Raw genomic sequence first — 112370 nt, 5'->3', positions numbered from 1 at the left:
GGCTAGCACCGTCCCGATCAGGGTAGAGAGGACGATAGCAATCAGAGAAATGTAGAGGGTCAAGCCAAATCCTTTAAAGATAAAGATTAGGTTATCTGGGGTCAAAACTTCTAAAATAGATTCCATAGTAACCTCCTAAAGTGAATAGGCTTTTTTGTTGGCTCGCTCCATCTTGCGACCAAACTGGGCGACAGGGAAGCATAGAGCAAAGTAGAGAAGTGCGGCACCTAGAAAGGCAGGGATGTAGTTTCCGTTTAGAGCCGACCAAGACTTGGTCACAAACATCAAGTCCACCCCAGAGATGATAGCAACGGTAGAGGTATTCTTGATGAGGTTAACGATTTGGTTGGTCAAAGGTGGGAGAATGATACGGAAGGCCTGAGGCAAGATAATCAAGCGCATGGCGCTGATATAGGTAAATCCTTGTGAGAGAGCAGCTTCCATCTGACCACTAGGAATAGATTGAATCCCTGAACGAATCACCTCAGCGATATAAGCGCCGTGATAGAGCCCCACGCAGAGAACAGCTGTCCAATAAATCGGAATCATGATGGTGTGTTCACTGATAAGAGGTAGACCATAAAAGACGATGACAAACTGCACCAAGAGGGGAGTGTTTTGATAAAATTCGACAAAGATACGAGCCAAAATTCTTAAAATTTGATGTTTGCTAGTTGATAGGACTCCAAAGAAGATGCCCAAAACTATGGCGAGGATAAAGGATCCAATAGCTAGGGCAAGGGTGAAGAGGAAACCATTGAAAAATTGTCCAAAATCCTGAAAATAGGCTGTCCAAGATGATAAATCTGTCATGGGGTGTCCTCCTTAATCTGCAGTATGGCTAGATGGTTTGAGCTTGTAACGGTCATAAAGCTTCTGCAAACTACCGTCCTTGTTCCATTTAGTGACCAAGGTATCAAGATAGTCGTTTAGCTCGGTATTTGATTTCTTGGTGACGATGCCGTAGTCAGATGGCTTGAAACTATCTTCTAGTAGTTCTGTCCGTTTACTAATGTAGCCAGATAGGATAGAGCGGTCAACAGAAAAGGCATCAATACGGTGAGCGTGAAGGGAAGTAATCAATTCTGGGTAGGAACCAAGTTCGACGAATTTAAAGGTTAGACCTTTCTTTTTACCCAGTTCAGTAATTAAGCGCTGGGTAATAGATCCTTGGGCAACTCCGATGGTTTTACCGTTTAGGTCCTCAATGCTTTTGATGTTGGCAGATTTGTTGACCAAAAATCCAGAAGCATCCGTATAGTAGGGACTGGTGAAGTTATACAGTTTTTTACGCTCGTCTGTGATGGTAAAGGTCGCGATATCCAAATCGACCTGTTCATTGTCAAGAAGTGGGCCACGGGTTTGAGCGGTAACAGGAACGTAGCGAACCTTGACCTTGAGCTCATTTGCAATCATCTTGGCTAAGTCGGTTTCGATACCAGAATAAGTCCCTGTCTTGGGATTCTTGTAGCCAAAATTGGGAACGTCTTGTTTCACACCGACAACTAGCTCGCCTCTTTTTTGAATGTCTGCGACGCTAGTATCGGCCTGGACTGGTTTTGCAGCAGCAAGACTGAAAAGGCTAATCAATAATGCGGATAAAAAGAATTTCTTTTTCATAGGCGCCTCCTTATTTGACTTTGTCACTTTCGTGGTTGATAATTTTGCTGAGGAATTGCTGGGCACGAGGTTCGCTTGGATTGTCGAAAAAGTCATCGACATCTGTCGTATCCACCAAAACTTCTCCGTCAGCCATAAAGATAATGCGGTCCGCAACCTCTCGAGCAAATCCCATTTCGTGGGTAACGATAATCATGTTCATCCCGTCATGTGCTAGTTTTTGCATAACTGCTAGTACATCACCGATAGTCTCAGGGTCAAGAGCAGATGTTGGCTCATCAAAGAGGAGGAGCTCCGGATGCATGGCAAGACCACGTGCGATGGCAATTCTCTGTTTTTGTCCACCAGACAGCATAGCTGGGTAGGAATCTTTCTTGTCCCACATATTTACAAATTCCAGATATTTTTGGGCTGTTTTTTCAGCTTCTTTTTTATCAATTCCTAGAACTTTAACGGGCGCAAGTGTCACGTTTTCTAACACTGTTTTGTGTGGATAAAGGTTAAAATGTTGAAAAACCATGCCGACTTCCTTACGAAGAGGAACTAAATCTTTCTGGCTAGCACCTGCTACTTGGTGTCCATTGACCAAGAGACTACCTTTGTCAACAGCCTCCAAACCATTAATCGTACGGATAAGAGTGGACTTCCCAGAACCAGAAGGTCCAAGCAAGACAACGACTTGTCCTTTTTCAAAACGGAGATTGATATCGCGGAGTGCGTGGTAGTCTCCATAATATTTTTCGACGTGTTTAAATTCTACTAAAGCCATGAGAGATCTCCTTTGTGTTAGATTTTATAACATGATTCTACACCAAAAGATTTGTCTTGTCAAATAATATCAGAAAAAAGTTAGTAAAATTTTTGTACAAAGCAATCTGAATAGAGAAAAAGCCTAAATCATGTTATAATGAAACGATAGAATTCTTAGAAAGAGTGGATGTTTTTTTGATAACTCCTACTTATGAATGGCAGTTTGCCCCGCAGGTAGAAGATGCGGATTTTACAAAGATAGCCAAGAAGGCTGGACTGGGTCCTGAAGTGGCTCGGTTATTATTTGAAAGAGGGATTCAGGATGAAGAAAGTCTAAAGAAGTTTTTAGAACCTTCCTTGGAGGACTTGCATGACCCCTATCTGCTCCATGATATGGAGAAGGCAGTAGAACGGATTCGTCAGGCGATTGAAGAAGGGGAGAATATTCTCATCTATGGAGACTATGATGCGGACGGTATGACTTCGGCTTCGATTATGAAGGAAAGTTTGGAACAACTTGGTGCCGAGTGCCGTGTATACCTACCCAATCGTTTTACAGATGGCTATGGGCCCAATGCCAGTGTTTATAAATACTTTATCAAGCAAGAAGGAATTTCCTTGATTGTGACGGTGGATAATGGGGTTGCTGGTCACGAGGCTATTGAACTAGCTCAGGCTATGGGAGTGGATGTCATTGTGACCGACCATCATTCCATGCCTGAAACCTTGCCAGATGCCTATGCCATCGTTCACCCCGAGCATCCAGATGCGGACTATCCCTTCAAACAGTTGGCTGGTTGCGGAGTGGCTTTCAAGCTGGCTTGTGCCCTTTTAGAGGAAGTCCAAGTGGAGCTACTTGATTTGGTCGCTATCGGTACCATTGCGGATATGGTGAGTTTGACGGATGAGAATCGCATTTTGGTTCAATATGGTCTGGAAATGTTGGGGCATACTCAGCGCATCGGTCTGCAAGAAATGCTGGACATGGCTGGGATTGCTGCTAATGAAGTGACAGAAGAAACGGTTGGTTTCCAGATTGCCCCTCGTTTAAATGCCTTGGGACGTTTGGATGATCCTAATCCGGCCATTGGTTTGTTGACTGGCTTTGACGACGAGGAAGCTCATGAGATTGCCCTCATGATTCATCAGAAAAACGAAGAGCGCAAGGAAATCGTTCAGTCCATCTATGAAGAAGCTAAGACCATGGTGGATCCTGAGAAGAAGGTCCAGGTTTTGGCCAAGGAAGGCTGGAATCCTGGCGTTCTGGGTATCGTAGCTGGGCGCTTGCTAGAGGAATTGGGGCAGACAGTCATCGTTCTTAATATAGAAGAAGGTCGTGCCAAGGGTAGCGCTCGTAGTGTGGAAGCGGTCGATATTTTTGAAGCTCTGGATCCCCATCGAGACCTCTTCATAGCCTTTGGAGGTCATGCTGGTGCAGCAGGAATGACGCTGGAAGTGGAGAAACTTTCAGATTTATCTCAGATTTTGGAAGACTATGTCCGTGAAAAAGGCTCAGATGCTGGTGGTAAGAACAAGTTAAATCTAGATGAAGAGTTGGATTTGGAGACACTTAGTTTAGAAACGGTTAAAAGTTTTGAACGTTTGGCACCTTTTGGAATGGACAATCAGAAACCTGTCTTTTATATCAAGGATTTTCATGTCGAAAGTGCTCGTACCATGGGAGCAGGCAATACCCACCTCAAACTAAAAATTTCCAAGGGCGAGGCGAGTTTTGAAGTGGTGGCCTTCGGACAAGGTAGATGGGCGACAGAGTTTGCTCAAACAAAAAATCTTGAATTGGCAGTCACCTTGTCTGTCAATCAATGGAATGGCCAAACTGCCCTCCAGTTGATGATGGTGGATGCGCGTGTGGAAGGTGTTCAACTCTTTAACATTCGTGGGAAGAACGCATCCTTGCCGGAGGGAGTTCCAGTCTTAGATTTTGCTGGAGAAGTGCCGGATTTGGCGAATAGTGAGGCGGTTGTTGTAAAAACCATTCCTGAGGATATTACCCTGCTGAAGACCATTTTTCAAGAACAGGATTTCTCAGCTGTCTATTTCAAAAATGATATTGAGAAAGCCTATTATCTGACAGGTTATGGGACTAGAGAACAGTTTGCTAAATTGTACAAGACCATCTACCAGTTCCCAGAGTTTGATATTCGCTACAAGCTCAAAGATTTGGCGACTTATCTCAATATCCAACAAATCTTGCTGATCAAGATGATTCAAGTATTTGAGGAGCTGGACTTTGTGACGATCAAAGACGGTGTCATGACAGTCAATAAAGAAGCGCCGAAAAGGGAAATTAGTGAAAGTCAGATTTACCAAAATCTCAAACAAACTGTAAAAAATCAAGAAATGATGGCGCTGGGTACGGTGCAAGAAATTTATGATTTTTTGATGGAAGAAAACTAGAAGATAGGAAAGAGTTGGGCAACCAGCTCTTTTTTGAAAACAAATCTTCATTTTGAAAATCATCAAAAAAATGGTATAATGGTAGGAAAAGATTCGGCTGAAAGTTTTAGAACTTTTAGAATAAGAGGGTAAACTTACCCTATAATCAAGATGAATTAAGTTTCGGAGGGAAAATGAGTAATATTAGTTTAACAACACTAGGTGGTGTACGAGAAAATGGGAAAAATATGTACATCGCTGAAATCGATGGTTCTATTTTTGTTTTGGATGCTGGGCTTAAATACCCTGAAAATGAACAACTAGGTGTTGATGTCGTCATTCCAAATATGGACTACCTTTTTGAAAATAGCGATCGTATCGCTGGGGTCTTCTTGACCCACGGACATGCGGATGCTATTGGTGCCTTGCCTTATCTTTTGGCAGAGGCTAAGGTGCCTGTATTTGGCTCTGAGTTGACCATCGAGTTGGCAAAACTCTTTGTCAAAGGAAATGATGCTGTTAAGAAATTCAATGACTTCCATGTGATTGATGAGGATACGGAGATTGACTTTGGAGGAACTGTAGTTTCCTTCTTCCGTACAACTCACTCCATCCCAGAAAGTTTGGGAGTCGTCTTGAAAACTCCAAAGGGCAGCATTGTTTATACAGGTGACTTCAAGTTTGACCAGACGGCTAGTAAATCCTATGCGACTGATTTTGCTCGTTTGGCGGAGATTGGTCGTGAGGGAGTCCTAGCTCTTCTCAGTGACTCGGCGAATGCGGACAGCAATATCCAAGTGGCGAGTGAGAGCGAAGTTGGAGAGGAAATTACCCAGACCATTGCGGACTGGGAAGGTCGTATCATCGTTGCAGCTGTTGCCAGCAACCTCTCTCGTATCCAGCAAGTTTTTGATGCTGCTGCAGATACAGGTCGCCGAGTTGTTCTGACTGGTTTTGATGTTGAAAATATTGTCCGAACAGCGATTCGTCTCAAAAAATTGTCTTTGGCCAATGAAAGTCTGTTAATCAAACCCAAAGAAATGTCTCGTTTTGAAGACCATGAGTTGATTATTCTTGAGACTGGTCGTATGGGTGAGCCTATCAATGGACTTCGTAAGATGTCCATCGGCCGCCACCGTTATGTGGAAATCAAAGATGGGGACTTGGTTTATATCGTAACCACTCCATCTATCGCCAAAGAAGCCGTCATGGCGCGTGTGGAAAATATGATCTACCAAGCTGGTGGTGTGGTGAAACTCATTACCCAAAGCTTGCGGGTATCCGGACACGGGAATGCGCGTGATTTGCAGTTGATGATCAATCTCTTGCAACCAAAATACCTCTTCCCTATCCAAGGGGAATATCGTGAGTTGGATGCGCATGCCAAGGCTGCCATGGCAGTTGGGATGTTGCCAGAGTGCATTTTCATCCCTAAAAAGGGAACGACCATGTCCTATGAACACGGGGACTTTGTCCCTGCTGGAGGAGTTTCTGCAGGTGATGTCTTGATTGACGGAAATGCTATCGGAGATGTTGGAAATGTGGTCCTTCGTGACCGTAAGGTCTTGTCAGAGGATGGAATCTTTATCGTGGCGATCACTGTCAACCGTCGTGAGAAGAAAATTGTGGCCAAGGCCCGTGTTCATACGCGTGGATTTGTTTACCTCAAGAAGAGTCGTGATATTCTCCGTGAAAGTTCAGAATTGATTAACCAAACAGTAGAAGAGTATCTTCAAGGTGATGACTTTGATTGGGCAGATCTCAAAGGCAAGGTTCGTGACAATCTGACCAAGTATCTCTTTGATCAAACCAAGCGTCGTCCAGCAATCTTGCCAGTCGTGATGGAAGCAAAATAATAAGCAGAATACCTACAGAAAAAGTCGAAATTCGGCTTTTTCTTATAGAATAGTAAAAGGAGAAAAACATGGCAGTTATGAATATTGAGTATTACTCAGAAGTTTTGGATATGGAGTGGGGCGTTACCGTACTCTATCCGGATGCCAGTCGGGTGACTGAACCAGATTGCACAGATATTCCTGTCCTTTATCTTTTGCACGGAATGTCAGGAAATCAAAATAGCTGGCTCAAACGTACCAATGTCGAACGCTTGTTGCGCGGGACTAATCTCATTGTTATCATGCCCAATACTAGCAATGGCTGGTACACAGATACCCAGTATGGTTTTAACTACTTTACTGCTCTAGCAGAAGAGTTACCTCAGGTTATGAAACGTTTCTTCCCCAATATGACCAGCAAGCGAGAAAAGACCTTCATAGCAGGCCTCTCCATGGGTGGCTACGGCTCCTTCAAACTCGCTCTCGCAACCGATCGTTTTTCTCATGCGGCTAGTTTTTCTGGTGCGCTCAGTTTTCAAGAATTTTCTCCTGAAAGTCAGGATCTGGGATCGCTTGCCTACTGGCGAGGAGTTTTTGGAGAGATTAAAGACTGGACAGCTAGTCCTCATTCGCTTGAAAACATGGCCGCAAAATCCGATAAAAAGACCAAACTATGGGCTTGGTGTGGGGAGCAAGACTATCTCTATTCTGCTAATAATCTAGCGGTGAAGAATCTCAAAAAACTTGGTTTTGAGGTGACCTATAGTCATAGTCCAGGTAAGCACGAGTGGTACTACTGGGAAAAACAATTGGAGCGTTTTTTGGCTACTCTACCAATTGACTTTGTTTTGGAAGAGCGCTTATCTTAGTTTTAGGTTTCTTTCAGTTTTTTTGAGTAAAATAGAGAATCTATCTTGATTATGGGAGACCATCGATTTTAAGATAGGTTCTTATTTTTATGAAAGGTGGAGCGTCATGTTCTGGATTATTCGATTATTGTTCCAATTTCTGTTGGGAATTTGGCGTTTCTTCTGGCGTCTGGTTTGGACTGTGGTCATTCTACTGCTCATTGCTTTTGGAGTGGTTTGGTATCTGTCTGGTGATTTTCATTCTGCGGTCAATCAGGTTGAAAAAATGAGTCAGATTGGTCAAGGTGGCTGGAATCAATGGAAAGAGACGGGAACGCTGGAAGTCTTGTCTCAGACAGACAGTCACCAACACGCGGAAGGCAAGTGGGCTCAAGCATCAGCTCGCATCTATATTGAGCCTCAAATGGATGAGACCTTCCAAGGCGCCTATGCAGAAGCTATAAAGAATTGGAATCAAACGGGTGCCTTTACCTTTGAGGTTGTCGCAGATTCTAGCCAAGCAGATATTGTGGCAAGTGAGATGAATGATGGATCGACCGCTGTAGCAGGTCAAGCCGAGAGTCAAACCAATTTGTTAACCAATCAATTTATATCTGTAACGGTTCGCCTGAATCATTATTATCTATCCAATCCAAACTATGGTTATTCCTATGAACGGATCGTGCACACGGCGGAACATGAGCTGGGACATGCCATCGGATTGGATCACACCAACGAGATTTCTGTCATGCAGCCGGCAGGTTCCTACTATGGAATTCAGCCCCAGGATGTGAAGGCTGTTCAAGAACTCTATACCAGTAGCGACTAGATAAAGTCGGTGCAATCCGAAAAGAAATCAAAGCTCCTCCATCAAGTGATCGGTGGGGCTTTTTGTTCGTCCTGTTACAGGCTTTTTGCTATAATGGAACTATGAATAATTTGATCAAATCAAAACTAGAGCTCTTGCCGACCAGCCCTGGTTGTTACATTCACAAGGATAAAAACGGTACCATTATCTATGTAGGAAAGGCTAAAAATCTGCGCAATCGCGTACGGTCCTATTTCCGTGGAAGTCATGATACCAAGACGGAGGCTCTGGTATCTGAGATTGTGGATTTTGAATTTATCGTCACCGAGTCCAATATTGAGGCCCTTCTGCTGGAAATCAACCTTATCAAGGAAAATCAGCCCAAGTACAATATCATGCTCAAGGATGATAAGTCCTATCCCTTTATCAAAATCACCAATGAACGCTATCCACGGCTCATCATTACTCGTCAGGTCAAAAAGGATGGAGGTCTTTATTTTGGACCTTATCCTGATGTGGGAGCGGCCAATGAAATCAAGCGATTACTGGATCGGATTTTTCCTTTTCGGAAATGTACCAACCCGCCGTCTAAAGTCTGTTTTTACTACCATATCGGCCAATGTATGGCCCACACCATCTGTAAGAAGGATGAGGCTTATTTCAAGTCCATGGCTCAGGAGGTTTCTGACTTCTTAAAAGGACAGGATGACAAAATCATCGATGATCTCAAGAGTAAAATGGCAGTAGCAGCACAAAGTATGGAGTTTGAACGGGCAGCGGAATACCGTAACCTGATTCAGGCCATTGGAACGCTTCGGACCAAGCAACGGGTTATGGCCAAGGATCTTCAAAATCGGGATGTCTTTGGTTACTATGTGGATAAGGGCTGGATGTGTGTCCAGGTTTTCTTTGTTCGTCAGGGCAAGCTCATCGAGCGCGATGTCAACCTCTTCCCTTACTACAATGATCCGGATGAGGATTTTTTGACCTACGTGGGACAATTCTATCAAGAAAAATCCCACCTGGTTCCCAATGAGGTGCTGATTCCGCAGGATATCGATGAAGAAGCTGTCAAAGCCTTGGTGGATACCAAGATTCTCAAACCCCAACGTGGAGAGAAAAAACAACTGGTCAATCTAGCCATAAAAAATGCTCGTGTTAGTCTGGAGCAGAAGTTCAATCTGCTAGAAAAATCTGTCGAAAAGACCCAAGGGGCTATTGAAAATCTGGGACGCTTGCTCCAAATCCCGACCCCAGTACGTATCGAGTCCTTTGATAACTCCAATATCATGGGAACCAGTCCGGTGTCTGCCATGGTGGTCTTTGTCAATGGTAAACCCAGTAAGAAGGATTACCGTAAGTACAAGATAAAAACGGTTGTAGGTCCAGATGACTATGCCAGTATGCGTGAAGTCATTCGCAGACGTTATGGTCGAGTACAACGAGAAGGTTTAACCCCGCCAGATTTGATTGTCATTGATGGGGGACAAGGTCAAGTCAATATCGCTAAGCAGGTCATCCAAGAAGAGCTAGGTTTGGATATTCCTATTGCAGGTCTGCAAAAGAATGACAAGCACCAAACCCACGAGCTGCTCTTTGGAGATCCGCTGGAAGTAGTGGAGTTATCTCGCAATTCTCAGGAATTTTTCCTCCTCCAACGCATCCAAGATGAGGTGCATCGCTTTGCCATCACCTTCCACCGTCAACTGCGCTCAAAAAATTCTTTTTCATCACAACTGGATGGGATTGACGGTCTAGGACCTAAACGCAAGCAGAATCTCATGAAGCATTTTAAATCTCTCACTAAAATCAAGGAAGCCAGTGTGGATGAGATTGTCGAAGTTGGGGTACCAAGAACAGTCGCAGAAGCAGTTCAGAGGAAGTTGAACCCTCAGGGAGAAGTGGAATTGGCTCAAGTGGCAGAAGAGAGAGTAGATTACCAAACAAAAGGAGATTATGATGAACCATAAAATCGCAATTTTATCAGATATTCATGGCAATGTGACTGCACTAGAAGCAGTGATTGCAGATGCTAAAGCTCAAGGAGTCAGTGAATATTGGCTTCTAGGAGATATTTTTCTACCTGGTCCAGGTGCTCATGACTTGATTGCCTTGCTAAAGGAACTTCCTATCACAGCAAGTGTTCGAGGCAATTGGGATGATCATGTCCTTGAGGCCTTGGATGGCGAATATGGTTTGGAACATCCGAAAGAAATCCAGTCAATGCGCATGACCCAGTTTTTGATGGAGCGAATGGATCCTGAAACGATTGTCTGGCTACGAAGCTTACCTATGCTAGAAAAGAAAGAAGTTGATGGACTGCGCTTTTCTCTTTCTCATAATTTGCCTGATAAGAACTATGGAGGAGACTTGCTGGTTGACAATGATACGGAGAAGTTTGACCAACTCCTAGATGAGGAAACGGACGTGGCAGTCTATGGTCATGTCCACAAACAGTTGCTTCGCTATGGCAGCCAAGGGCAACAAATCATCAATCCAGGTACAATTGGTATGCCCTATTTTAACTGGGAGGCGTTAAAAAATCACCGTGCCCAGTATGCCGTGATAGAGGTTGAAGATGGGGAATTGGTAAATATCCTGTTTCGTAAAGTCGCTTATGACTATGAAGCGGAGTTAGAATTGTCCAAGTCCAAGGGTCTTCCCTTTATCGAAATGTATGAAGAGCTACGCAGAGAAGATAACTATCAGGGGCACAATCTAGAACTCTTAGCTAGTTTAATTGAAAAGCACGGGTATGTAGAGGATGTAAAGACCTATTTTGATTTTTTGCAAAGTGAGAAATAAAATGGACGCCCTTAATTTGAAGTGAGGTTTGTAGTCGAATCGCTTAGAAAAGAGTCAGACAATAAGGAAGAAAAGATGGCTTAGCTAAAGTTTGACATTGAAATTATTTTGTTATACAATGAACTTAATTCTTAATAAAAAGGAGAACATTATGAAGAAAATTATTACAGCCAGTATGGCTCTTTTATCTGTTGTTGTTTTAGCAGCATGTTCAGGGAAAACAACGTCTGACTCTTCGACTAAGACTTCAAGCTCTGTAGAGAAAACTTCTTCAGAGGCTTCATCAACAACGTCTAGTTCAAAGACAGAAAATAATGAGGTTGTTTTGATCACCGATGAAGAAATTGACAATGCTAAAACTGTTGGAGATGTGAAGAAAGTCTTTGGTAAACTAGTCGACAATTATAAAAAGCATGCAGTTGAAATTGGGGAGAAAATTCCAGAGAGTGGAAAAGAAGCATATAACGCCCAAGTTGAACCAGCGCTTAAGTCTATGGAGACTGTAAGAGAGTCATTTAACGAAAGCCTTTCAAGTATTGGTTCTGATGATACAGTAGTGCCAGAACAAACTCGTACTCTATTTGTTCAACAGTTGAAAACTGGACGTGACACAATGAAGAAAGCGCTGGAAGCGGCTTATAAAGCAATTGCTCCATACACATCTGGTCAATAATATAAGAAAGTAGGTGTTCGATCACCTGCTTTTTGATTGCTTCAAATCTAAAGCGATACCTACTTAAAGAGCTTCAAATAAATAGCAGAGAGTTTGAAAGAAGTACTAACTCTATGAAAAATCTCTGCAAGCTCTTTCAAAATATGGTAGAATGGAAGCAGTAGAATTAGAAAAGGAAATCGATTATGAAATTTCTTGAATTAAACAAAAAACGTCATGCGACCAAGCATTTCACTGATCAGCCGGTGGATCCCAAAGATGTTCGCACAGCTATTGAAATCGCAACCTTGGCCCCAAGCGCTCACAACAGCCAACCTTGGAAATTTGTGGTCGTTCGTGAGAAAAATGCTGAATTGGCAAAATTGGCTTATGGTTCGAACTTTGAGCAGGTATCATCAGCGCCTGTAACCATTGCCCTATTTACAGATACAGACCTAGCCAAACGCGCTCGCAAGATTGCCCGCGTTGGTGGTGCAAAGAACTTCTCTGAAGAGCAACTTCAATATTTTATGAAAAATTTGCCTGCCGAGTTTGCACGTTACAGTGAGCAACAGGTTAGTGACTACCTAGCCCTCAATGCAGGTTTGGTTGCCATGAACTTGGTTCTGGCTCTGACAGACCAGGGAATTGGTTCTAATATTATCCTTGGATTTGACAAATCAAAAGCCAACGAAGTTTTGGATATCGAAGACCGTTTCCGCCCAGAACTCTTGATTACGGTAGGTTACACAGACGAAAAATTGGAACCAAGCTACCGCTTGCCAGTAGATGAAATCATCGAGAAAAGATAGAAAGAAGAAAAAATGACAGCAATTGATTTTACAGCAGAAGTAGAAAAACGCAAAGAAGACCTCTTGGCTGACTTGTTTAGCCTTTTGGAAATCAACTCAGAACGTGATGATAGCAAGGCTGATGCGCAGCATCCTTTTGGACCTGGTCCAGTAAAAGCCTTGGAGAAATTCCTTGAAATCGCAGATCGCGATGGCTACCCAACTAAAAATGTTGATAACTACGCAGGACATTTTGAGTTTGGTGATGGAGAGGAAGTTCTCGGAATCTTTGCCCACATGGACGTGGTGCCAGCTGGTAGCGGTTGGGACACAGATCCTTACACCCCAACTATCAAAGACGGTCGTCTTTATGCGCGTGGTGCTTCAGATGACAAGGGGCCTACAACAGCTTGTTACTATGGTTTGAAAATCATCAAAGAATTGGGCCTTCCAATTTCTAAGAAAGTTCGTTTCATCGTCGGAACAGATGAAGAATCAGGCTGGGCAGACATGGACTACTATTTTGAACATGTAGGACTTGCGAAACCAGACTTCGGTTTCTCTCCAGACGCTGAATTCCCTATCATCAATGGTGAAAAAGGGAACATCACTGAATACCTCCATTTTGCAGGTGAAAATACAGGTGTTGCTCGTCTTCACAGCTTCACAGGTGGATTGCGTGAAAATATGGTACCTGAATCAGCAACTGCTGTCGTTTCAGGCGACCTGGCTGACTTGCAAGGGAAACTAGATGCCTTTGTTGCAGAACACAAACTCAGAGGAGAAATTCAAGAAGAAAACGGTCAGTATAAGGTGACTGTGATTGGTAAATCTGCCCATGGTGCTATGCCTGCCTCAGGTGTCAATGGAGCAACCTACCTTGCTCTCTTCCTCAGTCAGTTTGACTTTGCAGGACCTGCAAAAGACTACCTCGACATCGCTGGTAAGATTCTCTTGAATGACCATGAGGGTAAAAATCTCAAGGTGGCTCATGTGGATGAAAAGATGGGTGCCCTTTCTATGAATGCGGGTGTCTTCCGCTTCGATGAAACAAGTGCTGACAATACGATTGCCCTCAACTTCCGTTATCCAAAAGGAACAAGCCCAGAGCACATCAAGTCAGTTCTTGAAAACTTGTCAGTTGCTTCTGTTAGCCTTTCTGAACACGGTCACACCCCTCACTATGTGCCAATGGAAGATCCGCTCGTTCAAACCTTGTTGAATGTCTATGAAAAACAAACTGGACTTCAAGGTCATGAACAAGTCATCGGTGGTGGAACCTTCGGCCGTTTGCTAGAACGTGGGGTTGCCTACGGAGCTATGTTCCCAGATTCTATTGATACCATGCACCAAGCCAATGAATTTATCGCCTTGGATGATCTCTTCCGAGCAGCAGCAATCTATGCTGAAGCTATTTATGAATTGATCAAATAAAATGATAGAAGTCTGAGATTGTATGCTTGGACTTCTTTTTGGAGGGAAAACAGATGTCTCAAATCGAAAGAATCAAGCAAGCCATTATGGCTGATCCACAGAATACCAGCTATACAGAACGCGGAATTGAGCCTCTCTTTGCAGCGCCAAAGACAGCTCGTATCAATATTGTCGGTCAAGCTCCTGGACTTAAAACACAAGAAGCTGGGATTTATTGGAAGGATAAGAGTGGTGATCGTCTCCGTGAGTGGCTAGGTGTAGATGAAGATACCTTTTACAATTCGGGCTTGTTTGCAGTTATTCCCATGGACTTTTATTTCCCAGGACATGGAAAATCAGGCGACCTTCCACCTCGTAAAGGTTTTGCCGAAAAATGGCATCCACAACTCCTCAAAGGATGTCCCAATATTGAATTGACCCTTTTGATTGGCCAGTATGCCCAAACCTACTATTTACATGAGAAAGTTAGTGGCAAGGTAACAGAACGGGTAAAACACTACAAAAACTATCTACCAGAATTTTTCCCTCTGGTGCACCCGTCACCACGAAATCAAATCTGGATGGCTAAAAATCCTTGGTTTGAGGCAGAAGTGGTGCCAGATTTGAAAGCATTGGTACAAAAGATTATTCATCAATAAAGGAGAAAAACTATGGATGCTTATCAACAAGTAGCTAATAAGTTGCAAGAGTTGGGAATCACCTTTGATGTGGTGGAGCACCCACCTGTATTTACGACAGAGCAGGCAGATAGCTATATTGAAGGAATGGAAGGAGTCCGGACTAAGTCCATGTTTTTGACCAATAGGAAGAAAACCCAGTACTATCTGCTCATCATGGGTGACAAGAAACGATTGGATATGGCTGACTTTAAAGTTCAAGTGGGAGCCAATCGGATTCACATGGCTTCAGCAGATTCTTTGGCTGAGAAAATGCAATTATCGCCAGGAACGGTTTCACCTTTTGGTTTGTTGAACAATGAAGAAAAAGATATTCTAGTTTATTTTGATAAGGACATTGTATCAGAGGATATCATGACTTTCCATCCCAATACCAATGAAAAAACAATCTTTATCAAGATTCAAGACTTATTCCGATTTTTAGATTCAATTGGATTTACCTATGAGTTTTTAACTTTGCCTTAAAGGCATCAAAAAGGAGAAATCATGAAAGAAATTGCCTTTGACACATTTTACCAACTTTACCAGAAAGAGCCACTTTCTGTATTGGATGTGAGGGAAGTAGATGAATTTGAAGCTCTTCATTTAGAAGGTGCTCAGAACCTACCACTTAGTCAATTGGCTGATATCTATGATCAATTGGACAAGGACCTCTTGCATTATGTCATTTGTAAGTCGGGCATTCGTTCGGCTCGTGCTTGTCAATTCTTAGAGGAGCATGGATACAAGGTCATCAATGTCCAAGGTGGAATGACGGCCTTTGAAAATCTTTAAAACTGTATGGCGATAGATCCTAATCTTCCCTTGCTAGGTTCTAACTGAGTGAGGGCTTGTGTTTTTAGACAATTCTTATTTTTAAAAATATTGAAAACATTCAATGATTAATTTTGGATACTTTTTTCAGAGTCTTAATCATGGTATACTAGGTCAGTATTTTAGAAATATGAAGGAGATTTTTATGGCTAAAAAAGGTGCTCTAACAGGCTTGCTCCTGTTTGGAATATTTTTTGGTGCGGGAAACTTGATTTTTCCACCTTCTCTAGGTGCTTTATCTGGAGAACAGTTTCTTCCTGCCATCGCAGGTTTTGTCTTTTCAGGTGTTGGTATTGCCGTCTTGACACTTATTATTGGAACTCTAAACCCTAAAGGATACATTCACGAGATTTCTAAGAAAATCTCACCTTGGTTTGCGACGCTTTATCTTGCAGTCCTCTATCTATCGATTGGCCCATTCTTTGCCATTCCACGTACATCTACAACAGCTTATGAAGTTGGCATTAGCCCCCTCTTGTCTGAAGCAAATAAAGGTCTAGGATTGATTATTTTTACAGTGCTGTATTTTGCAGCAGCCTATCTGATTTCACTCAATCCATCAAAGATTTTGGATCGAATCGGACGTATCTTGACACCAGTCTTTGCTTTGCTTATCGTTATCTTAGTTGTACTAGGTGCCTTTAAATATGGTGGAACAAGTCCTCAAGCGGCTTCAGATGCTTATCAAGCTTCTGCCTTTGGTACAGGTTTCCTAGAAGGGTATAACACCTTAGATGCCCTTGCCTCAGTGGCCTTCAGCGTAATCGCTGTTCAAACCTTGAAACAACTTGGATTCTCCAGTAAGAAAGAATACATTTCAACTATTTGGGTGGTTGGTATCGTTGTAGCTCTTGCCTTTAGCGCTCTTTACATTGGTTTAGGTTTCCTTGGAAATCATTTCCCAGTACCAGCAGAAGCCATCAAGGGTGGAACACCAGGTGTTTATATTTTGTCACAAGCAACTCAGGAAATCTTTGGTTCAACGGCTCAACTCTTCCTTGCTGTTATGGTAACTGTAACCTGCTTCACAACGACAGTTGGCTTGATTGTGTCTACAGCTGAGTTCTTTAACGGACGTTTCCCGCAAATCAGCTATAAGATTTATGCAACTGCCTTTACCTTGATTGGATTTGCTATTGCCAACCTTGGTTTGGATGCCATTATCAAGTACTCAGTGCCAGTACTGGTAATCTTGTACCCAATCACCATCGCCATTGTGATGATCGTGATTGTTAATAAGTTTGTCGCCCTATCAAAACCGGGCATGCAGTTAACTATTGGGCTTGTTACAGCTATTGCTCTTGCAAGTGTTCTTGGAAGTTCCTTTAAAATTGAGTTTCTAGCAAATCTCGTCAATGCTCTTCCGTTTGCAGCTGCCTCTCTACCATGGTTGGTGCCAGCTATTATTGGAATTTTGCTTTCCTTGGTTTTACCAAACAAGCAAGAAAGCGATGTTTTTGAAATGGAATAAAAAATAGAAATCACTTTTGTAAGTCAACTCTACAGGAGTGATTTTTCTTTTTTCCTCTCTACTGAAATGTGCTATAATAGGTAGCAAAAGAGGTGAAGAAATGAATCAGACTATAAACTATATCAAAGAACTAACCGCTATTGCATCTCCAACAGGCTTTACTCGTGAGATTTCAGACTACCTAGTCCATACTTTAGAAGAGCTTGGTTACCAGCCTGTTCGTACAGCCAAGGGCGGTGTCAATGTGACCATTAAAGGTCAAAATGATGAACAACAACGCTATGTGACTGCCCATGTGGATACGCTGGGTGCTATTGTCCGTGCTGTCAAACCAGATGGCCGTCTCAAATTGGATCGTATCGGTGGTTTTCCTTGGAACATGATTGAAGGGGAGAACTGTACGGTTCATGTGGCTAGCACTGGTCAAAAGGTATCAGGAACCATCCTTATCCACCAAACTTCTTGCCATGTCTACAAGGATTCAGGAACTGCAGAACGCACACAGGACAATATGGAAGTGCGTTTGGATGCAAAAGTGACCAATGAAAAAGAAACCCGCGCCTTGGGCATCGAGGTCGGTGATTTTATCAGCTTTGACCCGCGAACTGTTGTGACAGAGACTGGTTTTATCAAGTCCCGTCATTTGGATGACAAGGTCAGCGCAGCAATTTTGCTCAATCTTCTTCGAGTTTATAAAGAAGAAGGAATTAACTTGCCGATGACGACTCATTTTGCTTTTTCAGTCTTTGAAGAGGTTGGTCACGGTGCCAACTCCAATATTCCAGCTCAGGTAGTAGAATATCTGGCTGTCGATATGGGGGCAATGGGAGATGACCAGCAGACGGATGAGTACACAGTGTCTATCTGTGTCAAGGACGCTTCAGGTCCCTATCACTATGACTTCCGTCAACACTTGGTAGCTTTGGCGAAGGAGCAAGATATTCCATTTAAGCTCGACATTTATCCATTTTACGGTTCGGATGCTTCAGCAGCTATGTCTGCAGGAGCAGAAGTCAAGCATGCCCTCCTTGGAGCTGGTATTGAGTCCAGTCACTCTTACGAACGAACACACATTGATTCGGTCGTGGCGACAGAGCGTATGGTTGATGCCTATCTCAAGAGTGCATTGGTGGACTAATATGTGCTTGATTTGTCAAAGAATTGAATGGATCAAGGCAGGGGAAAATCCCTATTTTGTAAAAGAACTAGAAACAGGCTATGTTGTTATTGGAGACCACCAATACTTTAAGGGCTATACCTTATTTCTGGCAAAAGAGCACGTCACAGAACTCCACAAAATGGAGACTTCTGTAAAACTTCGTTTTTTAGAGGAAATGAGTTTAGTCCAAGAAGCTGTTGCCAAAACGTTTAAAGCTGAAAAGATGAACATCGAACTTCTAGGAAATGGAGATGCCCACGCTCACTGGCACCTCTTTCCAAGACGGTCAGGTGATATGAAGGGTCACGGACTCAACGGCCGTGGTCCTGTCTGGTGGGTGCCCTGGGAAGAAATGGCGGCAGAAGATTGCCAAGTGAGATCCCCTGAGTTGGAACAAATGATTAAAGCCTTATCCGATGAATTAGAGAAGCACTTGGTCTAAGAGAGGAAGAAAAAATGAAAAAAAGATACATCGTTTTATCTGGTTTGCTGGCAGTAACCCTAGCAGCATGTTCTCAAGAACAACCTAAAAATGAAGAAAACACTCAAAAAACGGAACAAACTAGTCAACCTGAAGGAACTGTAGGGAGCAAATCCCAAGCTTCTAGTCAGAAAAAGGCAGAAGTTGTGAATAAGGGAGACCACTATAGTATCCAAGGGAAATATGATGAAATCGTCGTAGCCAATAAGCACTATCCTTTGTCAAAAGACTATAATCCAGGAGAAAATCCAACAGCTAAAGCAGAGTTGGTCAAACTCATTGCAGCCATGCAAGCGGCTGGCTACCCGATCAGTGACCACTACAGTGGTTTTAGAAGTTATGAAACTCAAACCAAACTTTATCAAGACTATGTGAATCAAGACGGGAAGGAAGCGGCAGATCGCTACTCAGCTCGTCCTGGATACAGTGAACACCAGACAGGTCTTGCTTTTGACCTTATCGGGACAGATGGTGATTTAGTTACTGAAGAAAAGGCAGCCCAGTGGCTCTTGGATCATGCGGCTGACTATGGCTTTGTTGTGCGCTATCTCAAAGGTAAGGAAAAAGAGACCGGCTACATGGCGGAAGAATGGCATCTTCGCTATGTTGGAAAAGAAGCCAAAGAAATTGCTGCAAGTGGCCTTAGTTTGGAAGAGTACTATGGCTTTGAAGGCGGAGATTACGTCGATTAAAAAAAGAAATTTTTCTCTTGCATTTTTAGATAAATAGTGTATAATAGATGGGTATGTGTAAAGCATACTTGTGGGAGGTAAAAATCTTACATTACCGCCAAAACCACAAAGGAGGATTTAAAAATGGCTAAAAAAGTCGAAAAACTTGTAAAATTGCAAATCCCTGCTGGTAAAGCTACACCAGCTCCACCAGTTGGACCTGCTCTTGGTCAAGCTGGTATCAACATCATGGGATTCACAAAAGAGTTCAACGCTCGTACAGCTGACCAAGCTGGTATGATCATTCCAGTTGTTATCTCAGTATACGAAGACAAATCATTTACTTTCGTTACAAAAACACCACCAGCTGCTGTTCTTTTGAAAAAAGCTGCAGGTGTTGAAAAAGGATCAGGTACACCTAACAAAACTAAAGTTGCTACAGTTACTCGTGCACAAGTACAAGAAATTGCAGAAACTAAGATGCCAGATTTGAACGCAGCAAACATTGAGTCTGCAATGCGTATGATCGAAGGTACTGCTCGTTCTATGGGATTCACTGTTGTTGACTAATCAATAACACAGTAGAAAATCTCACAGCAGTCTATTAGTTGCTTTTCATACTAGGCAAGTGACTGATGCTTGTACTTAGGTACAGCAAAGGAACTTAACGAAGTAGGAAAAGAAAATTAATAGACTGAATACCCGCAAGACTTCATCATTTCGAGGAGTGACGTGGGAGATGAAAATCGATTGAACCACTTACAAGGAGAATAGAAAATGGCTAAAAAAAGCAAACAACTTCGTGCTGCTCTTGAGAAAATCGACAGCACAAAAGCATACAGTGTAGAAGAAGCTGTAGCACTTGCAAAAGAAACTAACTTTGCAAAATTTGACGCAACTGTAGAAGTTGCTTACAACTTGAACATCGACGTTAAAAAAGCTGACCAACAAATCCGTGGGGCAATGGTATTGCCAAACGGTACTGGTAAAACTTCACGCGTTCTTGTTTTTGCACGTGGTGCAAAAGCTGAAGAAGCAAAAGCTGCTGGTGCAGACTTCGTTGGTGAAGATGATCTTGTTGCGAAAATCAACGACGGTTGGTTGGACTTTGACGTAGTTATCGCTACACCTGACATGATGGCTCTTGTTGGACGTCTAGGACGTGTCCTTGGACCACGTAACTTGATGCCAAACCCTAAAACTGGTACTGTAACAATGGATGTTGCTAAAGCAGTTGAAGAGTCTAAAGGTGGTAAAATCACTTACCGTGCTGACCGTGCAGGTAACGTTCAAGCAATCATCGGTAAAGTATCATTTGAAGCTGAAAAATTGGTTGAAAACTTTAAAGCTTTCAACGAAACAATCCAAAAAGCAAAACCAGCTACAGCTAAAGGAACTTACGTAACAAACTTGACAATCACAACTACTCAAGGTGTTGGTATCAAGGTTGACGTGAACTCACTTTAATTAACTAGAATCTCTGGCTTCGGTCAGAGTTTTTTTATTCAAATCTATCAACAAAGGATTGGAGGAAATAAAAGTGTTGAGAGAAGCTGTACAGGAGGATTTATTTGAATTATTAAATCTCTACCTGTCCTTACATGAGAAAGAAATCCCAGAAGATAGTCTTCATTTGCAACAAGTATGGAGTGAGATGATTTCCGACCAGCGCCATCATGTTATCGTGAAAGAGGTGGAAGGAAGAATAGTCTCCTCCTGTATTTGTGTCATTATTCCCAATTTGACAAGAGGTGTGAGACCCTATGCTTTGATAGAAAATGTGGTGACCCGAGAAGAAGATAGAGGGAAAGGGTATGCAAGCGCTTGTCTTGAATACGCTAAACAGATAGCTAAAGAGGAAAATTGTTATAAGATGATGCTTCTGACAGGTTCTAAAAATGCAAGTACTCAGAATTTTTATAAAGGAGCTGGTTATAATAGTGAAGATAAAACAGCCTATATTCAATGGTTGGATTAAAGCTTGAATCTCAAATAGTCAGAACGAAATCATGGATTAGCAAATAAAAATCTTCTATTTCTTCTTTCACAAAAAATATGGTATAATAGAGAGTAAAAAACTTTGAAAGAAAGAAAAAGATGAATTTAAAAGATTATATCGCAACGATTGAAAATTATCCCAAGGAAGGCATCACCTTCCGTGATATCAGCCCATTGATGGCAGATGGTAATGCTTATAGTTATGCTGTTCGTGAAATCGTTCAGTATGCAACAGACAAGAAGATCGACATGATTGTGGGACCAGAAGCTCGTGGATTTATTGTCGGCTGTCCCGTTGCCTTTGAGTTGGGGATTGGATTTGCTCCCGTTCGTAAACCAGGGAAATTGCCACGTGAAGTGATTTCTGCTGACTATGAAAAAGAGTACGGTATTGATACCTTGACCATGCATGCTGATGCGATCAAACCAGGTCAACGTGTTCTCATCGTAGATGACCTCTTGGCGACAGGTGGAACAGTTAAAGCGACCATCGAAATGATCGAAAGACTCGGTGGAGTTGTAGCCGGTTGTGCTTTCTTGATTGAGTTGGATGAGCTTAAAGGCCGTGAAAAAATCGGAGATTACGATTACAAGGTACTTATGCATTATTAATGAAAAACAGTCCTTGGGGCTGTTTTCTCTTCATCTGCTATATAAATTAACTATAGCTAGTTAGAGAAAAACTATAATTGAAAACTATATCTTCATACAGTATAATAAAGGGAAGAAGTATTTGGAGGTTTTTACTTTCAAACAGACAACATCATTCCCGAAATAGAGAACTGTTAGGAGGGTATTATGCCGATTCGAATTGATAAAAAATTACCAGCTGTGGAGATTTTAAGGACAGAAAATATCTTTGTTATGGACGACCAACGGGCCGCTCATCAGGATATTCGCCCCTTGAAGATTTTGATTTTAAATCTCATGCCTCAAAAGATGGTAACAGAAACGCAACTTTTACGGCATTTGGCTAATACCCCTTTGCAATTAGATATTGATTTCTTATATATGGAAACACACCGTTCCAAGACAACCCGTGCCGAACATATGGAAACCTTCTATAAGACCTTTCCAGAGGTCAAGGATGACTTTTTTGATGGAATGATTATCACAGGAGCACCAGTCGAGCATTTGCCTTTTGAGGAGGTGGACTACTGGGAGGAGTTTAAGCAGGTCATCGAATGGTCCAAGACACATGTTTTTTCTACCCTGCATATCTGTTGGGGTGCCCAAGCAGGTCTTTATGCGCGCTATGGAGTTGAAAAACACCAGATGGCTCAGAAATTATCAGGCATTTACCCGCAGGATACCTTGAAAGAGGGCCATCTTCTCTTTCGTGGTTTTGATGATCGCTATGTAGCTCCTCATTCTCGTCATACTGAGATCTATAAGGAGGAAATTTTAGGAAAAACCAATCTGGAAATCCTCTCTGAGGGAGAACAAGTCGGTGTTTCTATTTTAGCCAGTCGGGATCTTCGTGAAATTTATAGTTTTGGTCATTTAGAATATGACCGTGATACTCTAGCAAAAGAGTATTTTCGTGATTGTGAGGCAGGACTTAATCCTCACATTCCAGAAAATTACTTCAAAAATGATGATGTGAATGAGACACCGTGTCTCTGTTGGTCTTCTTCAGCTGCTCTCTTTTTCAGTAACTGGGTTAACTATGCAGTTTATCAAGAAACCCCTTTTGACTGGAGAAAGGTAGAGGATGATGCGGCTGCATTTGGATATTTATAAGAGGAATTATGACATATTTTGACGCTTTCAAATCAGGGAACTTGGTTTTGCCAAGTGCCCTGCTCTTGCATTTTAAGGAACTCTTTCCTTCTAGTGATGATTTTCTCGTCTGGCAATTTTTTTATCTACAAAATACATCTGCTTTGGATGAGCTGTCGCCAAGCCAAATTGCAGAAACTATTGGAAAAGAACTTGCAGATGTCAACCAATCCATTTCAAACTTGACTGAAAATGGTTTGCTACAATATCGTACCATTGAACTAAATGGGGAAATTGAGCTTATTTTTGATGCTAGTTTGGCCTTTGAACGCTTGGATAACTTGTTGGACAGTCAGACTCCAGCTACAACTGCCCCAAACCCGCAAAATCAATTGAAGGATCTGGTTGAGACTTTTCAGCAGGAATTAGGACGCTTGTTAACGCCATTTGAAATCGAAGATCTTTCCAAGACTGTCAAAGAAGATGGGATCAAGGCGGATTTGATCAAAGAAGCTCTCCGAGAGGCTGTTCTAAATGGCAAGCCAAACTGGAAATATATTCAGGCCATCCTTCGAAACTGGCGCCATGAAGGTATTCAGTCTGTGGCTCAGGTAGAGGCCAAACGAGCAGAGCGAGAAGCCAACAATCCCAAACAAGTTCAGGCTTCGGCTGATTTCCTCGATGCTATGAATTTGTGGCAAGATTAGTCGCTTGAAAAATTTTGAAAATTAGAGTAAGGTTTGCAAGCTCCTTATAAATATGATAGAATAATAGTGAATAAAATGAAAAAAGAGGTATGTGAAATGTCACGTAAACCATTTATCGCTGGTAACTGGAAAATGAACAAAAATCCAGAAGAAGCAAAAGCATTCGTTGAAGCCGTTGCATCAAAACTTCCTTCATCAGACCTTGTTGAAGCAGGTATCGCAGCTCCTGCAGTTGATTTGACAGCTGTTCTTGCTGCTGCTAAAGGTTCAAACCTTAAAGTTGCTGCTCAAAACTGCTACTTTGAAAATGCAGGTGCGTTCACTGGTGAAACTAGCCCACAAGTTTTGAAAGAAATCGGTACTGACTACGTTGTTATCGGTCACTCAGAACGCCGTGACTACTTCCATGAAACTGACGAAGATATCAACAAAAAAGCAAAAGCGATCTTTGCAAACGGTATGCTTCCAATCATCTGTTGTGGTGAGTCACTTGAAACTTACGAAGCTGGTAAAGCTGCTGAATTCGTAGGTGCACAAGTATCTGCTGCATTGGCTGGATTGACAGCTGAACAAGTTGCTGCATCAGTTATCGCTTATGAGCCAATCTGGGCAATCGGTACTGGTAAATCAGCTTCACAAGACGACGCACAAAAAATGTGTAAAGTAGTTCGTGACGTTGTAGCGGCTGACTTTGGTCAAGAAGTTGCGGACAAAGTTCGTGTTCAATACGGTGGTTCTGTTAAACCTGAAAACGTTGCTTCATACATGGCTTGCCCAGACGTTGACGGTGCCCTTGTTGGTGGTGCGTCACTTGAAGCTGAAAGCTTCTTGGCATTGCTTGATTTTGTAAAATAATCTAACTTATTCCAGACAGACAGTCAAAGGTACCAGGTGACTTTGACTGCCTGTCTTGTTTTTACTTGGAGTATTCTTGTGAAAGAGGAATTTTTCCGACTAGGAAAGTTCCTTAGGGAAGGAAAGGCGTGCAGATGTGCGCTCTTTTCTGTATCAAAAGGTTATGAAAGGGGGAGTTATGCTCTATATTTGGTCTTATTTGAAAAAATATCCCAAGTGGTTATTCTTGGATTTCCTTGGAGCGGTTTTCTTTGTTATCGTCAATCTTGGACTGCCAACCGTTCTGGCTCGGATGATTGATGAAGGTGTGAATAAAGGGAATGAACAGCAATTGTATGTTTGGGCTGCAATTATGCTGGTGATTATCCTATGTGGAACCTTGGGGCGTATAGTCTTAGCCTATGCTGCTAGTAAGCTAACGACCAATATGGTCAAGGATATGAGGGATGATCTCTATGCCAAATTACAAGAGTATTCTCATCATGAATATGAAAAGATAGGAGTGTCTTCACTGGTTACTCGTATTACCAGTGATGCCTTTGTTCTCATGCAGTTTGCAGAACAGACCTTAAAACTGGGTGTCATCACTCCCATGATGATGTTGTCTAGTATTTTAATGATCTTTTTGACCAGCCCGTCATTGGCTTGGATAGTAGCTTTTGCAGTACCTTTCTTGGCTGTGGTGGTTATTTATGTGGCTGTCAAGACTCGCCCTTTGTCAGAGAAACAGCAGGCTACCTTAGATAAGATCAATCAATACGTTAGAGAAAATCTGATGGGGCTCCGTGTCATTCGTGCTTTTGCTCGTGAAGAGTTTCAAGAGGAACGCTTTGCAGGACAAAATGCGGTCTATGCAGATAATTCTAATCGTCTGTTTAAACTAACTGGTATGACAGAACCATTGTTTGTTCAGATTATCATTGCCATGATTGTGGCTATTGTTTGGTTTGCTCTGAATCCTATCAAGCAAGGTTCTCTTCAAATTGGGGACCTCGTAGCCTTTATCGAATATAGTTTCCACGCTCTCTTGTCCTTCCTTTTCTTATCCAGCCTCTTCACCATGTACCCTCGTACAGCTGTTTCGAGTGAACGGTTGAAAGAAGTCATGGATATGCCGATTTCCATTGATCCAAATGAAGGAGGTATCAGAGAAACTGAAACTCACGGCTATTTGGAATTTGAAAATGTCACCTTTGCTTATCCAGGTGAGACGGAAAATCCTGTTTTGCACAACATTTCGTTCTGCGCCAAACCAGGTGAAACCATTGCTTTTATCGGATCGACCGGATCTGGAAAGTCCTCTCTTGTGCAATTGATTCCACGTTTTTACGACGTCACCCTTGGGAAAATCAAGGTTGATGGTGTCGATGTGAGGGATTACCGCCTCAAGTCTCTCCGTCAAAAAATTGGTTTTATTCCGCAGAAGGCCTTACTCTTTACAGGAACTATCGCTGAAAATATTCGCTATGGGAAAGAAGATGCAAGTTCAGCAGACTTAAATCAGGCAGCGGACGTGGCGCAAGCCAAAGATTTTATCGAAAGCCGAGAAGAGGGCTTTGCGACCCATCTAGCTGAAGGTGGAAGCAATCTTTCTGGAGGACAGAAACAACGTCTCTCAATTGCCAGAGCGGTTATAAAGAATCCTGATATCTATATTTTTGACGATTCTTTCTCAGCCTTGGATTATCTTACGGATGCTATTTTGCGCCGTCGTCTCAAGGAAGTAACACAGAATGCAACAGTTTTAATTGTTGCTCAACGTGTCGGAACCATCATGAATGCGGACCAGATTATCGTTCTTGATAAGGGAGAAATCGTGGGTCGCGGTCGACATGAGGAATTGATGGAGACAAATGACATCTATCGTGAAATTGCTGAGTCGCAGTTGAAAAATGCATCTCTAACAGAAGAATAGGAGGAAATATGAAAACACAATCTAGTTTGGCTCGTTTGTGGAGCTATTTAAAAGCCTACCGTTTTTCTGTTTTCTTTGCAGTCTTTCTAAAAGTTTTGAGTGTGGTCATGAGTGTCTTAGAACCTTTTGTATTGGGGCTAGCCATTACGGAGTTGACAAAGAATCTCTTAGATATGGCTAATGGCCTTTCAGGTGCTCATATCAATACTGGCTACATCGGGACAGTTTTAATCATTTACCTCTTCAGAGGTCTCTTGTATGAACTTGGGTCTTATTATTCCAACTATTTCATGACCAATGCAGTCCAGTCCATGACCCAGGATCTGCGAAATGAAATGACCGAGAAAATCAATCGTATCCCAGTATCTTTCTTTGACAAACACCAATTTGGTGATTTGTTGGGGCGCTTTACCAGTGACGTTGAGACAGTGTCCAACGCTCTTCAACAGTCTTTCCTCCAAATTGTCAATGCCGTTCTGACGATTGTCCTCGTGATGGGAATGGTATTATACTTGAACTTTCAACTGGCTATAGTGGTGATTCTATCCATTCCAGTGACCTATTTCGGTGCCAGAAGCATCCTGAAACGTTCTCAGCCTTATTTTAAAGAGCAGGCAGCTATTTTAGGACGGATGAATGGCTATGTGCAGGAAAATCTCACAGGTTTTAATGTTTTGAAACTCTATGGTCGTGAGGAAACTTCTCATAAAGAATTTTCTAAGATTACAGACGATCTCCAACGTGTTGGTTTTAAAGCCAGCTTTATCTCTGGACTCATGATGCCCGCCCTTCATGCCGTATCGGATTTGACCTATCTGATCGTTGCAGTTCTTGGTGGTTTGCAGGTTATTGCGGGTCGTTTGACAGTGGGGAATATGCAGGCCTTTGTTCAGTACGTTTGGCAGGTCAGCCAGCCTATCCAAAACATCACACAACTTGCGGGTCAAATGCAAAGTGCCAAGTCTTCGCTCGATCGTATCTTCGACATTTTGGATGAAACAGAGGAAGTCAAGGGAGAAGAACTCGAAATCCTTGAACCTTTAACGGGTCAGGTAACCTTTAAGCAGGTTGATTTCCAGTATGTTGAAAACAAACCATTGATTCGAGACTTTAATCTAGAAGTTCAACCAGGAGAGATGGTAGCGATTGTTGGTCCGACCGGAGCTGGTAAGACAACCTTAATCAATCTGCTTATGCGTTTTTACGATGTCACAGCAGGTGCAATCTTGGTTGACGGGCAGGATATTCGCCAGTTGTCACGACAAGACTACCGCCGTCAGTTTGGGATGGTCTTGCAGGATGCTTGGCTCTACGAAGGTACTATCAAAGAAAATCTACGTTTTGGAAATCTTGACGCCAGTGACGAAGAAATAATAGAAGCTGCCAAAGCGGCAAATGTAGACCACTTTATCCGAACTCTTCCTGGTGGTTACAACATGGAGATGAACCAAGAGTCCAGCAATATTTCCCTCGGGCAAAAACAACTCTTGACCATCGCGCGTGCTCTCCTAGCCAATCCTAAAATTCTCATTTTGGATGAAGCGACTTCCTCTGTTGACACCCGTTTGGAACTCTTGATTCAAAAAGCTATGAAACGCTTGATGAAAGGAAGAACCAGCTTTGTCATCGCCCACCGTCTCTCTACCATTCAAGAAGCAGACAAGATTCTCGTTCTTAAGGATGGACAGATTATTGAGCAGGGAAATCATGAAAGCTTGCTCCAAGCAAAAGGCTTTTATTATGATCTGTACCAAAGCCAATTTTCGGGTAAATCTGATCAAGTCAGCTAATCAAAGCTGTCCAGATTTTTCTTAAATTATCAGTCTATTAAAACTTTTCTCAGATAGTACACTTTCCTTGCTATTGTTTTCTGGGAGTAGTATACTTGTATTATAGCTACTGTGAAGTGGTTATAAAAAAATGAAAAGAGGTAAGAATTATGGTTGAATTGAAAAAAGAAGCAGTAAAAGACGTAACAACATTATCTAAAGCAGCGCCAGTAGCATTGGCAAAAACAAAGGAAGTATTGAACCAAGCAGTGGCGGACTTGTATGTGGCTCACATCGCCCTTCACCAAGTTCACTGGTATATGCGTGGCCGTGGTTTCCTAGTATGGCATCCAAAAATGGATGAATACATGAATAGTCTTGATGGCTATCTTGATGAAATCAGCGAACGTTTGATCACCCTTGGTGGCAGACCTTACTCAACTTTGACAGAGTTCCTTCAACACAGTGAAATTGAAGAAGAAGAAGGAGAATTCCGTAACGTTGAAGAAAGCTTGGAACGTGTTCTAGCGATTTATCGCTACCTCATCACTCTTTTCCAAAAAGCTTTGGATGTGACTGATGAAGAAGGCGATGATGTTACAAACGATATCTTTGTTGGTGCTAAGGCTGAACTTGAGAAAACAGTTTGGATGCTTGCGGCAGAACTTGGACAAGCTCCTGGTTTGTAAGATATAGTTGCTACCCCTTTTATCATGAGGTGCTTGATAAGTGCCCATGACCAATCATCTTTTAAAAGTCATGTAACTGTAAACAGTTGCATGATTTTTTGTCTGCTGGACTTAGGACACATTGTCAAAAGTAGGATTTTACGGTATAATAGTTGCTGTTCGAGAAATTTTGATCTTCAAAAAATAGTGAAATGTTATAAGGAGAACCCATGAACAACTTACCAAATTGCCCAAAATGTAATTCAGAATATGTCTACGAAGACGGAAGTCTCTTGGTCTGCCCAGAGTGTGCCTATGAGTGGAATCCTGCGGAAGTTGCAGAAGTAGAAGAAGGCGTTGTTGCTATTGATGCCAATGGAAATAAATTGGCTGACGGCGATACTGTAACCTTAATCAAGGACTTGAAAGTAAAAGGTGCGCCAAAGGATTTGAAACAAGGAACTCGTGTCAAAAATATCCGTATCGTAGAAGGTGACCACAACATCGACTGTAAGATTGATGGCTTTGGAGCTATGAAACTCAAGTCAGAATTTGTTAAGAAAATCTAGCCATGAAACTGAATTATAAATTTATCTTTTATAGTCGTGTGTTCTTGTTCCTAGCGGCATTTACAGGAGTTTATTTGGAGATTACCAAGCACGGTGGCTTTGGAATGCTCCTTTACTACACAGTGTTGTCCAATCTTTTGGTAACGATTTTCACGGGTTATCTGCTCCGTGTGATGAGCCGTTCAGGGGAAAATTGGCAAAGTCCGACCTTGCTTCGTCTCAAGGGTGGCGTTACCATGAGTATCATGATTACCTGTGTGATTTACCATTTTATGCTTGCTCCGATTGCGACAGATTTTTATCGTGTGGAAAATTTCCTTTGCCACTATATCGTTCCACTCTGGTTTTTAGCCGACACCCTCTTCTTTGATAAACAGGGTCGATACAAGATCTGGGATCCAGTCTTGTGGACCATCTTGCCCTTGGTTTATATGATTTTTGCCTTGTTTAACGGCCTGGTCTTAAAACTCAATATTCCGAATTCCAAGGACAATCCCTTCCCTTATTTCTTTTTAAATGTGAACAAGGGTTGGGACGTGGTTATCAAATGGTGTTTGATCATTTTTGCGGCGTATATGGTTGCAGGCTTCATCTTCTATCTGATCAAGCAAATCAAGCGAAAATAGTCTCCCTATGAGGAAAGTTAGGACGGAGTCTCTAGTTCAATCGGGCTCCTTCTTTTCTTGCCATCTTCCTTTTAAAAGGATCAACAGTGAGAAATATATAGAAAGAAAATCCATGAAACAATTTTTAGAACGGGCTAGTATTTTGGCCCTCTCCCTCGTTTTGATTACCTCCTTTTCCATCTCGAGTGCTTTACCAGCCATGTTTGACTACTATCAAGGCTACCCCAAAGAACAAATCGAGCTCTTGGTCAGCCTTCCTTCTTTTGGAATCATGATCATGCTGATTTTAAATGGTTTTTTGGAACGTTTGTTTCCTGAGCGTCTTCAGATTAGTTTAGGGCTTCTCATCCTCTCTATCGGGGGAACAGCCCCCTTCTGGTATCAGGATTACAACTTTGTCTTTGCGATGCGGATTTTATTTGGTTTGGGTGTGGGGATGATCAATGCCAAGGCCATTTCTATTATCAGTGAACGCTATCATGGAAAGACACGGATCCAGATGCTGGGCCTTCGAGGATCGGCAGAAGTTGTCGGGGCGTCGATTTTGACTCTAGTGGTAGGTCAACTCTTATCCCTGGGATGGACAGTGACCTTCTTGGCCTACAGTGCGGGATTTTTAGTATTGATCCTTTATCTGCTCTTTGTCCCTTATGGGAAAGAAAAGAAAGAAACAAAGAAAAAAGAGGCCGAAATGACTCGTTTGACGGGACAGATGAAGGGCTTAATTTTTCTATTGGCTGTCGAAGCAGCAGTTGTTGTCTGCACCAATACAGCTATCACCATTCGTATCCCTAGTTTGATGGTGGAAAGAGGTCTCGGGGATGCTCAATTATCTAGTTTTGTTCTTAGTGTCATGCAGCTGATTGGGATTGTGGCTGGTGTGAGTTTTTCTTTCTTGATTTCTCTCTTTAAAGAAAGATTGCTCCTTTGGTCAGGCATCGCCTTTGGATTGGGGCAGATTGTGATTGCCTTGTCTCCGTCATTGGGTGTGATGGTAGTTGGAAGTATTGTGGCAGGTTTTTCTTATAGTGTGGCCTTGACCACTGTCTTTCAGCTTCTTTCTGAAAGAATCCCAGCGAAGCTCCTTAATCAGGCAACATCTTTTGCAGTGTTAGGATGTAGTTTTGGGGCCTTTACGACACCATTCGTCCTGGGAGCTGTCGGTATGGTTACTCAAAACGGGATGCTGGTCTTCACCATTCTAGGATGCTGGTTGATTGTCACTTCTATTTTTGTTATGTACGCACTTCAAAAGAAAGCTTAGGAATGATTCCTAGCTTTTTCTTTATTATTTCTGTACCCAGACAATTTCCTTTCTTTGAACTTGTTTGCAGGATTATTTCTTGATAAAATAAGACTTATGACAAGATATAAAGCAATTATTTCCTATGACGGCTATGCCTTTGCTGGCTTTCAGCGTCAGCCCCATGCGCGGAGCGTTCAGGAGGAAATCGAAAAAACCTTAACGAGGCTGAATAAAGGACAAGCGGTTACTGTTCACGGTGCTGGTAGGACAGATAGTGGGGTCCATGCTCTTGGTCAGGCCATTCATTTTGACCTCCCCTATCAAATGAATGAGGAAAAACTCCGTTTTGCTCTGGATACCCAGTCTCCTGAAGATATCGATGTGATTTCGATTGAGATTGTGGCGGATGATTTTCATTGCCGTTATGCCAAGCATAGCAAGACCTATGAGTTTATCGTGGATAGGGGGCGTCCCAAAAATCCTATGCGTCGTCACTATGCCACTCACTTTCCTTATCCACTCGATGTGGAGCAGATGCAGGAGGCCATCAAAAAGCTAGAGGGAACCCATGATTTTACCGGTTTTACAGCATCTGGGACTAGTGTAGAGGACAAGGTTCGGACCATTACAGAAGCTAGTCTTAGTGTTGATAAGACAGGCCAATTTTTGACCTTTACTTTTTCAGGAAATGGTTTTTTGTATAAGCAGATTCGCAATATGGTGGGGACTCTTCTCAAGATCGGAAACAACCGAATGCCAGTTGAGCAGATTGACCTCATCTTGGAGAAGAAGGACAGGCAACTTGCAGGCCCAACGGCAGCACCGAATGGCTTGTATTTAAAGGAGATTCGTTATGAAGAATAATCGTATTTTAGCCCTTTCTGGAAATGATATTTTTAGTGGTGGTGGTCTGTCAGCTGATTTGGCCACCTATACCTTGAATGGCTTGCATGGCTTTGTAGCAGTGACTTGTTTGACGGCTGTGACAGAAAAGGGTTTTGAAGTCTTTCCTACGGCTGATACTATTTTTCAACATGAGCTAGACAGCTTGCGTGATGTCGAGTTTGCGGGGATTAAGATTGGCCTTCTCCCTACTGTCAGTGTGGCTGAGAAGGCCTTGGACTTTATCAAGCAACACCCAGGGGTGCCTGTAGTTCTAGATCCAGTCTTGGTATGCAAGGAAACGCACGATGTAGCTGTCAGCCAACTCTGTCAAGAGTTGATTCGCTTTTTCCCTCATGTTAGCGTGATTACGCCAAATCTCCCTGAAGCAGAATTATTAGCTGGTCAGGAGATTAAAACCTTGGAAGATATGAAGGCTGCAGCGCAGAAATTGCATGAATTAGGAGCGCCAGCGGTCATTATCAAGGGAGGCAATCGCCTTAGCCAGGACAAGGCTGTGGATGTCTTTTATGATGGGCAAACCTTCACTGTCCTAGAAAATCCCGTTATCCAAGGCCAAAATGCTGGTGCAGGTTGTACCTTTGCCTCAAGCATTGCCAGTCACTTGGTTAAAGGGGATGAACTTTTACCAGCAGTAGAGAGTTCTAAAGCTTTCGTTTACCGTGCTATTGCACAAGCAGATCAATATGGAGTAAGACAATATGAAGCAAACCAAAACAACTAAAATCGCCCTAGTATCTCTTTTGACAGCCCTTTCTGTGGTTCTAGGTTATTTCTTAAAAATCCCAACACCAACAGGCATTCTAACTCTCTTAGATGCGGGTGTCTTCTTTGCAGCCTTCTACTTTGGTAGTCGTGAAGGGGCTGTCGTTGGAGGACTAGCAGGTTTCTTGATTGACCTCATATCAGGCTATCCACAGTGGATGTTCTTTAGCTTGGTAAACCATGGCTTGCAGGGATTTTTCGCAGGATTTAAAGGGAAATCTCAGTGGCTGGGCCTTATCTTAGCTACTATTGCGATGGTAGGAGGCTACGCCTTGGGTTCAACTTTGATGAATGGCTGGGCGGCAGCCCTACCAGAAATCCTACCAAACTTCCTGCAAAATATCGTGGGTATGGTTGTAGGGTTTGTGCTTAGTCAGAGTATTAAGAAAATTAAGTAAAGCAGCTGGAGAAAAGTTTTAAAAATCAGAAAAACGCATAATATCAGGTGTTGAAAAGCCTTGATATTATGCGTTTTATTGTGGGAAAATTTTCGAAGAAAATTAATCAAAATAAAGCAAATCTTTGCTGGTACTTGTAAAGAGGTCAAAACCATCCTTGGTAACAACACCGCAGTCTTCGATACGAACACCGACTTTACCAGGGATATAGATACCAGGTTCAACAGAGAAACACATGCCTTCTTCGATGACCATGTCATTTCCTTCCATGATAGATGGAAATTCGTGGACATCCATACCGATACCGTGACCGAGACGGTGGTTGAAGTACTCACCGTAACCAGCTTTTTCAATGACTTCACGGGCAGCGCGGTCCACTTCGTGAGCGGTCACACCAGGTTTGATAAAGTCAAGGGCAGTTTGTTGGGCTTCAAGGGTCAAGTTGTAAATGTCTTTTTTGAATTGGTCTGGTTTGCCAACAGCGACTGTACGAGTCATATCTGATGCGTAGCCATTGACCATAACACCCAGGTCAAAGAGGAGAAGGGCGTCTTTTTCGACCTTGTTTGCTGCTGGGATACCGTGCGGATTTGCAGCATTATCGCCAGTCAAGACCATGGTATCAAAGCTCATTTCATAGCCTTCACGTTTCATGGCAAAGTCGATTTGGGCAATGATATCTGTCTCTGTCTTATCAAGAGAAATATTGTCAAAACCAACCTTAACAGCCTTATCAGCATAGAGACCTGCAACCATCATTTTTTGCACTTCGTCAGCTGATTTGATGAGGCGCATGCGTTGGATGCGAGGAGTGAGATTTTCAAACTCAGCAGTTTCAAAGACAGTTTTCAAACCATGGTATTTGGTCAAGATGAGATTGTCAAACTCAACAGCAACACGTTTGAAGTCGTGCTGTGGCAAGGCATTTTTGATTTTTTGCCATGGATTTTCAGAATCCACATAGCCCACAACTGGGAAAGAGACAGTGTTGCTTGCACGTTCCACTTCAAGAGCAGGGACAAAGAGGAGGGGTTCTTGATCCGCTAGGATAAAGAGGAACATTTGGCGTTCATGAGGATCACTGTAAAAGCCAGTGAGGTAATTAATAGTGACGGGGTCAGATACGACAGCGACGTCTAGTTTTTCTGATTCAAGATATGTTAGGATTTGTTGTAATTTAGACATATGCTACCTTCTTTCTACCCCTCTATTTTGGCAAAAAATGAGAGAAAATGCAAGGGAGAAGGGTAAAAGAACAGGCAAAAAGAACTCCGACAAGATAGGGGAGTTCTTTTATCTAATTTTCCTTAGTTTAAGAAAAGTCAGCCTTGCTTTTGACGTCGCTGTATTCTTCAGCGATTTCTTGACTGAGAATATCTTCATAGGCAGGGAGTTGGATGTCCTGGCCGTATTTCTTCTTGAGGGCAGTAGTGACTAGGCGATAAGCTAGATTGGCATTACGAGAGAGGATAGGTCCGTGGAAGTAGGAACCAAAGACATTCTTATAATGAACCCCTTCGCCGACCTTTTCTTCGTTGTTTCCATTTCCATAGACCACCTGTCCCAGCGGTTTTTGGTCATCTGAGAGGAAGGTACGCCCCTGATGGTTTTCAAATCCATAGTAGGTTTCATTGAATTCGTCATTATGGATCTTGATGTCACCGATAAAGCGATTATTGGTCTGGTTGAGGGTATAGTGGCCCATGACCCCTAGCCCTTCGATGCGTTTGCCTGAAGCTTCAACATAATATTGCCCCAATAGTTGGAAACCACCGCAGATAGCGAGAACCACACCGTCATTTTGGATGTAGTTGTCAATGCTCTCTTTTTTAGCAGGAAGATCGCTAGCGATAATACTTTGTTCAAAATCTTGACCGCCGCCGAAAAAGGCGATATCATAGTGGTTTTCGTCAAAGTCATCATGGAGAGAAACAATATCAACTGTTACATGAGCTCCCAGTTTTTCAGCCACATACTTGAGCATGAGGATGTTTCCATTGTCCCCGTAAGTATTCATGAGGTTTCCATAGAGGTGGGCAATGTTGAGTTGATAAGGGTAGTTGCCATCTTTTGAGGAAAGTGAAGTATAAACCATTAGTTCATCTCCTTTCTAACAATCTGACGACTAGCCAGCAGTTCGCGGAATTCAAGCATAGCAGTATAGGTAGCTAGGATATAGGCATGCTTGCAGTCTTGGTTCTCAATGGTTTTGAGAACTTGCTCCAGATTGCTTGTCTCAGTGATTTTATCAGCTGGGTAGCCAGTCACTCGTAGACGACGAGCGATTTCAGAATGACGAACACCGCCAGCGTTGATTTCAGGAATATCCATGTCAGTGATTTGTTCAAAATCAGCATCCCAGATCCAGCTAGTGTCAATTCCGTCTGCATAGTTGGCATTGAGGAGGACAGATAGGCTAAATGGGTAAGGTGCTAGTTTGATCATTTCGATTGCTTGGGTTGCACCAACCGGGTTCTTGATGAGGACAAGGGTACATTCCTTATCGCCGATTTGGAAGGTTTCTTGGCGTCCAAAGACAGCGCGACTCTTGTCAAATCCTTGTTTGATCCGTTGTGAATCTGCACCGAGGAAACGGGCGATGGCAACCGCAGCAAGGGCATTGTAGATGTTGTAAAGTCCACCGATTTGGATTCCGTATTCTTGTCCGTCAATGACAAAACGAGAGCGATTGTTGGTCAACTCAACCAAATCTGTCAGACGGTAGTCCAAGTCAGGTCGTTTGCAACCACAATTTTCACAGATATAGGCACCCAAGTTGGCATAGGTATTGTGCTCGTATTTGAGGATACCTTGGCAGTCAGGACAGAGGATTCCTTCGGTATTGTAGTGAGCTAGTTGGGCTGGTCCTTTTTCCAAGTCAAAACCAAAATACTGTACAGGATTTGGAATAGCTGGCTTGTAGAATAGGGGGCTATCACCATTGAGGAGAACAGTAGCCGTAGGCACCTTACGAATGGCATCCAAAATCATCTTATAAGTCGTGTAAATCTCACCGTAGCGGTCCATCTGGTCACGGAAAATGTTAGTAATGACAAAAAGGCTAGGCTGGATATAGTCACAGATACGAGAAAGACTGGCTTCGTCAATTTCGAGGACGGCAATGTTTTTCCCAGTTTTAGAGGATTTGGCGGTCAAGAAGGTTGTCGTAATCCCTGTAATCATATTGGCACCGCTTGGATTGGTCAGAACCTGACCATAAACTTCTTTTAAAATGCCGACAGTGAGGGCGGTTGTCAGGGTTTTCCCATTGGTTCCAGTGACCACGACAATCTCGTAGTTCTTAGCTAGATTTTGTAAAATATCTTTATCAAATTGGAGGGCAAGTTTTCCTGGGAGCGTACTTCCACGACCAAGACGGTTCAAGATGAAGTGAGAAGAACGCCCAGCTAGGAGGCCCAAAGTAGTTTTTAAGTTCATATTTCTATTATATCATAAAAGAGGGAAAAGACAGATTTGAGATTTCGTAGAAGCAAAAACAGCCCGATGAGGGCTGTGAGTGATTAGTTCTGAAACCAAGTTGCGATTGGGAAGTCGTTTTGTCTCAGTTCCAGTTTTGTTTTTGTTAGAAGTTGACCATTTTCTAAAGAATACAATAACAAATGTTGATTGGTTACGACCAATACCTTGTTTGTCAAACTTGTATCGATGTGTATTATCTCTTCTGTAGAGTCAGGCAAATCTTTTCTGACATTGATTAGATAGCTAGATTCATCAGAGAGATTGACAATAGATAAGGCGCAGCGATCATTTCCATCCGCCTCATGTTTTACAATCAATCGGTCTTCTTTCGGTGTTTTATAAAGAAGATTTGGATTGCCCTCTGGTAGCGTGATGAAGTGCTTTTCTTTACTAGACAAGTTCATAACAAGTATGCGATTGTCTGGATCTTTGGAGAAAGTTTCTGTATTTCGGGTATAAGCAACACTACTGTAATAATTGTCACCGATTAATTCAGAAGACGTCAACATTTCAACGATCTTTCCTTCGCTTGTCAGAGGTGTGCGAGACAATTCTTTTAGTTGATCATTTTCGTCCAATTCAACTAAATAACCATCGAACACTAAAGCGGGTCGTTGACGGGACTCATCATGAAACCCCGAACCGAGATAGAGGCGATTCCCTCGTCCATGAAACTGGATTGGAAAGGAAGTGGATTCGGAAAATGTTTTCTGAGTAATCAGCTTTCCTGAGATGTCAAACATACTGAGCACCCCATCCTCAGTTGTAGTTTGACCTGTGTAGAAGAACTTGTCTGATACTCCAGCTCCCGAATAAGCATAGAAGGGAGTTGAAGTTTGTCGGATATCCCCTGTTTGAAAGTCAAGAGATACGATGTTCTGAGTGGATGCCTTCCCTCTGGTATTTCCAGACGAAAAGACGAGATAGCGATTGTCAAACCGTCCCTGAGGAAACCAGAAATTGACATCTTCTGCAATGGAGACATCCTCAGTCTTCATGAGCTGAAACTGATCGTTTTGCAACTGATAACTTTGAATGGATTTCGAATTGACAAGGTAAAAATCAGCAGCTTGATTGACTGTGAATCGCTGTTTTTGAGGTGAAATCAAGCGAAAAAGCATCCAGCAAAGCAGGAGAAAAATGAAGACTATACTGACACAGAAAACCAGTGTTTTCATAGCCGGACTTTTTCCCTTGGCTAGAAAGGAAAAAGGAGAGTGTTCTGGTGATTTAACTTGCTTTCCCATTTGAATAGCCTCCTTTTTGAACAGAAAATGAAGACAACATCCTACACCTATATTATAAGCTTTTACAGCTAAAAGCACAAATAATCTTGCAAGGAAACTATGGACTGGATAGAAAAAGACAAACATCGAAATGGATGCTTGTCTTGTGGAGAATATCTGAAAACTTAAATCGCAAACAAGTCATTCAAGTTCTCAGCCAAGGTTGGGTGAGTGAAGATTTGTTTTGTGAAGTAAGTGTAAGGGATTTTGTTGTCCATAGCAACAGTGATGATGTTGATGATTTCTTGAGAACCTTCTGAGAAGATGCTTGCTCCAAGAATTTCTTTTGTTTCAGTATTGACAACAGCTTTGAAAGCTCCGCGAAGGTCTCCATTTACGTGACCACGTGGCATTGCTGCAACAGGGATTTCCTTGACAGCGTATGGAAGTTTCAAATCAGCTGCTTGGCTTTCCGTCAAACCAACTTGTGAAAGTGCAGGTGTGATGAACATGGTGTTTGGTACATTGAGACGGTCTTCAAGTGTGTAGCTGCCATCTCCAGCAAGGTAGCTGTAGACAACACGGAAGTCATCAAGTGAGATGTAGGTAAATTGAGGTCCACCGTTGACGTCTCCAACTGCAAAGACACCAGGAACGTTTGTTTGACAATGTTTGTCTACCTTGATAGCACCACGTTCCGTTAGTTCAATATCCGTATTCTCAAGTTGAAGTGGTTCTACGTTTGGTTTACGTCCAGTTGCGTAGAGAAGGGCGTCGAAACGGTAGGTTTCGTTTTCAGTTACGACGAGAACTTGGTCACCGTCGTTTTTGATTTCAGTAGTACGGATGTTTTGAAGCAATTCAATACCGTCTTCTTCCATGTATTGTTTAGCAAGAGCTGCGATGGAAGGTTCTGCACGAGGTAGGAAAGTATCTAAGGCATCTAGGACGGTAACCTTGCTTCCAAGTTTGTTGTAAAGGCCAGCAAATTCAAGACCGATATTTCCACCACCAAGTACACCAAGTTTTTCAGGCAGTTTGTCCAAGTTTTGGATACCAGTCGAGTCAAAGACGTTTTTGCTGGTAGCAAGTCCGGGGATTGGCAAGACGTTAGAAACAGCACCAGTGTTGATAACGATAGTTTCAGCAGTGAGTTCTTGTTTTTCATCACCAGCTTGGATTTCGATGACTTTGTTTGAAAGGAAGTGAGCTTCCGCATCAAAGATATCCACACCTGTACCCGCAACAGTAGCATAGTTTTTACCGTTGAGGCGACTAGTGATGGTATTTTTGGTAGCAATGACTTCTTCAAAAGACAAATCTTTCTCAGCAGCAACTAGCAAGGTTTTAGTTGGGATACATCCGATGTTGATACAAGTTCCACCGTACATAGCTTTGCTACGTTCAACGAGGGCAACTTTTTTGCCAGCTGAAGCCAATTTACCAGCTAGTGTTTTCCCAGCTTTACCAAATCCGATAACGATTAAATCATATGTTAACATTTATAGTCCTCCTATTCGATTTTCATTCTAGCATAAGAAAACACTTTTTGCACAAATCTGCTACGGGAGAAATGAGCTATATAAGGGTGTATTTATAGGAAATCGTTTACATAAGTTTAGAAACGAATTCTGCTATCTTTTGCCCCGCTCTTGTGTTATACTAGATAGGTTGCAAAGAACTAGTACTTTTCTTTCGTGGAAAAGAAGCAACACGGTATCTCATTTTTAAATGAAGATACGTCATGAAAAGAAAAGTATATACTACGCGCTATAGGATGGCTTCGCACCATCTTTAGAAAGAAGAAAAACGTGAAATTTAATGAATTTAACTTGTCTGCTGAATTGCTAGCAGAGATTGAAAAAGCTGGATTTGTAGAAGCCAGTCCTATCCAAGAACAGACCATTCCCTTGGCTCTCGAAGGTAAGGATGTCATCGGTCAAGCACAGACTGGTACAGGAAAAACTGCAGCTTTTGGCTTGCCAACCCTTGAAAAAATCCGTACAGAAGAAGCGACCATCCAAGCCTTGGTCATCGCTCCAACTCGTGAACTCGCTGTCCAAAGTCAAGAAGAACTCTTCCGCTTTGGTCGTAGTAAGGGAGTGAAAGTTCGCTCAGTTTACGGTGGTTCCAGCATTGAAAAACAAATCAAGGCCCTTAAATCTGGTGCCCACATCGTGGTAGGAACACCAGGTCGTCTCTTGGACTTGATTAAACGCAAGGCCTTGAAATTACAAGACATTGAAACCCTCATCCTTGACGAAGCGGATGAAATGCTCAACATGGGCTTCCTTGAAGACATCGAAGCCATCATTTCCCGTGTCCCTGAAAATCGTCAAACTTTGCTCTTTTCAGCAACCATGCCAGATGCCATCAAACGTATTGGTGTTCAGTTTATGAAAGACCCTGAGCATGTCAAGATTGCTGCTAAAGAATTGACAACCGAACTGGTGGACCAATACTATATCCGTGTTAAGGAGCAAGAAAAATTTGACACCATGACCCGTCTCATGGATGTGGAACAACCAGAACTTGCTATTGTATTTGGTCGTACCAAACGCCGTGTAGATGAATTGACTCGTGGACTTAAAATCCGTGGCTTCCGTGCAGAAGGAATTCATGGTGACTTAGACCAAAACAAACGTCTTCGTGTCCTTCGTGATTTTAAAAATGGGAATCTAGATGTTCTAGTTGCGACTGACGTGGCAGCACGTGGTTTGGATATCTCAGGTGTGACCCATGTCTACAACTACGATATTCCACAAGATCCTGAAAGTTATGTTCACCGTATCGGTCGTACAGGTCGTGCTGGTAAGTCAGGTCAGTCTATTACTTTCGTAGCACCAAATGAAATGGGCTACCTTCAAATCATCGAAAACTTGACTAAGAAACGCATGAAAGGCTTGAAACCAGCAACAGCAGAAGAAGCCTTCCAAGCTAAGAAACAAGTAGCTCTCAAGAAAATCGAACGAGACTTCGCAGACGAAGTCATTCGTGGGAACTTTGAGAAATTTGCTAAAGATGCTCGTAAGTTAGCTGCCGAATTTAGTCCAGAAGAATTGGCTATGTATATCTTGAGCCTGACAGTCCAAGATCCAGACAGCCTTCCTGAAGTGGAGATTGCGCGTGAAAAACCACTGCCATTTAAACCATCAGGTAATGGCTTTGCTGGCAAAGCTAAGGGAGGTCGAGGAGGCCGTCGTGGGGACGACCGTCGAGACCGCGATCGCCGTGGCAATGGTCGTCGTGATGACTTCAAGAAAGGTAGTCGTGGAAACGATCGTTTTGATAAAGACAGACGGTACCGTAATAAAGACAATAAAAAAACCTCGCAACACTTCAAGCGAAAAGAAAACAGGCTTTGTTATTCGTAACAAAGGAGATAAATAAGAAAAAGCGATTCAAAATGAATCGCTTTTTTATATAAGGAGACCGATAGTAAAAGAAGATGTATAAAAGTAAAGGAAAGGTGAGATGGGAAGGGGAACTTTAATCCATCTTCTTATAATATTATTATATAAAAATCCAAACAGGATGTCAATAAAAAATTGCTATTTTTCTAAAATATTTTTGCTTTTAAAAATTGCAATTCAATAAGCAATTTTCAGATAATTATTGAAATAAAGACTTTTCTATGTTATAATGGAAGCGATTATATGCGAGGTAAAAAATGGCACATTTATTAGAAAAAACAAGAAAAATTACATCAATTTTAAAACGCTCAGAAGAGCAAATGCAGGATGAACTTCCATACAATGCCATTACACGTCAACTAGCAGACATTATTGATTGCAATGCCTGCATTGTCAATAGCAAGGGTCGTCTTTTGGGCTACTTTATGCGCTATAAAACTAATACAGACCGTGTAGAGCAGTTTTTCCAAACCAAGACGTTCCCAGATGACTATGTACAAGGGGCAAACATGATCTATGATACAGAAGCCAATCTTCCTGTTGAACATGATTTGACTATTTTTCCTGTAGAGAGCCGTGCGGATTTTCCAGATGGTTTGACAACCATTGCTCCCATTCATGTATCAGGGATTCGCCTAGGTTCCTTGATTATTTGGCGTAATGATAAGAAATTTGAAGATGAGGATTTGATTCTTGTTGAGATTGCGAGTACGGTTGTGGGGATACAACTCTTGAACTTCCAACGCGAAGAAGATGAGAAAAATATCCGTCGCCGTACTGCTGTAACTATGGCAGTCAATACCCTTTCCTACTCAGAACTTCGTGCTGTTTCAGCTATTTTATCTGAGCTAAATGGAAATGAAGGACAATTGACTGCATCTGTCATTGCAGACCGTATCGGTATCACGCGCTCAGTGATTGTCAATGCTCTCCGTAAGCTAGAGTCGGCAGGAATTATTGAAAGCCGTTCACTAGGAATGAAGGGAACATATCTCAAGGTATTGATTTCAGATATCTTTGAGGAAGTGAAAAAGAGGGACTACTAATGACAAAGGCTTTAATCTCAATTGACTATACAGAGGATTTTGTAGCAGACCATGGAAAGTTAACTGCTGGAGCTCCTGCTCAAGCCATATCAGAGGCGATTGCTCAGGTGACTAGACTGGCTTTTGATCGTGGAGACTATGTTTTCTTCACCATTGATGCTCATGAGGAAGGGGATGATTTTCATCCTGAGAGTAAACTTTTCCCACCTCACAACATCATTGGAACTAGTGGTCGCAACTTGTATGGAAAACTAGCAGATTTTTACCAAGCCCATGCTTCTGATAGTCGTGTCTTTTGGATGGACAAGCGTCACTATTCAGCATTTTCAGGAACGGATTTAGATATTCGCTTGCGAGAACGTCGAGTTGACACAGTTATCTTAACGGGTGTTTTGACAGATATTTGTGTCCTCCATACGGCTATTGATGCTTATAATTTAGGTTATCAAATCGAGGTTGTCAAGCCTGCGGTTGCCTCTATCTGGCCAGAAAATCATCAGTTTGCTCTTGGACATTTTAAGAACACTCTGGGAGCCAAATTGTTGGATGAAAATTTGGCTGAAATTAAAGAATGATTCCCTTGGAAAAATGAAAAAAATCTGAAAAAAGTGTTGACAAAGATTTTGAAAGTTGATATACTAGTAGAGTAATCGACGCGGGGATGGCGGAATTGGCAGACGCGCAGGACTAAGGATCCTGTGACCGCTTTAGGTCGTGAGGGTTCAAGTCCCTCTCTCCGCATAGGGTAAGAGTTAGCTTTGGCTAGCTCTTTTTGTTTTCCAAAGAAGGCTAGAGCTACAGTTCGACTATCGGAAGAGCTTGGCATCAAGAACTATCATTTATGGCATGGAGTCGATTTTTGATTGGTAAAACGTGTTCTATATGAAGAAAAGTTAGCGCTTGCTGGCTTTCTTTATTTTTTCAAAAAATAAATCGAAAAATTTTTTCGATTTCATAAACATTTCATATTTGGATTTTATAATAGTCTTACAAATATGGAGGTGACAAATGAATCCAATCCAAAGAGCTTGGGCTTATGTCAGCAGAAAACGACTGAGAAGTTTTATTTTATTTCTGATTTTATTTGTCCTTTTAGCAGGAATTTCAGCCTGTTTGACGCTGATGAAGTCCAACAAAACAGTAGAAAGCAATCTTTACAAATCACTCAATACTTCTTTTTCTATCAAAAAGATAGAAAATGGACAGACCTTCAAGTTGTCAGACCTAGCATCCGTGAGCAAGATTAAGGGACTGGAAAATGTCTCTCCTGAACTCGAAACGGTCGCAAAACTGAAAGACAAGGAAGCAGTGAGTGGTGAGCAGAGCGTTGAACGTGATGATTTGTCAGCTGCGGACAAGAACTTGGTTAGCTTAACGGCTCTTGAGGATTCATCCAAGGATGTTACCTTTACCAGTTCGGCTTTCAATCTAAAAGAAGGGCGACACCTTCAAAAAGGAGATTCCAAGAAAATCCTTATTCACGAAGAGTTGACTAAGAAGAACGGTCTTTCGCTTCATGACAAGATTCGCTTGGACGCTGGTCAGTCAGAAGCTGGAAAAGGGCAAACAGTTGAGTTTGAGATTGTCGGAATCTTTTCTGGTAAAAAACAAGAAAAATTCACAGGCTTGTCTTCTGACTTCAGTGAAAACCAGGTCTTTACAGACTATGAAAGTAGCCAAACCCTTTTGGGAAATAGTGAACCTCAAGTCAGTGCAGCACGCTTCTATGTAGAAAATCCTAAGGAAATGGACGGACTCATGAAGCAGGTGGAAAACTTGGCCTTGGAAAATCAAGGATATCAAGTCGAAAAGGAAAACAAGGCCTTTGAACAAATCAAAGATTCAGTAGCAACCTTCCAAACCTTCCTCACCATCTTCCTTTATGGAATTATGATAGCAGGAGCAGGAGCCTTAATTTTGGTCTTGTCACTCTGGTTGAGAGAAAGGGTCTACGAAGTGGGAATTTTACTCGCACTTGGAAAAAGCAAGATCTCAATCTTCCTACAATTCTGTTTAGAGGTAGTTTTGGTATCTCTTGGAGCTTTGCTTCCAGCATTTGTTGCAGGAAACGCAATCACATCCTATCTGCTACAAACCGTACTAGCAAGCGGAGATCAGGCAACCTTACAAGACACGCTGGCCAAAGCAAGCGGTCTATCAACTAGTCTCCTATCCTTTGCAGAATCCTATGTTTTTCTGCTCCTGATTAGTTGCTTGTCTGTAGCCCTTTGTTTCGTATTCTTGTTTAGAAAATCGCCAAAAGAAATTTTATCATCTATTAGTTAAGAAGGAGAAATCATGACTTTATTACAATTGCAAGATGTTACCTACCGTTATAAGAACACTGCTGAAGCAGTTTTATATCAGATCAAGTATAATTTTGAACCCGGAAAATTTTATAGTATCATTGGTGAGTCGGGAGCAGGAAAATCCACTCTCTTGTCCCTACTTGCTGGTTTAGATAGTCCTGTCGAAGGTTCTATCCTTTTCCAAGGAGAGGACATTCGGAATAAGGGATATTCTTACCATCGCATGCACCATATTTCCCTGGTCTTTCAAAATTATAACTTGATAGATTATCTTTCTCCGCTGGAAAATATCCGCTTGGTCAACAAAAAGGCGACTAAGGATACACTTCTTGAGCTTGGTTTGGATGAAAGTCAGATCAAGCGGAACGTTCTCCAGTTATCAGGTGGTCAACAGCAACGTGTAGCCATCGCTCGCAGTTTAGTCTCAGAAGCTCCAGTTATTCTAGCTGATGAGCCAACAGGAAATCTGGACCCTAAAACTGCTGGAGATATTATCGAACTGCTCAAATCACTTGCCGAGAAAACAGGTAAATGTGTGATCGTCGTCACCCACAGTAAAGAAGTGGCACAAGCGTCAGATATTACACTTGAATTGAAGAATAAGAAACTAACTGAAACTCGCAATACTACAAAATAAGATGAGCTTGTTTTGATAGAATTATTAAATCAAATCTAGAAAGGGAACCTATGTTACACAACGCATTTGCCTATGTTACAAGGAAGTTTTTCAAATCGATTGTTATCTTCCTGATTATTCTCCTCATGGCGAGCTTGAGTTTGGTCGGCTTGTCGATCAAGGGAGCTACTGCCAAGGCTTCTCAGGAGACCTTTAAAAATATCACCAATAGCTTCTCCATGCAAATCAATCGTCGCGTCAATCAAGGAACGCCACGTGGTGCTGGGAATATCAAGGGTGAGGATATCAAAAAAATCACCGAAAACAAGGCCATCGAGTCTTATGTTAAACGTATCAACGCTATCGGAGATTTGACCGGATACGACCTCATCGAAACGCCAGAAACCAAGAAAAATCTCACTGCTGACCGTGCCAAACGGTTTGGAAGCAGCTTGATGATTACAGGTGTCAATGACTCCTCTAAAGAAGATAAGTTTGTCTCTGGCTCATATAAGCTTGTTGAAGGTGAGCACCTAACCAACGACGACAAAGACAAGATTCTCATGCACAAGGACTTGGCAGCCAAACACGGCTGGAAAGTTGGAGATAAGGTCAAATTGGACTCTAATGTCTATGATGCAGACAATGAAAAAGGAGCCAAGGAAACAGTCGAAGTGACAATCAAGGGGCTCTTTGATGGTCACAATAAGTCAGCAGTAACCTACTCACAAGAACTCTATGAAAATACAGCTATCACAGACATTCACACAGCTGCAAAACTTTATGGATACACAGAAGACACAGCTATTTATGGGGACGCAACCTTCTTTGTAACAGCGGACAAGAACTTGGATGACGTCATGAAAGAGTTGAATGGTATTAGCGGTATCAACTGGAAGAGCTACACACTTGTGAAGAGCTCCTCTAACTACCCAGCTCTAGAGCAATCCATCTCTGGTATGTACAAGATGGCCAACCTCCTCTTCTGGGGTAGCTTGAGCTTCTCAGTTCTTCTACTTGCGCTCTTACTTAGTCTTTGGATCAACGCCCGTCGCAAGGAAGTGGGAATCCTCCTCTCTATCGGTCTCAAGCAGGCAAGTATCTTGGGGCAATTCATCACCGAATCTATCCTGATTGCCATCCCTGCTCTAGTTTCTGCTTACTTCTTAGCCAACTATACAGCTCGTGCCATCGGAAATACTGTTCTTGCCAATGTCACTTCAGGTGTTGCCAAGCAAGCCAGCAAGGCTGCTCAAGCCTCTAATCTTGGTGGTGGTGCAGAAGTAGATGGCTTTAGCAAGACCTTGTCGAGCCTAGACATTTCCATTCAGACATCAGACTTTATCATCGTCTTTGTCCTTGCCTTGGTTCTAGTGGTGCTCGTTATGGCGCTTGCTTCAAGCAATCTCCTCAGAAAACAACCAAAAGAGCTCTTGCTCGATAGTGAATAACAAACTTGCTACCTATTCTCCCCTAAATGGGGTATAATATAGGTAGCATTTTTATCTATTTCATCTTGATAAGGCCTCTTCCTATCAGGATGAAACAGAGAAGATTTACAAGAAATTTAAAGGAATGTGAAACGTTTTTCTATGAAAATTTTAATTGTAGAAGATGAAGAGATGATCCGTGAGGGGATCAGTGACTATTTGACGGATTGTGGCTATGAAACCATTGAGGCAGCAGATGGTCAGGAAGCTCTGGAAAAATTTTCCAGCTATGAAGTTGCTCTAGTGTTGCTAGATATCCAGATGCCCAAGCTCAATGGTTTAGAAGTCCTAGCCGAGATTCGTAAGACCAGTCAGGTTCCTGTCTTGATGCTAACCGCCTTTCAGGATGAGGAATACAAGATGAGTGCCTTTGCCTCTCTAGCAGACGGCTATCTGGAAAAACCCTTCTCCCTCTCCCTTTTAAAAGTGAGGGTAGACGCGATTTTCAAGCGCTACTACGATACGGGACGAGTCTTCTCTTATAAGGATACCAAGGTGGACTTTGAGAGCTATAGTGCAAGCCTCGCAGGAGAAGAAGTGGCTATCAATGCCAAAGAGTTGGAAATTCTGGACTATCTGGTGAAAAATGAAGGACGGGCTTTGACCCGGTCTCAGATTATCGATGCCGTCTGGAAGGTGACAGATGAGGTCCCCTTTGACCGTGTCATCGATGTCTATATCAAGGAACTGCGGAAAAAGCTAGACTTGGATTGTATTCTCACTGTGCGTAATGTTGGTTATAAATTGGAGCGAAAATGAAACGAACAGGTCTATTTACAAAGATTTTTATCTATACCTTCTCGATTTTTAGTGTTCTGGTTATTTGTCTTCATTTAGCTATTTATTTTCTCTTTCCATCGACTTATCTAAGTCATCGTCAGGAAACCATTGGTCAGAAAGCGACAGCCATTGCCCGGTCCCTTGACGGAAAAGACAGGCAAAGTATCGAACAAGTGTTAGACTTGTATTCCCAGACCAGTGATATCAAAGGAGCTGTCAAGGGAGAGATGACCGAAGACAAGTTAGAAGTCAAGGACAACCTTCCTCTGGATACGGGCCGTCAAACTACTTCCCTCTTTATCGAGGAGCGTGAGGTGAAAACGCAAGATGGTGGGACTATGACTCTCCAGTTTCTAGCGTCCATGGATTTGCAAAAAGAAGCAGAGCAGATTAGTCTCCAATTTCTTCCTTATACCTTGCTGGCATCCTTCCTGATTTCCCTCTTGGTGGCCTACATCTATGCTCGGACCATTGTTGCACCGATTTTGGAAATCAAGCGGGTGACCCGTCGGATGATGGACCTGGATGCCCAAGTGCGATTGCGCGTGGACTCTAAGGATGAGATAGGTGATCTCAAGGAACAAATCAATAGCCTTTACCAGCACCTTTTGACTGTTATTGCGGACTTGCATGAGAAGAATGAAGCCATTCTCCAGCTGGAAAAGATGAAGGTTGAGTTCCTACGAGGGGCTTCTCATGAATTGAAAACACCTCTGGCTAGTTTGAAAATCTTAATCGAAAATATGAAAGAAAATATCGGTCGTTATAAGGATAGAGACCACTATCTTGGAGTTGCCTTGGGGATTGTGGACGACCTCAGTCACCACGTTCTCCAGATACTTTCTCTCTCTTCTGTGCAGGAATTGCGAGAGGAGAAGGAGAACATTGACCTAGTCCAGATGACGCAAAGTCTGGTCAAGGATTATGCCTTGCTCACCAAGGAGAGAGAACTTCAGATAGATAATCGTTTGAACCATCAGCAGGCTTACATAAACCCATCTGTCATGAAACTAATCCTATCGAATCTCATCAGCAATGCTATCAAGCACTCCACTCCAGGCGGCTTGGTCCGTATCGGGGAGAGAGAAGGGGAGCTCTATATCGAGAATAGCTGTAGTCCTGAAGAACAAGAAAAACTGGCTCAGTCTTTTTCTGAAAATGCTAGTCGCAAGGCCAAGGGTTCAGGAATGGGGATCTTTGTGGTCAAAAGTTTATTAGAACATGAGAAATTACCTTATCATTTTGAGATGCAAGATGATCGCTTGACCTTTTTCATACGTTATCCTAAAGTCGTGCAAGACTAAGGGAAAGAAAGGGTTTACATTGATTAGGCTAGAAGAAATTCAATCTAAAGTATGGGAAAAACTAGCTTTTTTTATCAAAAAGTGATAAAATGAACAATGTAAATGGGATGTCCCAAAAAATATATAGGAGGCCTGACAAATGGCAATCGTTTCAGCAGAAAAATTTGTCCAAGCAGCTCGTGACAACGGTTATGCAGTTGGTGGATTTAACACAAACAACCTTGAGTGGACTCAAGCTATCTTGCGCGCAGCAGAAGCTAAAAAAGCTCCAGTTTTGATCCAAACTTCAATGGGTGCTGCTAAATACATGGGTGGTTACAAAGTTGCTCGCAACTTGATCGCTAACCTTGTTGAGTCAATGGGTATCACTGTACCAGTAGCTATCCACCTTGACCACGGTCACTACGAAGATGCACTTGAGTGTATTCAAGTTGGTTATACTTCAGTTATGTTTGACGGTTCACACCTTCCAGTTGAAGAAAACCTTGAAAAAGCTCGTAAAGTTGTAGAATTTGCTCACGCAAATGGTGTGTCAGTAGAAGCTGAAGTTGGAACTATCGGTGGTGAAGAAGACGGAATCATCGGTGATGGTGAATTGGCTCCAATCGAAGATGCTAAAGCAATGGTTGCAACTGGTATCGACTTCTTGGCAGCTGGTATCGGTAACATCCACGGTCCATACCCTGCAAACTGGAAAGGTCTTCACCTTGACCACTTGCAAAAATTGACTGAAGCTGTACCAGGATTCCCAATCGTATTGCACGGTGGATCAGGTATTCCTGATGACCAAATCCAAGCAGCTATCAAACTTGGTGTTGCGAAAGTTAACGTTAACACTGAATGCCAAATCGCATTCGCTAACGCAACTCGTAAATTTGCTCGTGACTACGAAGCAAACGAAGCAGAATACGACAAGAAGAAACTCTTCGACCCACGTAAATTCTTGGCTGACGGTGTAAAAGCTATCCAAGCATCAGTTGAAGAACGTATCGACGTATTCGGTTCAGAAGGTAAAGCTTAATCTAGCTGAACAATACAAATCAGAAACCTGCCCATGAGGGTGGGTTTTTTGTGTGGTGGAAATAAATTATTTTTCAAGTTTAGGAGGTGGAATTTAATTTGATTCTAAGAAATTTTTTAATTTATGATAAAATAATATCAGGCTTTCAAAGAGAGGAGGAGAGTCATGAGTTCAGCAGATTTTATCTTTTTAGATGGTTATGAAAATGCAGAATTTGATATCCAAGCATTTTGTGCTTCGCTGAGAGATAGGTATTCAGGTGTGATTATAAGGGAAGAAAACGATCATGAAAAAGCCTATCGTCTTTTATGGGATTACCAAAGTCCCGAGGTCTCAGTTGAGGGTGCTTTGAATCGAAAAAATGATGTCTTCGTTATAAACTACTTTGATTCAAAAAATCGGTTACAAGATTATGCCGCCTATATCCTCTGGCTTCGGGAATGGTTTCCATCAGATCAGAAGGTTCTCTTTTGTGATGAGGGCTACACGAAGATATTTCCTCTTCCTCACGACATATCTACAAAGGAGATTGAAATGAAACTTCATAATGAAGAAAAAAAGTGAATCGAATAGATTCATTATTGAATTTCAAAGTATCAGAAGGAATCATTTGAGGCGACAAAGGTCACCTTTTTGTGTACTGTTGAAGTTGATTAAAGATAGTGAAATTTTTATCGTATATGTATAGCAATGTTGCATCGTATTGGAAAGGTTTTCGTGCTATAATATTAATTAACAATAAAATTTAGTACATCAAAAATTACTAGAGATGTGGGATGTGAGGTTTAAGATGAGAGAAGCAGGACAATTTGATTGGGTAGATTTTTATAAAGAATTTGCGTTTAAACTTGTGAACTATAAAGAGAAAAGGGCAGAGCTCATTCAAAAGGTTAAGGCAATTTATCAAATGACGGGCATTTCAATGCCAACCTTGGACAAGGACAACAATATCATGGATATTGACCCTTTTACAATTTTTGGTCTATTCAATAAAGGGTTGAAAAATGAAAATCGGATTAAAATTTTGACTGCTATTGCAGAATTATTTGAATTATCTCATGATGTTCCAACTTCATTCGACAGTATTCCCGTTCTCAATAAACAGAATGCGACCTATTATCTTTTTTATACAGATAGAGGGGTTAGTGATATTGATGATTTGTGGGAGCTTTTTGTAGCGGCATTAGCTTATTCCGAAGATTCATCATCTGAAAATAAGGAGCTTCTCTCAGGCTATTTTGATAAAGTCATCAATAGAAAAAACAATGGTACTGCTAAAGTTACGATGGGCTTATATTGGATTGCCTCCAATTCGTTTTTAAATATAGATGGACCAAACAAGGAGTATATTTACGAATCTGGAAAATTACCTTTAGAATTAGTCCATAAACTCCCAAAGGTGAATTCGAAAGTTTCTGCATCAGATTATTTTTCTATTGTTGAAATACTTAAAAACTATTTAGATAGTCCACAGTCTGAATTGAAAAACTTCAATGAATTGTCTTTTGCAGCGTGGAAGTATTCTGAACAAGTGAAAAAAGAAAAACAAGCAAAAAATGAAGTTAGTGAGAGTTCAGCACCTACATACAATCTAGCATCGGAAGACACAAAAGAATTTGAAAAAGGAGATACTAGCTACGCTAGAGAAGATTTTCTAAAAGAAGTTTTTGTATCAGCAGAGGATTATGATCGATTGGCAACGATTCTTGGCCTTAAGAAGAACATCATATTGGAGGGGGCTCCGGGTGTTGGAAAAACATTTACTGCTGATCGACTAGCTTACTCACTGATGGGTGAAAAAGCGATCGATAGGGTAAAGATGGTTCAGTTTCACCAAAGTTACTCGTACGAAGACTTTATTATGGGATTTAGACCTTCTGCCAGTGGTTTTGAACTAAGAAAAGGTCCCTTCTATCAATTTTGTAAACAGGCTGAGGGCGATGAAAGCAATGATTATTTCTTTATCATTGACGAAATTAATCGAGGAAATTTGAGCAAAATATTTGGTGAATTGTTTATGCTTATCGAAATGGATAAGCGAGGAAGAGATCTACAGCTTCTTTATTCGGATGAACAGTTCTCAATTCCGGAGAACTTATACATTATTGGTATGATGAATACTGCCGATCGTAGCTTAGCCATGCTAGATTTTGCCTTGAGACGAAGATTTGCATTTTTTGAGCTGAAACCAGGATTTGATTCGGATGGCTTCAAAGAATATCAATCACACTTGAAGAATGAAAAATTTGATGCATTAATAAATACTGTGAAGCATCTAAATGAAATCATCGCTTCTGATGAAAGTTTAGGAGAGGGTTTTTGCATAGGCCATAGTTATTTTTGTAATCTAATACCGAATAGTATCGACCAACAAGTTCTTTCGAGTATTGTAGAGTATGAACTGATACCTCTTTTAAAGGAGTATTGGTTTGATGAACCTAGCTTAGTTAAAGAATGGAGTGGCAATCTAAGGAGTGCGATTAAGTGATACCGATAAAGAATGTTTATTACATGCTGACTTATGCTTTTAAGGTTCTTAAGGGGCAAGGATATCAGAAACTTGCCACAGAGGAGTTTCATCATACGGCTGATTTGATGAGTGCTATCTTGGCTAAAGGAATTGCCATACAGCTTAAGAGAGGACTGGGAAAGGAATACCTTGCTCAAGTGGAAGAACTCTCTACACTAAGGGGAAAAATTGAGATTACAGAGTCAATCAAAAGTCAATGTACTCTTGGGAAGAAAATATTTTGTACTTATGAAGAGTTTTCAGTAAATAATAGGATGAACCGTATTATAAAATCAACGGTCAATCTTCTGTTGAAAGCAGATATCTCCAAGGATAGGAAGAAAGAATTGCGGAAATTGATGGTCTATTTCCGTGATGTTGAACCGATTGATTTGGAAACTGTTAACTGGAATCTGCAATACAACAAAAATAATCAATCTTATAGAATGATGATTGCCATTTGCTATTTAGTGGTAAAAGGTTTATTGCAAACAACATCAGATGGTAACATGAAGATGATGAGTTTCTTAGATGAGCGACGAATGAACAGATTGTATGAAAAATTTATCCTTGAGTATTATAAAAAACATTATCCAGAATTAAATGCGAATGCAGCACAGATACCGTGGGCGTTAGACGATGGTATCGGTGAGATGCTCCCTATCATGCAAAGTGATATTCAGCTTCAAAAAGAGAATTCTATCTTGATTATTGATGCTAAATACTATAAAAGTACAACTCAAATGAATTTTAAAAAGTATTCTCTCCACTCCAACAATCTTTATCAGATTTTTACATATGTCAAAAATAGAGAATACCAAAATCAAGAACATGGTAGCAAAGTGTCGGGGATGTTGCTCTATGCAAAGACAGATGAAGTAGTTCAACCAGATAATGTTTATCAAATGCACGGTAATCAAATCAGTGTTCAGACTTTGGACTTAAATCTTTCCTTTAAAGAAATAGCGAATCAATTGGATACCATTGTTGTATCACATTTTGGAAATGCAAAAAAGTTCCGATGAAGCAGCGGAGAGTGAATCTAGTCGTTTTCAAGATATTCGATCACTGGGATATTCTATGCTTTCTTTCCTATCCTACAAAAAACACTTGTTTTCCCTTCTTAATTACTTTATAATAGAGTGTTACTGAGGCCTTCTAATGTGATAAAGAAGGCAGATTTTAGAAGATGAGAAATTGGCTTTTTGTATTTAGAGGACACGGTTTGTTGATTTCTTACTAAGGGGAGATAGATATGGCAATGATAGAAGTGGAACATCTTCAGAAAAATTTTGTGAAGACAGTGAAGGAGCCGGGCTTGAAAGGGGCTTTGCGCTCCTTTATTCATCCTGAAAGGCAGACCTTTGAAGCGGTCAAGGATTTGACCTTTGAGGTTCCCAAGGGACAGATTCTAGGCTTTATCGGCGCAAATGGAGCTGGGAAGTCGACAACCATCAAAATGCTGACAGGGATTTTGAAACCGACATCTGGTTTTTGTCGGATTAACGGCAAGATTCCGCAAGATAATCGTCAAGATTATGTCAAGGATATTGGGGTTGTTTTTGGACAACGTACTCAGCTATGGTGGGACTTGGCTCTGCAAGAGACCTACACGGTCTTGAAGGAGATTTACGATGTGCCAGACTCGCTCTTCCATAAGCGCATGGACTTTTTGAATGAAGTCTTGGATTTGAAGGAATTTATCAAGGATCCCGTGCGAACTCTTTCACTTGGTCAACGGATGCGGGCGGATATTGCAGCTTCCTTGCTCCACAATCCCAAGGTTCTCTTTTTAGATGAGCCGACCATTGGTCTGGATGTTTCGGTTAAGGATAACATTCGTCGGGCCATCACCCAGATCAATCAAGAGGAAGAAACAACCATTCTCTTGACCACTCATGACCTGAGTGATATTGAGCAACTCTGTGATCGGATTTTCATGATTGACAAAGGGCAGGAGATTTTTGATGGAACGGTTAGTCAGCTCAAGGAAACCTTTGGCAAGATGAAGACACTTTCCTTTGAATTGGTGCCAGGGCAAAGTCATCTCCTTTCTCACTATGAAGGCTTTCCTGATATGACCATTGATAGACAAGGAAACAGCCTCAACATTGAATTCGATAGTTCCCGCTACCAGTCGGCTGATATTATCAAGCAAACCCTGTCTGATTTTGAAATCCGCGATTTGAAGATGGTGGATACGGATATTGAGGATATTATCCGTCGCTTCTACCGAAAGGAGCTCTAAGATGATCAAATTGTGGAGACGTTATAAACCCTTTATCAATGCAGGGGTTCAGGAGTTGATTACCTATCGAGTCAACTTTATTCTCTATCGGATTGGCGATGTCATGGGGGCTTTTGTGGCTTTCTATCTCTGGAAGGCCGTCTTTGACTCCTCGCAGGAGTCCTTGATTCAGGGCTTCAGTATGGCGGATATTACCCTCTACATCATCATGAGTTTTGTGACCAATCTCTTGACTAGGTCGGATAGCTCCTTTATGATTGGGGAGGAGGTTAAGGATGGCTCCATTATCATGCGCTTGTTGCGACCAGTTCATTTTGCGGCCTCTTATCTCTTCACCGAGCTTGGCTCCAAGTGGTTGATTTTTATCTCTGTTGGACTGCCATTTTTAAGTGTCATTGTCTTGATGAAAATCCTTTCTGGACAAGGTATTGTAGAAGTGCTGGGATCAACTGTCCTTTATCTCTTTAGCTTGACGTTCGCCTACCTGATTAACTTTTTCTTTAATATCTGCTTTGGATTTTCAGCTTTTGTGTTTAAAAATCTTTGGGGTTCCAATCTACTCAAGACTTCCATAGTGGCCTTTATGTCTGGGAGTTTGATTCCCTTGGCTTTCTTTCCCAAAGTGGTTTCAGATATTCTGTCCTTCTTGCCTTTCTCATCTTTGATCTACACTCCGGTCATGATCATTGTTGGGAAATACGATGCCAGTCAGATTCTTCAGGCGCTTTTGCTACAATTTTTCTGGCTCTTAGTGATGGTGGGCTTGTCTCAGTTGATTTGGAAACGAGTCCAGTCCTTCATCACCATTCAAGGAGGTTAGTATGAAAAAATATCAACGCATGCATCTGATTTTTATCAGACAATACATCAAGCAAATCATGGAGTACAAGGTTGATTTTGTTGTTGGTGTTTTAGGTGTTTTCCTGACTCAAGGATTGAACCTCTTGTTTCTCAATGTCATCTTTCAACACATTCCATCCCTAGAAGGCTGGACCTTTCAAGAAATTGCTTTTATCTATGGATTTTCCTTGATTCCCAAGGGACTGGACCATCTCTTTTTTGACAATCTCTGGGCATTGGGGCAACGATTGGTGAGAAAGGGAGAGTTTGATAAGTATCTGACTCGTCCTATCAACCCTCTCTTTCACATCCTAGTCGAGACCTTTCAGATTGATGCCTTGGGCGAACTATTGGTCGGTGGAATTTTACTAGCGACAACGGTATCTAGCATTGCTTGGACTCTTCCCAAGTTCCTGCTATTCCTAGTCTGCATTCCTTTTGCGACCTTGATTTATACTTCCTTGAAAATCGCGACAGCCAGTATTGCTTTTTGGACCAAGCAGTCAGGCGCCATGATCTACATTTTCTATATGTTCAATGATTTTGCTAAGTACCCGATTTCTATTTATAACTCGCTTCTTCGATGGTTGATTAGCTTTATCGTTCCTTTTGCTTTTACAGCCTACTATCCTGCCAGCTATTTCTTGCAGGACAAGGATGTCTTCTTTAATATCGGTGGTTTGATTCTGATTTCCCTTGTCTTCTTTTTCATTTCCTTGAAACTATGGGATAGGGGCTTAGATGCTTACGAAAGTGCGGGTTCGTAAGAGGAAGAAACTCAAAGCCTTGTCTCAGGACAGGCTTTTTTAATCGTGATGAAAATTTCTTGACATCTATTCTCAGAGTGCTATACTAAAAGGGTAATCGCCGATTTAGCTCAGTTGGTAGAGCAACGCACTCGTAACGCGTAGGTCACAGGTTCGATCCCTGCAATCGGCAGAATCAAGAAGCCCATTAGGGCTTCTTTTTCTTTTGTTACAAATACTCAACCACTTAGACAGAGATATTGACCAGATAGGCAAAAGGGCTTGTTCTTGAAAAATTCCTCTGCTATAATGATTCATGTAAGGGACGTGAGGGGTCAGTATCAGACAACTCAAGAACCAAAAAAAGAAAATGGAGACAAAAAAATGAAAAAATTATTGGGACTTGTATTCTTAGCAGCTGCTGCGCTAGTATTGTATTTCGGGTTTGTTGGATGGCCAAGTTTGGATGTCAACCTCTGGTCGCTCATTCCGGTAGGATTGTTCCTCTATTTCACACTAGAAAACTTTTTGAAAAAAGATTATAAGGCTAGTCTCATGTGCTTGATTATTGCCTTTATCATTGCAAATGCTATTTTGGACCTTTTGCCAATTTCAAGTGGTTTGGTGATTGGTGCAGGAGTGCTAGCTTGTGTAGGACTTGGCTACCTCTTTCCTGATAAGGATAAAAAAGAAGATAAATAGAAAAGTCTCGAGGTTTCTCGAGACTTTGTTTTTATTTACCAGCGTAGTATTTTTGGATGCCTTTCACAATACCTGCGACTAGTCTATCTTGGTATCGATCGTCACGAATCTGTTGATTCTCAGTGAAATTATCCATATAACCGAGTTCTAGGAGGATGGCTGGTTTGGCAGTTTCGCGTAGAACGGCAAAACTGCTTTCCAATAAGCCAGCGTCCTTGGCACCTGTTTCTGCAAGGAGAGAGGAGTGGATAGCAGCAGCGAGGCGTTTGCTTTCACTCATACGATCAGGGTGATTGTGCCAGTATTTATTAATCTTACTTGGATAATCAGGTTCATCGCTATAGGAGTAGGTTTGAATACCGCTCGCTTTTGAGTGAATGTTTCCAGTAGCATTGAAATGGATACTGATAAAGATATCAGAGTTGGTTTTATTTACCATTCTTGAACGCTCAGTCTTAAAATCAACGTCGATATCACTGTCACGTGATGTGAGGACCTTGTAGCCTAGTTCTTCTAGCTTAGCGCGCAGTTTGCGATAGACTTGCATGTTGAGATCTTTTTCGGCTACATTGTAGTAAAAGGCGCCGGAATCTCGACCGCCATGTCCGGGATCTAGGAAAATGGTATTGCTGTATTGACCTTTTACAAATCCACCTTCTGTTGAAACTTCAGAAATCCATTGGCCGTATTTTTGGAACAGGTGTTCCTTGCCGTCTATCTTGTAGGTTCCTGATACATAATGTCCGCTATCGTCCAAATAGTAACGAGCCTTGTAATAGTCGTCATAAATCCACTCATTTTTGGCCATATAGCCACCAGACTTGAGATAGTAGGCTCCAATCCATTCACGAGCCGCATAGGTTCCATTCGCTTTTAGATAGAACCAACTGTTGTAGGCCTTGTCAAAGATCCACTCTTTTTCAGCCATGGCTCCACTAGATTTGAGGTAGTAGCTTCCTTTCCATTTATTGGAAAGCATGACTCCATTTTGTTCAAAGGCGTACCAAGTTCCCTTGATTTTCTCCCATTTGTCTCGGCTGTATTTCCCATATTCATTAGCGTAATACCAATTTTGGTCAATCTTCACCCAGGAGTTTTCCGCCATAGCCCCGCTACTGCCGAGCAGGTAAGCACCAACGGTCGTTTTGCTGAGCATCACGCCGTTTTTGTCAAAATAATACCATGAACCATTAATTTTCTCCCATTTGTCTTGCGAGATTCTGCCAGATGGTGTGACATAATACCAATTTTGGTCAACCTTTACCCAGCCATTCTCCGCCATAGCCCCGCTTTTGGTAAGGAGATAACCATCAACGATTGTCTGAGTGAGCATGACACCATCTTTGTCAAAGTAGTACCAAACTCCTCCGATTTTTTCCCATTTTTGTTGGATGATTTTTCCAGACTCACTGGCGTAGTACCATTTACCCTCAAGAGCTACCCAGCCATTTTCTACCATGACCCCGTCTTTATTGAGAACATAGCCATCAAAAATGGTATCATTGAGTCGGTTTCCATCGTTGTCAAAATAGTACCACTTATCTTGAATTTTTTTCCATTTGAGGACAGGCTGATTGTTTTCATAGAAACGCCACTGTTTGTTTTCTTCCTGCCATCCTTCTTTTTTAGGAGCTTCTTCTTTTGCCTTGTCTTTTGGAAGTGTTGCAACCTCCTCTTCAGTTTTAGTTGAAAGATCTTTCTTATCTTCCTTAGAGTTGCTTTGTTCGGTGGTAGCAGGAGGATTAGCATTGCTTTCCTCTGCGTAGATAGGTGCTTGGGCAAATCCTGCCATTGAAAGGACAACAGCACTTGCCAATATAAACTTTTTCAACGATATTCTCCAATCATTATTTTCTAAGAAATATTATAAAATATGTCTGACGGCTTATCAACTATCAAACTGAACTTCTTCTAGTAAGTATTCGATAAAGCGTTCGCCCATCTTAGACAGGCTGGTTTTTTCATGCTGGATATAGACTAGTTCAATCGGATCGTCAATGTCCAGTGGAATAGAAACGATATTGTCTCCATTGAGGTTACTGTTCAAAATCCCTGTTGCGATCGTGTATCCGTCCAAACCAATCAAGAGGTTAAAGAGGGTGGCACGGTCACTGACTACAATGGATTTCTTGTGGTGCTCTTGTGAAAGAATCTCTTCTGAAAAGTAGAAGGAGTTGTGCGTCCCCTGATCATAACTCAGATAAGGGAAGTCTTCCAAATCAGCCAGTTTGACCTTGTCTTTTTTAGCTAGAGGGTTGGTCTTGCTGACAAAGATATGAGGCTGGGCGGTAAAGAGGTGGTGGGCCAAGAGGTGGTTGTCGTCCAGCATTTTCGTTAAAACATCACGGTTGTAACTGTTCAAAAAGAGGACACCAACCTCACTACGGAAGTTCTTGACGTCATCGATAATCTCCCAAGTCCGAGTTTCACGAAGGAAAAGCTCGTATTTTTCCATATCACTTTTCTTGAGCAGGGAGACAAAGGCATTGACTACAAAGGCGTAGTGTTGAGACGACACGCTAAAGAGTTCGCGGTGGGCGACAGGATTTTTATAGCGTTCCTCCAGAAGTTGGGTTTGCTCGACAACTTGACGAGCGTAGGAGAGAAACTCCATCCCATCACGGGTCAAGGTAATGCCCTTGGGATTGCGGATAAAGATTTCAATGCCCATTTCATTTTCCAAGTCTCGAACTGCATTAGAGAGACTGGGTTGGGTGATAAAGAGTTGCTTAGCTGCCTCATTCATAGAGCCAGTTTCGACGATTTTGATAATATAGTGTAGTTGTTGAATTCTCATGTTTTTATTGTACCACACTTGCGGAAGATTGGGCAATGAAGACGAAGAAAATAGGGGGAAAGAGCCGGTCCAGTATTGAAAAAAAGTATAAAATCTGTTAGAATGAAAGCTATGAAAACATTCTATGATGTGCAGCAATTTCTCAAACAGTTTGGCATTATTGTTTACATGGGGAAACGCTTGTATGATATTGAACTGATGAAGCTCGAACTCTCTCGGATCTATGATGCAGGTCTGATGGACAAGCTAGACTATCTAGAGGCGGAAGCTGTTCTTCGTAGAGAGCACAAGATAGAATTAGACTACATAGAGAAAAATGGAGATAAGAACTTATGACAATTTGGATTGTTTGGGGAATCGTTCTGGCGATGGCGGCATGGATGGGTTATAACTACCTTCGTATTCGTCGTGCGGCTAAGATTGTGGACAATGCAGAATTTGAAGCCTTGATTCGGAAAGGGCAGTTGATTGATGTCCGTGAACCAGCAGAATTTCACAGAAAACATATCCTCGGAGCCCGCAATATTCCTTCAAATCAGTTGAAGTCAAGCCTTGCAGCCCTTCGCAAGGATAAACCTGTCCTTCTCTACGAAAACCAACGCGGACAACGAGTGACCAATGCAGCACTTTATTTGAAGAAACAAGGTTTCTCTGAGATTTATATCCTCTCTTATGGATTGGATTCTTGGATTGGTAAGGTCAAGACTAGCTAATATTTTATTAAAAACTGTTGAATGGTAGATAAAGCTAGTATCTTAAGGTATCATCATTTATATTAAATTTAAGGAGATTTTATAATATGAATTCACAACAAAAGAAAAAACCTTCACTTATTTTAGGTATCCTATCTATTGTGCTCGGTTTGCTATCTCCAATAGTAGGTCTGGTTTTGGGTATCATAGGATTGGTCTTGGCTATTTCATATCAAAAAGAATCTGGACTGGACTATAAAACAGAAAAAATTCTCAATATTGTAGGACTTGTAGTTTCTGTCCTTAACTGGATATTAGCCATTGCAATAGTTTTTAGATAAGCAAAAACAAAAAAAGCTTCAAACATAAAGCTTTTTTTGTTTTATCGACTTATCTCTAAATAGTTTTTAATAATTTGTAACTCTTTCTGGTTCAAGGGACGGTATTGCCCTTCTGCTAGCTCTGAATCTAATGTAAAATCGCCGAACTGGACGCGTTTTAGTGCAGTCACCTTGACACTAACTGATAGAAACATCTTCTTGACCTGATGAAATTTTCCCTCTGAGATGGTGATAGAGGCACGGCTCTCGGTTGGACTTGCGGACAGAATGTCTAGTTTTGCTGGTTTACAAGTGATCTCATCTAAAAAGACGATTCCTTCCTTAAACTGCTGGATATGGTCTGACGTGAGCGGTCCGTTTACTACCACTTGATAGGATTTATCGACATGGTACTGGGGATGAAGGAGTTGAAAACCAAGCGGTCCATTGTCTGTCAAAAGCAGTAGTCCTGTCGTATCGCGGTCTAATCTGCCGACGGCATAGAGACTGTCAGACTGGATGTCAGGTGGAAGGAGGTCCATAACGGTTGGTAGTTCCTTGTCTTTATTAGCTGTGACGACACCAGCAGGTTTATGAAGCATAAGGTAGGTGTGCTCATAGCCTCGAATGATACGGCCCTGAAAAAGGAGTTCTTGTAGCCCTGTATCGATATTCTGAGCTAGGGAGCTGGCTGGACAATCGTCCACCAGGATTTCTTTTTTTAATAGAGCCTGTTTCATAGCCTTGCGACTGACCTTTTCTTGGGCTAATAATCTATCTAAACGCATACTAGCTTATCTTATCATAAGTCTCTGACTTTGAAAAGAGTTGCCTTGCTTAGAAAAGGAGAGTGAAAACATTTACACTTAGCTGAACTGTGATTTTTGAATGAGACTGTGGTATAATTGTTCAGTTAGAAATAAAAATTTAAATATTAGAGGAAATCATGACAAAATTAAGAGAAGATATCCGTAACATTGCGATTATCGCCCACGTTGACCACGGTAAAACAACCCTCGTTGACGAATTATTGAAACAATCAGAAACTCTTGATGCACGTACTGAATTAGCAGAGCGCGCTATGGACTCAAACGATATCGAAAAAGAGCGTGGAATTACCATCCTTGCTAAAAATACAGCCGTTGCCTACAACGGAACTCGCATCAATATCATGGACACACCAGGACACGCGGACTTCGGTGGAGAAGTTGAGCGTATCATGAAAATGGTTGACGGTGTTGTTTTGGTCGTAGATGCCTATGAAGGAACCATGCCCCAAACTCGTTTCGTATTGAAAAAAGCCTTGGAACAAGACCTCGTCCCAATCGTGGTTGTCAATAAAATCGATAAACCATCAGCTCGTCCAGCAGAAGTAGTGGATGAAGTATTGGAACTTTTCATTGAGCTTGGTGCAGATGATGACCAGCTTGACTTCCCAGTGGTGTATGCTTCAGCTATCAACGGAACCTCTTCCTTGTCAGATGATCCAGCTGATCAAGAAAAAACAATGGCACCAATCTTTGATACGATTATCGACCATATCCCAGCTCCAGTCGACAATTCAGATGAGCCTTTGCAGTTCCAAGTTTCACTTTTGGACTACAATGACTTCGTTGGTCGTATCGGTATCGGTCGTGTCTTCCGTGGTAGTGTAAAAGTTGGGGATCAAGTTACCCTTTCTAAACTAGATGGTACAACGAAGAACTTCCGTGTTACAAAACTCTTCGGTTTCTTTGGTTTGGAACGTCGTGAAATCCAAGAAGCCAAAGCAGGTGACTTGATTGCCGTTTCCGGTATGGAAGACATCTTTGTCGGTGAAACCATTACTCCAACAGACGCTGTTGAACCACTTCCAATCCTTCACATCGATGAACCAACACTTCAAATGACTTTCTTAGTCAACAATTCACCATTTGCTGGTAAAGAAGGTAAATGGGTGACTTCTCGTAAGGTGGAAGAACGCTTGCAAGCAGAATTGCAAACAGACGTTTCCCTTCGTGTTGACCCAACGGACTCACCAGATAAATGGACTGTTTCAGGTCGTGGAGAATTGCACTTGTCAATCCTGATCGAAACCATGCGTCGCGAAGGCTATGAGCTTCAAGTGTCTCGTCCAGAAGTTATCGTAAAAGAGATTGACGGTGTTAAATGTGAGCCATTTGAACGTGTTCAAATCGATACTCCAGAAGAATACCAAGGTTCTGTTATCCAAAGCCTTTCTGAACGTAAGGGTGAAATGTTGGATATGATTTCAACTGGTAATGGTCAAACTCGTTTGGTCTTCCTTGTTCCAGCGCGTGGTTTGATCGGATATTCAACTGAGTTCTTGTCAATGACTCGTGGTTACGGTATCATGAACCATACCTTCGACCAATACTTGCCACTCATTCCAGGTGAAATCGGTGGACGTCACCGTGGTGCCCTTGTTTCGATCGATGCTGGTAAGGCTACAACTTATTCAATCATGTCTATCGAAGAACGTGGTACCATCTTTGTCAATCCAGGTACTGAGGTTTACGAAGGAATGATCATCGGTGAAAACTCTCGTGAGAATGACTTGACAGTGAATATCACCAAGGCTAAACAAATGACCAACGTCCGTTCAGCTACTAAGGACCAAACAGCGGTTATCAAGACACCTCGTATCTTGACCCTTGAAGAGTCTCTTGAGTTCTTGAATGACGATGAGTACATGGAAGTAACGCCTGAGTCTATCCGTTTGCGTAAGCAAATCCTCAACAAGGCAGAGCGCGAGAAAGCCAACAAAAAGAAAAAATCAGCTGAATAAGAGCTAGAAAGAGATAAAGATGGTCTATTTAATCATAGGGATACTCTTATTACTACTCTATGTATTTGCGACACCCCAAAGTATCAAAGGAACAGTCAACATCGTTATCTTGGTCTTTGTAGTTGTTGCTCTCTTGATTTTGCTGATGTTGTCCATCTTGCAAATCTTCCAATTACCGACAGAATTCTTTGTCACAATCGCCATGCTGGCTCTAGCCTACTTTAGCTTGAGAGACATTACGCTCATGCCTGTAAAAAAGGGTAAAAGAAGATAATAGAAGAGGCTGGGTAATGACTCAATTTGAGGAGAAAATCTAGCAAATTTTTCCCTGATAAAACGCATAATATCAAGGTTTTTGAATGCCTGATATTATGCGTTTTTATGATTTTTAAAACTTTTTGAGCGACCTATTAGAAAGTGGATACTCTTACAATTATTTTGGAAATAATTTAATTTCTGATTTAACGTATATTTTCTCAGAAGGGCTATTATTCCAACTTTTTCAAGGGTAGTCTTATTTTGGACCGAAAGAAAAAGATTGAAGAGATCGTCCAAAATGAACTTTTCTTCAATCTGGAGGTTCGTACCTCTTTTTTTATTTCTTTTTCCGATTTAATACGGCATTGAGTACAATGGCGAGGAGGCTTGCCACGACGATTCCGTTTGAGAAGAACATTTGGAAGGCTGTTGGCATGCTGACAAAGAGATTACTATTGTTGAGTCCGACACCTGCAGCGATGGATACAGCTGCGATAAGGAAGTTGTGTTCATTGTTAGCAAAGTCAACGCGCGCTAGGATTTGCATTCCTTGAAGGGAAACAAAACCAAACATCACCAGCATGGCACCTCCAAGGACAGGACTTGGAATGATTTGGGCGAGGGCACCAAACTTAGGAAGGAGTCCAAGGAGGATTAGGAAACCAGCTGCGTAGTAGATTGGCAGGCGAGTCTTGATACCTGACAATTTAACCAAACCAACGTTTTGTGAAAATCCTGTGTAAGGGAAGGTGTTAAAGATTCCTCCGAGAAGTACGGCCAGACCTTCTGCGCGGTAACCGTTGCGCAGGCGCGTGCTGTCGATTGGGTCATTGGTAATATCTGACAAGGCCAGATAAACACCAGTTGACTCCACCATGGAAACTGTTGCGATGATGCACATCATGACAATAGAGGAGATTTCAAAAGTCGGTACACCAAAATAGAGGGGAGTTGGGACATGGACAAGCGGTGCTGCTGCAACAGGTGAGAAATCTACCAAGCCCATAGTAGCAGCAATGGCAGTTCCAACAACCAGACCAATCAAAATGGAGATAGACTTGATAAATCCTTTGGTAAAGATGTTAATCAAGAGGATAATCAGAACAGTAATAGCAGCAAGCAAGAGACTTTGACCAGTTGGCTCTGGAACGTTATTCCCCATATTTCCAATAGCGACAGGAATCAAGGTCAATCCAATAGTCGTAATAACAGATCCTGTTACGATAGATGGGAAGAGATTGGCAACTTTTGAGAAAATGCCGGAAATCAGAACTACATAAATCCCAGAAACGATAAGGGCACCAAACATAGCACCGCTACCGTGGCTTTGCCCAATCATAATTAAAGGAGCGACGGACTGGAAGGCAACTCCGAGAACGACTGGTAGCCCAATCCCAAAGTATTTGTTGAGTTGGAGTTGGAGGAAGGTGGCCACCCCACACATGAAGATATCTGTGGAGATTAGGTAGGTCAACTGCTCAGCTGAATAGCCAAGAGCTGTCGCAATCATGATGGGAACCAGGATAGAACCTGAGTACATGGCTAGTAAGTGCTGCAAGCCAAGAACGGCTGCTTGTGAGTGTTTTTCTTGTTTTTGCATTAGAGATCTGCCTCCTTAAATACGACCTGACCATTTTCAAAACGATCCAAGCGAGCCAGTGATAGGACTGGATACCCTGCTTTTTCAAGCAAATCACGACCATCTTGGAAAGATTTTTCAATTACGATACCAATCGCTTCAACTTTTGCTCCAGCTTGTTCGATGATTTGGATCAAGCCTTTGGCAGCTTGGCCATTAGCAAGGAAATCGTCAATAATCAAGACCTTGTCCTCAGGTGAGAGGAATTTTCCAGCGATGGAAACGGTGCTGGTCACCTGCTTGGTAAAGGAGTAGACTTGGGCGGTTAAGATACCTTCGTTCATGGTGACGTTTTTAGCTTTCTTGGCGAAAAGCATGGGAACATTCAAGGCTTCAGATGTAAAAACGGCTGGGGCAATGCCTGAAGCTTCAATGGTCACGACCTTGGTAATGCCAGCAGAAGCGAATTGTTCCGCAAATACCTTACCAATCTCTCGCATCAAGCTAAAGTCAACTTGGTGGGTTAAAAAGGAATCCACCTTGAGGATATTGTCCCCCAAGATATGCCCATCCTCGATGATGCGCTCTTCTAATAATTTCATAAGACCTCCTAAAGTCTAAAAGATGCTTCATTTGCTTGTCTAGAGTTTCTACTATGTAATAGAAAAAGGACCTACTTAATCCCCTAAGTAAGTCCCCAAAATAGGCATGGCCAAAACCATACCTCCAGCTGACATACTCATTGTTAGGTGTTCCGGCACCTTGTAGAAACGTCGTGCCAATTCACGACATAAACAAGTAAAATGATATTCAATTTTAAACAGGCTGCTGCCAATGTTTATATTTTACACCAATTAGCTTTATAAATCAAATATTTTGTTAGTAAATAGATCATAAAAGCGAACGAATAAAAGGCTGCAATGCTAGATAGTATTGTAGCCTTTTATTCTTCTATTCGCTAAATCTTAAAAAATAGCCATCTGGATCCAAGACTGCAAATTCGTGAGGATAGATGTAGTGATCCCCAACACGAAATGTTCTCTTAGTCAAAGGACGATAAATAGGATAGTTGGCCTCCAGCAGTTTTTGGTGGAGCTGAGGGACATCTTCAATACCAAAGGAAATATTGACACCGCGCCCGAAAGGATAGGTTAGTTGGGCTAATTCTTCTGTGCTGCCTTCTTCTAGCATAAGTTGGCAGTCTTCAAGCGAGAGGAAGAGAAATTTCTCCTCTGGACGCTCGTATTCGACAGAAAATCCCAGCAAATCGCAGTAGAAGTGGCGTGACTTTTCGAGGTCAGATACTACAAATTCAGGAATGACAGCTTGATAGTCCATTCGTTTTCTCCTTAGAGCTCAATCTCCATGACAATGGGTGTATGGTCTTGGCGCGCACCGGAGTCAATCATATCAGACTTGGTTACCTTGTCAGCCACGCGGTTGCTGGTCAGCCAGTAGTCGATTCTCCAGCCTGTATTGTTGATTTTAGAAGTCTTGCTACGTTGTGCCCACCAAGTGTAGCGTTCTGGAACATCGCCATGAACATGACGGAAGGTGTCGGTAAATCCAGTTGCCAAAAGGTTGGTAAATCCAGCACGTTCCTCGTCGGTAAATCCAGGTGAACGGCGGTTGCTGGCAGGATTTGCAAGGTCGATTTCATTGTGGGCTACATTGTAGTCACCGGTCGCAAGGACTGGTTTTTCTTTGTCTAGTTCAGCCAAGTACTCCGCATATTTGACATCCCAGACTTGGCGTTCTTCCAAACGTTTGAGGCCGTCGCCAGCGTTTGGAGTGTAAACTTGGGTCACGAAAAATTCATCAAATTCTAGAGTGATGATGCGACCTTCTAAGTCCATGGTAGAAGGGGCACCGATTTCTGGAAAAGTGACAGTGGGTGTGAGTTCTTTCTTATAAAGGAACATGGTTCCAGCATAGCCTTTGCGGGCAGGTTCTTGAGAAGAACGCCACGTGTTTTCGTAGTTTGGAAAGAGTTCAGCTAAAATTTCCAAGTGTTTTTTAGTAGGACCCTTGGCAGAAAGCTTGGTTTCTTGGATAGCGATGATATCAGCATTTTCAGCGACCAAGGTTTGTAGTACTTCTTGGGACAATTTGGCACGAGTTGAGTCACTAGTTAGGGCAGCATTGAGGGAATCAATATTCCATGAGATGAGTTTCATAAAGTTACCTTTTTCATTCAGATTATAGATTTTATTATACCAAAAAAGGTCCATTTCCCCAACGTATGGCTTGAAAAATCACTCTCTTTCGTTTATAATTAAGAATGATTTTATGAAAGGGAGTGAAAATAAATGAAATTTTACTCATATGACTATGTACTTAGCCAAATCAGTCAGCAAAATGGCATCATGATTGGCTTTGGGATTGTGCTCCTAGCTATCACAGGATTTTTTGCTTTTAAAGCCTATCGAGATAAAAAGGGGACTAAGTTTCGGGAATTGGTCATGATTTTGGCCTTGACCTTGGTGGCCATGCTTTTGGTGACAATCTCAAAATACCAGACCAATCAAGCCTCTAACAACCAATTTCAAACTTCACTTCATTTCATAGAGGTTGTTTCCAAAGACTTGGGAGTGGATAAATCAGAAGTTTATGTCAATACTTCTGCAGCCACTGATGGAGCGCTTGTCAAGGTAGGTCCAAATTTCTACCGCGCCATGAACGGGAGCCAACCAGACAAGTATCTTTTAGAGAAATTAGAATTGCATCAAACAGACGCTATTGAATTGGTGGAGGTAAATAAATGACACTCAATTATATGGAAATTTTAATCAAACTGGCCTTGGGTCTTTTCTCGCTTGTTTTTGTTATCAATGTGACAGGAAAGGGAAATCTGGCGCCTAACTCTGCGACAGACCAAATTCAGAACTATGTTCTCGGTGGTATTATCGGTGGGGTGATTTACAATAGTTCTATTAGCATTCTGCAGTACGCAGTGATTTTGATGATGTGGACGATTTTGGTCTTGACCCTCAAGTGGCTCAATAACAATGTTCGTTTTGTCAAACGCTTGATTGATGGAAAACCAACTCTCCTTATCAAAAATGGGCAGATTGACCCAGAAGCCTGTCGTTCAGTTGGTTTGTCTGCAGCAGAAGTTGCTCTCAAACTTCGTAGCCAAGGGATTTTCCAGATGAAACAGGTCAAATGCGCTGTGCAGGAGCAAAATGGCCAACTCATCGTGGTCCAAATGGGGGATGAAAATCCTAAGTATCCAGTTGTGACTGACGGTGTGATACAAGTCGATGTTTTGGAGTCGATTGGTCGTAACGAAGAGTGGTTGCTTGATAACCTCAGCAAGCAAGGGCATGACAATGTAGCCAATATCTTTATCGCTGAGTATGACAAGGGTGCGGTCACAGTCGTAACCTATGAATAAGAAAAACCTGGGGTCTTGGCCTCAGGTTTCTATTTGCAATCAGAAAGGGATGTTATGTCCATTATTCAAAAACTTTGGTGGTTTTTCAAGTTAGAAAAACGCCGTTATCTAGTCGGGATTGTGGCCCTGGTTTTGGTTTCCGTTCTCAATCTCATTCCACCTATGGTTATGGGACGAGTCATTGATGCTATCACATCAGGGCAATTAACCCAGCAGGCCCTCCTTCTTGACCTATTTTACTTGCTTCTTGCGGCCTTTGGGATGTACTATCTGCGCTATGTTTGGCGTATGTATATCCTTGGGACTTCCTACCGTTTGGGACAGATTATGCGCTCTCGCTTGTTTGAGCATTTCACAAAAATGTCTCCAGCCTTTTATCAAACCTATCGGACTGGGGACCTGATGGCACACGCAACCAACGATATCAATGCCCTAACGCGTCTGGCAGGGGGCGGTGTTATGTCTGCCGTGGATGCCTCTATCACGGCTTTGGTGACCTTGCTGACCATGCTCTTTAGCATTTCGTGGCAAATGACGCTAGTTGCCATTCTACCCTTACCTTTCATGGCTTATGCGACCAGTCGTCTAGGGAGAAAGACCCACAAGGCTTTTGGCGAATCGCAAGCCGCCTTTTCTGAACTCAATAACAAGGTGCAGGAGTCCGTATCAGGTATTAAAGTGACCAAGTCTTTCGGTTACCAGGCGGACGAGTTGAAGTCCTTTCAGGCAGTCAATGAATTGACCTTCCAGAAGAACCTGCAAACCATGAAATACGATAGTCTCTTTGACCCTATGGTTCTCTTGTTTGTTGGTTCATCCTATGTCTTAACCCTCTTGGTCGGTTCTTTGATGGTTCAGAAAGGGCAAATCACGGTTGGGAATCTGGTCACCTTTATCAGTTATTTGGATATGTTGGTCTGGCCTCTTATGGCTATTGGTTTCCTCTTTAATATTACTCAGCGAGGAAAGGTTTCTTATCAGCGGATTGAGGATCTTTTATCTCAGGAATCACCTATAAAAGATCCTGAATGTCCTCTGGACAGTATCGAAAATGGACGTTTGGAGTACGCCATTGACAGCTTTGCCTTTGAAAATGAGGAGACACTGACGGATGTTCACTTTAGTCTGGAAAAAGGGCAAACCCTAGGCTTAGTCGGGCAGACAGGCTCTGGGAAAACGTCCTTGATTAACCTTCTCTTGCGAGAATACGATGTGGATAAGGGAGCTATTTATCTAAACGGTCATGATATTCGGGACTATCGTCTGACAGACCTTCGCAGTCTCATGGGCTATGTCCCTCAGGATCAGTTTCTCTTTGCGACCTCTATCTTAGACAATATCCGCTTCGGTAATCCGAACTTGCCCCTTTCAGCAGTTGAGGAAGCGACTAAGCTAGCTCAAGTTTACCAAGATATTGTAGACATGCCTCAGGGCTTTGATACAGTTATCGGTGAAAAAGGAGTCAGTCTTTCAGGTGGTCAAAAGCAACGTCTGGCTATGAGTCGGGCTATGATTTTAGACCCTGATATCTTGATTCTAGATGATTCCTTGTCCGCCGTGGATGCCAAGACGGAGTATGCCATCATCGACAATCTCAAGGAGACGCGGAGGGATAAGACAACCATTATCACAGCCCATCGCCTCAGTGCAGTTGTCCATGCAGATCTGATTTTGGTTCTGCAAAATGGCCAAATCATAGAACGGGGCACGCACGAAGACCTGCTAGTCCTAGATGGCTGGTATGCCCAAACCTACCAGTCTCAGCAGTTGGAAATGAAAGGAGAAGAAGATGCAGAATAAGAAAGAACAATGGGCTGTATTGAAGCGCTTGATGTCCTATCTCAAGCCCTACGGCCTCCTGACCTTTTTGGCACTCAGTTTTCTCCTAGCGACGACGGTCATTAAAAGTGTCATTCCCCTTGTGGCTTCCCACTTTATCGATCAGTACCTCAGCAATATTAATCAACTGGCCGTGACCGTTTTGCTGGTCTACTATGGTCTTTATATCCTACAAACTCTGGTCCAGTATGTCGGGAATCTTCTCTTTGCGCGGGTGTCCTACAGTATTGTAAGGGATATTCGTCGGGATGCCTTTGCCAATATGGAAAAACTGAGCATGTCTTATTTTGACAAGACGCCAGCAGGTTCCATCGTCTCTCGTTTGACAAATGATACCGAGACCATCAGTGATATGTTTTCGGGGATTTTATCCAGCTTTATTTCAGCAGTTTTTATCTTTCTGACAACTCTTTATACCATGTTGGTGTTGGATTTTCGTTTGACAGCTTTAGTCTTGCTCTTTCTTCCTTTGATTGTCCTTTTGGTCAATCTCTATCGGAAAAGGTCAGTGAAAATCATCGAGAAAACCAGAAGTCTCTTATCAGATATCAATAGTAAGCTGGCAGAAAATATCGAAGGAATCAGAATTATCCAGGCCTTTAATCAAGAGAAGCGCCTGCAGGCAGAATTTGATGAAATCAACCAAGAACACTTGGTCTATGCTAACCGTTCTGTGGCTTTGGATGCCCTCTTTTTACGTCCTGCCATGAGTTTACTGAAACTCCTAGGCTACACAGTCTTGATGGCCTACTTTGGCTACCGTGGACTTTCTATCGGGATAACGGCCGGAACCATGTATGCCTTTATCCAGTATATCAACCGTCTCTTTGATCCCTTGATTGAGGTGACGCAAAACTTTTCAACCCTTCAAACGTCCATGGTGTCTGCAGGTCGTGTTTTTGCCTTGATTGACGAGACGAACTATGAGCCTCTTCAAGAAAATGAGCAAGCCAAAATCAAAGAAGGCAATATTCGTTTTGAACATGTGTATTTCTCATATGAAGGCAAACACCAAATCCTGGATGATATTTCCTTTTCAGTTAAGAAGGGGGAAACTATTGCCTTTGTAGGTCATACAGGTTCGGGGAAATCTTCGATTATTAATGTCCTCATGCGTTTTTATGAATTTCAGTCAGGGCTAGTTCTCTTGGATGATGTGGATATCAGGAACTACAGTCAGGAAGAGCTGAGAAAGAACATCGGTCTGGTCTTGCAGGATCCCTTCCTCTATCACGGGACTATCAAGTCCAATATCGCCATGTACCAAGATATCAGTGATGATCAAGTAAAGGACGCAGCTACCTTTGTAGATGCAGATTCCTTTATTCAGGACCTTCCTCAGGGTTACGACTCTCCTGTTTCTGAGCGTGGTTCGAGCTTTTCTACTGGACAGCGTCAGCTCCTTGCCTTTGCCAGAACAGTCGCCAGTCAGCCTAAAATCTTAATTTTGGATGAAGCGACAGCCAATATTGACTCTGAAACAGAAAGTTTGGTTCAAGATTCCCTAGCTAAGATGAGACAGGGGCGGACGACCATTGCCATCGCTCATCGCCTTTCAACTATCCAAGACGCCAACTGCATCTACGTCTTGGACAAGGGGCGTATCATCGAGAGTGGAACCCATGAGGAACTCTTGGCCTTGGGAGGAACCTATCACAAGATGTATAGCTTGCAGGCTGGAGCTATGTCCTAATACTCTTTGGAAATCTCTTCAAACCATGTCAGCTTTATCTGCAACCTCAAAGCTGTACTTTGATTTTCATTGAACATCAGAAGGAAATCCTTCAAATTACAGATTTCTTGCACCGCCTTTTCCATTTTGTGGTATAATGAAAAATGTTGACAAATAGTATAATAAAAACAAAGGAGAAACAGCATGCTGAAATGGGAAGACCTACCCGTGGAAATGCAATCAAGCGAGGTTGAGTCCTACTACCAGCTTGTCTCTAAAAGGAAGGGGTCGCTGATTTTCAAGCGTTGCCTGGATTGGGTTCTGGCCTTGTTTTTGCTAGTTTTGACTTCTCCCATCTTTCTTATCTTGAGCATTTGGATCAAGTTGGATAGCAAGGGACCTGTCATTTACAAGCAAGAGCGTGTGACCCAGTACAACCGTCCGTTCAAGATTTGGAAGTTCCGTACTATGGTAACGGATGCGGATAAAAAAGGAAGCCTGGTGACTTCTGCTAACGATAGTCGCATTACCAAGGTTGGAAATTTCATCCGCCGTGTGCGTTTGGACGAACTACCTCAACTGGTCAATGTCCTTAAAGGCGAGATGTCCTTTGTTGGGACACGACCTGAGGTGCCACGTTACACCGAGCAGTATAGCCCTGAAATGATGGCGACCTTGCTCTTGCCAGCCGGAATCACCTCTCCAGCTAGTATCAACTACAAGGATGAGGACACCATCATCAGTCAAATGACGGAGAAAGGTCTGACGGTTGACCAAGCCTATGTCGAGCATGTTCTTCCTGAAAAGATGCGCTATAATCTCGCCTATCTCCGAGAGTTTAGTTTCCTTGGAGACATCAAAATCATGTTTCAAACCGTGTTTGAAGTGCTAAAATAAAGTAGTCATGAGAAAATGAGTACAGATAAAAGGAGCAAATCAATGCCAAATTACAATATTCCATTTTCACCACCCGATATTACGGAAGCAGAAATTGCTGAAGTAGCGGATACCCTGCGTTCTGGTTGGATTACAACTGGGCCAAAGACAAAAGAACTAGAGCGTCGCTTATCTCAATACACACAGACACCTAAGACTGTCTGCCTCAACTCTGCGACTGCCGCTCTTGAGTTGATTTTGCGTGTTTTGGAAGTGGGACCTGGTGATGAAGTCATCGTTCCAGCCATGACTTATACAGCTTCTTGCAGTGTCATCACACACGTAGGAGCGACACCTGTCATGGTGGATATCCAAGCAGATACGTTTGAGATGGACTATGACCTTCTTGAGCAAGCCATCACTGAAAAGACTAAGGTGATTATTCCGGTTGAGCTTGCAGGGATTGTTTGCGACTATGACCGTTTGTTCCAAGTCGTGGAGAAGAAACGGGATCTCTTTACAGCTGCTAGCAAGTGGCAAAAGGCCTTTAACCGTATCGTAATTGTCTCAGATAGTGCCCATGCTTTAGGATCTACATACAAAGGGCAACCAGCTGGTTCTATCGCTGACTTTACTTCCTTCTCATTCCATGCCGTTAAGAACTTTACAACTGCTGAGGGAGGAAGTGCGACTTGGAAAGCCAATCCAGCTATTGACGACGAAGAGATGTACAAGGAATTCCAGATCCTTTCCCTTCATGGTCAAACCAAAGACGCTCTTGCCAAGATGCAATTGGGTTCATGGGAATACGATATCGTTACACCAGCCTACAAGTGCAATATGACCGATATCATGGCTTCGATTGGTTTGGTACAATTGGATCGTTACCCAGCTTTGCTACAACGTCGTAAGGACATCGTGGACCGCTATGATCGTGGTTTTGCGGGTACTCGTATTCACCCACTGGCACACAAGACTGATACTGTTGAATCTTCACGCCACCTCTACATCACCCATGTAGAAGGAGCAAGTTTAGAAGAACGCAACCTCATCATCCAAGAATTGGCTAAAGCAGGAATTGCAAGTAATGTACACTATAAACCGCTTCCTCTTTTGACAGCCTATAAGAATCTTGGTTTCGATATGGCAGATTATCCAAGAGCCTATGCCTTCTTTGAAAATGAAATTACGCTTCCTCTTCATACAAAATTAAGCGATGAAGAAGTTGATTACATCGTTCAGACTTTAGTGAGAATTTCTGAAGAAATCCTCGGTTCTGGAAAAAAATAATAAAAAATCTTGACAAAAAGCGGACAATAGCATATAATATTCTCAACAAATCAGAAAAGTAACTATTTTTGATCTTCAGGGAGCCTGTGGTGATTGTGAACAGGTGGTTGGAAGTAGTGAAAGTGGGCTGATTTTAAAAATGAATTTGAAACAATGAAAATTCGGTGCGCACACCTTACAGTGCAACTTGTTGTTAGACAAGGCAGAGATGTAAAGGGGAATAGTCCCTTTATAATTGAGGTGGCACCGCGTTACCAACGCCCTCACACGGAAGTAGATTCTGTGTGTGGGCTTTTTTCATATCTTTAAATTAATACTGAAAGAGGAAAAATTTATGACAACTAAAGGTTATTTTGGACAATTTGGTGGTAGTTTTGTACCGGAGCCAATTCAGGCTTTGTTGGATGAGTTGGAAGTGACATTTGACAAGTACAAGGATGATCCAGAGTTTTTGGCAGAATTTCGCCATTACTTAAAGGATTATTCTGGTCGCGAAACACCGCTTTATTTTGCGGAAAGTTTGACAGACCACCTAGGTGGGGCTAAGATTTATCTCAAGCGAGAAGATCTTAACCATCTTGGTTCTCACAAGCTCAACAATGTTTTAGGACAAATTCTTCTTGCCAAACGTATGGGCAAAAAACGAGTGATTGCAGAAACAGGAGCTGGTCAGCACGGTGTTGCGACAGCGGCTGCTGCAGCCAAGTTTGGTATGGCTTGTGATGTCTACATGGGGGCAGAAGATGTGGAGCGTCAACGTCTCAATGTCTTCCGCATGGAGATGATGGGAGCGACCGTTCACGCAGTTGAAACAGGGACACGAACTCTCAAGGATGCGGTCGATGCAGCCTTTGGAGCATGGATGAATGACCTTGAAGCCTTCTACGTTTTGGGATCTGCTGTAGGACCTCATCCTTATCCTACCATCGTTCATGAATTCCAAAAGGTCATCAGTGAAGAATCTCGTCGTCAAATCTTAGAAAAAGAAGGTCGTTTACCAGACTACGTCATTGCCTGTGTAGGTGGTGGTTCCAATGCCATCGGTGCTTTTTCACAGTATGTAGCTGATGAAGAAGTCAAATTGGTTGGGGTCGAAGCTGCCGGTCATGGACTTGACACAGACAAGCACGCAGCCACTATGACAAAGGGTAGTGTCGGAATTGTCGATGGTATGAAGACCTATGCAGTCTTTAAGGAAGATGGAGAGCTGGCGCCAGTTTACTCTATCTCAGCTGGTTTGGACTATCCAGGGGTTGGCCCAGAACACGCCTACTTCAAAGATTCTGGCCGCGTAGAATACGTAGCAGCGACAGATGAAGAAGCTGTTCAAGCCTTGCTCCTTCTCAGCAAGACAGAAGGGATTATCCCAGCGATTGAAAGTTCGCATGCTATCGCAGAAGCGGTTAAACGTGCACCGAAACTAAGTAAAGATGACATTATCATCATCAATGTCTCTGGTCGTGGAGACAAGGACGTAGCTGCTATTGCAGACTACCTAGAAGCTAAAAAATAAAAGATGGAAAAATTACAGTCTTTTCTCTCACAGAGAGCTTGTGGTTGCTGGAAACAAGCAGAGAAAGCTGTAAGGTTGGGTCCATCTGAAACGAGAGAAGAAAATATAATTCTCAAGGGAGTGCCCTTTATCGCACAGCCTGTTGCAGGAATGTTCTGAGACAGGAATGAGAGATAGGAGAAATCCTATAATTGAGGTGGCACCGCGAATTTCGTCCTCACGCAAGTTATTTTGCGTGGGGATTTTTCATACAGTCGCCACGGACTAGAAGTAGAACTGAAAGGGAAATTACAATGGAACGAATCATTCATGGAGATGTCTTATCACCAATCTTGGCTTATATGCGCCTAAAGGGGCAACACAAGGTGATCTTAGAAAGTATTCCGAGAGACAAGGAAACAGCTCGTTTTTCTATCCTAGCCTATAATCCAGTTTTTGAGATTAAGTTTGAAAATGGAGTCCTTTATCAAAATGGGCAAGTGATTGATCGGGATCCCTTGGATTTCCTTTATGAAGTGACTCATAAGAGCCAGCACCATTCAGATCTCCCTTTTGGTGGGGGAGCTATTGGCTTTGTTGGTTACGATATGATTTCGCTCTATGAGGAAATCGGTCAAATCCCCCAAGATACCATTGGGACGCCAGACATGCATTTCTTTGTCTATGAGAGTTATATGGTCTTTGACCACAAGAAAGAAAAAATCCATGTCATTGAGGATGCTCTCTATAGCGAGCGCAGTACAGAGGATTTGGAAGAAGCCGTGAAGCAAGTGCTGGAGGAATTACGCATCCCTGCTTCAAATGAATTTGAAGATTTGGATTTATCTCCGCTGGACTTCAAACCCCATATCACTCCTCAGAAGTTTGAGCAAATGGTCGAAACCGCTCGTGGCTTGATTCGTAATGGTGATATGTTCCAATGCGTGCTCAGTCAGCGTTTCTCAGCAGAAGTTACTGGAAATCCATTTGACTTCTACAGAAATCTCCGCGTGACCAATCCATCTAATTATCTCTATTTCTACGATTTTGGGGATTATCAAATCATCGGTGCCAGTCCAGAAAGTTTGGTTTCTGTCAAAAATGGCATTGTGACAACCAATCCGATTGCTGGTACGCGACCAAGAGGGGCTACGGATGAAGAGGACAAGGCCTTGGCGACAGACCTCCTGTCCGATGAGAAGGAAACAGCAGAACATCGGATGTTGGTAGACTTGGGACGTAACGATATTGGCCGCATCTCTGAAACGGCAAGTGTCCAAGTCACTAAGTATATGGAAGTGGAGCTTTTCCGCTATGTCATGCATTTGACCAGTGTTGTGAAAGGGCGTTTGCTTCCCGAACTCACTGCCATGGATGCCTTGAAAGCTACACTTCCAGCTGGAACAGTGTCGGGAGCACCAAAGATTCGGGACATGAGACGGATCTATGAACTGGAAACAGAAAAACGTGGTGTATACGCAGGAGCAATCGGCTACTTGTCTGCGACTGGTGATATGGATTTGGCCATTGCCATCCGAACTATGATTCTTAAAAATCAAACAGCCTATGTGCAGGCTGGGGCAGGCATTGTCTACGACTCCATCTCCCAAAACGAATACCAAGAAACCATTAACAAGGCTAAATCTATGACTAGAATTGGAGAACTAAGACCATGATTTTATTGATTGATAACTATGATTCTTTTACCTATAACTTGGCCCAATACATCGGGAATTTCGCAGAAGTTCAGGTCTTGAGAAATGATGATCCCAAGCTATATGAAGAAGCTGAAAAAGCAGATGGTCTGGTTTTTTCTCCTGGTCCAGGTTGGCCAGTGGATGCTGGAAAGATGGAAGACATGATTCGTGACTTTGCAGGTAAGAAGCCGATTCTTGGAATTTGTTTGGGTCACCAAGCTATCGCAGAAGTCTTTGGTGGGAAGCTAGGCTTGGCTCCAAAAGTCATGCATGGGAAACAGAGCCACATCAGCTTTGAAGCGCCATCTGTTCTCTATCAAGGCATTGAGGATGGTCGTCCAGTTATGCGTTACCACAGTATTTTGATTGAAGAAATGCCAGACGGCTTTGAAGTGACAGCACGTTCGACTGATGACCAAGCCATTATGGGAATTCAACACAAAACCCTTCCAATTTATGGCTTCCAGTACCATCCAGAGAGTATCGGAACGCCAGACGGCTTGTCTTCTATTCGGAATTTTATCGAGAAGGTTGTAAAGTGAGGAAACTAGGATGAAAGAGATTATTGAAAAATTAGCAAAATTTGAAAATTTATCAGGTGTGGAAATGACGGATGTCATTGAGCGTATCGTTACTGGACGTGTAACCGAAGCGCAGATTGCTTCTCTTCTCTTGGCCCTTAAGATGAAGGGGGAAACACCGGAAGAGCGCACAGCCATTGCACAAGTTATGAGAGGACACGCTCAACATATTCCAACTGAGATTCATGACGCCATGGACAACTGTGGTACTGGTGGAGACAAGTCCTTCAGCTTTAACATTTCAACAACTGCAGCCTTTGTTTTGGCTGGTGGCGGCATTCACATGGCCAAGCACGGTAACCGTTCGATTTCTTCTAAATCGGGTTCGGCAGATGTCCTTCAAGCCTTGGGCATCAACCTAGACCTCAAACCAGCTGAACTAGGTAAGGTCTTTGATAAAACTGGCATTGTCTTTCTCTTTGCAAAAAATATGCATCCAGCAATGAAATACATTATGCCAGCTCGTTTGGAACTAGGAATTCCAACAATCATGAACTTGACTGGTCCACTGATTCATCCAATGGCTTTGGAAACACAGCTTCTTGGAATTAGTCGTCCAGAACTTCTAGAAAGTACAGCTCAGGTTTTGAAAAATATGGGTCGCAAGCGTGCCATCGTGGTTGCTGGACCAGAAGGATTGGATGAAGCTGGCTTGAATGGAACAACCAAGATTGCTCTTCTTGAAAATGGTGAAATTACCTTGTCAAGCTTCACTCCAGAGGATTTGGGAATGGAACGCATCGCAATTGAGGACATTCGAGGAGGAAACGCTCAGGAAAATGCAGAAATTTTGCTCAGCGTTCTTAAAAACGAACCAAGTCCATTCTTGGAAACGACAGTCTTGAATGCTGGTCTTGGTTTCTATGCTAATGGTAAGGTAGCTAGTATCAAGGAAGGAGTAGCCTTGGCTCGTCAAGTGATTGCTAGTGGCAAGGCCCTTGAAAAACTTAGATTGTTACAGGAGTACCAAAAATGAGTCAGGAATTTTTAGCACGAATCTTGGAACAGAAGGCGCGTGAGGTCGAGCAGATGGAACTGGAGCAAATCCAGCCCTTGCGCCAGACCTATCGCTTGGCAGTATTTTTGAAGAATCACCAGGACCGTCTGCAGGTAATCGCTGAAGTCAAGAAAGCTAGCCCTAGTCTGGGAGATATCAATCTCGATGTGAATATTGTGCAACAGGCTCAGACTTATGAAGAAAATGGCGCAGTGATGATTTCGGTTTTGACAGATGAGGTTTTCTTTAAAGGGCATTTGGATTATTTGCGGGAGATTTCTGCTCAGGTGCAGATTCCGACGCTCAACAAGGACTTTATCATTGATGAAAAGCAAATCATTCGAGCTCGTAATGCTGGCGCGACAGTCATCTTGCTCATTGTGGCTGCCTTGTCAGAAGAACGCCTCAAGGAACTTTATGACTATGCGACAGATCTTGATCTCGAAGTCTTGGTGGAAACTCATAATCTAGCTGAACTGGAAGTGGCTCACAGACTTGGTGCTCAGATTATTGGGGTCAATAATCGCAATCTGACAACCTTTGAAGTCGACTTGCAGACCAGTGTGGACTTGGCTAAACACTTCAAAGATGATTGCTTGTACATTTCTGAATCTGCTATTTTTACAGGGCAGGATGCGGAACGAGTAGCACCATACTTTAACGGAATTTTAGTTGGGACAGCTCTCATGCAGGCAAAGGATGTGGCTCAAAGAATCAAGGAGTTACAGATTGACAAAGGTTAAGATTTGTGGATTATCGACCAAAGAAGCGGTAGGAACAGCCGTATCTGCAGGGGCAGACTACATCGGTTTTGTCTTTGCACCTAGTAAAAGACAGGTGAGCTTGGAAGAGGCTGCAGAGCTGGCAAAGCTCATTCCTGCAGATGTCAAAAAGGTTGGTGTATTTGTTTCACCAAGTCGAGCTCAACTGCTAGAAGCGATTGACAAAGTTGACTTGAGCTTAGTTCAAGTTCATGGTCAGGCGGCAGATGATTTGTTTGAGGATTTGCCTTGTGCCAGCATTCAGGCGGTGCAAGTGGTTGGAGATGGTCATGTGCCTCATTCTCGGGCAGACTATCTACTCTTTGATGCCCCTGTAGCAGGGAGTGGTCAGACCTTTGACTGGGGCCAACTGGATACGACAGGACTAGCGCAGCCCTTCTTTATCGCAGGTGGGCTTAATGAAGACAATGTAGTACAAGCAATTCAACACTTTACTCCCTATGCAGTAGATGTATCGAGCGGAGTGGAGACAGACGGACAAAAAGATCATGAAAAGATTAGAAGATTTATAGAGAGGGTAAAGCATGGCATATCAGGAACCAAATAAAGATGGATTTTATGGAAGATTCGGTGGACGTTTTGTCCCAGAAACATTGATGACAGCAGTTTTAGAGTTGGAGAAGGCCTATCATGAAAGTCAGGCAGACCCAAGTTTCCAAGAGGAATTAAACCAACTCTTACGCCAGTACGTGGGACGTGAAACTCCCCTGTACTACGCAAAAAATTTGACCCAGCATATCGGCGGAGCCAAGATTTATCTTAAACGTGAAGACCTTAACCATACAGGGGCCCACAAGATTAACAATGCCTTAGGACAAGTTTTGCTTGCCAAACGCATGGGTAAAAAGAAAATTATCGCAGAAACAGGTGCTGGTCAGCACGGTGTGGCAACTGCAACAGCTGCAGCCCTCTTTAACATGGAATGTACCATCTACATGGGTGAGGAAGATGTTAAACGCCAAGCTCTCAATGTTTTCCGTATGGAGCTTTTGGGAGCCAAGGTCGAGGCAGTGACAGATGGTTCGCGCGTGCTCAAGGATGCGGTCAATGCAGCCCTTCGTTCATGGGTGGCTAATATCGATGATACCCACTATATCCTTGGTTCTGCCTTAGGGCCTCATCCTTTCCCAGAAATCGTTCGTGACTTCCAAAGTGTTATTGGTCGAGAAGCTAAACAACAGTACCGCGACTTGACGGGTCAAGATCTGCCAGATGCCCTAGTAGCCTGTGTTGGTGGTGGCTCTAATGCTATTGGGCTCTTTCATCCATTTGTAGAAGATGAATCTGTAGCTATGTATGGAGCTGAAGCAGCAGGACTTGGTGTGGATACGGAGCACCATGCAGCTACCTTGACCAAGGGTCGTCCAGGTGTCCTTCATGGTTCCCTTATGGATGTGCTCCAAGATGCTCATGGTCAAATTCTTGAAGCCTTCTCTATCTCAGCAGGTTTGGACTACCCGGGTATTGGTCCAGAGCATTCTCACTATCACGATATCAAACGTGCCAGCTATGTTCCTGTGACAGACGAGGAAGCCTTGGAAGGATTCCAGCTCTTGTCTCGTGTGGAAGGGATTATCCCTGCCCTGGAATCAAGCCATGCTATCGCCTTTGCGGTGAAATTGGCCAAAGAACTTGGACCAGACAAGTCCATGATTGTCTGTCTATCAGGTTGTGGGGACAAGGATGTGGTTCAAGTTAAAGACCGCTTGGAAGCAGATGCAGCAAAGAAGGGAGAAGCTCATGCCTAAGACACTAACAGAAAAATTGAAGGCTATTAAAGCAACTGGAAAAGGAATTTTTGTTCCCTATATCATGGCTGGAGACCACGAAAAAGGTTTGGATGGACTCGCCGAAACAATCCACTTTTTAGAAGATTTGGGTGTCTCTGCCATTGAAGTGGGCATTCCCTTTTCAGACCCTGTTGCAGATGGGCCTGTTATCGAAGAAGCAGGCTTGCGCAGTCTAGCTCATGGGACTTCTACCCAGGCTTTGGTTGAAGCCTTGAAAACCATTCAGACTGAGGCACCACTGGTCATCATGACCTACTTCAACCCGCTCTTTCAGTACGGTGTGGAGAAATTTGTCAAAGATTTGGCAGATACAGCAGTTAAGGGCTTGATTATCCCAGACTTGCCTCATGAGCATGCCAACTTTGTAGAGCCCTTTTTGGCAGATACAGACATTGCCTTGATTCCACTAGTTAGCTTGACAACAGGACTTGAGCGTCAGAAAGAGTTGATTGAAGGAGCAGAAGGCTTTGTCTATGCTGTTGCTATCAATGGGGTGACAGGAAAATCTGGTAATTACCGTGCAGACTTGGACAAGCACCTGGCACAATTGCATCAAGTAGCTGACATCCCAGTCTTGACAGGTTTTGGTGTATCTAGTCAAGCCGATGTCGAACGTTTTAATGCAGTGTCAGATGGCGTTATCGTTGGTTCGAAAATTGTAAAAGCTCTCCATGAAGGAGAGCCGATTGAGGACTTTATCAAACAAGCAGTAGATTACCAAAAATAATCACACAAGTAGCAAGTAAGAGGAAAGGCACAAAAGGAAGTCTTTCCTTTTTCTTTTTAGGGTATAAGTTCATGAATGACAGTTGAATATTAGTTTGGGTATTGCTTATGAATGGTATCTATATAGTTGGTGAAATGTTTCAGGAAATGCTTAGGAGATATAACAGTGATGTATTTTCCAAAAGCAAGCAAGGTATTGTATCCCCAATCATTGTCGTTTAACGGATAAGTAATCTCGTAAATATCGCTATTAATAGGTTTTATGGCATTATAGCCTAAGAGTTCCACAAATCGATCAAGAACAATTTTCTGGACATGCAGGATGACAGGTACTTTGTTTTCATTCATCCAAGCACCACCATCATAGGGAAGTGGTGTAAAATGTCTTTTTGAAAAAGTATCGGAGAGAGTAAGTTCACTAATTCTAGCAACTTTAAAAACAGAAAAACGCGCTTTATCAGTATCGTAGGCATCCATATACCAACTCCGGTCCTTATAGACAATACGGTAAGGTTCACAATTTTTTTGACTCACCAGTCCTTGTGAATTAATATAGGAAAATTTTATTTTTACTCTACCTCTGATAGCTTCCAATAACTTAAAAATCAAAGTTCGTATTTCCAAGTTCCCTTGAGATAGAGATAAATCAATTTCGAAATCAGAGTATGTATTGGTAGCATTTAATTTCAATATAGCATTGAAAGTAGAGGCATCTTCCAATACTTGATAACGGCTTTTTAAACCAGATTCGATCGAAAGCCGTTCGGATTGGGTCAGGGGAGGTTTGTCAGTTTGGAAGTCTTCCATAAGAAAAATGCCTCCATTTTTTCCTTTCATTACATAGAGAGGAATGCCTGCAAGAGATAAATCATCAATATCTCTCATAATAGTTCGTGTGCTGACTTTAAAAAGTTCTGATAATTCTTTAGCTGTTGTTTTTCGTTTATTTACTAAATGAGAAATAATCCCCATTTGACGGCCAATTTTCATAATTTTCTCCTTAAATATGACAGATAGTTGTCATATTACTTTTGTTATGATTATACCATAAAGAAAGGAGTTCATATAATGAAACATCAAACTAAACCATCGTTTACCTTAGTTGGCAAGAGTATTTTGATAGAAGGAACTACAGTTCATGAACATCACTATTCTAAAGAGAAAACAGCATTCTATACTCAGTTATTTAAAGAAGGAATGCTAGGAAAATTGATGCCCCATTCCATAGATAAAAGAGGCTATGCTTTGATAGTTCCTCATAAAGATGGTATACAATACTACGCAGGAGTTGCGGCAAATAATGCTGTGGCAGGTTACGAAAGCATTCTTGTCCCAGAGAAAGATTATTTAGTAAGCTCAGCCAGTGGTGATAAATCAAGACTCTTGTTTGATAAATTGGAGGATAACTTTTTTGAGGGAGAATATAGCTCGCTTTACAATGATGGAATTATCTTAGAAATACTTTTAAACGGTAATCCCATGGATGCAGAAGTTGAGCTTTGGGTTCCCAATTCAACAAACTAATAAGAACTGATAGAAAATTATTATAGTCGCAGCAAGTAAGAGGAAAGGCACGAAAGGAAGTCTTTCCTTTTTCTTTTGCGAAAGAAAGGCTAAAATCCCCGTCGCAGAAGCAAACTGGATTAAGATGAGTAGTTCTGTCGTGCTAAAGACGAGAGCACAAGAAGCCAGAAAGAGAAAATCCCCTGCGCCCATGCGGATATCGATAACATGCGCGATGACTCCAAGGATAAAGAAGAAGACCATAACCAGATTCCAACCACAGAAAACCATGAGGATTAGTTGGAAAGTCAGCCAGACTAGTAAGGGATATTCCTGATGGCGAAAGTCATAGATTCCCAAGGTCAAGCCAGCAGTTATCAGGATGACTTGGCCCAAGGAAATCCACCCCCAAGTCCAAGCTAGAAAGAGTAACCCCAAGCCTAGTTCAAAGAGGGCATACCAGGCAGGATAGCGAGCCTTGCAGTAGCGACAGCGAAAGCGACCAATTACTTGAGAGATAATCGGAATCAAATCTAAGGGACGCAAGCGAGTCTGACAGGAATCGCAGTGACTAGCTGGTCTGATAATGGATTGCTCAGGGAAACGGTCAATGACCAAACCTAGAAAAGAAGCGAGAATGCTCCCGACAAGAAAAAAATAAAGATCAATCATACTTATCTATTCGTAAAAAATAGGAGAAGTAGTATAATAAAGAAACATAGATAAGATAGTGAGGACAAAAGATGACAATTCGTTTTGAAGAAAAGGTAAGTATAGAAAACGCTCAATTCGTATGCCAATGGTCTAACTCCCTTGGCAAATCCTTTCAAGAACAATGGATGGGAACAATGATTCCTTTTCCCTTGACAATTCAAGTCTTACAAGATTTGGAAGGAATCTTTTCAATCTTTGATGGACAAGAGTTTGTGGGGCTTATTCAGAAAATTAGGCTAGAAGACAGGAATCTTCATATCGGGAGATTTTTTATCAATCCCCAGAAACAGGGGCAGGGCTTAGGTAGCCAGTCTTTAAGGAAATTTGTTAGTTTGGCCTTTGAAAATGAAGACATAGATACTATTTCTCTAAATGTCTACGTGGCAAATCAAACAGCTTACAATCTTTACCAAAAAGAAGGATTTGAAATCGTTCAAATGGTTGAAACACCTATACGAAAATACATCATGAAAAAGGGTAGATAGAAAGTAAAAAAGCCTTGGTTCCCAAAGCTTTTTTTATGTTATAAACTCATTAAAAGAACCCCCAGTTAGATTTGGAATATTTTTTATTCTGTGTCACATAAAAATAAATAAAATGAATGGCTATAGCTAGAGCTAAAATGGTTGTTATACTCACTACTATTATAGGATTAGAAGCAAAGATTAAAGAGAGAATCAAGGCAGCCAGATAGAGTGTCGCTTGGACACAGTAGTAACTTTTCGAATAGCGAAGATAGTGTTTGTTATAGGGCCCATTTACTAGGACAGCAGCTTGAAAGAGGCCAAATCCGATATAAGAGAAGCTGGTTGCAAAGAGACGATTAGCTTCAGGATTCTGAAGAAAACTCATCGAAACGGTCATCATAAGAAGTCCAATGAAAATAGGATAGTGACTGTAAATTAGAAATAGTCTCTTTTGATTAGATTTTTCATCAATAGCATGGTCGAATTGACCAAAATAAAACAAGAACAGAGAAATCATAATAATGAAATAAAGAACCGAATAAATCGAGAAATTCTCGATTGTAAAGAAGTTAGCTAGCTCCGTAATCATCTCTCCAAACATAATAATGACAAGAAGGGAGATACGCTCGATTAAATGGGGGAGATTTACCTGGTAATGCTTATCTTTATTAAGCAAGATACTTGGCATAATAAATGTTAGCAGAATACTAGCAAATAAGATATAGACTCTAAGGTAAATAGGAAGAAGAGCTGCTAGATAGACTCCTAAACTTCCTAGACCTGTTATCCATAGAAAACCTTTGATACTTTCCCGATTAGCATCATCGGTTGATTTTCTAAAAAATTCAACCAAATATTGAAAAAATAAGGTAAGGGTTAATGTACCAATAGCCCAACAGAGATAATGAAAATATTGTTGCCAATCAGGTCCAATCATATTGGCTATAAAGAGTAAAATTCCCATTTTGATAAACATGATTACTATGTTAAATAAAGAGTTCTTTCCATAGCGATTGGTATAATCGGTTTGAATCATCCAGGAATTGATGAGAAACAAAGTAGCAATGAAAAAATCAAGGAAAGAATTCCAAGTCAAAATACCGTTATGAAGATGGTCAATTAAAGTAGTTACTTTTGAAATTGCAAAAACAAAAACTAGGTCATAAAAAAGTTCTGAAAATTCTACACGTTTATGTTTAATAAGAGTTGTCATTTTAAGACCTTTCTATTTTAGAAGTACAATTTATTATAACATAAAATGGTAATAAAAAAAAGGAGATGCTTAAATAACTTCATGTGACGCGAATGAACTGCGCCACAAAAGTTAGGTTTTTTCTGTCTAACTTTTGGGGTGCAGTTCAGAAGGGGTGTTTTTTCTATCGTTTTTTAGTGCTAAGACTACACAAAAAAGCCTTGATTCCAAGGCTTTTTCCTGTTGATTTAGATGCCCCCTACAGGGATTTGGAAAGGACTTTCATATTGAGAGCAATTAAAAATATTGAAATATAAGTGATTTTAGGTATTTTCAATGTCATGATTTAAAAATGGGACAAAAGTGGGGCAAAAACCATACAGATTCTAAACTGTATGGTTCTTTTTTTATCTAACCAAGAAAGGTTAAAACTTATTAAAACAAATGCAATCAACTGTTGAAAACTTTTTAGTCCGTGTAATATAAAAACAAGTAAAAAGTTGAACTATAGGGAATATTGTGTCATAATAGGTAATAGATGAATAATTAATAGATTGGAAATAATGCTTTCTTACCTTAACAAGTTGAATTGGTTATACATTTTTTCGTCGCAATTGTGTCTATCTCTCGAGTTTAGCTAGTTTTTATAAGCTCTGGTTTCTAATCAATATAACAAATTTTAGAAGTGCATAAGACAAGATGGTGACATTACTACAGTCATTTCTAGTCACCATATGTTGCTGGCACAGGCTGTTTGTAGTGTTGGCTATTTACTAGTCAGTTTAATCGGAGTGTTTAATTTTTATTGTTGAAAGGTTTTTATATGGCGAAAATTCTATCTTTAGGTCTGACAGGTAAGAAATTACTTGCTCAGGGGTTCTTGTTTGTTCTGCTAGGTCTCATCTTGATGGTCACGGGGACTTGGTTGCCAGTAACAGTTATTCGCCTGGTTCTGTTTTTAGCTTGGATAGCAACGGTCGTAGATTTGCTATTAAGAGTTTTCAAAAAAAGCCAGTCAACGGATACCTTGGGAGTTGCACTGGTTAAATTGTTAGTGCTGGGATATTTGCTAGGTTCTAATCTTGCGACTGATATACCGATTTATGTTCTGGCTCTTGTGATTGGAGTTTATCAGATTTTTAGGGCCACGATTAATCTTGTCACCTATGTTCTCTACCGTAAAAATAATATTCGACCTCGTTTTCGTCTCTTACTAGATGGTATTCTACTAGTTTTTCTTGGTGGAGCTAGTCTTTTGTCCTCTACGGGAAATTCTGTCTTTCAACTCTTTGTTTTAGGGGCTTATTTTTTCCTTTATGGTCTGTCCAATATCCGTGACGGTTTCTTATTTGAAGGGGAAATTGGGAAAAACCATCTCAAACGTCGCATTAGAATTAGCTTACCTATTGTCCTAGCCGCTCTCATCCCTGCAAGAACTTTAGCAAAAATTAACAAATTTATGCTGGAAAATGCTGATGAGGAAGAAGATATCCATCTTGGAATAGTGAAGTCTGGTAAGACAGCAGAGCTAGAAATTTTTGTTCATACAGCTGAGACCTCCCTGTTTTCAGCTATTGGTCATGTGGATATCTGCTATCAGGGCCGTGTTATTTCTTATGGCAACTATGATCCGTCATCTGAGACCTTATTTGGTATGGTAGGAGATGGTGTCTTATATTTCTGTGACCGCGATAAGTACATTGATCTATGTAAACGTGAGAGTCAAAAAACACTTTTTGGTTATGGAATAGATTTGACACCTGAAATGGAAAAAGCAATTCAAAAAAAGTTGACTGAATTGAAACAACTGACGATTCCATGGGAGCCAAGTGCGGATAAAATCACGACAGGTGATGGTAAGGAAGACTACACCTACGCTTATAAAATCAGACATGAGACGGATGGGGAACTTTATAAATTTATCAAATCTAAGTTTAAATCCTACTTTGTCTTATCCACAAATTGTGTGCTCTTGGCAGATACCATAGTCGGTCAGGCTGGAACAGATATCCTCTCACCCAAAGGATTTATCGCACCAGGAACTTACCAAGCTTACCTTGACCGAGAGTTTGAAAAACCAAATAGTATAGTCGTATCTAAACATGTTTATTAAGGAGAATTTATGAACTTAGTAAAAAAATACACCCCGTTAATACTTTTTATAGGGCTGGTTGCTCTTGTAATTCTGAATGCATCGAGCTTTATATCAGGAGCAATCTCTCTCTTTGATGTAATATCAACCTTGATTTATGGTGCTGTTATTGCTTTTGTGCTTAATGTTCCTATGAAAAAAATTGAACAGTACTTAGTTAAATTGAAGGTAAAGGCAGAGTTGCGTCGTCCGATTGCCATGGTACTTGTTTTCCTAGCTCTTATCTTAATCGTGATTGCTCTTTTGGTTTTGGTGCTGCCAACCCTAGCCCAGACTATTAGTCAGCTGGGAACAGTCCTTTCAACAGTCCTTACTCAACTTGAGAAATTGCTAGGCAGCTCGGAATTTGTAACCAAAGACATGTTGTCAACTATCGTATCAGGCATACAGGGACAATCTAGTTCTATTAGCCAAGCTTTGATAGGTTTTTTATCAGGTCTGACTAGTAATATCGGCAATATTTTTTCAAGTTTGATGAATGCCTTTTTGATTATAGTCTTCACCTTTTTATTTTTATCCAGTAAGGAACATTTGGCAGCGATGACGAGTCGACTTCTAAAAGTTTTTCTTCCAGAGAAGGTGGTGATAAAGTTGACTTACATTGGACAAGTAGCACTAGAGACTTATGACCAATTTTTGATGAGTCAGCTGATTGAAGCAGTTATCATAGGAGTTATGATAGCGGTTGGTTACAGCGTGTTTGGGATACCCTATGGAGTAATGACAGGTATCTTTGCAGGAGTGCTATCGTTCATTCCTTATGTAGGGCCTATGATTGCTTGTGTTGTGGGAGCGATTTTTATCTTCACAGTGAGTCCTACTCAAGCCTTACTTTCTCTTCTTCTATATCAAGTTATACAGCTGATTGAAGGAAACCTTATTTATCCTAGAGTTGTAGGTCAGTCTATTGGTTTGCCAGCTATTTTCACGCTTGCGGCTGCTAGTATTGGAGGCAATCTCTTTGGCTTACTTGGGATGATATTCTTTACACCGATATTTGCTGTTATCTATCGATTGGTTAAGGAATTTGTCGTTGCAAAGGAAAATCAGCTAGATTAAGAAAAACTAAATTTAATAAGATATACTGAGAAGAGAGTGAGAGATTCTCTTCTCTTTTATTTTTAAATACTTTTCTACAAAAAGCTATTAGACGTTAAAAAAAGCCTTGGTTTCAAGGCTTATTTCTGTTGATTTAGATGTGCCCCCTGCAGGGCTCGAACCTGCGCCCCATAGCTTAAGAGTCTACTGCTCTACCAACTGAGCTAAGGAGGCAACAGAAAAAGCTGAGAATGTAACTTCCCAGCTATTTTAATATGCCCAAAATGGCAGCTAGATTATTTACGAAAGGCATCAAGGATATAGGTGAAACCAACAATTAAAAATGCAAAGGCAACGACATAAACGACAAAGACACTTGTAGCTACTGGATTGAACAAAATCACTAGACCTAGTAAAAATGCAAGCAACGCTATCCACATGATATGGTTGCCAATAATAGGGAAAATCAATCCCAGACGATTGCCTTTAAAGAAAACTATAATGGCTTCTACAATTAACCAAATTCCTAAAATAGTTGGAATGACAACTGGCAGCGTCACAAAGCCATAGGCAACGAGGTAAAGAGCTAAGAGAAGATTAACAATCCCTTGGAAAAGATGAGCTGGTGAGCGAAGCTCTTTTGGTACAGAGAAATAGCCTAAAATAGCTGCTATAGAAGAAACCAGTAAACCAAATGCAATCCACCAGCTGTAAGCAACAAGATTAGCTACTGGGTTTGTAAATAGGAAAAGTCCTAAAAGGACAAAAACAACTCCTGCAAGGAATAGCAGTAAACGATTAGAAAATTTCATTTCAATACCCCCTATATAGTATAGTATAGTTTGATAATAAAAATATTATACACCTTTTTAGAGGAAATGTCAATAAACAAAATGGAAAATTTGGAAGTTTCAGTCTGATTTATGAAAAGAAAATCAGTTTTTATTATTTTGAAAATAAAAAGAGAAGATAAAATTTGTCTTCTCTACATGAAAATATTGTATGGAATCAAAGCAAAAGTAACTGGCTTTACACTATTTGTAAAGATGTAATTTGATTCAAAAAGAAAAGATAGATTTAAAATGTGGGACAAATGATGGGGTAAATCAGTTATAGACAAGCAAAAAAAGCCTTGATTTACAAGGCTTTTTCCTGTTGTATTTAGATGCCCCCTACAGGGATCGAACCTGTGACCCACGGATTAAGAGTCCGCTGCTCTGCCAGCTGAGCTAAGGAGGCAAAGAAAAAAGCTGTATTGGTGCCGAAACTTCACGGTTTGTATTGAACCCGCGCAATTAAGCAGGTGGGCAACTCGCTCTAACTGAAGCTGTTTCCGTGTGAGACGGCCTACATGCTGTTAGAAGACTTTTGTTTCCCTAATAATACAAAAAATAGTCGGTCAACACTTAAGTGTGAAGTCGTACACCACAGCGTTTCTATGTTTATATGATACCACTTTTTCAAAAAAAATCAAGAGGAAAGTGCAATTTTTTGAAAAGGATTTCAGATTTTTCGCAAACGGTCGATAGCTTCCTTTCTTTGAGCCAAAGCCCGTTCATATTTACCAGTATCTTCTGCTTGGAAATAGTGATGATTACGAATTTTTTCTGGCAGATAGTCTTGCTTGACCCAATTTCCAGGATAGTTATGTGGATAGAGATAGTCTTGGGCATTCCCTAGTTCCTTGCTTCCACTGTAGTGCCCATCACGCAAGTGTCGCGGAATAGGCAAGTGCCCTGATGTTTTGAGGTCAGCAAGTGCCTTATCCATAGCTACATAGGCTGAGTTGGATTTTGGAGAAAGGGCCAAATCAATCACGACATTGGCAATGAGAATGCGGGCTTCTGGGAACCCAATCTTCTGGGCAGCATCAAGAGCAGTCACGGTGTGAATCTGGGCTTCAGGATTGGCCAAACCGATATCTTCATAAGCGATAACAGTCAAACGACGAGCGAGACTTGGCAAATCACCAGCCTCAATCAAGCGGGCGGCGTAGTGGAGGCTGGCATCGACATCTGAGCCACGGATGGATTTTTGTAGAGCGGAGAGAACATCATAATGCCCGTCCCCATCCTTGTCCATAGTAATATAGCTCCTCTGTAGGCTATTTTCCATGATGTCAAGTGTTATATAGTGAATGCCTTTATCATCTGCTGGAGTCGAAAGAACAGCCAAGTCCAGTGAATTAAAAGCAGAACGAAGGTCTCCATTTGTAGAGGTCGCGATGAAATCCAGTGCATCATCATCTAGCTCAACTGGGAAATCAAAACCACGCTCAGGGTTACTTAGAGCTATCTGAATCGCTTCTTTGACATCTTGATTGGACAAGGGTTCCAATTCAAAAATCTGGACGCGACTGCGAATGGCTGGAGTGACAGAGAAGAAAGGATTTTCAGTCGTAGCCCCAATCATGATGACCAGTCCACTTTCCAAGAGGGGAAGAAGAAAATCTTGCTTGGTCTTGTCAAGCCGATGAATTTCGTCCAGTAGGAGAACCAGTCCTCCTGAGAATTTAGCTTCTTCAGCGATTTCTTGGAGACGTTTTTTACTATCAACAGTGGCATTGAAGGTCCGAAAGGCATACTTGGTGGTTCCAGCGATGGCAGAGGCAATACTGGTTTTTCCGATACCCGGAGGTCCGTAGAGAATCATGGATGACAGGCGGTTGGCCTCCACCATGCGGCGGATGATTTTTCCAGGTCCGACCAGATGCTCTTGACCGATGACCTGGTCGATGGTTTTAGGGCGCATGCGAAGCGCGAGATTGTCAGGCATAGCAGTCCTTTCTAACATGGATTTTCTGATGTATATGTGGTAAGATGGTAGTATCTATTTTAGCATAATTCCGAGTATTCGGGGCGATTTAAGAGTCGCATAGAAAGAGGACAAAATGGCAACATACGGATTTTTAGATGTTTTAGAGGAAGAGTTGGAGAAGAACTTTCCCTTTGATTTTGAAATTAGTTGGGACAAGCGCAACCACGCGGTTGAAGTGAGTTTTCTATTGGAAGCGCAAAATGCTGCAGGTGTGGAGATGGTGGATGAAGACGGAGAGGTCTCATCAGATGACATTCTCTTTGAGGAAGCAGTCCTTTTTTACAACCCTGCCAAGTCAACGGTTAATGAAGAAGACTATCTCACGGTCATCCCTTACCTACCGAAGCAAGGTTTTTCTCGTGAATTTTTAGCTTATTTTGCGCTATTTCTTAAAGATACTGCAGAGGTTGGACTAGATGCCCTCATGGACTTTTTGGAAGACCCAGAAGCAGAAGAATTTGTCATGGAATGGAACCAAGAAGTCTTTGGAGAAGGAAAAGTTGGCTTGGAAGAGGGAGAATTTTATCCTTATCCAAGATACTAGGGATTATTGGGAGAGTTTATGAAAAAAATTGTGACGTATTTGATTCAGACAGTGTCTGTTCTTGTGATGATGCTAGCTTTTGCTTGTGGAACAATCGCATTTGCAGAGTTGGGGTATTCCGCAGTTTTAGTCTTTACTTTTGGTTATGCATTCGCTCTTCTAAGCATGTATGTAATCTTTATTCTTCATGAGCTTGGTCATGCATTTTGTGGTTATCTGACAGGCTATCGTCTGGTGGCTTTTGGATTAGGGAACTTTCTTTTAACCAAAAAGTCAGGAAGGCTTCATCTTAGTCGAACAGCAGTTATAAAAAATGTTGGTGCTCAGTATATTGGTTTAAAAGAGAATGAAAGTGATCAAAGAATCATCTTGATGCTTTCAGGAGGCTTGATAGTTCACCTTTGCTTGATATTATTGGCAACACTTTTTGGTTTTTTGACAACAAACTGGTATTTTGCAGGCACTTGGATTTGTCTAAATTTATCTCTTCTTCTATTCAATGCTCTGCCAGTTGGGATTACCGATGGAGCAAAAATTTGGGAATTACTACAACACCCTGAAAATACGAAATACGCCTACCTGATGTTGAGGCATTCTGCCCAGACCTTGCTAGCTCCTCAAGAATATGACTTGAAAGACTTTATCATGTCTGTTGATGAGGATGTGAGAGGGAGTTTTGCAGAAAGTGTTCAGACTCTTCAGGGATTGGTATTCATATTGGATGATAATATAGAGCTTGCAAAGCAACAGTTGCAGTCTGTGCTAGAGAAAACAGACAATCCAATGTCTAAAACTAGCTCTCAATTATACCTTCTTCAAGTTGCTCTGATGGAAGGAGATAATAAGAAAGCGGAAGAATATGCAAGTATTCGAGGGGTCAAATCCTTTTTATCTATAAAAACAGCAGATATGCAGGTCATTCAAGCTTGGTATCAATTTAAGGTAAAGAAAGATGTAGTTCAAACTCACAAGGCTATGAAGATTGCTAGACAGAAAATGAATAGTAGCCGAATGTTACGGGATGAGAAAATCTATTATCAAAATTGGTTAGCAGAGCTGGAAAAGGAAATGTTAGAAGGAACTGAAGATGAAACTAGAAATTTCTGATTTCACAGGCTGTAAGATTGCTTTGTTTTGTGGGGATAAGCTCTTGACTATCTTACGCGATGATAAGGCAAGTATTCCCTGGCCCAATATGTGGGAACTGCCAGGTGGTGGAAGTGAAGGCGATGAAAGTCCTTTTGAGTGCGTGGCGCGTGAAGTTGATGAAGAACTTGGTGTTTATCTGACTGAGGATTGTCTGCTTTGGAGCAAGGTTTACCCAAGTATGCTCTATGAAGGTCGGCACTCTGTCTTTATGGTTGGTCAGCTAAGTCAAGAACAGTTTGACAATATCACCTTTGGTGATGAAGGACAGGGCTATCAGCTCATGAATGTTGAGGAATTTCTTAGTTCTAGTCAAGTTGTCCCTCAGTTGCAGGATAGAGTGAGAGATTATTTGGAGGAAGTTCGATAAATGGAAAAGCGTAGCAAAAATATCAATATGTTTCTCATGGATGGTGAAGTGACTGGAAAAATCAAATGTACTTTGTCAAATTGGACGGGGGTGATTTACAAAATACCTCGTATTCAGTTGGGAGATTTGAAGTCTCGTGATGAAATGAAACAAAGTGGTATTTATTTCTTATTTGGTCGAGATGAAGATAAACAGAAAGATGTGACCTATATTGGTCAGGCGACAACTCGGAAAAATGGTGAAGGGGTATTGTTGCGAATTCAAGAGCATACCCGCGATACTCACGCAGATTATTTTAATGACGTCATCATTCTAACAACTCAAAATAATTCTTTTGGTCCAACAGAAATTAGCTATTTGGAAAATAAATTTACTCAACTTGCTAAAGAAGCTGGTCGCTACATTGTGAAAAATAGTAATGATCCAAATCCTGGTAATGTAAGTGAGGAAAAGGAATCTGAACTGAATGAAATTGTTGAAAATACGCTAATGATTATTGGAACTTTAGGTTATCGTGTTTTTGTTCCAATGACAAAGAAAGTTAGTCAAGATTTGACTGATAATCATTCAACCTATCTTTATTTAAAGCGTAAAACTAAGAAATCTAACAAAGTAATAGAAGCAACTTGTGAACGGACAACTGAAGGTTTTGTTGTTTTAGAAGGAAGTCAAGTAGAAATAAAGGATTCTCCATACCTTCCAGCAAGTTTAAAAGAAATGCGTCAGAATTTAATAGCTTCTCGGGTCATTCAAGATGGAGTGTTAAAGGAAAAACAACTCTTTTCTAGCCCTTCTTATGCAGCAGCTTTTTTGCTGGGTATGCAAACGAACGGTCGAACTGATTGGAAAGATCAGGATGGAAGAACTTTAAAAGAATTAGAAGAATTAATAGATTGATAAGGAAAAAATTTATGGAAACATGGCAAGAGTTAAAAGTTACAGTCAAGCGTGAGGGAGAGGAGTTGGTTTCCAATCTCTTGATTGAGCTAGGAGCGCAAGGTGTTGCGATCGAAGATAGTATGGACTATGTGGGAAATGTGGACCGTTTCGGCGAGATTTTCCCAGAGGTCGAGCAACAAGATGAAATCGTTGTGACGGCCTACTACCCTGATACGGTTGATGTGGCAGTGGTTGAAGCAGATTTGCAGGCTCGTCTAGCAGAATTGACAGATTTTATGGATTTAGGAGATGTCAAGATGGGTACGACTAACTTGGCTGAGGAAGACTGGGCAGACAACTGGAAGAAATACTATGAGCCAGCTCGTATCACCCATGACTTGACCATTGTGCCGTCCTGGACGGACTACGAGGCGACTGCTGGAGAAAAGATCATCAAGCTGGATCCTGGGATGGCTTTTGGTACTGGGACGCATCCAACGACCAAGATGAGCCTCTTTGCCTTGGAGCAGGTTCTTCGTGGTGGCGAAACGGTGCTGGATGTAGGAACTGGTTCAGGGGTTCTCTCCATTGCAAGCTCGCTGCTTGGTGCTAAGAAAATTTTCGCCTATGACCTGGATGATGTGGCGGTTCGGGTGGCTCAGGAAAATATCGAACTCAACCCTGGCATGGAAAACATCCATGTTGCTGCTGGAGATTTGCTTAAGGGTGTGGAGATTGAAGCAGATGTCATTGTGGCCAATATCTTGGCGGATATTCTCATTCATCTGACAGACGATGCTTATCGTTTGGTCAAGGACGAAGGCTACCTCATCATGAGTGGGATTATCAAGGACAAGTGGGACATGGTGCGCGAGTCAGCTGAGTCAGCTGGATTTTTCCTTGAAACCCACATGATTCAAGGGGAATGGAATGCCTGTGTCTTTAAGAAGACTAAGGATATTTCAGGTGTGATTGGAGGCTAACATGCAGCAGTATTTTGTCAAAGGCAGTCCTATCTCTCCTGTCACCATTGAGGACAAGGAAACCAGCAAGCACATGTTTCAGGTCATGCGCTTGAAAGAAGGTGATGAGGTTACCTTGGTCTTTGAGGATGGTATCAAGCGTTTGGCGCGCGTGCTAAATGTGGAAGCTCGTCAGTTTGAATTGCTCGAAGAATTAGCTGATAATGTAGAACTACCAGTCCAAGTCACCATCGCATCAGGCTTTCCCAAGGGAGACAAGCTGGAGTTCATCACTCAAAAAGTGACGGAACTGGGAGCTAGCCAAATCTGGGCTTTTCCTGCTGACTGGTCGGTCGCCAAGTGGGATGGTAAGAAATTGGGTAAAAAGGTTGAAAAACTAGAAAAAATCGCCCTTGGAGCGGCAGAACAAAGCAAGCGTAATCTGGTCCCAAGTATTCAGCTTTTCGAGAAAAAAGCAGATTTTCTAGCACAGCTGGACCAGTTTGACTCAATTGTGGTGGCTTATGAAGAATCAGCAAAAGAGGGAGAAGCCTCTGCGCTTCTGCAAGCAGTCACTGGTCTTGCAACAGGAGCCAAATTGCTCTTTATCTTTGGCCCAGAAGGCGGTCTCTCACCTGCAGAAATCGAAAGTTTTGAAGCCAAAGGAGCTGTTCTTGCAGGACTTGGTCCAAGGATTCTTCGAGCGGAAACAGCACCGCTTTATGCCTTATCAGCCCTTAGTGTTTTAGTAGAATTAGAGAAATAAGAGGAAGAAAATGGAACAAAAACACCGTTCAGAATTTCCAGAAAAGGAACTTTGGGATTTAACCGCCCTATACCAAGACCGTGAGGATTTCTTGCGAGCAATCGAGAAGACTCGCGAAGACATCAACCAATTTAGCCGTGATTACAAGGGCAATCTTCACACTTTTGAGGATTTTGAGAAGGCCTTTGCAGAATTGGAACAAATTTACATTCAGATGAGTCATATTGGTAATTACGCCTTTATGCCTCAGACGACAGACTATAGCAATGAAGATTTTGCCAACATTGCCCAAGCTGGGATGGAATTTGAAACAGATGCCAGTGTAGCCTTGACCTTCTTTGACGACGCTTTGGTAGCAGCAGACGAGGAAGTCTTGGACCGTTTGGGTGAACTGCCACATTTGACAGCAGCTATTCGTCAGGCTAAAATCAAAAAAGCCCACTATCTTGGGGCAGATGTGGAAAAGGCCTTGACCAATCTGGGTGAAGTTTTCTACAGTCCACAGGATATTTACACCAAGATGCGAGCTGGGGATTTTGAAATGGCTGACTTTGAGGCCCATGGCAAGACCTACAAAAACAGCTTTGTAACTTATGAGAATTTCTACCAAAACCACGAGGACGCTGAAGTTCGTGAGAAATCCTTCCGTTCCTTCTCAGAAGGACTTCGTAAGCACCAAAATACAGCAGCTGCAGCCTATCTAGCTCAGGTTAAGTCTGAAAAACTATTAGCAGATATGAAGGGCTACGACTCAGTTTTTGACTATCTTCTGGCTGATCAAGAAGTGGACCGTGCCATGTTTGACCGCCAGATTGACCTCATCATGAAGGACTTTGCACCAGTAGCTCAGAGATACCTCAAGCATGTTGCCAAGGTAAATGGTCTTGAAAAGATGACCTTTGCAGACTGGAAATTGGACTTGGACAGCGCTCTGAATCCTGAAGTGACTATTGACGACGCCTATGATTTGGTCATGAAGTCGGTAGAACCTTTGGGGCAGGAATATTGTCAGGAAGTTGCTCGCTATCAAGAAGAGCGCTGGGTGGACTTCGCTGCCAATAGTGGCAAGGATTCTGGCGGTTATGCGGCGGATCCATATCGCGTGCACCCTTATGTCCTCATGAGCTGGACAGGTCGTTTGAGTGATGTCTATACCTTGATTCATGAAATCGGGCATTCTGGTCAGTTTATCTTTTCAGATAATCACCAAAGTTACTTCAATGCCCACATGTCGACCTACTACGTCGAAGCGCCATCAACCTTTAATGAATTGCTTCTCAGTGACTACTTGGAGCACCAGTCTGATGATCCTCGTCAAAAACGCTTTGCCCTTGCTCACCGCTTGACAGATACCTACTTCCATAATTTCATCACCCACCTCTTGGAAGCAGCCTTTCAGCGTAAGGTTTATACATTGATTGAAGAAGGGGAGACCTTTGGAGCAAGCAAGCTCAACAGCATTATGAAGGAAGTTTTGACAGATTTCTGGGGAGATGCCATTGAAATTGACGACGATGCGGCCTTGACTTGGATGCGCCAAGCTCACTACTACATGGGCTTGTATAGCTACACCTACTCTGCTGGTCTTGTCATCTCGACAGCTGGCTACCTCCATCTGAAACATTCAGAAACCGGAGCTGAAGATTGGCTCAATCTTCTTAAATCAGGTGGTAGTAAGACACCGCTTGAGTCAGCCATGATTATCGGAGCGGATATCTCAACAGACAAACCACTCCGTGATACCATCCAATTCCTGTCAGACACAGTTGACCAGATTATTGCCTACAGTGCTGAGTTGGGAGAGTAAAGAAACAGGATGTCAGAATTAAACCTACTATAGAGTATGTGCTGAATTCGGATTTTAAAGAACAGAAAGTCATCTTCGGATGACTTTTTGATAAGTTACTAGAAATCCAGAGGTACTTTAGATGCATAAGATGCATAAAGAATTACAAAGAAAAGTGACAGAAGAAAAACCAAGCTATAGCCGAGAAGAAATTCAGTGGCTGCTTGAGCATTTGGGAGATCCCTCTCCAGAAATTCGAGACGAACTTGTTTTTACGAGTTTAGCTAGGGGCCTTCAAGAAGAGTTGTTTTCCCTTGAGCAGTTTCAGTTTATCTCAGAAGGGGTTTCCTCTGATGAAGGTCTATACAAAGAAATTGATAGTAGAGGGGTCTCGGCTCTTAAACGTTCTTTTAGGGCGCTTATTTATGCCAATCTACTGTCCTGCGATGGTACTAAGGAATCACTTTATTACCAGCAATTGTCTTCTCCTATCAGGATTACCATGCTAGATCAAGGCTTACACTATCTTACAAAGGAAAAAGAGACGACGGGTTACTCTCATCAGTTTGGGTGGATCCACGCATTTGCGCATGGGGCTGATCTCTTGACGGAAGTTATATGCCATCCTAGCTTTCCAAAGTCAGATATAGCCGAAGCATTTGAAATCATTGGGAAAATCTTTAAACGTGTTGAGATTCGTTTTACAAATGATGAAGATTGGCGGTTAGCGAGAGTACTTTATGAACCAATCTTACGAGGGAAAATCGAATCGTCTCTCCTCACTGCTTGGCTGCAAACAGTCGAATTTCCCTTGAAAGAAGTAAATGATTTCCATAAATTTTCCAACTTCAGATCCTGTTTGCTGGAAACTTACCTTCAACTAGACTGTCATAAACTTTTACAAGATGACTTGAAAGAAGCTATTCAATCTTTTCAGTACTAAGGATAAGCGAGTTGTTTCATGATTTTCAAATAACTTTCCAGTCAATTTTCTTGAAACCCTTTCCTTCTTTTGATAGACTAATACATAGTTTAAAAAAAGGAGACTTATCATGAAAAAATTTGTTGCTGAATTAATCGGTACATTTATGCTTGTGTTCATCGGAACAGGAGCTGTTGTTTTTGGAAATGGTGTTGAAGGTCTTGGACACCTTGGAATTGCTTTTGCCTTTGGTTTGGCAATTGTAGTCGCAGCTTTCTCAATCGGAACTGTTTCAGGTGCTCACTTGAACCCAGCTGTTTCGATCGCTATGTTTGTAAACAAACGTTTGTCATCTTCAGAACTTGTAAACTACATCCTTGGACAAGTAGTTGGAGCTTTCCTTGCGTCAGCTGCAGTATTCTTCCTCTTGTCTAACTCAGGTATGTCAACTGCTAGTCTTGGTGAAAATGCCTTGGCAAACGGTGTCACTGTCTTTGGTGGATTCTTGTTTGAAGTCATCGCAACTTTCTTGTTTGTCCTAGTTATCATGACTGTAACATCAGCAAGCAAAGGCAATGGCGCAATCGCTGGTTTGGTGATTGGTTTGTCATTGACAGCCTTGATTCTTGTGGGATTGAACATTACTGGCCTTTCAGTTAACCCAGCTCGTAGCTTGGCACCTGCCGTCTTGGTAGGTGGCGCAGCCCTTCAACAAGTATGGATTTTCATCCTTGCGCCAATCGTTGGTGGCGTTCTTGCAGCCCTTGTTGCGAAAAACTTTCTTGGAACAGAAGAATAATTGAAATTCAAAAAGCCTTGCTCCTCAGTTTGAGGAACAGGGCTTTTTCGTATCTGTTTAACGGTTGTCAATTTTCTCTGGATAAAGGTCGTGTTGAAAGAGGCGTTGTTCTGCCAATCCTTCATACTTAGTTCCAGGTTTACCGTAGTTGTAGTAGGGGTCGATTGAGATGCCACCGCGCGGAGTGAATTTTCCCCATACCTCTAAATAGCGAGGGTCTAGCAAGTTGACCAAGTCTTTCCCGATGGTGTTGATACAGTTTTCGTGAAAATCCCCATGATTTCGGTAGCTAAAGAGGTAGAGTTTGAGGGATTTTGACTCGACACAGAGCTTGTCAGGAATGTAGGAAATATAAATCGTCGCAAAGTCTGGCTGAGCAGTGATTGGGCACAGGGAGGTAAATTCAGGACAGTTGAATTTAATAAAATAGTCATTTTCAACATGACGATTGTCAAAAGATTCGAGGACTTCTGGTTGATAGTCAAAAATGTAGTTGGTTTCTTTGTTGCCGAGGAGGCTAAGGTTTTTCATTTCTTCTTGTTGTGACATGATTTTTTCTTTCTAATTTAAACACCACGTTGGTTGTCGTAGAGGAGGGTATGAAGTTGAGGAAGGACGCGGACATTGCCCCAGCTATCGTCAGCAGCGACGCGTTCCCAGAGTTCTTTGAGGCGATCTAGTTGGTCTTGGACAATATTGCCTGTAGCCTTGGGCTCAGGATTTCCAGCCGATAAGAAGAGGACATCTGGTTGGTAGCGTTCTTGAATCCCTTTAGCAAAGGCCAAATCAGCATCATCAAAGACAGGAATTTTAAAGGTGACCTTGTCTGGATCTAGTTGGGAAACGATAAAGTCCAAGGTCTCGAAGTTGATTTCCATCTTGGATGAAGGAGGCTTGGGACTCAGGGTGACCTGATCGATATCTTTTAACCAATTTTGCCAGCGGGAGCCTTGGGTCTCAACTGCCAGAGTGACACCACGTTCCTTGAGCTTAGTGACCAGTTGAGCCATGTTAGCTGCTAGGATAGCAGGATTTCCCCCAGATAGGGTAACGTAGTCGTAGCTTCCTAGTTTGTCTAAGGCAGCAATGACTTCGTCAGCGGTCATGCGAGTTGGTTTTTCAGAACCATCCCAAGTAAAGGCAGAGTCGCACCAGTCGCAGTGGTAGTCGCAACCAGCAGTGCGGACAAACATGGTTTTCTGCCCAATAGCACGACCTTCACCTTGAAAGGTTGGGCCAAAAATTTCCAGAACTGGTAGTTTGAGGACACGTTCCCTAGTCATCTAACCACTCCCGTCTAAACTCTGCAAAGGCAGTCGGAGTTTCATAGAGGCGAACGTATTCCAAACGGAGACCGCGCTCGTCTGGCAACTCTTGACTCATGGTTTGGAAAATCCAGTAAACCATGTTTTCAGCAGTCGTGTTCATATAGGGCAGGGTTTCATTGAGATAGCGATGATCTAGGTGGGGCTCTAAGAAGTTCTTGTAGATAGCTTTGATGTCTCCAAAGTCGTAGGTCATGCCCCGTTCATCTAAAAATCCACTGACAGCGATTTGCAAATGATAGGTGTGTCCGTGCAGGGATTTGCATTTTCCCTCATAGTGAAAGAGGTGGTGGGCAGCATCGAAGGTAAACTCTTTTGATACCAAGGTTCTGTGAGGATTGTAGACAAGAGATTCCCCAGTTTCCTGTTTGATTTCTTTGGGAGCAAAAAACATTAGCCCTCTCCTTTCTGTGAGAGATAAACATCAAGGCCATGCTGACGTAGGTGGCAGGCTGGGCAATCTCCACAGCCACTTCCAATAATTCCGTTGTAGCAGGTCAAGGTCTTTTCACGAACATAGTCAAAGGCACCGAGTTGGTCGGCTAATTCCCAAGTTTCAGCCTTGTCCAGCCACATGAGAGGTGTTTGGATAACAAAGTCGTAATCCATGGCAAGGTTGAGAGTAACATTAAGGGATTTGACAAAGACATCCCGGCAGTCAGGGTAGCCTGAAAAATCTGTCTCACAGACACCTGTCACGATGTCTTTAATGTCCCGTTGTTTGGCAAGAACTGCCGCAAAGGACAGAAAGAGGTGGTTGCGACCGTCAACGAAGGTATTGGGAACCTCTCCCTCTTTTTGCTCGATTTCCATATCAGAAGTCAAGGCATTTTCAGTGATTTGTCCCAGCAGAGACATATCTAAGATGTGATGACGGATTCCCTGTTCCTTAGCGATTTCTCTAGCAACTTGAATTTCGAGATGATGGCGTTGGCCGTAGGCAAAGGTGACGGCTTCGACTGTTTTATAGTGTTCTTTAGCCCAAAAGAGGCAGGTTGTGGAATCTTGACCGCCGCTAAAGACGACCAAGGCTGAATGACGTTTCATAGTACTCCTTCTAAAATGGGAAATGTTCAGAGCACGCAAAAAGCTCCCTTGAGGGGAGCTAAAAAATACCAAGTAGAGGTTTTTTTTAGCGATGGCATGTCCCAAACATCGTAATATTCTACCTACAGTCTAGCATATTTTTTGAAAAATGGCAAAGGGTAAGAAAAAAGAGACCAAATGAAGTACATGGTCTCTCGTGTGATTAGCTCAATTCAGCAACGATGGCCTTGATTTGTTCTGCTGTGTGAACACCTGCAACTTGTTTCACCACTTGGCCGTCTTTTTTGAAGAGAAGGGTTGGGATAGACATGATTCCAAAAGCACGAGCTGTATTTGGATTTTCATCAACGTCCATTTTAACGATTTTCAAGACATCTTCTGAAAGTTCTTCAGACAATTTATCCAAGATTGGACCTTGCATACGACATGGACCACACCAAGTTGCCCAGAAGTCTACCAAGACCAAACCGTCTTTTGTTTCTTGTTCAAATGTTGCATCTGTAATTGCTTTTGCCATTGTATTTCTCCTTTTTTAGTTATATTGGCTTAAATCTTGTTTCATGAGATAGAAGAAAACATCTCCATAAGTCCCATGGTAGTCCAAATCATGACCATTGTAGGTTAATTTTTGGACAGTATAGTAATCAGCAACGCCGATGAGGCAGGCGTGTTGAGAACGTTCAAAGTCTTGGTAAGACTCGAAAGTCATAGTTCTCTCTTGCTTACTGGCGTCTAGATAAGTAATTTCGATCATATAAAACTCCTTTGTTCGATCTTGACTTTATTGTACTCCTTGAAAAGAGGAATGTCAAGAAAAATGATTGCGCACGCAACTTTTTTAAAAAATCTGATTAAGAAATGAAATCAAGACTCGTTTCCAGTCTTTCTTCGACGGCTTTTTGCAGGTAAGCTAGGGTGGTTTGTCCCTCGTCAGTCAGGCAGATAAAACTAGCCCGTCTATCCTGATCGCAACATCTGCGACTAAGCAAACCGCAGTTTTTCTCTTCTAATCGTGCCACCATTCGAGAAACAGCGCTCGGACTGAGATGGAGTTTATCGGGTAAATCAATCTGTCGTAAGGATTTTTCATCGGCTAGATCCAAATAGTAGAGCAGGTAAAACTCTTTCAAGTTCAGCCTTTGTTCACTCTGCTGGGCAATAGTTTCTTCCAACAAGGCTTCCATTTCTTTTTGATGGCGGTTGTAGTCAAACCATTTTTCTAAGTAGGTCATTGCTTTCTCCTTTCTTTTCAAAGTAAAATCACAAAGTCATTACTGACTGTCTTTGTAGCATAAAATGATTGCGCATGCAATGATTATACTACTTTTAGCTAATCCTTGCAAGAAAGAAAAATTTCGGCATTTCCTTGAAATTTCCTGAAAAAAGAGTAAACTGGTATGCAAGAATTCTATTTCAAGGAGTTTGAGATGAAGTTATATGTTCAATTAATGATTCTCTTTGTGATTTCTCTAATCGGTGAGGGAATCTCCAGTTTCTTTCATCTGCCTATCCCAGGCAGTATTATCGGTTTGATTATTCTTTTTCTAGCCCTGCAGTTCAAGTGGCTGAGAACGAGGCATGTCAATATGGTCGGGAATTTCTTGCTGGCCAATATGACCATTCTCTTTTTGCCGCCAGCAGTGGGTATCATGGAAAAGTTTGATGTGATTGCTCCCTATCTCTTGCCCATCGTTTTGATTGTCTTTTTTGCGGCTGTGATTAATATTATCCTCATCGCCCTAGTGGTTCAGTTTATCAAGCGACGGTTTGAGGGAGATTATGAGAAAGGAGACGCCAAATGAGTGAATTTGTATCCAATCCTCTGTTTGGGATCGCCTTATCTATCCTAGCTTATCTAGCAGGAATGTTGATTTACAGACGTTTCCCCCATCCATTGACAACGCCTTTGCTTTTGTCGGCAATTTTTATCATTATTTTCCTAAAGGTAACGGGTATTTCTTATCAAGATTACTACCAAGGTGGGGTTTATTTGAACAACTTGATTGTCCCATCGACGGTGGCTCTAGGGATTCCGCTTTATAAGAGTTTTCATCTGATGAAGCACCATGCGCGGAGTATTCTCTTTGGTAGTCTGCTAGCAGTAGTTGTCAATACTTGCTTTACTGCCATAGTAGCGAAAATATTTGGCATGGACTTTTTCCTAGCCATTTCTCTCTTTCCCAAGTCAGTGACAACCGCCATGGCAGTGGGAATCACAGAAAAATTGCAAGGCTTGACGACTGTGACCTTGGTCGTCGTAGTAGCAACTGGGATTTTGACTAGTGTTATTGGACCAACCCTTTTGAAGTGGTTGAAAATTGATGATCCAGTGGCTGTAGGTCTTTCCCTTGGAGGGACAGGTCATGCTGTCGGAACGGGTACGGCCTTTCGATACGGCTCTGTAGCAGGCGCCATGGGTGGCTTGGCTATCGGTGTCACCGGTATTCTCTATGTTTTTGTCAGCCCTCTTGTAGCTAGTTTGATATTGAGTTAAAGTATAGAAAACCCAGCTCTTGTAAGCTGGGCATTTTTTATTGCAAATTAACCTTGTTTTTCAAGATATAGTAGGTTCCGAGGTAATAGATAGTCGCTAGAATAGCGTCTTTAATAATATCAACTGTTATTAGTAAATTGAAGTTGTCATCAACTCGCAAGAAGATGGAAATATAGCCAATCACGATGTTAAGCACGATATAGGCTAAAATTCCCATAGCGGTACGATACTCGTTAAATAGTTGACCAATTGAGATACAAAGGTAAATAGATAAAATCCAAGTAATTGAACCGACCAGAAGAGAGAGGGCATAGAGCCAACCGTAACCGAGATAAGGAGAGATAAATCGATAGAGGAGTGGCAAATCTTTCACTACAGGGGTGAGTGAGAAGATAATAATGATACTCAAGATAAATACAATATAGCTTATGATTGACCAAATGAGAGCACCCAGTAATTTGGCGGTGATGATCTGGTGTTCAGAGACGGGCAGAGTCAATGTCAGATAGCCCTGACGATCGTAGACACTTCCCTTGAAGCGTCGAACGATTAGAAAGATAGTCGCGATCCAGAGAGTAACGCTGAGCCCACCAAAAACTAAGATCAGAAAGCCTAACAGATAGTAGGGATCATTACCATAGCTAGTGTAGGTCTGACTAATGCCAGAAATGGATGCACCAATCAAAACCGAAATTGCAAGCACAGCACCGTAGAGAGCTAGATACCATTTGTTAACATTTTTAAATTCATAACGAACTAAATTCCAAAACATAATAATCTCCTTTAACTAAGCTTTGAACTCCTGGCGGAAGAGCTGGTCAATCGACTCACCTGACTCATAACGAATATCATCAACATTTCCTTGACGGACAACTTTTCCGTTATTTAGGAAGATGATTTCATCCAAGATCGGCTCAATATCTGAAATCAAGTGGGTAGAAATCAAAACAGTTGAAGTTGGTGAGTAGTTGTTGATGATGGTGTTCAAGATATAGTCACGGGCAGCTGGATCCACACCACCAATAGGTTCGTCGAGCACGTAGAGACGAGCTTCACGGCTCATAACCAGGATGAGCTGAACCTTTTCCTTGTTTCCTTTTGACAATTTCTTGAGACGACTGTTTTCATCAATGCCAAGATCTGTTAAAAGATGCTGAGCCCGCTCAAGATTGAAATCTTGGTAGAAAGTTTTAAAGTAGGTCAGTGCTTCTTTGATTTTCATCTGTTCATTCAGATAAGTCGTGTCTGGTAGATAAGAGACAATGGCCTTGGTAGCAGGACTCGGATCCATGTTGTTAATGAGGACACGACCTTGGTCTGGTTGGAGAAGTCCGTTGATCAGCTTGATCAAGGTTGTTTTTCCAGATCCGTTTGGACCGAGAAGCCCGACGATTTTTCCAGCGGGAATCTCAAGGGAAACATTGTTAAGGGCTGCTGTAGCCCCATAGGATTTGGATACATTTTCAAATGCTAGTAATGTCATAATTTTACACTCCTTTGATGTATTCGCTAAGCACACTTGGCAGTTCTTCTTTTTGATAGCCGAATTGAAGCATGCCCGTTACAAAGTTTTTCAGTTGCTCCTCAGAAAGCTGTTTGCGGGACTGAACGATGAGATCTAAGTCCTCAGTGACAAAACGACCAGTAGTCCGCTTGCTATAAACGAAGCCCTCGCGCTCAAGGTCAGACAAGGCGCGCTGAATTGTGTTGGGATTGACCCCAGCCTCGCTCGCTAGTTCCCTTACGGTTGGGAGCTGTTGGTTGGGTTCCAGTTCATGGGAAACAATCTGTAATTTGATTTTTTCCATAATCTGCAAATAAATGGGTTTTGTATTATCAAATGACCAGGACATCATAGTCTCCTTTCTTTTTCTTTATTGTTCTAATTAAATAATACAATAAAACAAAAAACTTGTCAAGTAAAAATAAGAATTGTTTTGGGAATTGCTCAAAAAATGGTATAATGAAAAGAAAACGACAAGGAGGGAAATGCATGCGTTGTCCAAAATGTGGGGCTACCAAGTCTAGTGTTGTTGATAGTCGACAAGCCGAAGAAGGAAACACCATCCGTCGAAGACGTGAGTGCGACGAGTGTCAGCATCGTTTTACAACCTATGAACGAGTAGAAGAAAGAACGCTGGTTGTCGTCAAAAAAGACGGTACGCGAGAGCAGTTTTCGAGAGATAAAATCTTTAATGGGATTATTCGCTCAGCCCAGAAGCGTCCTGTGTCAAGTGATGAAATCGGCATGGTGGTCAATCGTATCGAGCAAAAGCTCCGTAGTCGCAGTGAGAATGAGATCCAAAGTGAATATATTGGCTCTTTAGTCATGGAAGAATTGGCAGAGCTTGATGAGATTACCTATGTTCGTTTTGCCAGTGTTTACCGTAGCTTTAAGGATGTGAGTGAGTTGGAGAGTCTGCTCCAGCAGATCACCCAGTCCTCTAAGAAGAAAAAGGAAAAGTAAATGAAGCCAAATGACCGTTTTTCTTTTCTAAAGAATAATCGGGTGTCGCAAGATACCTCTTCTCTGGTGCAGTGCTACCTCCCGATTATCGGTCAGGAGGCACTGAGCCTCTATCTATATGCTATTACTTTTTGGGATGGTGGGCAAAAGGAGCACCTCTTTGCTAATATTCTTAATCATTTGAACTTCGGGATGAATACGCTCCTCCAGTCTTTTAAAATCTTATCTGCTGTGGACTTGTTGACTCTTTACCAGAAGGGGGAAGTCTATGAATTGCAGCTTCATTCTCCCCTTTCCAGTCAGGAATTCCTAAGTCATTCTGTCTATAGTAGACTATTGGAGAAAAAGATTGGGGATACAGCTGTTTCTGCCATGAAGCAGGCTCCAAGTGAGGGAGAAGTACTCTCGGTTTCTTTGAGTCAAGTCTTTCCAACCCTGACCGAAGAAGTGACCCCAAGCGAGTCTAAAAGCAAGTTAAAAAATGATTTTGATTTGGAACATTTTCAGCGCCTGATGGCTCGAGATGGCTTGCGTTTTGAAGACGAGCAAACGGATGTTTTGGAATTGTTTGCCATCGCAGATGAAAAAAAATGGACCTGGTTTGAAATCTATCAACTAGCCAAGGCGACAGCTGTAGCTCAGGTTATTTCAGTCAAACGCATGCGTGAAAAGATTGCGCAAAAGCAGGTTTCTTCTGACTTTAGCCCCAAAGAAATGACCATTATCAAGGAAGCCAAAACCAAAACTCCCCTACAATTTTTAGCGGAAATCAAGCAAACTCGTAAGGGGAACATCACCCAGAGCGAACGGGAACTTCTTCACCAGATGGCATCTTTAGGCTTGTTGGACGAAGTCATCAATATCGTCTTACTTTTAACCTTTAACAAGGTTGATTCGGCCAATGTCAATGAAAAATACGCCATGAAGGTCGCAAATGACTATGCTTATCAAAAAATTCGGACAGCAGAAGAAGCTGTGCTTCGGATTCGAGAGCGTCAGCAAAAAGGGCAAGAAGACCAGAAATCGAAAACTAGCTCGACTAAGACAAATGTTCCCAAGTGGAGTAATCCAGAATATAAAAATCAAACCAGTGAGGAAACTCGTCTGGAACTCGAACGCAAAAAACAAGAAATGTTAGCCCGATTAGAAGAAGGAGGAGACTAGATGGAAAGTGTTGGCGACGTTATCAAACGTCAGACAAGTCGTTTTCAGTATCAGGACCTAGTCCAGCAGATTATGAAAGACCCAGATGTGGCGGCTTTTATCCAGAAAGAATCCCTCAGTCCAGAGGAGTTGAATCGTAGCATCTCCAAGTTCAATCAATATATTACAGAACGGGATAAGTTTCTTCGTGGGGATGCGGACTATATAGCGCGTGGCTACAAGCCTATCTTGGTTATGAATCACGGATATGCGGATGTGTCTTATGAAGAAACACCAGAACTAATCGCGGCAGAAAAAGAGGCTGCAATTAAGAATCGTCTCAAGTTGATTAATCTACCAGCAAGTCTCAAGAAAGCGAAGTTGGCTCAGATTGACCTGGATGATCTAGGACGCTTGCCGATTTTTGAGAGACTCTATTCCTTTGTTGACCTTTACCCAAACATCCGAAAAGGCCTCTATCTTTACGGAGATTTTGGTGTCGGAAAGAGTTTCATGATGGCGGCCTTGGCTCACGACCTATCTGAAAAACGTGGGGCATCAACGACGATTCTCCACTATCCAAGTTTTGTCATTGATGTAAAAAATGCCATCGGTGAAGGATCTGTGAAGGCCTTGGTGTATGACATCAAGTTAGCAGAAGTCCTGGTCTTGGATGATATTGGTGCAGAACAGTCTACCCCTTGGGTGCGTGATGAGATTCTTCAAGTCATTCTCCAGTATCGCATGCAGGAAGATTTGCCGACCTTCTTTACTTCCAACTTTAATTTCCAAGATTTGGAAAAACATTTTGCCAAAGGAAAGAATGGAAATGACGAGACTTGGGAAGCTAGACGGGTTATGGAGCGAATCCGTTATTTAGCAGAGGAAACGAGACTAGAAGGAGAAAATCGCCGATGACAGAAACCATTAAACTGATGAAAGCTCATACTTCAGTTCGTCGTTTTAAGGAGCAAGAAATTCCTCAAGCAGACTTGGAAGAGATTTTGACTGCTGGACAAATGGCGTCATCTTGGAAAAATTTCCAATCCTACTCTGTGATTCTTGTGCGCAGTCAAGAGAAGAAAGATGCCTTATATGAGTTGGTTCCGCAGGAAGCCATTCGCCAGTCAGCTGCCTTTTTGCTCTTTGTCGGTGACTTGAACCGAGCTGAAAAGGGAGCGAGTCTTCATACGGATACTTTCCAACCTCAAGGAGTGGAAGGCCTCCTTATCACGTCTGTAGACGCGGCGCTTGCTGGTCAAAACACCTTGCTTGCAGCAGAGAGTCTGGGATATGGTGGTGTGATTATCGGTTTGGTCCGTTACAAGTCGGAAGAAGTGGCAGCGCTTTTTAACCTGCCTGACTATACCTACCCTGTTTTTGGGATTGCCCTTGGCGTACCAGATCAACAACACGAAGTCAAACCAAGACTGCCTTTGAACCAAGTGGTATTTGAAGAAGAATACCAAGAACAGCCCGTAGCATCGATTTTGGACTATGACCAAGTACAGGCGGACTATGCTGGTGCGCGTGCGACGACCTCTTGGAGTCAGCGTTTAGCAGAGCAGTTTGGTCAAGCCGAACCTAGTTCAACTCGGAAAAATCTAGAACAGAAAAAGTTATTGTAGAAAGTGAGAAAACATGGCCTTACCAACTATTGCCATTGTGGGACGTCCCAATGTTGGGAAATCAACTCTATTTAATCGGATCGCTGGTGAGCGGATCTCAATCGTAGAAGATGTCGAGGGTGTGACACGTGACCGTATCTATGCAACGGGTGAGTGGCTCAATCGTTCCTTTAGTATGATTGATACTGGAGGGATTGACGATGTCGATGCTCCCTTCATGGAGCAAATCAAGCACCAAGCAGAAATCGCTATGGAAGAAGCTGATGTCATCGTTTTTGTGGTGTCTGGGAAAGAAGGAATCACGGATGCAGATGAGTACGTAGCTCGCAAACTCTATAAAACCCATAAACCTGTTATCCTTGCCGTTAACAAGGTTGACAATCCTGAGATGCGAAATGACATCTATGATTTCTATGCTCTGGGCTTGGGTGAACCGCTGCCAATTTCGTCTGTCCACGGTATTGGAACAGGGGATGTGCTCGATGCCATCGTGGAAAATCTACCACACGAAGTCGAAGAAGAAAATCCAGACGTGATTAAATTTAGCTTGATTGGTCGTCCTAACGTTGGAAAATCAAGTTTGATCAACGCCATTTTGGGAGAAGACCGCGTGATTGCTAGCCCTGTAGCTGGTACAACTCGTGATGCCATTGATACCCATTTTACAGATGCGGATGGCCAAGAGTTTACCATGATTGATACAGCTGGTATGCGGAAGTCTGGTAAAGTCTATGAAAATACGGAGAAATACTCTGTTATGCGTGCCATGCGTGCCATTGACCGTTCTGACGTGGTCTTGATGGTCCTCAATGCCGAAGAAGGTATTCGTGAGTACGACAAGCGTATCGCAGGTTTTGCCCACGAAGCAGGTAAAGGGATGATCATCGTGGTCAATAAGTGGGATACTCTTGAGAAAGACAACCACACCATGAAAAAATGGGAAGAAGATATCCGTGAGCAGTTTCAATACCTGCCTTACGCACCGATTGTCTTTGTATCCGCGCTTACCAAGCAACGTCTCCATAAATTGCCTGAGATGATCAAGCAAATCAGTGAAAGTCAAAATACCCGTATCCCATCAGCTGTCTTGAACGATGTCATCATGGATGCCATTGCTATCAATCCAACACCGACAGACAAAGGAAAACGCCTCAAGATTTTCTACGCAACCCAAGTGGCAACCAAGCCACCAACCTTTGTCATCTTTGTCAACGAAGAAGAACTCATGCACTTCTCTTACCTGCGTTTCTTGGAAAATCAAATCCGCAAGGCCTTTGTCTTTGAGGGAACACCGATTCACTTGATTGCGAGAAAACGGAAATAAACGGCTCTTTGTTAACTGTAGTGGGTTGAAGTCAGCTAAGATCGAGAAAGGACGAATTTCGTCCTTTCTTTTTTGATGTTGAGAGCGATGAAAATCCTTTTTTTGAAGTTTTCAAAGTTTCGAAAAGCAAAGGCTTGCGTTTGATAAGTTTGATGAGATTATTGGTCACTTCTAATTTGGCGTTGGAATAGGGTAATTGGAGAGTGTTGACGATCTTTTCTTTATCCTT

General features: G+C 42.1%; 117 protein-coding genes, 4 tRNA genes, 3 pseudogenes, 1 riboswitch and 2 other annotated features (1 of these 127 cut by a window edge). Of the genes and pseudogenes, 89 read left to right on the top strand and 35 right to left on the bottom strand.

The features are described 5' to 3' along the window. The 4 genes in view from HMPREF0850_RS11080 to HMPREF0850_RS11065 are tightly spaced (at most 12 nt apart) and all read right to left on the bottom strand, a layout consistent with a single transcriptional unit that may run on beyond the window. Window positions 1-126, bottom strand: the 5' portion of a protein-coding gene (locus HMPREF0850_RS11080; protein WP_000443856.1) for an amino acid ABC transporter permease. Its footprint begins 534 nt before the window's first position; only the first 126 of its 660 coding nucleotides appear in the window; the start codon lies at window positions 124-126; its stop codon lies beyond the left edge, outside the window. 9 nt (window positions 127-135) lie between these two features. Beyond that, window positions 136-813, bottom strand: a complete 678-nt coding sequence (locus HMPREF0850_RS11075; RefSeq protein WP_000131118.1) for an amino acid ABC transporter permease — start codon at window positions 811-813, stop codon at window positions 136-138. A 12-nt stretch (window positions 814-825) separates the two neighbouring features. Further along, on the bottom strand, window positions 826-1620 hold the full coding sequence (locus tag HMPREF0850_RS11070; protein ID WP_000726192.1) for a transporter substrate-binding domain-containing protein: 795 nt from the start codon (window positions 1618-1620) through the stop codon (window positions 826-828). Window positions 1621-1630: 10 nt separating this feature from the next. Beyond that, complete coding sequence (locus HMPREF0850_RS11065) at window positions 1631-2389, bottom strand: amino acid ABC transporter ATP-binding protein (RefSeq protein WP_001229578.1); 759 nt, start codon at window positions 2387-2389, stop codon at window positions 1631-1633. Window positions 2390-2565: 176 nt separating this feature from the next. On the opposite strand from HMPREF0850_RS11065, the gene recJ reads away from it, so the two are divergent. From recJ to HMPREF0850_RS10910, 32 genes are all read left to right on the top strand, one after another. Further along, window positions 2566-4788: a single-stranded-DNA-specific exonuclease RecJ gene (gene recJ, locus HMPREF0850_RS11060; RefSeq protein WP_025168404.1), complete on the top strand. Its 2223-nt coding sequence runs from the start codon at window positions 2566-2568 to the stop codon at window positions 4786-4788. Window positions 4789-4961: 173 nt separating this feature from the next. Next, window positions 4962-6623 (top strand): ribonuclease J, encoded by a 1662-nt coding sequence (locus HMPREF0850_RS11055; RefSeq protein ID WP_000065601.1) that lies wholly within the window; start codon window positions 4962-4964, stop codon window positions 6621-6623. 68 nt (window positions 6624-6691) lie between these two features. Next, window positions 6692-7471, top strand: coding sequence for an alpha/beta hydrolase (locus HMPREF0850_RS11050; RefSeq protein ID WP_000290046.1), 780 nt, complete (start codon window positions 6692-6694; stop codon window positions 7469-7471). A 106-nt stretch (window positions 7472-7577) separates the two neighbouring features. Beyond that, window positions 7578-8279, top strand: coding sequence for a M57 family metalloprotease (locus HMPREF0850_RS11045; RefSeq protein ID WP_000498558.1), 702 nt, complete (start codon window positions 7578-7580; stop codon window positions 8277-8279). Window positions 8280-8380: 101 nt separating this feature from the next. Beyond that, window positions 8381-10228, top strand: a complete 1848-nt coding sequence (gene uvrC / locus HMPREF0850_RS11040; protein WP_001061175.1) for an excinuclease ABC subunit UvrC — start codon at window positions 8381-8383, stop codon at window positions 10226-10228. Further along, complete coding sequence (locus HMPREF0850_RS11035) at window positions 10218-11063, top strand: metallophosphoesterase family protein (protein WP_001015769.1); 846 nt, start codon at window positions 10218-10220, stop codon at window positions 11061-11063. Before uvrC ends, HMPREF0850_RS11035 begins: the two co-directional genes overlap by 11 nt. A gap of 151 nt (window positions 11064-11214) precedes the next feature. After that, window positions 11215-11736, top strand: a complete 522-nt coding sequence (locus tag HMPREF0850_RS0103425) for a hypothetical protein (RefSeq protein ID WP_000720915.1) — start codon at window positions 11215-11217, stop codon at window positions 11734-11736. A 185-nt stretch (window positions 11737-11921) separates the two neighbouring features. Then, a complete protein-coding gene (locus HMPREF0850_RS11030; protein WP_000670179.1) occupies window positions 11922-12527 on the top strand; it encodes a nitroreductase family protein in 606 nt (201 codons plus the stop codon). A 12-nt stretch (window positions 12528-12539) separates the two neighbouring features. After that, a complete protein-coding gene (gene pepV, locus HMPREF0850_RS11025; RefSeq protein ID WP_000125036.1) occupies window positions 12540-13940 on the top strand; it encodes a dipeptidase PepV in 1401 nt (466 codons plus the stop codon). Window positions 13941-13993: 53 nt separating this feature from the next. Continuing rightward, the gene (locus HMPREF0850_RS11020) at window positions 13994-14578 is read left to right on the top strand and encodes a uracil-DNA glycosylase family protein (protein ID WP_000078136.1); all 585 of its coding nucleotides are present in this window, start codon (window positions 13994-13996) and stop codon (window positions 14576-14578) included. Window positions 14579-14590: 12 nt separating this feature from the next. After that, window positions 14591-15082 carry a prolyl-tRNA synthetase associated domain-containing protein gene (locus HMPREF0850_RS11015; RefSeq protein WP_000340325.1) on the top strand — a complete coding sequence of 164 codons (492 nt, stop codon included), beginning with the start codon at window positions 14591-14593 and terminating at the stop codon, window positions 15080-15082. Between the two features lie 21 nt (window positions 15083-15103). Beyond that, window positions 15104-15391, top strand: coding sequence for a rhodanese-like domain-containing protein (locus HMPREF0850_RS11010; protein WP_000658242.1), 288 nt, complete (start codon window positions 15104-15106; stop codon window positions 15389-15391). Between the two features lie 184 nt (window positions 15392-15575). Next, complete coding sequence (gene brnQ / locus HMPREF0850_RS11005; protein ID WP_001074598.1) at window positions 15576-16901, top strand: branched-chain amino acid transport system II carrier protein; 1326 nt, start codon at window positions 15576-15578, stop codon at window positions 16899-16901. A 100-nt stretch (window positions 16902-17001) separates the two neighbouring features. After that, complete coding sequence (locus HMPREF0850_RS11000) at window positions 17002-18039, top strand: M42 family metallopeptidase (RefSeq protein ID WP_001076931.1); 1038 nt, start codon at window positions 17002-17004, stop codon at window positions 18037-18039. Window position 18040: 1 nt separating this feature from the next. Next, a complete protein-coding gene (locus HMPREF0850_RS10995) occupies window positions 18041-18502 on the top strand; it encodes an HIT family protein (protein ID WP_000335637.1) in 462 nt (153 codons plus the stop codon). Window positions 18503-18516: 14 nt separating this feature from the next. Beyond that, entirely contained in the window at window positions 18517-19233 is a 717-nt protein-coding gene (ldcB, locus tag HMPREF0850_RS10990) for an LD-carboxypeptidase LdcB/DacB (RefSeq protein WP_000747742.1), read from the top strand. A gap of 123 nt (window positions 19234-19356) precedes the next feature. Next, on the top strand, window positions 19357-19782 hold the full coding sequence (gene rplK / locus HMPREF0850_RS10985; RefSeq protein ID WP_001085808.1) for a 50S ribosomal protein L11: 426 nt from the start codon (window positions 19357-19359) through the stop codon (window positions 19780-19782). A 207-nt stretch (window positions 19783-19989) separates the two neighbouring features. Then, window positions 19990-20679 carry a 50S ribosomal protein L1 gene (gene rplA, locus HMPREF0850_RS10980; protein ID WP_001085675.1) on the top strand — a complete coding sequence of 230 codons (690 nt, stop codon included), beginning with the start codon at window positions 19990-19992 and terminating at the stop codon, window positions 20677-20679. Between the two features lie 73 nt (window positions 20680-20752). Next, window positions 20753-21190, top strand: a complete 438-nt coding sequence (locus HMPREF0850_RS10975; RefSeq protein WP_000943033.1) for a GNAT family N-acetyltransferase — start codon at window positions 20753-20755, stop codon at window positions 21188-21190. A 119-nt stretch (window positions 21191-21309) separates the two neighbouring features. Continuing rightward, window positions 21310-21822, top strand: a complete 513-nt coding sequence (locus HMPREF0850_RS10970; protein ID WP_001049316.1) for an adenine phosphoribosyltransferase — start codon at window positions 21310-21312, stop codon at window positions 21820-21822. A gap of 186 nt (window positions 21823-22008) precedes the next feature. Further along, entirely contained in the window at window positions 22009-22953 is a 945-nt protein-coding gene (gene metA / locus HMPREF0850_RS10965; RefSeq protein ID WP_001122727.1) for a homoserine O-acetyltransferase MetA, read from the top strand. 8 nt (window positions 22954-22961) lie between these two features. Continuing rightward, window positions 22962-23639, top strand: a complete 678-nt coding sequence (locus tag HMPREF0850_RS10960) for a DnaD domain-containing protein (RefSeq protein ID WP_000220739.1) — start codon at window positions 22962-22964, stop codon at window positions 23637-23639. A 96-nt stretch (window positions 23640-23735) separates the two neighbouring features. After that, complete coding sequence (gene tpiA / locus HMPREF0850_RS10955; protein WP_000087899.1) at window positions 23736-24494, top strand: triose-phosphate isomerase; 759 nt, start codon at window positions 23736-23738, stop codon at window positions 24492-24494. Between the two features lie 178 nt (window positions 24495-24672). Next, the gene (locus HMPREF0850_RS10950; RefSeq protein ID WP_000965831.1) at window positions 24673-26409 is read left to right on the top strand and encodes an ABC transporter ATP-binding protein; all 1737 of its coding nucleotides are present in this window, start codon (window positions 24673-24675) and stop codon (window positions 26407-26409) included. 8 nt (window positions 26410-26417) lie between these two features. Continuing rightward, on the top strand, window positions 26418-28199 hold the full coding sequence (locus tag HMPREF0850_RS10945; RefSeq protein WP_000857082.1) for an ABC transporter ATP-binding protein: 1782 nt from the start codon (window positions 26418-26420) through the stop codon (window positions 28197-28199). 149 nt (window positions 28200-28348) lie between these two features. Then, window positions 28349-28867 carry a Dps family protein gene (locus HMPREF0850_RS10940; RefSeq protein ID WP_000229887.1) on the top strand — a complete coding sequence of 173 codons (519 nt, stop codon included), beginning with the start codon at window positions 28349-28351 and terminating at the stop codon, window positions 28865-28867. Window positions 28868-29076: 209 nt separating this feature from the next. After that, window positions 29077-29415: a zinc ribbon domain-containing protein YjdM gene (locus HMPREF0850_RS10935; protein ID WP_001061600.1), complete on the top strand. Its 339-nt coding sequence runs from the start codon at window positions 29077-29079 to the stop codon at window positions 29413-29415. 2 nt (window positions 29416-29417) lie between these two features. Next, window positions 29418-30041 (top strand): Pr6Pr family membrane protein, encoded by a 624-nt coding sequence (locus HMPREF0850_RS10930; RefSeq protein ID WP_000775196.1) that lies wholly within the window; start codon window positions 29418-29420, stop codon window positions 30039-30041. Window positions 30042-30153: 112 nt separating this feature from the next. After that, window positions 30154-31305 (top strand): MFS transporter, encoded by a 1152-nt coding sequence (locus tag HMPREF0850_RS10925; protein ID WP_000808699.1) that lies wholly within the window; start codon window positions 30154-30156, stop codon window positions 31303-31305. 96 nt (window positions 31306-31401) lie between these two features. Further along, a complete protein-coding gene (gene truA, locus HMPREF0850_RS10920) occupies window positions 31402-32151 on the top strand; it encodes a tRNA pseudouridine(38-40) synthase TruA (RefSeq protein WP_000199155.1) in 750 nt (249 codons plus the stop codon). Then, a complete protein-coding gene (locus HMPREF0850_RS10915; protein ID WP_000794795.1) occupies window positions 32141-32914 on the top strand; it encodes a bifunctional hydroxymethylpyrimidine kinase/phosphomethylpyrimidine kinase in 774 nt (257 codons plus the stop codon). Before truA ends, HMPREF0850_RS10915 begins: the two co-directional genes overlap by 11 nt. Continuing rightward, the gene (locus HMPREF0850_RS10910; protein ID WP_000814968.1) at window positions 32892-33353 is read left to right on the top strand and encodes an ECF transporter S component; all 462 of its coding nucleotides are present in this window, start codon (window positions 32892-32894) and stop codon (window positions 33351-33353) included. The genes HMPREF0850_RS10915 and HMPREF0850_RS10910 overlap by 23 nt, the downstream gene beginning before the upstream one ends. 102 nt (window positions 33354-33455) lie before the next feature. Here the strand turns inward: HMPREF0850_RS10910 and HMPREF0850_RS10905 are convergent, their stop codons facing one another. The 5 genes from HMPREF0850_RS10905 to HMPREF0850_RS10885 all read right to left on the bottom strand — a co-directional run bounded on the left by HMPREF0850_RS10905 (window position 33456) and on the right by HMPREF0850_RS10885 (window position 39561). Next, window positions 33456-34538 carry a M24 family metallopeptidase gene (locus HMPREF0850_RS10905; protein ID WP_000040899.1) on the bottom strand — a complete coding sequence of 361 codons (1083 nt, stop codon included), beginning with the start codon at window positions 34536-34538 and terminating at the stop codon, window positions 33456-33458. A gap of 127 nt (window positions 34539-34665) precedes the next feature. Beyond that, window positions 34666-35448 (bottom strand): lipid II isoglutaminyl synthase subunit GatD, encoded by a 783-nt coding sequence (gene gatD, locus HMPREF0850_RS10900; protein WP_000263199.1) that lies wholly within the window; start codon window positions 35446-35448, stop codon window positions 34666-34668. Next, window positions 35448-36791, bottom strand: a complete 1344-nt coding sequence (gene murT, locus HMPREF0850_RS10895) for a lipid II isoglutaminyl synthase subunit MurT (RefSeq protein WP_001050226.1) — start codon at window positions 36789-36791, stop codon at window positions 35448-35450. The genes gatD and murT overlap by 1 nt, the downstream gene beginning before the upstream one ends. Window positions 36792-36874: 83 nt before the next feature. After that, window positions 36875-38080 (bottom strand): hypothetical protein, encoded by a 1206-nt coding sequence (locus HMPREF0850_RS10890; RefSeq protein WP_000517980.1) that lies wholly within the window; start codon window positions 38078-38080, stop codon window positions 36875-36877. Between the two features lie 164 nt (window positions 38081-38244). Then, on the bottom strand, window positions 38245-39561 hold the full coding sequence (locus HMPREF0850_RS10885) for an FAD-containing oxidoreductase (protein ID WP_000958953.1): 1317 nt from the start codon (window positions 39559-39561) through the stop codon (window positions 38245-38247). Window positions 39562-39870: 309 nt separating this feature from the next. Here HMPREF0850_RS10885 and HMPREF0850_RS10880 point away from each other — a divergent pair. From HMPREF0850_RS10880 to HMPREF0850_RS10795, 18 genes and pseudogenes are all read left to right on the top strand, one after another. Then, window positions 39871-41449, top strand: a pseudogene (locus HMPREF0850_RS10880) (DEAD/DEAH box helicase). Between the two features lie 280 nt (window positions 41450-41729). Beyond that, window positions 41730-42518, top strand: a complete 789-nt coding sequence (gene codY / locus HMPREF0850_RS10875) for a GTP-sensing pleiotropic transcriptional regulator CodY (RefSeq protein ID WP_004246012.1) — start codon at window positions 41730-41732, stop codon at window positions 42516-42518. Then, window positions 42518-43093: a cysteine hydrolase family protein gene (locus tag HMPREF0850_RS10870; protein WP_000158712.1), complete on the top strand. Its 576-nt coding sequence runs from the start codon at window positions 42518-42520 to the stop codon at window positions 43091-43093. Before codY ends, HMPREF0850_RS10870 begins: the two co-directional genes overlap by 1 nt. 80 nt (window positions 43094-43173) lie before the next feature. Then, window positions 43174-43259, top strand: a tRNA-Leu gene (locus tag HMPREF0850_RS10865). Between the two features lie 267 nt (window positions 43260-43526). Then, complete coding sequence (locus tag HMPREF0850_RS10860; protein ID WP_001068256.1) at window positions 43527-44804, top strand: ABC transporter permease; 1278 nt, start codon at window positions 43527-43529, stop codon at window positions 44802-44804. A 12-nt stretch (window positions 44805-44816) separates the two neighbouring features. Beyond that, entirely contained in the window at window positions 44817-45464 is a 648-nt protein-coding gene (gene vex2 / locus HMPREF0850_RS10855; protein WP_000173741.1) for an ABC transporter ATP-binding subunit Vex2, read from the top strand. 50 nt (window positions 45465-45514) lie between these two features. Then, window positions 45515-46894 carry an ABC transporter permease subunit Vex3 gene (gene vex3, locus HMPREF0850_RS10850; protein WP_000902989.1) on the top strand — a complete coding sequence of 460 codons (1380 nt, stop codon included), beginning with the start codon at window positions 45515-45517 and terminating at the stop codon, window positions 46892-46894. Window positions 46895-47035: 141 nt separating this feature from the next. Next, window positions 47036-47692 (top strand): response regulator transcription factor VncR, encoded by a 657-nt coding sequence (gene vncR / locus HMPREF0850_RS10845; protein ID WP_000697941.1) that lies wholly within the window; start codon window positions 47036-47038, stop codon window positions 47690-47692. Next, window positions 47689-49017, top strand: a complete 1329-nt coding sequence (vncS, locus tag HMPREF0850_RS10840) for a sensor histidine kinase VncS (RefSeq protein ID WP_000831380.1) — start codon at window positions 47689-47691, stop codon at window positions 49015-49017. Before vncR ends, vncS begins: the two co-directional genes overlap by 4 nt. 139 nt (window positions 49018-49156) lie before the next feature. Beyond that, window positions 49157-50038 carry a class II fructose-bisphosphate aldolase gene (locus tag HMPREF0850_RS10835; RefSeq protein ID WP_001019005.1) on the top strand — a complete coding sequence of 294 codons (882 nt, stop codon included), beginning with the start codon at window positions 49157-49159 and terminating at the stop codon, window positions 50036-50038. A gap of 165 nt (window positions 50039-50203) precedes the next feature. Beyond that, on the top strand, window positions 50204-50602 hold the full coding sequence (locus tag HMPREF0850_RS10830; protein ID WP_000092778.1) for a hypothetical protein: 399 nt from the start codon (window positions 50204-50206) through the stop codon (window positions 50600-50602). A gap of 226 nt (window positions 50603-50828) precedes the next feature. Continuing rightward, complete coding sequence (locus HMPREF0850_RS10825) at window positions 50829-52526, top strand: AAA family ATPase (protein ID WP_001206202.1); 1698 nt, start codon at window positions 50829-50831, stop codon at window positions 52524-52526. After that, the gene (gene mcrC, locus HMPREF0850_RS10820) at window positions 52523-53572 is read left to right on the top strand and encodes a 5-methylcytosine-specific restriction endonuclease system specificity protein McrC (RefSeq protein ID WP_000612301.1); all 1050 of its coding nucleotides are present in this window, start codon (window positions 52523-52525) and stop codon (window positions 53570-53572) included. Before HMPREF0850_RS10825 ends, mcrC begins: the two co-directional genes overlap by 4 nt. 230 nt (window positions 53573-53802) lie before the next feature. Continuing rightward, entirely contained in the window at window positions 53803-54795 is a 993-nt protein-coding gene (locus HMPREF0850_RS10815; RefSeq protein ID WP_001240820.1) for an ABC transporter ATP-binding protein, read from the top strand. Window position 54796: 1 nt separating this feature from the next. Further along, window positions 54797-55615 (top strand): ABC transporter permease, encoded by an 819-nt coding sequence (locus HMPREF0850_RS10810; protein WP_000594193.1) that lies wholly within the window; start codon window positions 54797-54799, stop codon window positions 55613-55615. Between the two features lies 1 nt (window position 55616). Then, window positions 55617-56402, top strand: a complete 786-nt coding sequence (locus tag HMPREF0850_RS10805) for an ABC transporter permease (protein ID WP_000760730.1) — start codon at window positions 55617-55619, stop codon at window positions 56400-56402. A 99-nt stretch (window positions 56403-56501) separates the two neighbouring features. Then, window positions 56502-56574: transfer RNA gene (locus HMPREF0850_RS10800), tRNA-Thr, on the top strand. 191 nt (window positions 56575-56765) lie between these two features. Further along, window positions 56766-57083, top strand: coding sequence for a hypothetical protein (locus HMPREF0850_RS10795; RefSeq protein WP_000734656.1), 318 nt, complete (start codon window positions 56766-56768; stop codon window positions 57081-57083). Window positions 57084-57114: 31 nt separating this feature from the next. On the opposite strand, the gene HMPREF0850_RS10790 is transcribed toward HMPREF0850_RS10795, so the two are convergent. Both HMPREF0850_RS10790 and HMPREF0850_RS10785 read right to left on the bottom strand, forming a co-directional pair. Continuing rightward, a complete protein-coding gene (locus HMPREF0850_RS10790; protein WP_000713514.1) occupies window positions 57115-58914 on the bottom strand; it encodes an N-acetylmuramoyl-L-alanine amidase in 1800 nt (599 codons plus the stop codon). Between the two features lie 57 nt (window positions 58915-58971). Continuing rightward, on the bottom strand, window positions 58972-59880 hold the full coding sequence (locus tag HMPREF0850_RS10785; RefSeq protein WP_001222585.1) for a LysR family transcriptional regulator: 909 nt from the start codon (window positions 59878-59880) through the stop codon (window positions 58972-58974). Window positions 59881-59982: 102 nt separating this feature from the next. Here HMPREF0850_RS10785 and HMPREF0850_RS10780 point away from each other — a divergent pair, with 102 nt between their 5' ends. The 3 genes from HMPREF0850_RS10780 to HMPREF0850_RS10770 all read left to right on the top strand — a co-directional run bounded on the left by HMPREF0850_RS10780 (window position 59983) and on the right by HMPREF0850_RS10770 (window position 60913). Then, window positions 59983-60216 carry a YqgQ family protein gene (locus tag HMPREF0850_RS10780; protein WP_000646473.1) on the top strand — a complete coding sequence of 78 codons (234 nt, stop codon included), beginning with the start codon at window positions 59983-59985 and terminating at the stop codon, window positions 60214-60216. Continuing rightward, on the top strand, window positions 60213-60593 hold the full coding sequence (locus HMPREF0850_RS10775; protein WP_000158120.1) for a rhodanese-like domain-containing protein: 381 nt from the start codon (window positions 60213-60215) through the stop codon (window positions 60591-60593). Before HMPREF0850_RS10780 ends, HMPREF0850_RS10775 begins: the two co-directional genes overlap by 4 nt. An 86-nt stretch (window positions 60594-60679) precedes the next feature. Beyond that, complete coding sequence (locus tag HMPREF0850_RS10770) at window positions 60680-60913, top strand: hypothetical protein (RefSeq protein WP_001088142.1); 234 nt, start codon at window positions 60680-60682, stop codon at window positions 60911-60913. A gap of 41 nt (window positions 60914-60954) precedes the next feature. Here the strand turns inward: HMPREF0850_RS10770 and HMPREF0850_RS10765 are convergent, their stop codons facing one another. Beyond that, window positions 60955-61680, bottom strand: a complete 726-nt coding sequence (locus HMPREF0850_RS10765; RefSeq protein ID WP_001235075.1) for a 16S rRNA pseudouridine(516) synthase — start codon at window positions 61678-61680, stop codon at window positions 60955-60957. A 158-nt stretch (window positions 61681-61838) separates the two neighbouring features. Here HMPREF0850_RS10765 and typA point away from each other — a divergent pair, with 158 nt between their 5' ends. Both typA and HMPREF0850_RS10755 read left to right on the top strand, forming a co-directional pair. Beyond that, on the top strand, window positions 61839-63680 hold the full coding sequence (gene typA, locus HMPREF0850_RS10760) for a translational GTPase TypA (protein ID WP_000164119.1): 1842 nt from the start codon (window positions 61839-61841) through the stop codon (window positions 63678-63680). A gap of 19 nt (window positions 63681-63699) precedes the next feature. Then, window positions 63700-63954 carry a DUF3165 family protein gene (locus tag HMPREF0850_RS10755; protein ID WP_000262659.1) on the top strand — a complete coding sequence of 85 codons (255 nt, stop codon included), beginning with the start codon at window positions 63700-63702 and terminating at the stop codon, window positions 63952-63954. A gap of 321 nt (window positions 63955-64275) precedes the next feature. Here the strand turns inward: HMPREF0850_RS10755 and HMPREF0850_RS10750 are convergent, their stop codons facing one another. From HMPREF0850_RS10750 to HMPREF0850_RS10735, 4 genes are all read right to left on the bottom strand, one after another. After that, a complete protein-coding gene (locus HMPREF0850_RS10750) occupies window positions 64276-65538 on the bottom strand; it encodes a nucleobase:cation symporter-2 family protein (protein WP_001171654.1) in 1263 nt (420 codons plus the stop codon). Beyond that, window positions 65538-66119: a xanthine phosphoribosyltransferase gene (locus tag HMPREF0850_RS10745; protein ID WP_000770378.1), complete on the bottom strand. Its 582-nt coding sequence runs from the start codon at window positions 66117-66119 to the stop codon at window positions 65538-65540. The genes HMPREF0850_RS10750 and HMPREF0850_RS10745 overlap by 1 nt, the downstream gene beginning before the upstream one ends. Window positions 66120-66239: 120 nt before the next feature. Next, window positions 66240-66335, bottom strand: a riboswitch (purine riboswitch). Between the two features lie 133 nt (window positions 66336-66468). After that, window positions 66469-66855, bottom strand: coding sequence for a bleomycin resistance protein (locus HMPREF0850_RS10740; RefSeq protein ID WP_000386238.1), 387 nt, complete (start codon window positions 66853-66855; stop codon window positions 66469-66471). An 11-nt stretch (window positions 66856-66866) separates the two neighbouring features. Further along, window positions 66867-67694, bottom strand: coding sequence for an exodeoxyribonuclease III (locus tag HMPREF0850_RS10735; RefSeq protein ID WP_004256024.1), 828 nt, complete (start codon window positions 67692-67694; stop codon window positions 66867-66869). Between the two features lie 132 nt (window positions 67695-67826). Here HMPREF0850_RS10735 and HMPREF0850_RS10730 point away from each other — a divergent pair, with 132 nt between their 5' ends. The 14 genes from HMPREF0850_RS10730 (at window position 67827) to trpA (ending at window position 82657) form a co-directional block, all read left to right on the top strand. Further along, complete coding sequence (locus HMPREF0850_RS10730; RefSeq protein WP_000675331.1) at window positions 67827-68282, top strand: DUF3290 family protein; 456 nt, start codon at window positions 67827-67829, stop codon at window positions 68280-68282. After that, window positions 68279-68914, top strand: a complete 636-nt coding sequence (locus HMPREF0850_RS10725) for a DUF421 domain-containing protein (protein WP_000174450.1) — start codon at window positions 68279-68281, stop codon at window positions 68912-68914. Before HMPREF0850_RS10730 ends, HMPREF0850_RS10725 begins: the two co-directional genes overlap by 4 nt. Window positions 68915-68968: 54 nt before the next feature. Beyond that, window positions 68969-70714, top strand: coding sequence for an ABC transporter ATP-binding protein (locus HMPREF0850_RS10720; RefSeq protein ID WP_000022585.1), 1746 nt, complete (start codon window positions 68969-68971; stop codon window positions 70712-70714). Then, window positions 70704-72446: an ABC transporter ATP-binding protein gene (locus HMPREF0850_RS10715; RefSeq protein WP_001180023.1), complete on the top strand. Its 1743-nt coding sequence runs from the start codon at window positions 70704-70706 to the stop codon at window positions 72444-72446. The genes HMPREF0850_RS10720 and HMPREF0850_RS10715 overlap by 11 nt, the downstream gene beginning before the upstream one ends. Before the next feature lie 183 nt (window positions 72447-72629). Further along, window positions 72630-73322 (top strand): sugar transferase, encoded by a 693-nt coding sequence (locus HMPREF0850_RS10705; RefSeq protein ID WP_000922226.1) that lies wholly within the window; start codon window positions 72630-72632, stop codon window positions 73320-73322. A gap of 42 nt (window positions 73323-73364) precedes the next feature. Further along, the gene (locus HMPREF0850_RS10700; protein ID WP_001134516.1) at window positions 73365-74591 is read left to right on the top strand and encodes a DegT/DnrJ/EryC1/StrS family aminotransferase; all 1227 of its coding nucleotides are present in this window, start codon (window positions 73365-73367) and stop codon (window positions 74589-74591) included. Window positions 74592-74633: 42 nt separating this feature from the next. Next, window positions 74634-74859, top strand: a binding site (T-box leader). Between the two features lie 66 nt (window positions 74860-74925). Beyond that, complete coding sequence (gene trpB / locus HMPREF0850_RS10695; RefSeq protein WP_000208442.1) at window positions 74926-76104, top strand: tryptophan synthase subunit beta; 1179 nt, start codon at window positions 74926-74928, stop codon at window positions 76102-76104. Then, window positions 76101-76326, top strand: a binding site (T-box leader). It overlaps the preceding gene by 4 nt. A gap of 71 nt (window positions 76327-76397) precedes the next feature. Next, window positions 76398-77759 carry an anthranilate synthase component I gene (gene trpE, locus HMPREF0850_RS10685; protein WP_000439653.1) on the top strand — a complete coding sequence of 454 codons (1362 nt, stop codon included), beginning with the start codon at window positions 76398-76400 and terminating at the stop codon, window positions 77757-77759. Then, complete coding sequence (locus HMPREF0850_RS10680) at window positions 77756-78322, top strand: aminodeoxychorismate/anthranilate synthase component II (RefSeq protein ID WP_000601897.1); 567 nt, start codon at window positions 77756-77758, stop codon at window positions 78320-78322. The genes trpE and HMPREF0850_RS10680 overlap by 4 nt, the downstream gene beginning before the upstream one ends. A 10-nt stretch (window positions 78323-78332) precedes the next feature. Continuing rightward, on the top strand, window positions 78333-79337 hold the full coding sequence (gene trpD, locus HMPREF0850_RS10675) for an anthranilate phosphoribosyltransferase (protein WP_000658689.1): 1005 nt from the start codon (window positions 78333-78335) through the stop codon (window positions 79335-79337). Further along, window positions 79334-80101, top strand: a complete 768-nt coding sequence (gene trpC / locus HMPREF0850_RS10670) for an indole-3-glycerol phosphate synthase TrpC (RefSeq protein WP_000076533.1) — start codon at window positions 79334-79336, stop codon at window positions 80099-80101. Before trpD ends, trpC begins: the two co-directional genes overlap by 4 nt. Further along, complete coding sequence (locus HMPREF0850_RS10665; protein ID WP_000169928.1) at window positions 80088-80687, top strand: phosphoribosylanthranilate isomerase; 600 nt, start codon at window positions 80088-80090, stop codon at window positions 80685-80687. The genes trpC and HMPREF0850_RS10665 overlap by 14 nt, the downstream gene beginning before the upstream one ends. Then, complete coding sequence (trpB, locus tag HMPREF0850_RS10660; RefSeq protein ID WP_000331306.1) at window positions 80665-81888, top strand: tryptophan synthase subunit beta; 1224 nt, start codon at window positions 80665-80667, stop codon at window positions 81886-81888. Before HMPREF0850_RS10665 ends, trpB (HMPREF0850_RS10660) begins: the two co-directional genes overlap by 23 nt. Continuing rightward, window positions 81881-82657 carry a tryptophan synthase subunit alpha gene (gene trpA / locus HMPREF0850_RS10655; protein ID WP_001126990.1) on the top strand — a complete coding sequence of 259 codons (777 nt, stop codon included), beginning with the start codon at window positions 81881-81883 and terminating at the stop codon, window positions 82655-82657. The genes trpB (HMPREF0850_RS10660) and trpA overlap by 8 nt, the downstream gene beginning before the upstream one ends. On the opposite strand, the pseudogene HMPREF0850_RS13300 reads toward trpA, so the two are convergent. Together HMPREF0850_RS13300 and HMPREF0850_RS10650 are read right to left on the bottom strand one after the other, a co-directional pair. Further along, window positions 82629-82715: pseudogene (locus HMPREF0850_RS13300) on the bottom strand (prepilin peptidase); the annotation flags it as partial. The gene trpA and the pseudogene HMPREF0850_RS13300 sit on opposite strands and share 29 nt — an antisense overlap. 31 nt (window positions 82716-82746) lie before the next feature. Continuing rightward, window positions 82747-83646, bottom strand: coding sequence for a helix-turn-helix transcriptional regulator (locus HMPREF0850_RS10650; protein WP_000690179.1), 900 nt, complete (start codon window positions 83644-83646; stop codon window positions 82747-82749). A gap of 78 nt (window positions 83647-83724) precedes the next feature. Between HMPREF0850_RS10650 and HMPREF0850_RS10645 the strand changes: the two genes are divergently transcribed. Then, on the top strand, window positions 83725-84180 hold the full coding sequence (locus HMPREF0850_RS10645) for an effector binding domain-containing protein (protein ID WP_000682682.1): 456 nt from the start codon (window positions 83725-83727) through the stop codon (window positions 84178-84180). Here the strand turns inward: HMPREF0850_RS10645 and HMPREF0850_RS10640 are convergent. Further along, the gene (locus tag HMPREF0850_RS10640; protein ID WP_000566514.1) at window positions 84169-84831 is read right to left on the bottom strand and encodes a prepilin peptidase; all 663 of its coding nucleotides are present in this window, start codon (window positions 84829-84831) and stop codon (window positions 84169-84171) included. The genes HMPREF0850_RS10645 and HMPREF0850_RS10640 overlap by 12 nt on opposite strands. A gap of 71 nt (window positions 84832-84902) precedes the next feature. On the opposite strand from HMPREF0850_RS10640, the gene HMPREF0850_RS10635 reads away from it, so the two are divergent. After that, window positions 84903-85358 (top strand): GNAT family N-acetyltransferase, encoded by a 456-nt coding sequence (locus HMPREF0850_RS10635; protein ID WP_000155415.1) that lies wholly within the window; start codon window positions 84903-84905, stop codon window positions 85356-85358. Between the two features lie 49 nt (window positions 85359-85407). Here the strand turns inward: HMPREF0850_RS10635 and HMPREF0850_RS10630 are convergent, their stop codons facing one another. Beyond that, entirely contained in the window at window positions 85408-86553 is a 1146-nt protein-coding gene (locus HMPREF0850_RS10630; protein ID WP_000209249.1) for a low temperature requirement protein A, read from the bottom strand. 802 nt (window positions 86554-87355) lie between these two features. Here HMPREF0850_RS10630 and HMPREF0850_RS10625 point away from each other — a divergent pair. Together HMPREF0850_RS10625 and HMPREF0850_RS10620 are read left to right on the top strand one after the other, a co-directional pair. After that, window positions 87356-88645 carry a hypothetical protein gene (locus HMPREF0850_RS10625; RefSeq protein ID WP_001062789.1) on the top strand — a complete coding sequence of 430 codons (1290 nt, stop codon included), beginning with the start codon at window positions 87356-87358 and terminating at the stop codon, window positions 88643-88645. 9 nt (window positions 88646-88654) lie between these two features. Further along, complete coding sequence (locus HMPREF0850_RS10620) at window positions 88655-89743, top strand: AI-2E family transporter (protein WP_001055013.1); 1089 nt, start codon at window positions 88655-88657, stop codon at window positions 89741-89743. Between the two features lie 140 nt (window positions 89744-89883). Here the strand turns inward: HMPREF0850_RS10620 and HMPREF0850_RS10615 are convergent. The 4 genes from HMPREF0850_RS10615 to HMPREF0850_RS10600 all read right to left on the bottom strand — a co-directional run bounded on the left by HMPREF0850_RS10615 (window position 89884) and on the right by HMPREF0850_RS10600 (window position 92497). Further along, window positions 89884-89956, bottom strand: a tRNA-Lys gene (locus HMPREF0850_RS10615). Between the two features lie 62 nt (window positions 89957-90018). After that, window positions 90019-90534 carry a DUF308 domain-containing protein gene (locus HMPREF0850_RS10610; protein WP_000672740.1) on the bottom strand — a complete coding sequence of 172 codons (516 nt, stop codon included), beginning with the start codon at window positions 90532-90534 and terminating at the stop codon, window positions 90019-90021. 354 nt (window positions 90535-90888) lie between these two features. Beyond that, window positions 90889-90961, bottom strand: a tRNA-Lys gene (locus HMPREF0850_RS10605). Window positions 90962-91225: 264 nt separating this feature from the next. Continuing rightward, window positions 91226-92497, bottom strand: a complete 1272-nt coding sequence (locus tag HMPREF0850_RS10600; RefSeq protein ID WP_001113190.1) for a replication-associated recombination protein A — start codon at window positions 92495-92497, stop codon at window positions 91226-91228. 115 nt (window positions 92498-92612) lie between these two features. Here HMPREF0850_RS10600 and HMPREF0850_RS10595 point away from each other — a divergent pair, with 115 nt between their 5' ends. The 9 genes from HMPREF0850_RS10595 to HMPREF0850_RS10555 all read left to right on the top strand — a co-directional run bounded on the left by HMPREF0850_RS10595 (window position 92613) and on the right by HMPREF0850_RS10555 (window position 100713). Next, window positions 92613-93083, top strand: coding sequence for a DUF3013 family protein (locus HMPREF0850_RS10595; RefSeq protein WP_000257124.1), 471 nt, complete (start codon window positions 92613-92615; stop codon window positions 93081-93083). 18 nt (window positions 93084-93101) lie between these two features. Then, window positions 93102-94190 (top strand): M50 family metallopeptidase, encoded by a 1089-nt coding sequence (locus HMPREF0850_RS10590; RefSeq protein WP_000725249.1) that lies wholly within the window; start codon window positions 93102-93104, stop codon window positions 94188-94190. After that, on the top strand, window positions 94171-94599 hold the full coding sequence (locus tag HMPREF0850_RS10585) for an NUDIX hydrolase (RefSeq protein WP_000764132.1): 429 nt from the start codon (window positions 94171-94173) through the stop codon (window positions 94597-94599). The genes HMPREF0850_RS10590 and HMPREF0850_RS10585 overlap by 20 nt, the downstream gene beginning before the upstream one ends. After that, window positions 94600-95496 (top strand): GIY-YIG nuclease family protein, encoded by an 897-nt coding sequence (locus HMPREF0850_RS10580; protein ID WP_000415573.1) that lies wholly within the window; start codon window positions 94600-94602, stop codon window positions 95494-95496. A 14-nt stretch (window positions 95497-95510) separates the two neighbouring features. After that, complete coding sequence (gene prmA, locus HMPREF0850_RS10575; protein ID WP_000451137.1) at window positions 95511-96461, top strand: 50S ribosomal protein L11 methyltransferase; 951 nt, start codon at window positions 95511-95513, stop codon at window positions 96459-96461. A gap of 1 nt (window position 96462) precedes the next feature. Continuing rightward, window positions 96463-97206: a 16S rRNA (uracil(1498)-N(3))-methyltransferase gene (locus tag HMPREF0850_RS10570; RefSeq protein ID WP_001188232.1), complete on the top strand. Its 744-nt coding sequence runs from the start codon at window positions 96463-96465 to the stop codon at window positions 97204-97206. Window positions 97207-97216: 10 nt separating this feature from the next. Further along, window positions 97217-99013, top strand: coding sequence for an oligoendopeptidase F (gene pepF / locus HMPREF0850_RS10565; protein ID WP_000435595.1), 1797 nt, complete (start codon window positions 97217-97219; stop codon window positions 99011-99013). Window positions 99014-99143: 130 nt separating this feature from the next. Continuing rightward, window positions 99144-99935 carry a DUF2785 domain-containing protein gene (locus tag HMPREF0850_RS10560; protein WP_009014059.1) on the top strand — a complete coding sequence of 264 codons (792 nt, stop codon included), beginning with the start codon at window positions 99144-99146 and terminating at the stop codon, window positions 99933-99935. A gap of 109 nt (window positions 99936-100044) precedes the next feature. After that, complete coding sequence (locus HMPREF0850_RS10555) at window positions 100045-100713, top strand: MIP/aquaporin family protein (protein WP_000714830.1); 669 nt, start codon at window positions 100045-100047, stop codon at window positions 100711-100713. A 57-nt stretch (window positions 100714-100770) separates the two neighbouring features. Here HMPREF0850_RS10555 and queF read toward each other — a convergent pair whose 3' ends face one another. The 7 genes from queF to HMPREF0850_RS10520 all read right to left on the bottom strand — a co-directional run bounded on the left by queF (window position 100771) and on the right by HMPREF0850_RS10520 (window position 104317). Beyond that, a complete protein-coding gene (queF, locus tag HMPREF0850_RS10550; RefSeq protein WP_000082579.1) occupies window positions 100771-101262 on the bottom strand; it encodes a preQ(1) synthase in 492 nt (163 codons plus the stop codon). 17 nt (window positions 101263-101279) lie between these two features. Continuing rightward, window positions 101280-101996 (bottom strand): 7-carboxy-7-deazaguanine synthase QueE, encoded by a 717-nt coding sequence (queE, locus tag HMPREF0850_RS10545; RefSeq protein WP_000196467.1) that lies wholly within the window; start codon window positions 101994-101996, stop codon window positions 101280-101282. Then, window positions 101989-102432: a 6-carboxytetrahydropterin synthase QueD gene (gene queD, locus HMPREF0850_RS10540; protein ID WP_000464571.1), complete on the bottom strand. Its 444-nt coding sequence runs from the start codon at window positions 102430-102432 to the stop codon at window positions 101989-101991. The genes queE and queD overlap by 8 nt, the downstream gene beginning before the upstream one ends. Beyond that, window positions 102432-103085 (bottom strand): 7-cyano-7-deazaguanine synthase QueC, encoded by a 654-nt coding sequence (gene queC / locus HMPREF0850_RS10535; protein WP_000820635.1) that lies wholly within the window; start codon window positions 103083-103085, stop codon window positions 102432-102434. The genes queD and queC overlap by 1 nt, the downstream gene beginning before the upstream one ends. A gap of 202 nt (window positions 103086-103287) precedes the next feature. After that, window positions 103288-103602 carry a thioredoxin gene (gene trxA / locus HMPREF0850_RS10530; protein ID WP_001029581.1) on the bottom strand — a complete coding sequence of 105 codons (315 nt, stop codon included), beginning with the start codon at window positions 103600-103602 and terminating at the stop codon, window positions 103288-103290. Window positions 103603-103617: 15 nt separating this feature from the next. After that, the gene (locus HMPREF0850_RS10525; protein WP_000570263.1) at window positions 103618-103839 is read right to left on the bottom strand and encodes a DUF4649 family protein; all 222 of its coding nucleotides are present in this window, start codon (window positions 103837-103839) and stop codon (window positions 103618-103620) included. Between the two features lie 97 nt (window positions 103840-103936). Then, window positions 103937-104317, bottom strand: a complete 381-nt coding sequence (locus tag HMPREF0850_RS10520; protein WP_000221641.1) for a MarR family winged helix-turn-helix transcriptional regulator — start codon at window positions 104315-104317, stop codon at window positions 103937-103939. A 195-nt stretch (window positions 104318-104512) separates the two neighbouring features. On the opposite strand from HMPREF0850_RS10520, the gene HMPREF0850_RS10515 reads away from it, so the two are divergent. Further along, window positions 104513-104887, top strand: coding sequence for a CidA/LrgA family protein (locus tag HMPREF0850_RS10515; protein ID WP_000781325.1), 375 nt, complete (start codon window positions 104513-104515; stop codon window positions 104885-104887). Continuing rightward, window positions 104884-105579 (top strand): LrgB family protein, encoded by a 696-nt coding sequence (locus HMPREF0850_RS10510; RefSeq protein WP_001288929.1) that lies wholly within the window; start codon window positions 104884-104886, stop codon window positions 105577-105579. Before HMPREF0850_RS10515 ends, HMPREF0850_RS10510 begins: the two co-directional genes overlap by 4 nt. A 37-nt stretch (window positions 105580-105616) precedes the next feature. Here the strand turns inward: HMPREF0850_RS10510 and HMPREF0850_RS10505 are convergent, their stop codons facing one another. Genes HMPREF0850_RS10505 through HMPREF0850_RS10495 form a run of 3 tightly spaced genes read right to left on the bottom strand, consistent with a single transcriptional unit; the run spans window position 105617 to window position 107432 of the window. Then, window positions 105617-106351, bottom strand: coding sequence for a hypothetical protein (locus HMPREF0850_RS10505; protein WP_000498779.1), 735 nt, complete (start codon window positions 106349-106351; stop codon window positions 105617-105619). 15 nt (window positions 106352-106366) lie between these two features. After that, a complete protein-coding gene (locus tag HMPREF0850_RS10500; protein ID WP_000173162.1) occupies window positions 106367-107062 on the bottom strand; it encodes an ABC transporter ATP-binding protein in 696 nt (231 codons plus the stop codon). Between the two features lie 4 nt (window positions 107063-107066). Then, the gene (locus HMPREF0850_RS10495; protein WP_000119121.1) at window positions 107067-107432 is read right to left on the bottom strand and encodes a GntR family transcriptional regulator; all 366 of its coding nucleotides are present in this window, start codon (window positions 107430-107432) and stop codon (window positions 107067-107069) included. 140 nt (window positions 107433-107572) lie between these two features. Here HMPREF0850_RS10495 and nrdR point away from each other — a divergent pair, with 140 nt between their 5' ends. Genes nrdR through der form a run of 5 tightly spaced genes read left to right on the top strand, consistent with a single transcriptional unit; the run spans window position 107573 to window position 112141 of the window. Continuing rightward, window positions 107573-108046: a transcriptional regulator NrdR gene (nrdR, locus tag HMPREF0850_RS10490; RefSeq protein WP_001203676.1), complete on the top strand. Its 474-nt coding sequence runs from the start codon at window positions 107573-107575 to the stop codon at window positions 108044-108046. Continuing rightward, entirely contained in the window at window positions 108047-109210 is a 1164-nt protein-coding gene (locus HMPREF0850_RS10485) for a DnaD domain protein (RefSeq protein ID WP_000803917.1), read from the top strand. Continuing rightward, window positions 109211-110107 (top strand): primosomal protein DnaI, encoded by an 897-nt coding sequence (dnaI, locus tag HMPREF0850_RS10480; RefSeq protein WP_000446486.1) that lies wholly within the window; start codon window positions 109211-109213, stop codon window positions 110105-110107. Then, the gene (locus HMPREF0850_RS10475) at window positions 110104-110817 is read left to right on the top strand and encodes an NADPH-dependent oxidoreductase (RefSeq protein WP_000140832.1); all 714 of its coding nucleotides are present in this window, start codon (window positions 110104-110106) and stop codon (window positions 110815-110817) included. The genes dnaI and HMPREF0850_RS10475 overlap by 4 nt, the downstream gene beginning before the upstream one ends. Window positions 110818-110830: 13 nt before the next feature. Beyond that, window positions 110831-112141: a ribosome biogenesis GTPase Der gene (der, locus tag HMPREF0850_RS10470; protein WP_001207692.1), complete on the top strand. Its 1311-nt coding sequence runs from the start codon at window positions 110831-110833 to the stop codon at window positions 112139-112141. A 35-nt stretch (window positions 112142-112176) separates the two neighbouring features. Here der and HMPREF0850_RS0103405 read toward each other — a convergent pair. Then, a pseudogene (locus HMPREF0850_RS0103405) lies at window positions 112177-112370 on the bottom strand (transposase); the annotation flags it as partial.

The organism is Streptococcus sp. M143 (assembly GCF_000162495.1).
Taxonomy (GTDB): Bacteria; Bacillota; Bacilli; order Lactobacillales; family Streptococcaceae; genus Streptococcus; species Streptococcus dentisani.
The sequence above is the reverse complement of the archived record's forward strand: the minus strand, read 5'-3'. Positions and strand labels throughout refer to the sequence as shown.

Excerpts from the sequence above, each read along its gene's own strand:
- HMPREF0850_RS10935 (WP_001061600.1), top strand. The coding sequence starts at position 29,077 with ATGAACAACTTACCAAATTGCCCAAAATGTAATTCAGAATATGTCTAC.
- HMPREF0850_RS10505 (WP_000498779.1), bottom strand. The coding sequence starts at position 106,351 with ATGTTTTGGAATTTAGTTCGTTATGAATTTAAAAATGTTAACAAATGG.
- HMPREF0850_RS10620 (WP_001055013.1), top strand. The coding sequence starts at position 88,655 with ATGAACTTAGTAAAAAAATACACCCCGTTAATACTTTTTATAGGGCTG.
- HMPREF0850_RS11030 (WP_000670179.1), top strand. The coding sequence starts at position 11,922 with ATGAAATTTCTTGAATTAAACAAAAAACGTCATGCGACCAAGCATTTC.
- HMPREF0850_RS10495 (WP_000119121.1), bottom strand. The coding sequence starts at position 107,432 with ATGTCCTGGTCATTTGATAATACAAAACCCATTTATTTGCAGATTATG.
- vex3 (WP_000902989.1), top strand. The coding sequence starts at position 45,515 with ATGTTACACAACGCATTTGCCTATGTTACAAGGAAGTTTTTCAAATCG.
- HMPREF0850_RS10995 (WP_000335637.1), top strand. The coding sequence starts at position 18,041 with ATGTGCTTGATTTGTCAAAGAATTGAATGGATCAAGGCAGGGGAAAAT.
- HMPREF0850_RS10630 (WP_000209249.1), bottom strand. The coding sequence starts at position 86,553 with ATGACAACTCTTATTAAACATAAACGTGTAGAATTTTCAGAACTTTTT.
- HMPREF0850_RS10755 (WP_000262659.1), top strand. The coding sequence starts at position 63,700 with ATGGTCTATTTAATCATAGGGATACTCTTATTACTACTCTATGTATTT.
- HMPREF0850_RS10580 (WP_000415573.1), top strand. The coding sequence starts at position 94,600 with ATGGAAAAGCGTAGCAAAAATATCAATATGTTTCTCATGGATGGTGAA.
- rplK (WP_001085808.1), top strand. The coding sequence starts at position 19,357 with ATGGCTAAAAAAGTCGAAAAACTTGTAAAATTGCAAATCCCTGCTGGT.
- dnaI (WP_000446486.1), top strand. The coding sequence starts at position 109,211 with ATGGAAAGTGTTGGCGACGTTATCAAACGTCAGACAAGTCGTTTTCAG.
- HMPREF0850_RS10645 (WP_000682682.1), top strand. The coding sequence starts at position 83,725 with ATGAAACATCAAACTAAACCATCGTTTACCTTAGTTGGCAAGAGTATT.
- HMPREF0850_RS11010 (WP_000658242.1), top strand. The coding sequence starts at position 15,104 with ATGAAAGAAATTGCCTTTGACACATTTTACCAACTTTACCAGAAAGAG.
- pepV (WP_000125036.1), top strand. The coding sequence starts at position 12,540 with ATGACAGCAATTGATTTTACAGCAGAAGTAGAAAAACGCAAAGAAGAC.
- HMPREF0850_RS10825 (WP_001206202.1), top strand. The coding sequence starts at position 50,829 with ATGAGAGAAGCAGGACAATTTGATTGGGTAGATTTTTATAAAGAATTT.
- HMPREF0850_RS10890 (WP_000517980.1), bottom strand. The coding sequence starts at position 38,080 with ATGGGAAAGCAAGTTAAATCACCAGAACACTCTCCTTTTTCCTTTCTA.
- HMPREF0850_RS10515 (WP_000781325.1), top strand. The coding sequence starts at position 104,513 with ATGAAGTTATATGTTCAATTAATGATTCTCTTTGTGATTTCTCTAATC.
- HMPREF0850_RS10525 (WP_000570263.1), bottom strand. The coding sequence starts at position 103,839 with ATGATCGAAATTACTTATCTAGACGCCAGTAAGCAAGAGAGAACTATG.
- HMPREF0850_RS10740 (WP_000386238.1), bottom strand. The coding sequence starts at position 66,855 with ATGGACTATCAAGCTGTCATTCCTGAATTTGTAGTATCTGACCTCGAA.
- HMPREF0850_RS10835 (WP_001019005.1), top strand. The coding sequence starts at position 49,157 with ATGGCAATCGTTTCAGCAGAAAAATTTGTCCAAGCAGCTCGTGACAAC.
- HMPREF0850_RS10930 (WP_000775196.1), top strand. The coding sequence starts at position 29,418 with ATGAAACTGAATTATAAATTTATCTTTTATAGTCGTGTGTTCTTGTTC.
- HMPREF0850_RS10475 (WP_000140832.1), top strand. The coding sequence starts at position 110,104 with ATGACAGAAACCATTAAACTGATGAAAGCTCATACTTCAGTTCGTCGT.
- ldcB (WP_000747742.1), top strand. The coding sequence starts at position 18,517 with ATGAAAAAAAGATACATCGTTTTATCTGGTTTGCTGGCAGTAACCCTA.
- prmA (WP_000451137.1), top strand. The coding sequence starts at position 95,511 with ATGGAAACATGGCAAGAGTTAAAAGTTACAGTCAAGCGTGAGGGAGAG.
- HMPREF0850_RS10745 (WP_000770378.1), bottom strand. The coding sequence starts at position 66,119 with ATGAAATTATTAGAAGAGCGCATCATCGAGGATGGGCATATCTTGGGG.
- codY (WP_004246012.1), top strand. The coding sequence starts at position 41,730 with ATGGCACATTTATTAGAAAAAACAAGAAAAATTACATCAATTTTAAAA.
- HMPREF0850_RS10870 (WP_000158712.1), top strand. The coding sequence starts at position 42,518 with ATGACAAAGGCTTTAATCTCAATTGACTATACAGAGGATTTTGTAGCA.
- HMPREF0850_RS10700 (WP_001134516.1), top strand. The coding sequence starts at position 73,365 with ATGCCAAATTACAATATTCCATTTTCACCACCCGATATTACGGAAGCA.
- trpB (WP_000208442.1), top strand. The coding sequence starts at position 74,926 with ATGACAACTAAAGGTTATTTTGGACAATTTGGTGGTAGTTTTGTACCG.
- HMPREF0850_RS10905 (WP_000040899.1), bottom strand. The coding sequence starts at position 34,538 with ATGTCTAAATTACAACAAATCCTAACATATCTTGAATCAGAAAAACTA.
- HMPREF0850_RS10720 (WP_000022585.1), top strand. The coding sequence starts at position 68,969 with ATGTCCATTATTCAAAAACTTTGGTGGTTTTTCAAGTTAGAAAAACGC.
- metA (WP_001122727.1), top strand. The coding sequence starts at position 22,009 with ATGCCGATTCGAATTGATAAAAAATTACCAGCTGTGGAGATTTTAAGG.
- trpA (WP_001126990.1), top strand. The coding sequence starts at position 81,881 with ATGCCTAAGACACTAACAGAAAAATTGAAGGCTATTAAAGCAACTGGA.
- trpB (WP_000331306.1), top strand. The coding sequence starts at position 80,665 with ATGGCATATCAGGAACCAAATAAAGATGGATTTTATGGAAGATTCGGT.
- trpE (WP_000439653.1), top strand. The coding sequence starts at position 76,398 with ATGGAACGAATCATTCATGGAGATGTCTTATCACCAATCTTGGCTTAT.
- HMPREF0850_RS10635 (WP_000155415.1), top strand. The coding sequence starts at position 84,903 with ATGACAATTCGTTTTGAAGAAAAGGTAAGTATAGAAAACGCTCAATTC.
- HMPREF0850_RS10500 (WP_000173162.1), bottom strand. The coding sequence starts at position 107,062 with ATGACATTACTAGCATTTGAAAATGTATCCAAATCCTATGGGGCTACA.
- trxA (WP_001029581.1), bottom strand. The coding sequence starts at position 103,602 with ATGGCAAAAGCAATTACAGATGCAACATTTGAACAAGAAACAAAAGAC.
- brnQ (WP_001074598.1), top strand. The coding sequence starts at position 15,576 with ATGGCTAAAAAAGGTGCTCTAACAGGCTTGCTCCTGTTTGGAATATTT.
- HMPREF0850_RS10805 (WP_000760730.1), top strand. The coding sequence starts at position 55,617 with ATGAAAAAATATCAACGCATGCATCTGATTTTTATCAGACAATACATC.
- HMPREF0850_RS10780 (WP_000646473.1), top strand. The coding sequence starts at position 59,983 with ATGAAAGCTATGAAAACATTCTATGATGTGCAGCAATTTCTCAAACAG.
- queD (WP_000464571.1), bottom strand. The coding sequence starts at position 102,432 with ATGTTTTTTGCTCCCAAAGAAATCAAACAGGAAACTGGGGAATCTCTT.
- vex2 (WP_000173741.1), top strand. The coding sequence starts at position 44,817 with ATGACTTTATTACAATTGCAAGATGTTACCTACCGTTATAAGAACACT.
- HMPREF0850_RS10705 (WP_000922226.1), top strand. The coding sequence starts at position 72,630 with ATGCTGAAATGGGAAGACCTACCCGTGGAAATGCAATCAAGCGAGGTT.
- HMPREF0850_RS10810 (WP_000594193.1), top strand. The coding sequence starts at position 54,797 with ATGATCAAATTGTGGAGACGTTATAAACCCTTTATCAATGCAGGGGTT.
- murT (WP_001050226.1), bottom strand. The coding sequence starts at position 36,791 with ATGAACTTAAAAACTACTTTGGGCCTCCTAGCTGGGCGTTCTTCTCAC.
- HMPREF0850_RS10925 (WP_000808699.1), top strand. The coding sequence starts at position 30,154 with ATGAAACAATTTTTAGAACGGGCTAGTATTTTGGCCCTCTCCCTCGTT.
- HMPREF0850_RS10795 (WP_000734656.1), top strand. The coding sequence starts at position 56,766 with ATGAAAAAATTATTGGGACTTGTATTCTTAGCAGCTGCTGCGCTAGTA.
- HMPREF0850_RS10640 (WP_000566514.1), bottom strand. The coding sequence starts at position 84,831 with ATGATTGATCTTTATTTTTTTCTTGTCGGGAGCATTCTCGCTTCTTTT.
- HMPREF0850_RS10970 (WP_001049316.1), top strand. The coding sequence starts at position 21,310 with ATGAATTTAAAAGATTATATCGCAACGATTGAAAATTATCCCAAGGAA.
- HMPREF0850_RS10560 (WP_009014059.1), top strand. The coding sequence starts at position 99,144 with ATGCATAAAGAATTACAAAGAAAAGTGACAGAAGAAAAACCAAGCTAT.
- HMPREF0850_RS11055 (WP_000065601.1), top strand. The coding sequence starts at position 4,962 with ATGAGTAATATTAGTTTAACAACACTAGGTGGTGTACGAGAAAATGGG.
- vncS (WP_000831380.1), top strand. The coding sequence starts at position 47,689 with ATGAAACGAACAGGTCTATTTACAAAGATTTTTATCTATACCTTCTCG.
- HMPREF0850_RS11075 (WP_000131118.1), bottom strand. The coding sequence starts at position 813 with ATGACAGATTTATCATCTTGGACAGCCTATTTTCAGGATTTTGGACAA.
- HMPREF0850_RS10945 (WP_000857082.1), top strand. The coding sequence starts at position 26,418 with ATGAAAACACAATCTAGTTTGGCTCGTTTGTGGAGCTATTTAAAAGCC.
- der (WP_001207692.1), top strand. The coding sequence starts at position 110,831 with ATGGCCTTACCAACTATTGCCATTGTGGGACGTCCCAATGTTGGGAAA.
- HMPREF0850_RS10940 (WP_000229887.1), top strand. The coding sequence starts at position 28,349 with ATGGTTGAATTGAAAAAAGAAGCAGTAAAAGACGTAACAACATTATCT.
- nrdR (WP_001203676.1), top strand. The coding sequence starts at position 107,573 with ATGCGTTGTCCAAAATGTGGGGCTACCAAGTCTAGTGTTGTTGATAGT.
- HMPREF0850_RS11070 (WP_000726192.1), bottom strand. The coding sequence starts at position 1,620 with ATGAAAAAGAAATTCTTTTTATCCGCATTATTGATTAGCCTTTTCAGT.
- HMPREF0850_RS10830 (WP_000092778.1), top strand. The coding sequence starts at position 50,204 with ATGAGTTCAGCAGATTTTATCTTTTTAGATGGTTATGAAAATGCAGAA.
- vncR (WP_000697941.1), top strand. The coding sequence starts at position 47,036 with ATGAAAATTTTAATTGTAGAAGATGAAGAGATGATCCGTGAGGGGATC.
- HMPREF0850_RS11020 (WP_000078136.1), top strand. The coding sequence starts at position 13,994 with ATGTCTCAAATCGAAAGAATCAAGCAAGCCATTATGGCTGATCCACAG.
- HMPREF0850_RS10625 (WP_001062789.1), top strand. The coding sequence starts at position 87,356 with ATGGCGAAAATTCTATCTTTAGGTCTGACAGGTAAGAAATTACTTGCT.
- queE (WP_000196467.1), bottom strand. The coding sequence starts at position 101,996 with ATGACTAGGGAACGTGTCCTCAAACTACCAGTTCTGGAAATTTTTGGC.
- HMPREF0850_RS10950 (WP_000965831.1), top strand. The coding sequence starts at position 24,673 with ATGCTCTATATTTGGTCTTATTTGAAAAAATATCCCAAGTGGTTATTC.
- HMPREF0850_RS10770 (WP_001088142.1), top strand. The coding sequence starts at position 60,680 with ATGAATTCACAACAAAAGAAAAAACCTTCACTTATTTTAGGTATCCTA.
- HMPREF0850_RS10815 (WP_001240820.1), top strand. The coding sequence starts at position 53,803 with ATGGCAATGATAGAAGTGGAACATCTTCAGAAAAATTTTGTGAAGACA.
- HMPREF0850_RS10590 (WP_000725249.1), top strand. The coding sequence starts at position 93,102 with ATGAAAAAAATTGTGACGTATTTGATTCAGACAGTGTCTGTTCTTGTG.
- uvrC (WP_001061175.1), top strand. The coding sequence starts at position 8,381 with ATGAATAATTTGATCAAATCAAAACTAGAGCTCTTGCCGACCAGCCCT.
- HMPREF0850_RS10610 (WP_000672740.1), bottom strand. The coding sequence starts at position 90,534 with ATGAAATTTTCTAATCGTTTACTGCTATTCCTTGCAGGAGTTGTTTTT.
- HMPREF0850_RS10885 (WP_000958953.1), bottom strand. The coding sequence starts at position 39,561 with ATGTTAACATATGATTTAATCGTTATCGGATTTGGTAAAGCTGGGAAA.
- HMPREF0850_RS10725 (WP_000174450.1), top strand. The coding sequence starts at position 68,279 with ATGACACTCAATTATATGGAAATTTTAATCAAACTGGCCTTGGGTCTT.
- HMPREF0850_RS11015 (WP_000340325.1), top strand. The coding sequence starts at position 14,591 with ATGGATGCTTATCAACAAGTAGCTAATAAGTTGCAAGAGTTGGGAATC.
- HMPREF0850_RS10915 (WP_000794795.1), top strand. The coding sequence starts at position 32,141 with ATGAAGAATAATCGTATTTTAGCCCTTTCTGGAAATGATATTTTTAGT.
- HMPREF0850_RS10570 (WP_001188232.1), top strand. The coding sequence starts at position 96,463 with ATGCAGCAGTATTTTGTCAAAGGCAGTCCTATCTCTCCTGTCACCATT.
- HMPREF0850_RS11065 (WP_001229578.1), bottom strand. The coding sequence starts at position 2,389 with ATGGCTTTAGTAGAATTTAAACACGTCGAAAAATATTATGGAGACTAC.
- HMPREF0850_RS10785 (WP_001222585.1), bottom strand. The coding sequence starts at position 59,880 with ATGAGAATTCAACAACTACACTATATTATCAAAATCGTCGAAACTGGC.
- pepF (WP_000435595.1), top strand. The coding sequence starts at position 97,217 with ATGGAACAAAAACACCGTTCAGAATTTCCAGAAAAGGAACTTTGGGAT.
- HMPREF0850_RS10765 (WP_001235075.1), bottom strand. The coding sequence starts at position 61,680 with ATGCGTTTAGATAGATTATTAGCCCAAGAAAAGGTCAGTCGCAAGGCT.
- HMPREF0850_RS11050 (WP_000290046.1), top strand. The coding sequence starts at position 6,692 with ATGGCAGTTATGAATATTGAGTATTACTCAGAAGTTTTGGATATGGAG.
- trpC (WP_000076533.1), top strand. The coding sequence starts at position 79,334 with ATGAGTCAGGAATTTTTAGCACGAATCTTGGAACAGAAGGCGCGTGAG.
- HMPREF0850_RS10910 (WP_000814968.1), top strand. The coding sequence starts at position 32,892 with ATGAAGCAAACCAAAACAACTAAAATCGCCCTAGTATCTCTTTTGACA.
- HMPREF0850_RS10715 (WP_001180023.1), top strand. The coding sequence starts at position 70,704 with ATGCAGAATAAGAAAGAACAATGGGCTGTATTGAAGCGCTTGATGTCC.
- trpD (WP_000658689.1), top strand. The coding sequence starts at position 78,333 with ATGAAAGAGATTATTGAAAAATTAGCAAAATTTGAAAATTTATCAGGT.
- HMPREF0850_RS10485 (WP_000803917.1), top strand. The coding sequence starts at position 108,047 with ATGAAGCCAAATGACCGTTTTTCTTTTCTAAAGAATAATCGGGTGTCG.
- queC (WP_000820635.1), bottom strand. The coding sequence starts at position 103,085 with ATGAAACGTCATTCAGCCTTGGTCGTCTTTAGCGGCGGTCAAGATTCC.
- HMPREF0850_RS10750 (WP_001171654.1), bottom strand. The coding sequence starts at position 65,538 with ATGCAAAAACAAGAAAAACACTCACAAGCAGCCGTTCTTGGCTTGCAG.
- HMPREF0850_RS10585 (WP_000764132.1), top strand. The coding sequence starts at position 94,171 with ATGAAACTAGAAATTTCTGATTTCACAGGCTGTAAGATTGCTTTGTTT.
- tpiA (WP_000087899.1), top strand. The coding sequence starts at position 23,736 with ATGTCACGTAAACCATTTATCGCTGGTAACTGGAAAATGAACAAAAAT.
- HMPREF0850_RS10650 (WP_000690179.1), bottom strand. The coding sequence starts at position 83,646 with ATGAAAATTGGCCGTCAAATGGGGATTATTTCTCATTTAGTAAATAAA.
- typA (WP_000164119.1), top strand. The coding sequence starts at position 61,839 with ATGACAAAATTAAGAGAAGATATCCGTAACATTGCGATTATCGCCCAC.
- HMPREF0850_RS10960 (WP_000220739.1), top strand. The coding sequence starts at position 22,962 with ATGACATATTTTGACGCTTTCAAATCAGGGAACTTGGTTTTGCCAAGT.
- HMPREF0850_RS0103425 (WP_000720915.1), top strand. The coding sequence starts at position 11,215 with ATGAAGAAAATTATTACAGCCAGTATGGCTCTTTTATCTGTTGTTGTT.
- HMPREF0850_RS10775 (WP_000158120.1), top strand. The coding sequence starts at position 60,213 with ATGACAATTTGGATTGTTTGGGGAATCGTTCTGGCGATGGCGGCATGG.
- HMPREF0850_RS10595 (WP_000257124.1), top strand. The coding sequence starts at position 92,613 with ATGGCAACATACGGATTTTTAGATGTTTTAGAGGAAGAGTTGGAGAAG.
- HMPREF0850_RS10510 (WP_001288929.1), top strand. The coding sequence starts at position 104,884 with ATGAGTGAATTTGTATCCAATCCTCTGTTTGGGATCGCCTTATCTATC.
- HMPREF0850_RS10680 (WP_000601897.1), top strand. The coding sequence starts at position 77,756 with ATGATTTTATTGATTGATAACTATGATTCTTTTACCTATAACTTGGCC.
- HMPREF0850_RS10555 (WP_000714830.1), top strand. The coding sequence starts at position 100,045 with ATGAAAAAATTTGTTGCTGAATTAATCGGTACATTTATGCTTGTGTTC.
- HMPREF0850_RS11000 (WP_001076931.1), top strand. The coding sequence starts at position 17,002 with ATGAATCAGACTATAAACTATATCAAAGAACTAACCGCTATTGCATCT.
- truA (WP_000199155.1), top strand. The coding sequence starts at position 31,402 with ATGACAAGATATAAAGCAATTATTTCCTATGACGGCTATGCCTTTGCT.
- HMPREF0850_RS10730 (WP_000675331.1), top strand. The coding sequence starts at position 67,827 with ATGAAATTTTACTCATATGACTATGTACTTAGCCAAATCAGTCAGCAA.
- rplA (WP_001085675.1), top strand. The coding sequence starts at position 19,990 with ATGGCTAAAAAAAGCAAACAACTTCGTGCTGCTCTTGAGAAAATCGAC.
- gatD (WP_000263199.1), bottom strand. The coding sequence starts at position 35,448 with ATGGTTTATACTTCACTTTCCTCAAAAGATGGCAACTACCCTTATCAA.
- HMPREF0850_RS10735 (WP_004256024.1), bottom strand. The coding sequence starts at position 67,694 with ATGAAACTCATCTCATGGAATATTGATTCCCTCAATGCTGCCCTAACT.
- queF (WP_000082579.1), bottom strand. The coding sequence starts at position 101,262 with ATGTCACAACAAGAAGAAATGAAAAACCTTAGCCTCCTCGGCAACAAA.
- HMPREF0850_RS11035 (WP_001015769.1), top strand. The coding sequence starts at position 10,218 with ATGAACCATAAAATCGCAATTTTATCAGATATTCATGGCAATGTGACT.
- HMPREF0850_RS10520 (WP_000221641.1), bottom strand. The coding sequence starts at position 104,317 with ATGACCTACTTAGAAAAATGGTTTGACTACAACCGCCATCAAAAAGAA.
- HMPREF0850_RS10860 (WP_001068256.1), top strand. The coding sequence starts at position 43,527 with ATGAATCCAATCCAAAGAGCTTGGGCTTATGTCAGCAGAAAACGACTG.
- HMPREF0850_RS10600 (WP_001113190.1), bottom strand. The coding sequence starts at position 92,497 with ATGCCTGACAATCTCGCGCTTCGCATGCGCCCTAAAACCATCGACCAG.
- HMPREF0850_RS11045 (WP_000498558.1), top strand. The coding sequence starts at position 7,578 with ATGTTCTGGATTATTCGATTATTGTTCCAATTTCTGTTGGGAATTTGG.